This is a genomic window from Acidovorax sp. Root402, from assembly GCF_001425125.1.
Lineage (GTDB): Bacteria > Pseudomonadota > Gammaproteobacteria > Burkholderiales > Burkholderiaceae_C > Acidovorax > Acidovorax delafieldii.
Genome location: NZ_LMDQ01000001.1, coordinates 111,489 through 223,669, shown reverse-complemented (window position 1 = coordinate 223,669; position 112,181 = coordinate 111,489). Strand labels below are relative to the sequence as shown.

General features: G+C 66.0%; 102 protein-coding genes, 1 pseudogene and 1 riboswitch (2 of these 104 cut by a window edge). Of the genes and pseudogenes, 66 read left to right on the top strand and 37 right to left on the bottom strand.

What is annotated here, in order from left to right; genetic code table 11:
- On the bottom strand, window positions 1-773 hold the beginning of the coding sequence (dinG, locus tag ASC83_RS01025; RefSeq protein WP_056056876.1) for an ATP-dependent DNA helicase DinG. 1,390 nt of this gene lie to the left of the window's left edge; the window shows 773 of its 2,163 coding nt (coding positions 1-773); the start codon lies at window positions 771-773; the stop codon falls past the left edge of the window.
- Window positions 774-963: 190 nt separating this feature from the next.
- Here dinG and ASC83_RS01020 point away from each other — a divergent pair, with 190 nt between their 5' ends.
- From ASC83_RS01020 to ASC83_RS01010, 3 genes are all read left to right on the top strand, one after another.
- Entirely contained in the window at window positions 964-2,058 is a 1,095-nt protein-coding gene (locus ASC83_RS01020; RefSeq protein WP_056056873.1) for a hypothetical protein, read from the top strand.
- A 38-nt stretch (window positions 2,059-2,096) separates the two neighbouring features.
- Window positions 2,097-2,303: a hypothetical protein gene (locus tag ASC83_RS24220; RefSeq protein ID WP_235509280.1), complete on the top strand. Its 207-nt coding sequence runs from the start codon at window positions 2,097-2,099 to the stop codon at window positions 2,301-2,303.
- 105 nt (window positions 2,304-2,408) lie between these two features.
- A complete protein-coding gene (locus ASC83_RS01010; RefSeq protein WP_056056870.1) occupies window positions 2,409-2,708 on the top strand; it encodes a hypothetical protein in 300 nt (99 codons plus the stop codon).
- Window positions 2,709-2,771: 63 nt separating this feature from the next.
- Here the strand turns inward: ASC83_RS01010 and ASC83_RS01005 are convergent, their stop codons facing one another.
- Window positions 2,772-3,461, bottom strand: coding sequence for an HAD family phosphatase (locus ASC83_RS01005; RefSeq protein ID WP_056056868.1), 690 nt, complete (start codon window positions 3,459-3,461; stop codon window positions 2,772-2,774).
- 49 nt (window positions 3,462-3,510) lie between these two features.
- Here ASC83_RS01005 and ASC83_RS01000 point away from each other — a divergent pair, with 49 nt between their 5' ends.
- The gene (locus ASC83_RS01000) at window positions 3,511-4,590 is read left to right on the top strand and encodes an ankyrin repeat domain-containing protein (RefSeq protein ID WP_056056866.1); all 1,080 of its coding nucleotides are present in this window, start codon (window positions 3,511-3,513) and stop codon (window positions 4,588-4,590) included.
- Window positions 4,591-4,605: 15 nt separating this feature from the next.
- Here ASC83_RS01000 and ASC83_RS00995 read toward each other — a convergent pair whose 3' ends face one another.
- The 3 genes and pseudogenes from ASC83_RS00995 to ASC83_RS00985 all read right to left on the bottom strand — a co-directional run.
- Window positions 4,606-6,474 (bottom strand): radical SAM protein, encoded by a 1,869-nt coding sequence (locus ASC83_RS00995; protein ID WP_056056862.1) that lies wholly within the window; start codon window positions 6,472-6,474, stop codon window positions 4,606-4,608.
- A 130-nt stretch (window positions 6,475-6,604) separates the two neighbouring features.
- Window positions 6,605-7,183 carry a gamma carbonic anhydrase family protein gene (locus tag ASC83_RS00990; protein WP_056056860.1) on the bottom strand — a complete coding sequence of 193 codons (579 nt, stop codon included), beginning with the start codon at window positions 7,181-7,183 and terminating at the stop codon, window positions 6,605-6,607.
- A gap of 210 nt (window positions 7,184-7,393) precedes the next feature.
- A pseudogene (locus tag ASC83_RS00985) lies at window positions 7,394-8,008 on the bottom strand (TetR/AcrR family transcriptional regulator); the annotation flags it as partial.
- 152 nt (window positions 8,009-8,160) lie between these two features.
- Between ASC83_RS00985 and ASC83_RS00980 the strand changes: the two are divergent.
- A complete protein-coding gene (locus ASC83_RS00980) occupies window positions 8,161-9,270 on the top strand; it encodes an MBL fold metallo-hydrolase (protein WP_056056855.1) in 1,110 nt (369 codons plus the stop codon).
- A 16-nt stretch (window positions 9,271-9,286) separates the two neighbouring features.
- Here ASC83_RS00980 and ASC83_RS00975 read toward each other — a convergent pair whose 3' ends face one another.
- On the bottom strand, window positions 9,287-10,738 hold the full coding sequence (locus ASC83_RS00975; protein ID WP_056056852.1) for a PLP-dependent aminotransferase family protein: 1,452 nt from the start codon (window positions 10,736-10,738) through the stop codon (window positions 9,287-9,289).
- Window positions 10,739-10,835: 97 nt separating this feature from the next.
- On the opposite strand from ASC83_RS00975, the gene ASC83_RS00970 reads away from it, so the two are divergent.
- The gene (locus ASC83_RS00970) at window positions 10,836-11,315 is read left to right on the top strand and encodes an OsmC family protein (RefSeq protein ID WP_056056850.1); all 480 of its coding nucleotides are present in this window, start codon (window positions 10,836-10,838) and stop codon (window positions 11,313-11,315) included.
- A 1-nt stretch (window position 11,316) separates the two neighbouring features.
- On the top strand, window positions 11,317-11,952 hold the full coding sequence (locus tag ASC83_RS00965) for an FMN-binding negative transcriptional regulator (protein ID WP_056056847.1): 636 nt from the start codon (window positions 11,317-11,319) through the stop codon (window positions 11,950-11,952).
- A 112-nt stretch (window positions 11,953-12,064) separates the two neighbouring features.
- Here ASC83_RS00965 and ASC83_RS00960 read toward each other — a convergent pair whose 3' ends face one another.
- The 3 genes from ASC83_RS00960 to ASC83_RS00955 form a co-directional block, all read right to left on the bottom strand.
- Window positions 12,065-13,456, bottom strand: a complete 1,392-nt coding sequence (locus tag ASC83_RS00960) for a homoserine dehydrogenase (protein ID WP_056056845.1) — start codon at window positions 13,454-13,456, stop codon at window positions 12,065-12,067.
- A gap of 122 nt (window positions 13,457-13,578) precedes the next feature.
- The gene (locus ASC83_RS23750; protein ID WP_156358827.1) at window positions 13,579-13,728 is read right to left on the bottom strand and encodes a hypothetical protein; all 150 of its coding nucleotides are present in this window, start codon (window positions 13,726-13,728) and stop codon (window positions 13,579-13,581) included.
- A 101-nt stretch (window positions 13,729-13,829) separates the two neighbouring features.
- Window positions 13,830-14,075 (bottom strand): ATP-binding protein, encoded by a 246-nt coding sequence (locus ASC83_RS00955; RefSeq protein ID WP_056056843.1) that lies wholly within the window; start codon window positions 14,073-14,075, stop codon window positions 13,830-13,832.
- Between the two features lie 70 nt (window positions 14,076-14,145).
- On the opposite strand from ASC83_RS00955, the gene ASC83_RS00950 reads away from it, so the two are divergent.
- Entirely contained in the window at window positions 14,146-14,448 is a 303-nt protein-coding gene (locus ASC83_RS00950) for an acylphosphatase (RefSeq protein WP_056056841.1), read from the top strand.
- Here the strand turns inward: ASC83_RS00950 and ASC83_RS00945 are convergent.
- The 3 genes from ASC83_RS00945 to ASC83_RS00935 all read right to left on the bottom strand — a co-directional run bounded on the left by ASC83_RS00945 (window position 14,426) and on the right by ASC83_RS00935 (window position 17,374).
- On the bottom strand, window positions 14,426-15,238 hold the full coding sequence (locus tag ASC83_RS00945; protein WP_369816929.1) for a DUF72 domain-containing protein: 813 nt from the start codon (window positions 15,236-15,238) through the stop codon (window positions 14,426-14,428). The genes ASC83_RS00950 and ASC83_RS00945 overlap by 23 nt on opposite strands.
- A gap of 61 nt (window positions 15,239-15,299) precedes the next feature.
- Complete coding sequence (locus tag ASC83_RS00940; RefSeq protein ID WP_056056839.1) at window positions 15,300-16,619, bottom strand: HAMP domain-containing sensor histidine kinase; 1,320 nt, start codon at window positions 16,617-16,619, stop codon at window positions 15,300-15,302.
- On the bottom strand, window positions 16,616-17,374 hold the full coding sequence (locus tag ASC83_RS00935; protein WP_056057643.1) for a response regulator: 759 nt from the start codon (window positions 17,372-17,374) through the stop codon (window positions 16,616-16,618). The genes ASC83_RS00940 and ASC83_RS00935 overlap by 4 nt, the downstream gene beginning before the upstream one ends.
- Window positions 17,375-17,553: 179 nt before the next feature.
- On the opposite strand from ASC83_RS00935, the gene ASC83_RS00930 reads away from it, so the two are divergent.
- From ASC83_RS00930 to ASC83_RS00910, 5 genes are all read left to right on the top strand, one after another.
- Window positions 17,554-18,066 carry a DUF2147 domain-containing protein gene (locus ASC83_RS00930; protein ID WP_056056836.1) on the top strand — a complete coding sequence of 171 codons (513 nt, stop codon included), beginning with the start codon at window positions 17,554-17,556 and terminating at the stop codon, window positions 18,064-18,066.
- Window positions 18,063-18,785, top strand: coding sequence for a cytochrome c biogenesis CcdA family protein (locus ASC83_RS00925; RefSeq protein ID WP_082522280.1), 723 nt, complete (start codon window positions 18,063-18,065; stop codon window positions 18,783-18,785). The genes ASC83_RS00930 and ASC83_RS00925 overlap by 4 nt, the downstream gene beginning before the upstream one ends.
- 36 nt (window positions 18,786-18,821) lie before the next feature.
- Window positions 18,822-19,394 carry a thioredoxin family protein gene (locus ASC83_RS00920; RefSeq protein WP_056056835.1) on the top strand — a complete coding sequence of 191 codons (573 nt, stop codon included), beginning with the start codon at window positions 18,822-18,824 and terminating at the stop codon, window positions 19,392-19,394.
- Window positions 19,395-19,465: 71 nt separating this feature from the next.
- Window positions 19,466-20,788: a serine hydrolase gene (locus ASC83_RS00915; RefSeq protein WP_056056833.1), complete on the top strand. Its 1,323-nt coding sequence runs from the start codon at window positions 19,466-19,468 to the stop codon at window positions 20,786-20,788.
- Between the two features lie 47 nt (window positions 20,789-20,835).
- Window positions 20,836-22,476 carry an AMP-binding protein gene (locus tag ASC83_RS00910; protein WP_056056831.1) on the top strand — a complete coding sequence of 547 codons (1,641 nt, stop codon included), beginning with the start codon at window positions 20,836-20,838 and terminating at the stop codon, window positions 22,474-22,476.
- A gap of 78 nt (window positions 22,477-22,554) precedes the next feature.
- On the opposite strand, the gene ASC83_RS00905 is transcribed toward ASC83_RS00910, so the two are convergent.
- Window positions 22,555-22,968 (bottom strand): YkgJ family cysteine cluster protein, encoded by a 414-nt coding sequence (locus ASC83_RS00905; RefSeq protein ID WP_056056829.1) that lies wholly within the window; start codon window positions 22,966-22,968, stop codon window positions 22,555-22,557.
- A gap of 148 nt (window positions 22,969-23,116) precedes the next feature.
- On the opposite strand from ASC83_RS00905, the gene dcm reads away from it, so the two are divergent.
- From dcm to ASC83_RS00870, 7 genes are all read left to right on the top strand, one after another.
- Complete coding sequence (gene dcm, locus ASC83_RS00900; RefSeq protein ID WP_056057639.1) at window positions 23,117-24,376, top strand: DNA (cytosine-5-)-methyltransferase; 1,260 nt, start codon at window positions 23,117-23,119, stop codon at window positions 24,374-24,376.
- 22 nt (window positions 24,377-24,398) lie between these two features.
- Window positions 24,399-24,899 carry a very short patch repair endonuclease gene (locus ASC83_RS00895; protein WP_056056828.1) on the top strand — a complete coding sequence of 167 codons (501 nt, stop codon included), beginning with the start codon at window positions 24,399-24,401 and terminating at the stop codon, window positions 24,897-24,899.
- 11 nt (window positions 24,900-24,910) lie between these two features.
- On the top strand, window positions 24,911-26,284 hold the full coding sequence (locus tag ASC83_RS00890) for a type II restriction endonuclease (RefSeq protein WP_156379386.1): 1,374 nt from the start codon (window positions 24,911-24,913) through the stop codon (window positions 26,282-26,284).
- Window positions 26,285-26,434: 150 nt separating this feature from the next.
- A complete protein-coding gene (locus tag ASC83_RS00885) occupies window positions 26,435-28,081 on the top strand; it encodes an ATP-binding protein (protein ID WP_056056824.1) in 1,647 nt (548 codons plus the stop codon).
- A gap of 176 nt (window positions 28,082-28,257) precedes the next feature.
- Entirely contained in the window at window positions 28,258-28,890 is a 633-nt protein-coding gene (locus ASC83_RS00880; protein WP_156379385.1) for an HNH endonuclease, read from the top strand.
- Entirely contained in the window at window positions 28,887-30,719 is a 1,833-nt protein-coding gene (locus tag ASC83_RS00875) for a DEAD/DEAH box helicase (protein WP_056056819.1), read from the top strand. Before ASC83_RS00880 ends, ASC83_RS00875 begins: the two co-directional genes overlap by 4 nt.
- Window positions 30,716-31,144, top strand: a complete 429-nt coding sequence (locus ASC83_RS00870; protein WP_056056817.1) for an EcoRII N-terminal effector-binding domain-containing protein — start codon at window positions 30,716-30,718, stop codon at window positions 31,142-31,144. Before ASC83_RS00875 ends, ASC83_RS00870 begins: the two co-directional genes overlap by 4 nt.
- Window positions 31,145-31,360: 216 nt before the next feature.
- Here ASC83_RS00870 and gyrB read toward each other — a convergent pair whose 3' ends face one another.
- The 3 genes from gyrB to dnaA all read right to left on the bottom strand — a co-directional run bounded on the left by gyrB (window position 31,361) and on the right by dnaA (window position 36,834).
- Window positions 31,361-33,979, bottom strand: a complete 2,619-nt coding sequence (gene gyrB / locus ASC83_RS00865) for a DNA topoisomerase (ATP-hydrolyzing) subunit B (RefSeq protein ID WP_056056815.1) — start codon at window positions 33,977-33,979, stop codon at window positions 31,361-31,363.
- A 155-nt stretch (window positions 33,980-34,134) separates the two neighbouring features.
- Window positions 34,135-35,253 (bottom strand): DNA polymerase III subunit beta, encoded by a 1,119-nt coding sequence (dnaN, locus tag ASC83_RS00860; RefSeq protein WP_056056813.1) that lies wholly within the window; start codon window positions 35,251-35,253, stop codon window positions 34,135-34,137.
- 156 nt (window positions 35,254-35,409) lie between these two features.
- The gene (dnaA, locus tag ASC83_RS00855) at window positions 35,410-36,834 is read right to left on the bottom strand and encodes a chromosomal replication initiator protein DnaA (protein ID WP_082522279.1); all 1,425 of its coding nucleotides are present in this window, start codon (window positions 36,832-36,834) and stop codon (window positions 35,410-35,412) included.
- Between the two features lie 387 nt (window positions 36,835-37,221).
- On the opposite strand from dnaA, the gene rpmH reads away from it, so the two are divergent.
- The 7 genes from rpmH (at window position 37,222) to ASC83_RS00825 (ending at window position 43,102) form a co-directional block, all read left to right on the top strand.
- A complete protein-coding gene (gene rpmH, locus ASC83_RS00850) occupies window positions 37,222-37,356 on the top strand; it encodes a 50S ribosomal protein L34 (RefSeq protein WP_005798102.1) in 135 nt (44 codons plus the stop codon).
- A 73-nt stretch (window positions 37,357-37,429) separates the two neighbouring features.
- Complete coding sequence (locus ASC83_RS00845; protein ID WP_056056811.1) at window positions 37,430-37,933, top strand: ribonuclease P protein component; 504 nt, start codon at window positions 37,430-37,432, stop codon at window positions 37,931-37,933.
- Window positions 37,930-38,223: a membrane protein insertion efficiency factor YidD gene (gene yidD, locus ASC83_RS23280; RefSeq protein WP_082522278.1), complete on the top strand. Its 294-nt coding sequence runs from the start codon at window positions 37,930-37,932 to the stop codon at window positions 38,221-38,223. The genes ASC83_RS00845 and yidD overlap by 4 nt, the downstream gene beginning before the upstream one ends.
- Complete coding sequence (gene yidC, locus ASC83_RS00840; RefSeq protein WP_056056809.1) at window positions 38,220-39,932, top strand: membrane protein insertase YidC; 1,713 nt, start codon at window positions 38,220-38,222, stop codon at window positions 39,930-39,932. The genes yidD and yidC overlap by 4 nt, the downstream gene beginning before the upstream one ends.
- Before the next feature lie 89 nt (window positions 39,933-40,021).
- On the top strand, window positions 40,022-41,443 hold the full coding sequence (gene mnmE / locus ASC83_RS00835) for a tRNA uridine-5-carboxymethylaminomethyl(34) synthesis GTPase MnmE (RefSeq protein WP_056056807.1): 1,422 nt from the start codon (window positions 40,022-40,024) through the stop codon (window positions 41,441-41,443).
- An 81-nt stretch (window positions 41,444-41,524) separates the two neighbouring features.
- Window positions 41,525-42,016, top strand: coding sequence for a Crp/Fnr family transcriptional regulator (locus ASC83_RS00830; protein WP_043565827.1), 492 nt, complete (start codon window positions 41,525-41,527; stop codon window positions 42,014-42,016).
- Window positions 42,017-42,127: 111 nt separating this feature from the next.
- On the top strand, window positions 42,128-43,102 hold the full coding sequence (locus tag ASC83_RS00825; RefSeq protein WP_056056805.1) for a hypothetical protein: 975 nt from the start codon (window positions 42,128-42,130) through the stop codon (window positions 43,100-43,102).
- 60 nt (window positions 43,103-43,162) lie between these two features.
- Here the strand turns inward: ASC83_RS00825 and ASC83_RS00820 are convergent, their stop codons facing one another.
- Window positions 43,163-43,717, bottom strand: a complete 555-nt coding sequence (locus tag ASC83_RS00820) for an adenine phosphoribosyltransferase (RefSeq protein WP_056056803.1) — start codon at window positions 43,715-43,717, stop codon at window positions 43,163-43,165.
- Between the two features lie 222 nt (window positions 43,718-43,939).
- Here ASC83_RS00820 and ASC83_RS00815 point away from each other — a divergent pair, with 222 nt between their 5' ends.
- A complete protein-coding gene (locus ASC83_RS00815) occupies window positions 43,940-46,993 on the top strand; it encodes an EAL domain-containing protein (RefSeq protein WP_056056801.1) in 3,054 nt (1,017 codons plus the stop codon).
- 114 nt (window positions 46,994-47,107) lie between these two features.
- Here the strand turns inward: ASC83_RS00815 and ASC83_RS00810 are convergent, their stop codons facing one another.
- Complete coding sequence (locus ASC83_RS00810; RefSeq protein WP_056056799.1) at window positions 47,108-49,093, bottom strand: monovalent cation:proton antiporter family protein; 1,986 nt, start codon at window positions 49,091-49,093, stop codon at window positions 47,108-47,110.
- A gap of 213 nt (window positions 49,094-49,306) precedes the next feature.
- Here ASC83_RS00810 and ASC83_RS00805 point away from each other — a divergent pair, with 213 nt between their 5' ends.
- Genes ASC83_RS00805 through ASC83_RS00790 form a run of 4 tightly spaced genes read left to right on the top strand, consistent with a single transcriptional unit; the run spans window position 49,307 to window position 52,321 of the window.
- On the top strand, window positions 49,307-50,308 hold the full coding sequence (locus ASC83_RS00805) for an SIS domain-containing protein (protein ID WP_056056797.1): 1,002 nt from the start codon (window positions 49,307-49,309) through the stop codon (window positions 50,306-50,308).
- A 2-nt stretch (window positions 50,309-50,310) separates the two neighbouring features.
- Window positions 50,311-50,880, top strand: coding sequence for an HAD family hydrolase (locus ASC83_RS00800; protein ID WP_056056796.1), 570 nt, complete (start codon window positions 50,311-50,313; stop codon window positions 50,878-50,880).
- Window positions 50,877-51,497, top strand: a complete 621-nt coding sequence (lptC, locus tag ASC83_RS00795; protein ID WP_056056794.1) for an LPS export ABC transporter periplasmic protein LptC — start codon at window positions 50,877-50,879, stop codon at window positions 51,495-51,497. The genes ASC83_RS00800 and lptC overlap by 4 nt, the downstream gene beginning before the upstream one ends.
- 41 nt (window positions 51,498-51,538) lie before the next feature.
- The gene (locus ASC83_RS00790; RefSeq protein WP_199170858.1) at window positions 51,539-52,321 is read left to right on the top strand and encodes an SDR family oxidoreductase; all 783 of its coding nucleotides are present in this window, start codon (window positions 51,539-51,541) and stop codon (window positions 52,319-52,321) included.
- 118 nt (window positions 52,322-52,439) lie between these two features.
- On the opposite strand, the gene ASC83_RS00785 is transcribed toward ASC83_RS00790, so the two are convergent.
- Together ASC83_RS00785 and ASC83_RS00780 are read right to left on the bottom strand one after the other, a co-directional pair.
- Window positions 52,440-52,988, bottom strand: a complete 549-nt coding sequence (locus ASC83_RS00785) for an RNA-binding protein (protein WP_056056789.1) — start codon at window positions 52,986-52,988, stop codon at window positions 52,440-52,442.
- Between the two features lie 271 nt (window positions 52,989-53,259).
- Complete coding sequence (locus ASC83_RS00780) at window positions 53,260-53,643, bottom strand: RNA-binding protein (RefSeq protein ID WP_056056787.1); 384 nt, start codon at window positions 53,641-53,643, stop codon at window positions 53,260-53,262.
- Window positions 53,644-53,888: 245 nt separating this feature from the next.
- Window positions 53,889-54,074, top strand: a riboswitch (yybP-ykoY riboswitch).
- Window positions 54,075-54,090: 16 nt separating this feature from the next.
- Between ASC83_RS00780 and ASC83_RS00775 the strand changes: the two genes are divergently transcribed.
- The 4 genes from ASC83_RS00775 to ASC83_RS00760 all read left to right on the top strand — a co-directional run bounded on the left by ASC83_RS00775 (window position 54,091) and on the right by ASC83_RS00760 (window position 57,814).
- Complete coding sequence (locus ASC83_RS00775; protein WP_056056786.1) at window positions 54,091-54,657, top strand: TMEM165/GDT1 family protein; 567 nt, start codon at window positions 54,091-54,093, stop codon at window positions 54,655-54,657.
- Window positions 54,658-54,903: 246 nt separating this feature from the next.
- Window positions 54,904-56,034 carry a homoserine O-acetyltransferase gene (locus tag ASC83_RS00770; RefSeq protein ID WP_056056783.1) on the top strand — a complete coding sequence of 377 codons (1,131 nt, stop codon included), beginning with the start codon at window positions 54,904-54,906 and terminating at the stop codon, window positions 56,032-56,034.
- The gene (metW, locus tag ASC83_RS00765) at window positions 56,031-56,615 is read left to right on the top strand and encodes a methionine biosynthesis protein MetW (protein WP_056056781.1); all 585 of its coding nucleotides are present in this window, start codon (window positions 56,031-56,033) and stop codon (window positions 56,613-56,615) included. The genes ASC83_RS00770 and metW overlap by 4 nt, the downstream gene beginning before the upstream one ends.
- A gap of 68 nt (window positions 56,616-56,683) precedes the next feature.
- A complete protein-coding gene (locus ASC83_RS00760; protein WP_056056780.1) occupies window positions 56,684-57,814 on the top strand; it encodes a glycerophosphodiester phosphodiesterase in 1,131 nt (376 codons plus the stop codon).
- On the opposite strand, the gene ASC83_RS00755 is transcribed toward ASC83_RS00760, so the two are convergent.
- Window positions 57,798-58,433 carry an NAD(P)H-dependent oxidoreductase gene (locus ASC83_RS00755; RefSeq protein ID WP_056056778.1) on the bottom strand — a complete coding sequence of 212 codons (636 nt, stop codon included), beginning with the start codon at window positions 58,431-58,433 and terminating at the stop codon, window positions 57,798-57,800. The genes ASC83_RS00760 and ASC83_RS00755 overlap by 17 nt on opposite strands.
- 59 nt (window positions 58,434-58,492) lie before the next feature.
- Complete coding sequence (locus tag ASC83_RS00750; protein ID WP_082522277.1) at window positions 58,493-58,975, bottom strand: MerR family transcriptional regulator; 483 nt, start codon at window positions 58,973-58,975, stop codon at window positions 58,493-58,495.
- Between the two features lie 169 nt (window positions 58,976-59,144).
- Here ASC83_RS00750 and ASC83_RS00745 point away from each other — a divergent pair, with 169 nt between their 5' ends.
- The 6 genes from ASC83_RS00745 (at window position 59,145) to ASC83_RS00720 (ending at window position 66,678) form a co-directional block, all read left to right on the top strand.
- Window positions 59,145-59,978, top strand: a complete 834-nt coding sequence (locus ASC83_RS00745; RefSeq protein ID WP_056056777.1) for a hydroxypyruvate isomerase family protein — start codon at window positions 59,145-59,147, stop codon at window positions 59,976-59,978.
- A gap of 136 nt (window positions 59,979-60,114) precedes the next feature.
- The gene (locus tag ASC83_RS00740) at window positions 60,115-62,178 is read left to right on the top strand and encodes a methyl-accepting chemotaxis protein (protein WP_056056774.1); all 2,064 of its coding nucleotides are present in this window, start codon (window positions 60,115-60,117) and stop codon (window positions 62,176-62,178) included.
- Between the two features lie 99 nt (window positions 62,179-62,277).
- Complete coding sequence (locus ASC83_RS00735; protein ID WP_056056772.1) at window positions 62,278-63,480, top strand: GGDEF domain-containing protein; 1,203 nt, start codon at window positions 62,278-62,280, stop codon at window positions 63,478-63,480.
- 94 nt (window positions 63,481-63,574) lie between these two features.
- The gene (locus tag ASC83_RS00730; RefSeq protein WP_056056770.1) at window positions 63,575-65,065 is read left to right on the top strand and encodes a M20 family metallopeptidase; all 1,491 of its coding nucleotides are present in this window, start codon (window positions 63,575-63,577) and stop codon (window positions 65,063-65,065) included.
- A gap of 67 nt (window positions 65,066-65,132) precedes the next feature.
- Window positions 65,133-65,660: a peroxiredoxin gene (locus ASC83_RS00725; protein WP_082522276.1), complete on the top strand. Its 528-nt coding sequence runs from the start codon at window positions 65,133-65,135 to the stop codon at window positions 65,658-65,660.
- Between the two features lie 139 nt (window positions 65,661-65,799).
- Window positions 65,800-66,678, top strand: coding sequence for an alpha/beta hydrolase (locus ASC83_RS00720; RefSeq protein ID WP_056056766.1), 879 nt, complete (start codon window positions 65,800-65,802; stop codon window positions 66,676-66,678).
- A 69-nt stretch (window positions 66,679-66,747) separates the two neighbouring features.
- Here ASC83_RS00720 and ASC83_RS00715 read toward each other — a convergent pair whose 3' ends face one another.
- Both ASC83_RS00715 and ASC83_RS00710 read right to left on the bottom strand, forming a co-directional pair.
- Window positions 66,748-67,230, bottom strand: coding sequence for a YidB family protein (locus tag ASC83_RS00715; RefSeq protein ID WP_056057634.1), 483 nt, complete (start codon window positions 67,228-67,230; stop codon window positions 66,748-66,750).
- A 130-nt stretch (window positions 67,231-67,360) separates the two neighbouring features.
- The gene (locus tag ASC83_RS00710) at window positions 67,361-68,731 is read right to left on the bottom strand and encodes a M20/M25/M40 family metallo-hydrolase (protein WP_056057632.1); all 1,371 of its coding nucleotides are present in this window, start codon (window positions 68,729-68,731) and stop codon (window positions 67,361-67,363) included.
- A gap of 158 nt (window positions 68,732-68,889) precedes the next feature.
- On the opposite strand from ASC83_RS00710, the gene ASC83_RS00705 reads away from it, so the two are divergent.
- Entirely contained in the window at window positions 68,890-69,816 is a 927-nt protein-coding gene (locus ASC83_RS00705; protein WP_056056764.1) for a LysR family transcriptional regulator, read from the top strand.
- Here ASC83_RS00705 and ASC83_RS00700 read toward each other — a convergent pair.
- On the bottom strand, window positions 69,802-70,986 hold the full coding sequence (locus tag ASC83_RS00700; RefSeq protein ID WP_056056763.1) for an MFS transporter: 1,185 nt from the start codon (window positions 70,984-70,986) through the stop codon (window positions 69,802-69,804). The two genes, ASC83_RS00705 and ASC83_RS00700, sit on opposite strands and share 15 nt — an antisense overlap.
- Window positions 70,987-71,226: 240 nt before the next feature.
- On the opposite strand from ASC83_RS00700, the gene ASC83_RS00695 reads away from it, so the two are divergent.
- The 9 genes from ASC83_RS00695 (at window position 71,227) to ASC83_RS00655 (ending at window position 80,336) form a co-directional block, all read left to right on the top strand.
- On the top strand, window positions 71,227-72,279 hold the full coding sequence (locus tag ASC83_RS00695) for a peptidase U32 family protein (protein WP_200938868.1): 1,053 nt from the start codon (window positions 71,227-71,229) through the stop codon (window positions 72,277-72,279).
- Between the two features lie 224 nt (window positions 72,280-72,503).
- On the top strand, window positions 72,504-73,466 hold the full coding sequence (locus tag ASC83_RS00690; RefSeq protein WP_056056760.1) for a U32 family peptidase: 963 nt from the start codon (window positions 72,504-72,506) through the stop codon (window positions 73,464-73,466).
- Window positions 73,467-73,487: 21 nt separating this feature from the next.
- The gene (locus tag ASC83_RS00685; protein WP_056056758.1) at window positions 73,488-74,108 is read left to right on the top strand and encodes a hemolysin III family protein; all 621 of its coding nucleotides are present in this window, start codon (window positions 73,488-73,490) and stop codon (window positions 74,106-74,108) included.
- A gap of 15 nt (window positions 74,109-74,123) precedes the next feature.
- Entirely contained in the window at window positions 74,124-74,645 is a 522-nt protein-coding gene (locus ASC83_RS00680) for an SCP2 domain-containing protein (RefSeq protein WP_056056756.1), read from the top strand.
- Window positions 74,646-74,647: 2 nt separating this feature from the next.
- Window positions 74,648-75,061, top strand: coding sequence for a putative zinc-binding protein (locus ASC83_RS00675; protein ID WP_056056754.1), 414 nt, complete (start codon window positions 74,648-74,650; stop codon window positions 75,059-75,061).
- Window positions 75,054-75,650: a UbiX family flavin prenyltransferase gene (locus ASC83_RS00670; RefSeq protein WP_056056752.1), complete on the top strand. Its 597-nt coding sequence runs from the start codon at window positions 75,054-75,056 to the stop codon at window positions 75,648-75,650. Before ASC83_RS00675 ends, ASC83_RS00670 begins: the two co-directional genes overlap by 8 nt.
- A gap of 66 nt (window positions 75,651-75,716) precedes the next feature.
- Complete coding sequence (ubiD, locus tag ASC83_RS00665) at window positions 75,717-77,204, top strand: 4-hydroxy-3-polyprenylbenzoate decarboxylase (protein ID WP_056056751.1); 1,488 nt, start codon at window positions 75,717-75,719, stop codon at window positions 77,202-77,204.
- A 164-nt stretch (window positions 77,205-77,368) separates the two neighbouring features.
- Entirely contained in the window at window positions 77,369-79,003 is a 1,635-nt protein-coding gene (locus ASC83_RS00660) for a long-chain-fatty-acid--CoA ligase (protein ID WP_056056748.1), read from the top strand.
- Between the two features lie 73 nt (window positions 79,004-79,076).
- Entirely contained in the window at window positions 79,077-80,336 is a 1,260-nt protein-coding gene (locus ASC83_RS00655; RefSeq protein ID WP_082522274.1) for a branched-chain amino acid ABC transporter substrate-binding protein, read from the top strand.
- A 40-nt stretch (window positions 80,337-80,376) separates the two neighbouring features.
- Here the strand turns inward: ASC83_RS00655 and ASC83_RS00650 are convergent, their stop codons facing one another.
- Entirely contained in the window at window positions 80,377-81,138 is a 762-nt protein-coding gene (locus ASC83_RS00650) for an SOS response-associated peptidase (RefSeq protein ID WP_056056746.1), read from the bottom strand.
- 208 nt (window positions 81,139-81,346) lie between these two features.
- Between ASC83_RS00650 and ASC83_RS00645 the strand changes: the two genes are divergently transcribed.
- Window positions 81,347-82,645, top strand: coding sequence for an acyl-CoA dehydrogenase family protein (locus ASC83_RS00645; protein WP_056056744.1), 1,299 nt, complete (start codon window positions 81,347-81,349; stop codon window positions 82,643-82,645).
- A 129-nt stretch (window positions 82,646-82,774) separates the two neighbouring features.
- Window positions 82,775-83,329 carry a DUF3617 domain-containing protein gene (locus ASC83_RS00640; protein WP_056056742.1) on the top strand — a complete coding sequence of 185 codons (555 nt, stop codon included), beginning with the start codon at window positions 82,775-82,777 and terminating at the stop codon, window positions 83,327-83,329.
- Here ASC83_RS00640 and ASC83_RS00635 read toward each other — a convergent pair.
- From ASC83_RS00635 to ASC83_RS00625, 3 genes are all read right to left on the bottom strand, one after another.
- Window positions 83,313-84,470: a diguanylate cyclase gene (locus tag ASC83_RS00635; RefSeq protein WP_056056740.1), complete on the bottom strand. Its 1,158-nt coding sequence runs from the start codon at window positions 84,468-84,470 to the stop codon at window positions 83,313-83,315. The genes ASC83_RS00640 and ASC83_RS00635 overlap by 17 nt on opposite strands.
- A gap of 200 nt (window positions 84,471-84,670) precedes the next feature.
- The gene (locus ASC83_RS00630; RefSeq protein WP_056056738.1) at window positions 84,671-85,435 is read right to left on the bottom strand and encodes a 16S rRNA (uracil(1498)-N(3))-methyltransferase; all 765 of its coding nucleotides are present in this window, start codon (window positions 85,433-85,435) and stop codon (window positions 84,671-84,673) included.
- 99 nt (window positions 85,436-85,534) lie between these two features.
- Window positions 85,535-86,689 carry an aminoglycoside phosphotransferase family protein gene (locus tag ASC83_RS00625; RefSeq protein WP_082522273.1) on the bottom strand — a complete coding sequence of 385 codons (1,155 nt, stop codon included), beginning with the start codon at window positions 86,687-86,689 and terminating at the stop codon, window positions 85,535-85,537.
- A gap of 153 nt (window positions 86,690-86,842) precedes the next feature.
- Here ASC83_RS00625 and ASC83_RS00620 point away from each other — a divergent pair, with 153 nt between their 5' ends.
- From ASC83_RS00620 to rsmA, 3 genes are read left to right on the top strand one after another with little or no spacing between them, the layout of a single operon-like run.
- Window positions 86,843-89,224, top strand: a complete 2,382-nt coding sequence (locus tag ASC83_RS00620) for an LPS-assembly protein LptD (protein ID WP_056056736.1) — start codon at window positions 86,843-86,845, stop codon at window positions 89,222-89,224.
- Window positions 89,225-89,227: 3 nt separating this feature from the next.
- Complete coding sequence (locus ASC83_RS00615; protein ID WP_056056733.1) at window positions 89,228-90,661, top strand: peptidylprolyl isomerase; 1,434 nt, start codon at window positions 89,228-89,230, stop codon at window positions 90,659-90,661.
- 55 nt (window positions 90,662-90,716) lie between these two features.
- Complete coding sequence (gene rsmA / locus ASC83_RS00610) at window positions 90,717-91,496, top strand: 16S rRNA (adenine(1518)-N(6)/adenine(1519)-N(6))-dimethyltransferase RsmA (protein ID WP_056056732.1); 780 nt, start codon at window positions 90,717-90,719, stop codon at window positions 91,494-91,496.
- Window positions 91,497-91,767: 271 nt separating this feature from the next.
- Here rsmA and ASC83_RS23745 read toward each other — a convergent pair whose 3' ends face one another.
- From ASC83_RS23745 to ASC83_RS00580, 7 genes are all read right to left on the bottom strand, one after another.
- A complete protein-coding gene (locus ASC83_RS23745; RefSeq protein ID WP_015016367.1) occupies window positions 91,768-91,977 on the bottom strand; it encodes a hypothetical protein in 210 nt (69 codons plus the stop codon).
- Window positions 91,956-92,381 (bottom strand): barstar family protein, encoded by a 426-nt coding sequence (locus ASC83_RS00605; protein ID WP_015016366.1) that lies wholly within the window; start codon window positions 92,379-92,381, stop codon window positions 91,956-91,958. Before ASC83_RS00605 ends, ASC83_RS23745 begins: the two co-directional genes overlap by 22 nt.
- Window positions 92,382-92,515: 134 nt before the next feature.
- Window positions 92,516-92,923: a ribonuclease domain-containing protein gene (locus ASC83_RS00600; RefSeq protein WP_056056729.1), complete on the bottom strand. Its 408-nt coding sequence runs from the start codon at window positions 92,921-92,923 to the stop codon at window positions 92,516-92,518.
- A 154-nt stretch (window positions 92,924-93,077) separates the two neighbouring features.
- Window positions 93,078-95,420: an NADP-dependent malic enzyme gene (locus tag ASC83_RS00595; RefSeq protein ID WP_056056727.1), complete on the bottom strand. Its 2,343-nt coding sequence runs from the start codon at window positions 95,418-95,420 to the stop codon at window positions 93,078-93,080.
- A gap of 403 nt (window positions 95,421-95,823) precedes the next feature.
- Window positions 95,824-97,344 carry a CoA-acylating methylmalonate-semialdehyde dehydrogenase gene (locus tag ASC83_RS00590; protein WP_056056725.1) on the bottom strand — a complete coding sequence of 507 codons (1,521 nt, stop codon included), beginning with the start codon at window positions 97,342-97,344 and terminating at the stop codon, window positions 95,824-95,826.
- A 70-nt stretch (window positions 97,345-97,414) separates the two neighbouring features.
- A complete protein-coding gene (locus ASC83_RS00585) occupies window positions 97,415-98,044 on the bottom strand; it encodes a DJ-1/PfpI family protein (protein ID WP_056056723.1) in 630 nt (209 codons plus the stop codon).
- A 29-nt stretch (window positions 98,045-98,073) separates the two neighbouring features.
- Window positions 98,074-99,435, bottom strand: a complete 1,362-nt coding sequence (locus ASC83_RS00580; RefSeq protein ID WP_056057624.1) for an aspartate aminotransferase family protein — start codon at window positions 99,433-99,435, stop codon at window positions 98,074-98,076.
- Between the two features lie 130 nt (window positions 99,436-99,565).
- Between ASC83_RS00580 and ASC83_RS00575 the strand changes: the two genes are divergently transcribed.
- Together ASC83_RS00575 and ASC83_RS00570 are read left to right on the top strand one after the other, a co-directional pair.
- Window positions 99,566-100,546 carry a LysR family transcriptional regulator gene (locus tag ASC83_RS00575; protein WP_056056721.1) on the top strand — a complete coding sequence of 327 codons (981 nt, stop codon included), beginning with the start codon at window positions 99,566-99,568 and terminating at the stop codon, window positions 100,544-100,546.
- 94 nt (window positions 100,547-100,640) lie between these two features.
- Window positions 100,641-100,946 carry a flagellar basal body protein gene (locus tag ASC83_RS00570; RefSeq protein ID WP_015016359.1) on the top strand — a complete coding sequence of 102 codons (306 nt, stop codon included), beginning with the start codon at window positions 100,641-100,643 and terminating at the stop codon, window positions 100,944-100,946.
- A gap of 218 nt (window positions 100,947-101,164) precedes the next feature.
- Here the strand turns inward: ASC83_RS00570 and ASC83_RS00565 are convergent, their stop codons facing one another.
- A complete protein-coding gene (locus tag ASC83_RS00565; RefSeq protein ID WP_056056719.1) occupies window positions 101,165-101,437 on the bottom strand; it encodes a DUF2061 domain-containing protein in 273 nt (90 codons plus the stop codon).
- Window positions 101,438-101,712: 275 nt separating this feature from the next.
- On the opposite strand from ASC83_RS00565, the gene ASC83_RS00560 reads away from it, so the two are divergent.
- From ASC83_RS00560 to ASC83_RS00530, 7 genes are all read left to right on the top strand, one after another.
- The gene (locus ASC83_RS00560; RefSeq protein ID WP_056056717.1) at window positions 101,713-102,762 is read left to right on the top strand and encodes an SPFH domain-containing protein; all 1,050 of its coding nucleotides are present in this window, start codon (window positions 101,713-101,715) and stop codon (window positions 102,760-102,762) included.
- Window positions 102,763-102,876: 114 nt separating this feature from the next.
- On the top strand, window positions 102,877-104,391 hold the full coding sequence (locus tag ASC83_RS00555) for a DUF4178 domain-containing protein (RefSeq protein WP_056056715.1): 1,515 nt from the start codon (window positions 102,877-102,879) through the stop codon (window positions 104,389-104,391).
- 34 nt (window positions 104,392-104,425) lie between these two features.
- Window positions 104,426-104,647, top strand: a complete 222-nt coding sequence (locus ASC83_RS00550) for a DUF350 domain-containing protein (protein WP_044396181.1) — start codon at window positions 104,426-104,428, stop codon at window positions 104,645-104,647.
- A gap of 84 nt (window positions 104,648-104,731) precedes the next feature.
- Complete coding sequence (locus tag ASC83_RS00545) at window positions 104,732-106,291, top strand: polyamine aminopropyltransferase (protein ID WP_056057622.1); 1,560 nt, start codon at window positions 104,732-104,734, stop codon at window positions 106,289-106,291.
- Window positions 106,292-106,413: 122 nt separating this feature from the next.
- Entirely contained in the window at window positions 106,414-110,166 is a 3,753-nt protein-coding gene (locus ASC83_RS00540; RefSeq protein WP_056056713.1) for a PAS domain S-box protein, read from the top strand.
- Window positions 110,163-111,155 (top strand): two-component system response regulator, encoded by a 993-nt coding sequence (locus tag ASC83_RS00535; protein ID WP_056056711.1) that lies wholly within the window; start codon window positions 110,163-110,165, stop codon window positions 111,153-111,155. Before ASC83_RS00540 ends, ASC83_RS00535 begins: the two co-directional genes overlap by 4 nt.
- Before the next feature lie 11 nt (window positions 111,156-111,166).
- Window positions 111,167-112,181: the 5' portion of an NAD(P)-binding protein gene (locus tag ASC83_RS00530; protein ID WP_200938866.1), read on the top strand. The gene runs 704 nt beyond the window's last position; the window shows 1,015 of its 1,719 coding nt (coding positions 1-1,015); the start codon lies at window positions 111,167-111,169; its stop codon lies off the right edge, out of view.

The window sequence follows — 112,181 nt, the reverse complement described above, 5'->3', positions numbered from 1 at the left end:
ACGCGCGCGCCCAGCGACGACAGCAGCAGGTCGTGGTTGGCCACGATCACCTGCGCGCCCACCAGCTCCTTGCGCTTGTCGTAGTAGGTGCACTGGCTGAAGGCCGGGCAATGCTTGCCGGTGCACGAGGCACCCTCGGCCGCCACGGGGCTCCACACCTCGGGCTCGGGCGGTGTGTCCAGACTGTCGCGGTCGCCGTCCCAGGCGCCTTTCGACAAGGTTTGTGCCATCGTCGAATAGAACTGGATGCGCGCCTCGGTTTCGTGCCGGGGGCGCTTGGCGCGGGCGGCGGCTTCTTCTTCGGCAAACAGGTCGTCTTCGCCCTCTTCCTCCGCCTCGCCCGTGCCCGCCAGGCGGTCGAGCTTGAGTTTGCACACATAGCGCCCGCGCCCCTTGGCCAGCGCAAACTTGAAGGGCTGGGGCAGCAGTGCGGCCAGTGCAGGCAGGTCCTTGTTGACCAGCTGCTCTTGCAACGCCACCGTGGCCGTGGAGATCAGCACCCGCGTACCGCGCGACAGCGCCAGCGCAATGGCGGGTGCGCAGTACGCCAGCGACTTGCCCACACCCGTGCCCGCCTGGATGACGGCAATGGAGCGCTTGGGCGCCGCCTCGCCACTTTCTTCATCCACCTTGCCCAGCGTGGCGCTGCTGAACGTGCGTGCTACCTGCTGCGCCATCAGCCGCTGGCCAGCGCGGCTGCGAAAACCCTCGGTGGCCGACACCACCGCATCGAAAGATTCAAGGGCCTGTGCGGCCCACACCTGTTGAGACATACAGTAGTGTCGCATGCTCCAGACGGCGTGGCCGCCGACCGTGCGGTGGGCCCGAATTCTGGCCTTGTAGCAACCCCTTGGCCGCACAATCCGCGAACAATGACACTAAAAAAAGGGGTATGCGATGCGAGGGAGAGCAGCGCAGGCTGCAGGCCTTGGCCTGCACGGGGCCTTTGCGTGGCACCAAGCCTTGACGCAATGGCTGGGCTGGGCGGTACTGGTGATCTGCCTGGTGGCCGGCGGGGGCGCCAGGGCGCAAACCAAAACGTCGCCAGCGGGGGCGCAGGCAGACAAAACCCAGGAGCGCCAGCGCTTGCTCGCGCAGCAAGTGCTGCCCACCGACCCGGGGCGGTTTGCCTGGGGGCGCGCGGCCGAGGCCGTAGGCCAGGAGGCGGATGCGATTTATCTGCGGCTGGCCCTGGCGGACGATTGGTTGCGGGCGCTGGAAGGTGCGCCGGCGCCCGCTGCGAGCAGCATCGAAGCCGCCATCGCCCATGGCCGGGAGCTGGACCCCTATTTTCTGGAGCGCCGCGCCCAGGCCATGTGGACCACCCTACTGAAGGCGCAGCAGTTGCGGGCTGAGTGGGATCGTGATGGCCCCGAGGTGCCCCGCCCGCCCGAGTTGGACGCGCTGGGGGCCGAGCTGGTGCGGGAGGGGCCGGGCTTGTGGGTGCGGCGGGCGCAGGACGGTGGGCTTCGGGGGCTGTACCTGTGGGTGGGCGTGCGCAACATGCTGGCTGAGCCCCTGCCCCTGCCGGAGTTCGCGCTGCAGCTGGGCCGCCCTGGCATGCAGCCAGCGGCGCCGCGGATGCAATGCGCGCTGCCCCGCTACACCACGCGGCAGCTGGTGCCGCCGCAAACCACCCAGCAGTACCTGTGCAGTGCGGTCGAGGGCGGCTACGGGCTGCCACCCGCTGGCGTCAGCTGGCTGGCGCAGATGGGGCACTGGTTCAGCCAGGGTGCGGCGCTGCAGACCGTTATTCCCCAGCACGACCAAGCCCTGTCGCGCACCGCCCGCATCCTTGTGCAGGTGGACAACCCGGCGGTGGACAATTTCCTGCGCGGCGCCCGTGAATCCTCCGAGAAGCGTGAACAGCTGCAAAAAGAACGGGCCCAGGCGGAGGCTGCAGCGGCCAAGAAGGCCCGTGAAGCCAAGCCAGTGCGCCGCTCTGGCTCAAGCGCCTGGCCTTTTTGGGTGGCGTGGCGGGTGCATTGGTTCTTTATGGTCTGCTCGCGCACCACTTCAGCGTGGCGGTGGCGTCCGGGGTGCTGTGGTTGGGCCTAGCCATTCCGAGCGCGATGTTCTTGCGGTCGATCTGGGCCATGGGCGGGACGGATGGCTGGGGCAAGCTCGCAGCGATCATCATGTCCGGGGCCGCCATCGTGGCGCCTTTTGTTGGCACGCTCGCTGCGTACACGGTCTACAAGCTGGTGGTGAGCGAGCGGGCGCGCCGCAAGGCGATCCTTTTCTTGCTCGGCGTGGTCGTATTCCTCCTGCTCCATGCGCTGGAGCGTTGGCTGTTCTGGTGACAGCAGGCTCCGCGCGCCCGCAGATGCGCAGGGCCTGGGCCTACAACGCGGGGCGGCCAGCGGCGCTAGGGTGAAGGGACTCCACGTCGCATACCAAGGCCCCACATGAAAACGACCCCCACAGCCCCCCGCAAGGAAGAGGAGATCATCCCCTCCGCTCCTGTGCCCGCCCGCACCGAGCGGCGCGTGAACACCACCCAGCCCCAGCCGCACCCCGGCAGCGGACCCGAAGACCTGAGCGGGCCCGAACCCCTCCTGCCGCACGAGCGCGACGAGGCGGTCAACATGACCGACGGCGAACCCGACGCCAAGATGGAGCAGGCCTACCGTGATGTGAAACGTGGACTGCAGGACACCGACCGGGGGCCACCGGCCGACAAGGCGTACCAAAAGCAGAAACGGTAATGCTGCAAATTTGATAGTTATTTCCGCCGATGGATAAGCGCTAGAGGCCAATTTTCATCAGTTTTACGGCACCCGCGCCGCCCTGAACCAGCGCGGCAGGTGGTCATGGGCATGCACCAGCGATTCGAGCACGCCGTGGCTGCGCTCAACCACCTCGATGCCCGGCACTCTGAGGTCCGGCACGATCACTACCGCGACCCCTGCGGCTTGCGCCGCGCGTGCGCCGTTCTCGCTGTCTTCAAACGCCAGGCACTTTGCGGGGTCCACGCCCAGGCGCACAGTTGCCAGCTGGTACAGGGCGGGGTCGGGTTTGCCGCGCGGTACCTCGTCGCCGCCAGCCCAGGCGTGAAAGTGCTGCAGCACGCCCACCCTGCCCAGGCGGTGCTCAATCTCGTCGCGCCGCGACGATGAGGCCACCGCGCAGGGCACGCCTGCTTGCCCCAGGGCGTGCAGCAGCGAGGCGGCGCCGGGTTTGAGGGGAAACAGGGGCTCTGGCCCCGCGTCCCACAGGCGCGCAGCCACATCGGATTGCACCTGTTCGAACATCTGCGGACCACCCAGCAAAGCCGTGAGCATGGTGTCGGAGTCGGTGGACGCGCGCCCCACCACCTGCAGGTAGTCGGCCTCTGCCAGTGCAATGCCCCGCGCCCGTGCGGCGTCCAGCCAGGCGCGCAGGGTCACGCGCTCGGAGTCGACCAGCAGTCCGTCCATGTCGAAGATGGCGGCGGTGAAGGGCGGGCGAGGTGTCTGCATCGAAATATGATGCCTGCAAAAACCAATGCTTCAGTCCATCCGAGGGAACATGGAAACCACGACGCGATTCACGCTGGTCTGCAAGAACGATACCGATGCCGATGCACTGCATGCGGTTTTCAGCACTCCCGATGGTGCCGGGCTTGAAGCGGCGGTCAGGGCCTTCTTCGCGGCCCGCAAGCTCACCATCCACCCCACGGACCACCTGGGCTTTGACAGCTACGAGCGTTCGGGCCTGGTGATCGACGCGGCATTCACCTCGGGCTCTGCCGATGTTGGTGATTTCATCAAGCCCTTGTCCAAGGTCTGTCATGCGCTGCATGCCGAACTGGTCGATGATGAGGTCGCCCGCAAGCTTGAATACGGCTTCATCGACGGCAAGAAAAAGCCGCCCGTAGATGTCGTGGCCTTGATGAAGACCCTGGCCCCGACCGCCCAGCTCGGCCGTGTGGGAAAGATCATCGAGGCTGCCGAGCGCGAGCAGAACGACCCGACCTATGTCTTCATCCGCGCCATCGGGTTCTCCAAGAACCAGGCCACCGTGCAGGCCTTGCTGGAGAAGGGGGCCGACCCCAACAGCACATTCTCTTCCGGCTACTCCTGCCTGAACAAGGCCATCACCGACAAGCGCGTGAAGGTCGTGCAGCTTATGCTGGAGCATGGCGCCGACCCCAACCTGCCGCACAAGGGCTATCCCAACCTGTACGAGGCCTGTCGGTTCTCTGCACCCAAGATCGTGGACCTGCTGCTGCAGCACGGTGCCGACCCCGATGGGCGCGCCCAGGGCGCATCGGAAACGAGCTACCCCATCGAGATCGCCATCTACTACCACCAATCCAAGATCGTGCAGTCGCTGCTGGACAAGGGCGCCACAACACGCGGCCTGCCCAAGCTGGCCAATTTGCTGGAGCTCACGGCCCGCTCGTTCGACGCCATGTACGAGAACCTGGACGGCAAGTTCGCTATCCTGAAACTGCTGGTGCGCGACCCGGCGTGGAAGGCCGAACTCGTGCAACGCCGTGACCGGCTGACCGAAATGCTCCAGCAGTCGTTCGCTGCCTACAAGTATCAGACGCCCAAGGACCGCAAGGACTTCGACGACATCCTGGCTTTCATGGCGGCTGCTTGAAGAAATACTGCTGGCTCAGCCGCGCTGCTGCAGCGCCCGTTCAATCCGGTCCCGCCGCACCGTCGTCTTGGGCACCTTGAACGGGAACCACGTGCGTACGTCCTCTTCGAGCCCGATGCCGTGCATGTAGTTATAGATGGCCTGCTTCAGCGCGCCGCCCAGCGCGTCGTGGTCCACCCCCGTGGGGTCGATGAAGGCCACGTCGTTCTTGGCAAAGTCACCGGGCGGCAGCGGTGCCAGCGTGACGCCGTATTCCTCGGGGTTTTTGCCGACGGGCGAGTGCACGGTGCAGGCAAAGCGGTGGAAGAAACCGCTCTGGATGCAGCCGTTGGCGAACAACTGGCGCACGTACTCCAGCGCGTCCACCGTGTCCTGCACGGTCTGGGTGGGAAAGCCGTACATCAGGTACGCATGCACCAGGATGCCCGCGTCGGTGAAAGCCCGGGTCACGCGCGCCACCTGGTCCACCGACACGCCTTTTTTCATGAGCTGCAGCAGCCTGTCCGATGCAACCTCCAGCCCGCCCGAGATCGCAATGCAGCCGCTGTCGGCCAGCAGCTCGGCCAGGTCGGGGGTGAAGGTTTTTTCAAACCGCACATTGCCCCACCAGCTGATGCCTGCGTTGCGCGCGATCAGTTCGGTAGCCAGCGCCTTGAGTGCCTTGGGCGGTGCGGCTTCGTCCACAAAGTGAAAGCCGGTCTGCCCCGTCTCGCGCACGATCTGCTCGATGCGGTCGGCCAGCACGGCGGCGCTGGCGCCTTCGTAGCGGCTGATGTAGTCCAGGCTCACGTCGCAAAAGCTGCACTTCTTCCAGTAGCAGCCATGCGCCACGGTGAGCTTGTTCCAGCGCCCGTCGCTCCACAGGCGGTGCATGGGGTTGAGCATGTCCAGCAGCGACAGATACCGGTCCAGCGGCAGGCCATCCCAGGTGGGTGTTCCCACCTCGGCAAAGGCGATGTCGGCTTCCATCATGTTGATGTACTGCACCGCTCCATCGTCACCGCGCACGAAGGTGCGCACCAAGCGCTGGCGGCCGCGCTCGCCGCGCAGGTGTTCCAGCAGCGCCAGCAATGGGCGTTCGCCCGCGTCCAGCGTTACGTAATCAAAGAAGTCGAACACACGCGGGTCGGCCAGTTCGCGCAGCTCGGTGTTCACAAAGCCGCCGCCCAGCACGGTGGCGATGTGCGGGTGCCGCGCCTTGATGGCCTGGGCAATGCGGAACGCCGCATACACGGACCCCGGGAACGGCACGGACAGCAGCACCACGCTGGGCTGGTGCTTGGCAATCGCTTCGTGCGTGAGCTGCTCCAGCAACTCGTCCACCAGCGTGGGCGGCGCAGCGAGTGCTTGGGCCAGCGGGTCAAACGTGGGCTGGCTGCCCGCCAGCGATTCGGCATAGCGCACAAACTCAAAGCGCTCGTCCACCGCGTCGCGCAGCACATCGGCCAGGTCGTTCAGGTACAGCGTGGCCAGGTGCTTGGCCTTGTCCGTCAGGCCGAGCGCGCCAAAGGCCCAGCCCAGCGGGTCGCCGCCTTCGTCATCCACATACACATCCAGTGTGGCAAAGCGCGGGCCCTCGGGCAGGTAGTTCCGTCCCACGATGCGGTGCGCCAGCGTGCTGTCGCGGCCTTGCAAGAAGGCAATGGCGGGGCCGATGGTGGCGAGGTAGCGGTCCTTTTGCGCCGCAAAACTTTGCACGGCGGGGCTCTGCTTTTTGGCGGGCAGCGCATCCACCTGGGCCGCCACCGCGCGCAGCCCTTCGGGCGAGAGCAGGCGCAGCACCAGCGCCAATGCCAGGTCTTCCTGGAACGCCGTCACCCCCCGCGAACGCAGAAAGCCCGTGAGGTAGGCGGTGGAGGGGTAGGGCGTGTTCAGCTGCGTCATCGGGGGGATGACGGAGAGGACGCGCTGGGCGGGTGAGGCGGGGGCGACGGCAGACATGGTGGAAACAGGCAATGGGGCGATGCGGTGCCGCCGCAGGGGTCGTGGAGCCCTCGATTATCCTGGCCCGGCTTTATCCCTGGTGGGCGGGGGGCGCCGGGGGCGCCGCAGCCGCGTGGTATGTGCCCTCCAGATAGTTGTTCTTCACCCGCACATAGTGCTCGGCTGAATATTTCAGGTACGCAATCTCTGCATCGGTGAGCGCGCGCTGGCGCACCGCAGGGCGGCCGATGTAGAGGTACCCGCTCTCCAGCACCTTGCCGGGCGAGACCAGGCTGCCTGCGCCCAGCATCACGCGGTCTTCGATGATGGCGTCATCCATCACGATGGAGCCCATGCCGATGAGGCATTCGTTGCCGATGCGGCAGCCGTGCAGGATCACCGAATGGCCCACCGTGACGTAGTCGCCGATGACCAGCGGCGAGCCTTCGGGCTTGCTGGCGTTGCGGTGCGACACATGGCCCATGGTCAGGTCTTGCACGTTGCTGCACACGCCCACGGTGATGCGGTTCACATCGCCGCGCAGCACGGCGTTGCACCACACCGAGCTGTCGCGGCCCAGCGTGACGTCGCCGATGACCTGGGCAGAGTCGTGGATGAAAACGCCGGTGTCCAGGACCGGGGCGGTGTCGAGGTAGGGAGCGAGGGGCATCTTGGTGTCAGGCTGCGTGGAAAGAACGGGCGAGCGTAGTGCAAATCGCACCTCACGCCGGTTTGCTGGCCAGGGTGGTGGCGTGGGTCAGCGCGCTGGGGCGCGGCGAGGGGCAGGTTTCGCAGAGGTGGCAACAGGGGCTGCCGCTGCCTTGCCCGTGCTTCCAGCCTGGGTTTTTTTTACGGGGGCCTTGGCCTCATGGGTGGGCGCGGCGTAGAACCCCAGAAACATGTCCACCGCATCTCCCACTACTTGCGCTTGCTGTGCGGCGCTCAAGGGTGGCTGGCCCATGGCCAGCTGGGGCCAGAACGCAAATGCCTTGACCATGCCCTGCAGTTGCTGCGCGGCATAGGGCACATCCATGGTGGCGCGCAGGCGGCCATCCTGCTGGGCCGCGCGCAACCAGCGCGGCAGGCCCTCTTCCTTGGCCGAGAGCTTGGCGGTGATGCCGCGCGCGCGCTCGGGGGTGTGCATCATGTCGGCCATGGCCACGCGGCTCAGGTCGATGAAGCTCGCGTCGTTGAGCAGGCGCATCTTTTGCGCCAGCAGCTCCAGCAGCTGGTCGCGCAGCGGGCGCGTGGGGGTGTAGGCCAGTTCGTCGGGTGACTGGCTGCGCTCCCACATCAGCAGCAGGATGGCTTCGAACAGTTCTTCCTTGCTTGGGAAGTGGTTGTACACCGTGCGTTTGGACACATCCGCCGCTGCGGCCACGCGGTCCATGCTGGTGCCGTTGAAGCCGTGTTCGCGGAACTCGCCGATGGCCGCCTGCACGATGGCATCGCGCTTGCGGTCGGTCAGGCGAGGGGTGGGCGGGGAGGCGATCATGCGCAAATTTTACACCGGGTAGTTTACTTTTCTAAAAAGTGAACTACACTGTGCAGTGTAATTTTTATGTCGCAGATCCGGTGTCACTCTCCATCGCCCGCCGCCGCCGTCTGCTCCCGGCACTTTGTGTCGCCTTCGTTGTACTGATCGCCATGGCCTACAGCCTCTTTTCCCGCGCCGCCCAGCCGGTGGCCGCCTATGAACAGTCGCCGCAGTTTGCGGGTGGCAAGTTTCGCAACGTGGCACCCCGCCATGCGCTGGGCGCCCTCAAGACGCTGCAGGTGATGTGGCGCTTTGCCACCGGCAAGCCCTACGACTCGGTGCCGCGCCAGCCCGTGCCGGTGTACGCCGTGATGCGGTCAGACCTGCTGGCCGCGCCCGACCTGAGCCTGTGGCGGCTGGGGCACTCCACCCTGCTCTTCAAGATCAACGGCCAGTTCTGGCTGACCGACCCGGTGTTTTCCGAGCGCGCCTCGCCGTTCCAGTTCCTGGGCCCCAAGCGCTTTCACGCGCCGCCCATCACGATTGACGAGCTGCCGCCCATCACCGGCGTGATCCTGTCGCACGACCACTACGACCACCTGGACTACGCTGCCATCCAGAAACTCGCGCCCAAGGTGGAGCACTTCATCACGCCGCTGGGCGTGGGCGACCGGCTCATCGGCTGGGGCGTGCCGGCGGCCAAGGTGCAGCAGTTTGACTGGTGGCAGGGCACCACCATCGGCGGGCTGCAGCTGGTGGCCACGCCTGCGCAGCATTTCTCGGGCCGGGGCCTGTCGGACGGCAATAGCACGCTGTGGGCCTCGTGGGTGCTGATCGCGGGTCAAGGCGCTGACCAAGTCCGCGTCTTCTTCAGTGGCGACACGGGCTACTTCGACGGCTTCAAGGCCGTTGGCGAGCGGTTCGGCCCGTTCGATCTGACGCTGATCGAAACGGGCGCCTACAACGCCGACTGGCCCGACATCCACATGCACCCCGAGGAGAGCCTGCAGGCCCATCTGGACGTGAAGGGGCGCCATCTGTTCCCCATCCACAACGGCACGTTCGACCTGTCGCTGCACCCGTGGGTGGAGCCGTTCGAGCGCATCACCGCGCTCGCGGCAGCAGCGCAGGTGTCGCTGGTGGCGCCCATCATGGGCGAGCGGCTGGACATCCGCGCGCCCGCACTGTCCACGCACTGGTGGCGCAAGGTGGAGCCGCAGGCTGTGGCTCAGCCGGAGCGCCTTGGCACGGCCCTGGCCCCTCAGCCCGGCGCGTGGTGAAGCACCAGCGCCCGCATCACCGCTGACGCACGAGGCCGCCCACCACGCGAGCGGCCGCGCGGATCTCTGCATCATCAAACCCCGCATAGCCCAGCAGCCAGCCCCGGCGCGCCGACCGCATCGCATAGCGCGACAGCGGCGCCAGCATCACGCCCGCCGCCAGCGCCTGGCGGCTCAGGGTTTCGTCGTCGGTGCCGGGTGCCACCTCGTGCAGCAGGTGCATGCCGCGATCGCTGGTGGCCAGTTGCCAGGCGCCGTTGCTGGCCTCGGCCAGTGCGGCGCGCAGCGTGTGTTGCCGCTGCAGGTACAGCTCGCGCATCTGCCGCAGGTGGCGCAGCAGGTGGCCTTCGGCAATGAAACGTGCCAGCACCGCCTGGGTGTCGCCCGGTGCATGCCGGTCGGTGATGGCGCGGGCCATGGCAAAGGCCTCCACCAGCGCGGGCGGCACCACCACAAAGCCCAGGCGCAGGCCGGGGTGCAGCGTCTTGCTGAAGGTGCCCACGTACAACACGCGCTCCGAGCCCGGCAGGCTGCACAGCGCGGGCACGCGCTGGGCCTTGCCATCGTTCTTGCCGTACTGGAACTCGCCGTCGTAGTCGTCCTCGACCACCCAGGCGTCGTACGTGCGCGCCCACTGCAGCAGCGCCTGCCGTCGCGCCAGGCCCATGCACACGCCGGTGGGGAACTGGTGCGTGGGTGTGACGACGGCCATGCGCGCGTTCGGCCATTGCGCCGCAGCGGTGTCGATGCGCAGGCCGTCTCCATCCATGTCCACTGGCCGCGCCAGCGCGCCGTGGCCCAGCAGGCTGGCGCGGATGCCGGGGTAGCCGGGGTCTTCCACGAGCACCTCGTCGCCCACGTCCAGCAGCAGCCGCGCAATCAGGTCAATGCCCTGCTGCGAGCCCGAGCACACCACCACCTGCGCCGCATCGCAGCGGATGCCGCGCGAAGCCCACAGCCATTGCGCCACGGCCTGGCGCAGGTCGGGGTCGCCGGCCGGGTCCAGGTACTGTGCGCGGTTGCTGCGCTGGCCCTTACTGGCCTGCCGCGTCAGGCGGTCCCACAGCGCAAACGGAAAGGTGGCGACTTCGGGCGCGCCAATGCGAAATGCCTTGGCTGCGGCCAGGGGCGGGCGCCAGCGCGCTGCCGTGTCGGCGATCAGCTGCCCCCGGCGCGACAGGCCCCGGGGTGGCGCCACCAGGCCTTGCGCAGCGGGCAGTGTGGCGGCCACGGCCTGCGACACATAGGTGCCGTCCCCCACGCGCGCCTCCACATAGCCCTCGGCCTGCAGGCGCTGCACGGCCCACAGCACGGTGTTGCGCGACACGCCCAAGCTGGCTGCATGTTCGCGCGAGGGCGGCAGGCGGGTGCCCGCGCGCAGGCTGCCCTGCTCGATGGCGCGGCGCAGCTGTGCGTACACCTGCTGGCGCAGGGTGGCAGTGGTTCGATTGGCTCCGGGGCTGGGCACGAATTGGCCCTTTCAATGGGGTGACGTACTCATAAACTGAAGAACCATTGTAGAAACCCGGGTCCCCTAACGGGTCCGATCCTCTTGAAAGCACCCCATGGCCGAGCACACCGCCACCATCACCTGGTCCCGTGGCACCGACGACTTTCTGGACAAGCGCTACCACCGTGCCCACACCTGGCAGTTTGACGGCGGCGCCACCGTGGCCGCGTCGTCGTCGCCCCATGTGGTGCCGCTGCCGTACTCCGACGCGGCGGCGGTGGACCCGGAAGAAGCCTATGTCGCCGCGCTGTCGAGCTGCCACATGCTGTGGTTCATGGACTTCGCCAGCCGCGCGGGCTATCGGCTCAACCGCTACACCGACGCGGCCGTGGGCACCATGGCCAAGAACGCAGAGGGCCAGCTGGTCGTCACCCACGTGCACTTGCGCCCCGTCACATGTTTTGACGCGGCGCACGCGCCCAGCGCTGCCCAGCTGGACGACCTGCACCACCGCGCCCACACATCGTGTTTTCTGGCCAACTCGGTCAAGACGCAGATCGACTGCGCCCCGGTGCTTGAAGTGGAAAGGGGCTGACATGGCCAACCCCAACCGGCAGTTTCAGGTGGCCGATGCCGCTGCCCAGCAAGCCCTGGTACGTGCCCAGCCTTTGGCCACGCTGGTCATTGCGCACGAAGGCGCGCAACACGTCAATCACATCCCGCTGTACCTGGACCCTGCGCGCGGCCCGCAGGGCACGCTCATCGGCCATGTGGCGCGCGCCAACGCGCTGTGGCCGCTGTTGCCCCAGCAGGCGGTGGCGGTGTTCCACGGCCCGCAGGCCTATGTGTCGCCCTCGTGGTATCCGTCCAAGGCCCTGGATGGCAAGCAGGTGCCCACCTGGAACTACGCCACCGTGCACGCCCACGGCGCACTGAGCGCGTTTGACGACCCCGCACGCCTGCGCGGCATCCTGCACACCCTGAGCGAGCAGCACGAGGCCCACCGCGCCGACCCCTGGCGCATCGACGACGCGCCGCCCGACTACATCGACAAGCTGCTGCGCGCCATCGTGGGCATCGAGCTGGCGGTGGAGCGCTGGGAGGGCATCTGGAAGGTGAGCCAGAACCGCACCGACACCGATCGCGCCGGTGTGGTGCAAGGCTTGATGGCAGAGGGCACCAGCGCGGCCGAGGACATGGCGGCGCTGGTGCTGGGCCGGTTGATAGCGTGATGGCTGCGACCGGAAGGGATTATCAAAATCGATAGCATCCCAGGCATGGTGCACTAGCGCTACCGCCCATTTTGGCGCCAAAACCTCGTGCTAACACGTTTTCAGGTGCCCTTCACCCCTCCAGCGTCTCCACCCGCAGCGTGACCACCGGCCCCGCCACCGCAGGGTGCGCCGCCAGTGCAAACACGGCTAGGTCCACGGTGGACTGCGCCACGGCATCGGTCAGCACCAGCACCTGGGGGCCGCTGCCGGGGGGCAAGGCCTTGTCATGCGCCAGTGCCGCCTGCAGCACCGGCACCTGCTGCGCAGCCAGCCAAGCGCCCACGGCCTCGATCTGCTGCGCGCTGTGCACCGGCACGCGCAGGTAGTGGCGTGTGTGCACGGCCGCGCGAGGCAGTACCGCCAGTTGCTCGTCCACGGCCTGGGGGTGGAAGCCCAGGTGTGGCACGCGCTGCGCCGCGTGGGTGCCATCGAGCCGCGCCACATCCACCAGGTCGGCAATCACGGCCGATGCGGTCTGCTCCGACCCCGCGCCCGCGCCGTAGTACATCGTCACGCCCGACGCATCGCCCTTGACCATCACGGCGTTCATCGACCCGTTCACATGCGCCAGCAAATGCGTGGCGGGCACCAGCGCGGGCTGCACGCGCAGCTCCACGCCGTCCACCTCGCCATCCTTGCGCCGCTTGGCCACGCCCAGCAGCTTGATGCGAAAGCCCAGTTGCTCGGCGCAGGCCACGTCCAGGCCCTGCAACGCGGTGATGCCTTCCACCTGCGCATCGGCAAAACGCACCGGCATGCCAAACGCATTGGCCGCCAGCAGCGAGATCTTGTGCGCCGCGTCGATGCCCTCGATGTCAAACGTCGGGTCAGCCTCGGCGTAGCCCAGCGCCTGGGCCTGGGCCAGCGCTTCGGCAAAGCCCACGCCTTCATCGCGCATCTTGCTCAGGATGAAGTTGGTGGTGCCGTTGATGATGCCCGCCACCCACTCGATGCGATTGGCCGTGAGGCCCTCGCGCAGCGCCTTCACGATGGGGATGCTGACCGCCACCGCGCCTTCGTAGGCCACGGCCACGCCGTGCTGGCGTGCTGCGGCAAAGATCTCGTTGCCATGCTCGGCCAGCAGCGCCTTGTTGGCCGTGACCACATGCTTGCCCGCACGGATGGCGGCCAGCACCCAGTCGCGTGCGGGGCCGGTGCCGCCCGCGGCCTCCACCAGCACATCCACGTCGGGGTGGGTGGCGACCTGCATGGGGTCGTTGGTCAGCGCCACGTCCTTGCCCACCACGCTCATGGCGCGGGCCAGGCTGCGGGCGCAGACCACCACCAGCTTGATGCCGCGGCCCGCACGGCCCGCAATCAGCGCCTGGTTGCGCGCCAGCACGCGGAAGGTGCCTGCGCCCACGGTGCCAATGCCAATCATGCCCACGCGCAGGGGGCGCATGGCCGTGGCGGACGACGGCAACAACGGGGCTTCGAGGGACTGGACGGGATCGCGGTACATGGACTTCTCCGGCTAACGAACAAACAAAAAAACCCAGCTGCCAGAGCTGGGTTTCGTGCATTCGTCTTGGGGGAGAAGAGAGCGATCACCAGGTGGCTGCCGAAACGGCCACCTGCGCGTGCTCAGGTGGCCGCGGTGGTAATGGTGGTAATCATTCGTGCACCCAGTGCCCGCTGTTCACCATTGGCCCGCGTGAGTGCGGGCGGCATCATGCCCATGCCTTGGAAGGCAGCGGCGCGTGCGGTGGTGATGGGGAGAGAGGTGAACGACATGAAGGGCGCAGTGTACCGGATGCAGGCCGGGGCCTGTCAACCCGCCTGTACGCGCCTATGCGCACCTGTGTGAGCCTGTGTGCGCCTGTGGCGCAACGGCCTCACCGGGCCTGGGTGGCCGCCACCCGCACCATGCGGATCGCATCGAACGGGCAGCGCACCGCACACAGCGCGCACCCGGTGCAGCCGGGCGCATCGTGCAGGGTGGAGCACTTGGGGCCCCAGGGCCCCGCGCCCAACACCTGCAGCGACAGCACATGCGGCGGGCACACCGCAATGCACCAGCCGCAGCCGGTGCAGCGCTGGGGGTCGATGGTGGGCAGGGCCTTGGGGGTGGTGGTGGTCATGGGGTGCGGTGGTGCTGGCAGTGTGCCCCTGGAGCGGGCTCCCCACAAGGAGCGCGCTACAGTGCCCCCCATGAACGCAGAACCCCACTCCACCATCACCCGCCATCTGTTGATCACCGGCCAGGTGCAGGGCGTGGGCTACCGCTGGTCCATGGCGCAGGCCGCCAATCGACTGGGCGTGACGGGCTGGGTGCGCAACCGCGAGGATGGCCGCGTGGAGGCCTGCGCCTGGGGCCCGGAACCCGCCGTGCTGGCGCTGATCGACTGGGCGCACCAGGGGCCAGCACATGCGCGGGTGGACCGCGTGGTGGTAGGCAATGTGCCCGATGGCGGCGAGGCCCCGCAGGGCTTCACGCAGCGCGAGACGGTGTAGCGCCCAGCTGCCTGAGCAACTCCATCGCCCCTGCCGGCGCCCGCTCTTTGGCGCCGTTGATGAAGTACACAAACACATCGCGTGGCCGGTCGCCGCTGGTCCAGGTGCGCACGCCCTGTGCCCACTGCGCAATGGCATCGGCGGTGTAGCCCGTGGGCACACCGGCCTGGCCACGCATCAGCCGCAGGTAGGCAAAGTCGGCCTCTGCATCCGCGATGGCCGGAAATTGGTCGGAGTCGGTGTACACAGGCACGCAGCCATACCGGCGCGCCAGCGCCACAAACGCTGGCGTCGCAAAACTCGGGTGGCGCACATCCAGCGCGTGGCGCAGCTGCAGGCCATCCACCTGCTGCGGCAGCAGGGCCAGAAAGGCCCCGAAGTCGCCCGGCTCAAACGCCTTGGTCGGCATGAACTGCCACACGATGGGCCCGAGCTTGTCCTTCAGTTCCGAGATGCCACTGTCGACAAACCGCGCGATCGAATCGCCCGCCTCGACCAGCACGCGCCGGTGCGTGGTAAAGCGGTTGGCCTTGAGTGAGAACACAAAGCCTTCGGGCGTTTCATCGCGCCATTTGGCAAAGGTGGGTGGTTTGAAGGTGCTGTAGTAGGTGCCGTTGACCTCAATCGCGGTGAGCTGTCGGCTGGCGTATTGCAGCTCCTTGCTGTGCGCCAGCCCTGCGGGGTAGAAGCTGCCGCGCCAGGGCTCGAAGGTCCAGCCGCCGATGCCGACGCGGATGCGTGGGTTGCTGGCGCTGATCTCGCTCTGCGGGGTGCTGACAGGTGTGTCCACGGCGTTGCCCTTTTGAGAGTCCACGGAGCGGCCACTGTAGCAGCGGCGCTGGTGCGCATGCCTATGCCGGGAGCGCTTCTGGCAGCTCTACCCGCGCCTCCAGCCCCTGCGCGCCGTCCGCGCGTGGCCCCAGCACCAGGCGGCCGCCCAGGGCCTTGGCCAGCTCGCTGGCAATGGCCAGGCCCAGACCGGTGCCACCGGTGCCCCGGTTGCGCGAATCTTCCAGCCGCACATAGGGCTGCAGCACGGCGGCGAGGTCCGCCGGGGGGATGCCAGGCCCATGATCGATGACGCGCACCAGGCACTGGCCTGGCCTTTCTGCCTCCAGCGTCAGCTCGGCGGCACCCGCAAACTTGAGCGCGTTGTCCACCAGGTTGCACAGCAGGCGGCGCAGGGCCTGGGGGCGGGTGTCGCAGGTCACATCCACTGCCTGCAGCACTTGTACCGGCAGGCCGGCATCGGCGTAGTCGCGCGCAATGCTCTCCACCAGCGCGCGCAGGTCCACGCGCTGCGGGGGCTCGCGCACGGCCTGCGATGAGCGCGCGTAGGCAATGCCCTCTTCCACCAGCGACTGCATTTCGGCCAGGTCGGCGTGCAGCTTGTCGCGCAGCGTGGTGTCGTCCAGCAGATCCGCGCGCAGGCGCAGCCGGGTGATGGGTGTTTGCAGGTCGTGCGCGACGGCGGCCAGGATCTGCATGCGTTCCTGAAGATGCGCCTGGATGCGCTGCTGCATATGGTTGAAGGCAACGGCGGCGCGCACCACTTCGCGCGGGCCGTCTTCAGCCAGCGGCACGGTGGGGCGGTCGGCGCCCAGCGCATCGGCCGCATCGGCCAGCGTGCTCAGGGTCCGCGTGGCTGCACGCACGGCCCAGGCGCACAGGCCCACCAGCAGCGCCAGCTGCAGCGCCAGTGCGCCCAGCACCCAGGGCGATATCTGCAGCCGGGGCTCGTCCATGTCCACGGCCAGGGGCGTACCGTCGGCCAGGCGCAGTTGCAGCCGCAGCTCGATGCCCGGCACATGGGGGTCGATCACCTGCACCGGGCGGTCAGTGGGCAGAGTGGCCGCCACAGCGCTGGCAACGAGGCGGGCCAGCTGGGACGGGTCGGCAGGTGCGTCCATCGGCTCGGCCAGCGCAAAGCGGTAGTTGCGGCGCGCCAGCCGGTCCACCCACTGTGCGCGCTCGGTGGCAGGCAGGCGTTCCAGCATGGCGACCGAGCTGGCCACGTCGCTGGCGAAATACGACACCATGGCCCGCCGCATGGTCATGCTGCGCTCGGTGAACGCCAGCACAAACGTCAGCGCATGCGCCAACGCCAGGCCCAGTGCCATCACCAGCAGAATGCGCCCGAACAAAGAGCGTGGCCACCAGCGCAGCGTCATGGCGCAGCTCCTGCGACTGCTGCCGCAGTTTGCACATCGGCGCAGAACACATAGCCCTCGTTGCGCACGGTCTTGATGTAGCGCGAGCCGCGCGCGCCATCGCCCAGCCGCTGGCGCACACGGCTCACCAGCAGGTCGATGGAGCGGTCGAACACATCGGCATCGCGCCCCTGTGTGAGCTGCAGCAGCTGGTCGCGTGTGAGGATGCGCTGCGGGTGGTCCAGCAGCACACGCAGCAGGCGGTATTCGGCGCCCGACAGCGCCACCACTGCGCCCGTGGCATCGAGCAGGTGGCGTGCGGTGGTGTCCAGCCGCCAGTCCCCAAACGTGAGGTGGCGCGTGGGCTCGGCCTTGGCCAGATTGGGCGGCAGCATGCGCGTGCGCCGCAGCACCGCGTGGATGCGTGCCAGCAGCTCGCGCGCGGCGAAGGGCTTGGTCAGGTAGTCGTCCGCACCCAGCTCCAGGCCCAGGATGCGGTCCGCCTCGTCGCTGCGTGCGGTGAGCATGATGATGGGCAGCGGCGGCGCGCCGGGGCTGCGCAGCTCGCGGCACAGTGCGATGCCATCGGTGCCCGGCAGCATCAGGTCCAGCACCAGCAGGTCGATGCGCTGCGTGGCCAGTACCTCGCGCATTTGCCGCCCGTCGGCGGCCACGCTCACCTGCAGGCCCTGGCGCTGCAAGTACTCGGCAGCCAGTTCGCGGATGCCGGCGTCGTCATCGACGATCAGGATGTGGTCGGGAGCGGGCGTCGTCATGGCGGCCATTGTCCGGGCTTTGGTGGTGCAGCGGTATGGGCTGGGTGGGCAGATATGTATCTCAACTTGTCTGCCCGGTGCATCGACAAGCGCGCATACCAAAAGCCCCTGGCCAGACAAATCGCCGATACCTGCGCTGGCTTCAATGAGGTCTTCCTGAACTTCACGAGGACCTTGCCATGAAACCATCCATCGCCGTGACCGCCCTGCTGACCCTGGGCCTGGCGCAGGCAGTCAGCGCGCAAGAGGCTGCGGCAGCGCCGCCAGCCGCTGTGGCACCAGCGCCGGGCACCGCTCACCCCAAAGCCCCCCTGGGCCGCTGGATCACCGAGAGCGGCAATCTGGAAGTGAACATCGCTCCTTGCAATCCCGCTGGCGGCAACGCCCTGTGTGGCAAGGTGGTGCGCGTGCTAGCCAACCGCTCCATGAGCGCGCCGGGCGCCGACATGGCGGCGGCCGACGCGCGGCCTGCGCTGGGCATGACCCTGCTGTCGGGCCTGCGCCCGGCGGAGGGCGGCAGCAGCGAGTACCAGGGCGAAATCTACAACCGCGAGAACGCCAAGACGTACCGCGTCAACCTGACGCCGGCCGAGCCGGAACAACTGCTGGTGCACGCGTACGTGGGCATTCCGCTGTTCGGCAAAACCCAGGTGTGGCGCCGTCCGGCGGCCGAGCAGGGGAGCGGGCAATGACCATGGCCACCACCTCGCCATGGCTGGCCGTGGCCGCCGGCATGCTCACGGTGGGGGCGCCCTGCGTGTTGCCCATGCTGCCAGTGGTGCTGGGGGCCTCGGTGAGCGGCGCCGACTCAGCGCAGCGCACACGCCCACTGTTCATTGCCCTGGGCTTTGCGCTGTCGTTCGCGGCCGTGGCCCTGCTGTTCAGCAGCTTCACGCAGGTGCTGGGTGTGTCTCAGGAAGGCCTGCGCCGGTTTGCCGCTGTGATGCTGCTGGTGTTTGGCGTGCTCACGGTGTGGCCCCGGCCGTTCCAGTGGCTCAGCCAACATGCGGGCGGCGTGCTCAACCGCATGGCCAGCCTGGGCATGGGCAGCGGGGGTGGCAACTGGGGCGGACTGCTGCTCGGCCTGAGCCTGGGCGCGGTCTGGACACCCTGCGCCGGGCCGGTGCTCGCCTCCATCCTCACCCTCATCGCCACCGAGCCTGCGGGCGTAGGCACCGCCGTACTGCTGCTCGCGTATTCCACCGGCGCCGCGCTGCCCATGCTGGCCATTGCCTATGGCGGCCAGGCCGCGGCCACCCATGTGCGCCGCATTGCACGCCACGCACACCGCGTGCAGCAGGTGTTTGGCGTGGTGGTCATTGCCATCGCGCTGGCCATGCTGTGGGAGGTGGATGGGCAGATCACGGTCTGGCTTACGCAGTTTTATCCCTCGGGCTGGGGCGGCCTGTAAGGGGCGACACCCCACCGATTGCAAGGAGCTTTCACCATGACATTGCACCCCTCTTCATCGCGCTTTTCCGAGCGCCGCGCCTTCCTGGCGTCGATGGCCGCTGCACTGGCGGCCCCTGGCTTGGCGTACGCGGCGGGCCCCGCCAGCCCCGCCTCAGCGTTGCCCGACTTGGGCGCTGCGCCCGAGTTCACCGGCATCGAGCGCTGGCTCAACTCCGAACCGCTGAGCCTGGCGCAGTTGCGCGGCCGCGTGGTGCTGGTGGATTTCTGGACGTACGCCTGCATCAACTGCATCCGCACCCTGCCCCATGTGAACCGCTGGGCCGAGCAGTACACGCCCCAGGGGCTCACCGTGGTGGGGGTGCACACGCCAGAGTTTCCGTTTGAGCGCCCGACCGCCAACGTGGAAGCCGCCATGCGCCGTCATGGCGTGAAGCACCCCGTGGCACAGGACAACCGCTACGGCACCTGGAAGGCCTACAGCAACCAGTACTGGCCCGCCACCTACCTGATCGATGCGCAAGGCCGCATTCGCTACAAGCACTTTGGCGAAGGCGAGTACGAGCGCACCGAGGGCGTGATCCGCACCTTGCTGGCCGCGCGGGGCTGATCGGCCCGACCGATTCCGTTTTCTTTTTTGTTCTTCCCCATCCCACGTTTCTTGACCGAGGCCTTCTCACCATGCGCTCTTTTCATCGCCACCTCACCCCTTCCTTCACCGCCGTCGCCTTGGCCTGCACCCTCCTGGGGACCGCGCCTGACAGCCAGGCCCAGGCTCCGCAGCTGCCGCCGCCGGACGCCACCAACCCTGTGACCCTGCAGCTGATGCAGGGCTTCCCCCCGGCGCCTGACAAGGTGGTGCGTTTGGCCAACATCCTCAAGTACCCCAACGTGCGCTGGGCCGCGCAGCACCTGCGCGAACTGGGGCCCACGGCCACCATCTGGCGCGGTGCAGCAGCGCCCAGCGCACTGCCCGCAGCGCCGCGTGCCTTGCCCGACACCCTGGCGTTTGCCGACGACAAGGGCGCGCCCACCACGCTGGCCGACTGGCAGAAGGCCACCTACACCGACGCCCTGCTGGTGCTGCACCGGGGCCGTGTGGTGTATGAGCGTTATCACATCGGCATGCAGCCGCAGCAGCCACATGTGCTGTGGTCCATGAGCAAATCGCTGGTGGGGCTGCTGGTGACCGAACTCATCCAGGAAGGCGCCATCGACCCCAGTGCGCGCATCGTGCGTTACCTGCCCGAGCTGGCCAACAGCGCCTGGGCCGATGCCACCGTGCAGCAGACCCTGGACATGACCACCGGCGTCAAATACGCCGAAGACTTTGCGGACCCCACCTCCGGTGTTTTTCAGTATCTGGCCGCTGCGGGCCTGCAGCCTGCGCGCCCCGGCAGCAACGGGGCCAAGAGCATGGCCGAACACCTGCCCACCGTGCAGAAGGACGGCGAGCACGGCACCGCGTTTGCCTACAAGTCGGTGGACACGGAAGTGCTGGGCTGGCTGCTGCAGCGCGTGACTGGCAAGAGCTACGCCACGCTGTTGTCCGAGCGCATCTGGTCCAAGCTGGGCACGCAGGAGGACGCGTATGTGTTTGCCGATGCCAACGGCGGCCAGGCCACCAGCGTGGGCGTGAACGCCACTTTGCGTGACCTGGGCCGTCTGGGCGAGATGCTGCGATCCAACGGCCGTTTCAACGGCCAGCAGATCGTCTCGCCCGCCACCATTGCCGAGCTGCGCAAAGGGGCCGACCCCGCCCAGTTCAGCAAGGCCCCAGGCGCGGCCATGCGCGCGGGCTACTCGTACCACAACCAGTGGTGGATACCCCACGATGCCGATGGCACCTTTGAAGCCAAAGGCCTGATGGGCCAGCACATCCACATCAACCCGGCGGCCGAGCTGGTGGTGGTGAAGTTCTCCACGCACCCCGTGCCCAACACCGCCTTCACCCACGCGCTGGACCGGCAAGCCTTTGCGGCACTGGCCAAGGCCGTGCGCTGAGCCTGCCCGCACGTTGCTGCTCCACCCCCCACGAGGACCGATTCACCATGTCTCCCCAACCCTGGCTGGCTAGCTATGGCGCCATCCCTGCCCACATCGATCCCGACAGCCATCCCAGCATCGTGCACCTGCTGTGTGCCGCCATGCAGCGTTATGCGCACCGGCCCGCATTCACCTGCCTGGGCCAGACGCTGACCTATGCGCATGTAGACCAGCAATCCCGCGCGTTTGCGGCCTACCTGCAGAACGTGCTGCGCGTGCGCAAGGGCGACCGCATTGCCGTGATGTGCCCGAACCTGATGGCGTTTCCCATCGCCATGCTCGGTATTGCGCGCGCGGGCTGTGTGCAGGTCAACGTGAACCCGCTCTACACCCCGCGCGAGCTGGAGCACCAGCTATGGGACGCAGGCGCCCGGGTGATGGTGATCTATGCCGGGTCTACCGCCACCCTGGCCGCCATCCAGGACCGGGTGGAACTGCACAGCGTCATCACCGTGGCGCCTGGCGACGGCACCGCAGCCGACCTGCCCGGGCCGCCGGTGGATGCCCACCTGCACACCACCACCTCGTTTGCGCGCGCCCTGGCCGAGGGCGCCACCCTGCCTTTTGCGCCACCTGTGCTGGAGGGGGGCGACCTGCTGTTCCTGCAGTACACCGGGGGCACCACGGGCCTGTCCAAGGGCGCCATGCTCACGCACCGCAATCTGGTGGCCAATGTGGAGCAGTTCAAGGCCTTCGTGCCCGATGCCCTGCGCCCCGCACAGGAGGTCGTCGTCACGGCCATTCCGCTGTATCACATCTTCGCGCTCATGGTGAACCTGATCAGCTACTTTGCGGTGGGTGCGCGCAACTGGCTGGTGCCCAACCCGCGCGACCTGGACGGGTTGATCGACGTGCTGAACGCCGCGCGCCCCAGCGTGTTCATGGGCGTCAACACGCTGTACGCCGGGCTGGCGGTGCACCCCGGCACGCAGGGCGTGGACTTCTCCAACCTGCGGCTGGCGGGTGGCGGTGGTGCCGCCATCCTCCCCTCGGTATCCGCCCGCTGGCAGGCCATCACCGGCCAGTTCATCCGCGAAGGCTACGGCCTGAGCGAGACCAGCCCCGTGGTGGCCTTCAACCCCGCATCGGTCACCGCCTTCAGCGGCAGCACCGGGCTGCCCCTGCCTTCCACCGACGTTCTGCTGCTGGACGACCACGGCCACCCCGTGCCCCTGGGCCAGCCCGGCGAGGTCTGCGTGAAAGGCCCCCAGGTCATGGGCGGCTACTGGCAACAGCCCGAGGCCAACGCAGCCGCCTTCACCCCCGACGGCTACTTCCGCACCGGCGACATCGGCCAGCTGGACGAGCGCGGTTTTCTCAAGATCGTGGACCGTAAGAAGGACATGGTCATCGTGTCAGGCTTCAACGTCTTTCCCAACGAAGTCGAAGCCGTAGCCACCGCCTGCCCCGGCGTGCTGGAATGCGCCTGCATCGGCGTGCCGGACGAGAAGACGGGCGAGGCGTTGCGGCTGTATGTGGTGCGCGCGGCGGGCACTGCGCCACCGGTGGATGCCGACCACATCGCAGCCCATTGCCGCGCAGCGCTCACTGCCTACAAGGTGCCCCGGCAGATCGTGTTTGTGGAGGCCCTGCCCAAGTCCAGCGTTGGCAAGATCCTGCGCCGCGAGCTGCGCGACATGGCGTGAGTGCAGGGGTCGACGGTTTCAGAAGGCTGCGGGCTTGCGCAGATGAGAGGTGCGACACACCTCAGCGCTTGTTTGTCATCAGCCCCGCCGCTGCAGATCCCGTGCCCCGTAAGCGCAGTAGCCTGGCTTGGGGCTTTTCTTCTGCGGGTGCAGGCGACAGGTCTCGGGCCGCTTGTCATACACCGTGCACAGCCGCGTCTTGGGGTCCAGAAAGTTGCAGTCCCCACTCGCCCGTCGCGCCATCGTGAAGATCGCGTTCTTGTGGTTGAAGTGGTCGATCAGCCGCGCCTTTTGCAGCCGCTTGGCAATGTGGCGGATTTCCTCATGCTCGGCCTCGAACGGGTCCACCAGTTCGAGCCGCACCAGGTCTGACAGCTGCACCTCCAGCGGCATCGTGCAGCAGTTGGCCGCGCAGGTGTCGCACAGGCCTGCGCGGTAGCGGGTCCAGGTGTCCAGGCGGTCTACGTCAACGATGGAGATGGAGGAGCGCATGAGAAGCCTGGGGTTTTCTGTCAAGTGGATGGGGGCGTGGCGCATGCAGGCAGCTCTGCGTGAGCAACAAGCGCGCTTGGTATATGTATTTATATACAGGGGGACAAGGTGGCGACATAATGTCGCTAAATTTTCCCGCCTAGATATCATGATACTCACCACTGCAGACGACCAGCCGGCCCTGAACTACCTGTATGCCGCACAAGCCGCTTGGCCTGCTCTCGATATGGCGCAGCATTTCGGAGTTTCCGTCCGCACCCTGCAACGCTGGAAAGGTGGGGAAATCGTTCCTCCGCGTCATGTCGTTGCTGAGCTCCAGCGTCTGTTGGACTTTGGCGCCTCACAAACTCCCAAGGGGGACTTCCGGTTCATTGACCTCTTTGCAGGAATCGGTGGCATCCGTCAGGCCTTTGAGGCCATTGGCGGTGAATGCGTTTTTACCAGCGAATGGGACGAGTACGCACAAAGGACCTACGCAGAAAACTATCCAGGAGGGCACCCGATCAACGGGGACATCACGAAGATCGAAGCAGGCGAAGTACCTGATCACGATGTTCTTCTGGGGGGCTTTCCCTGCCAGCCTTTTTCGATTGCCGGTGTTTCAAAGAAGAACGCGCTAGGCCGCGCGCACGGTTTCCAGGACGAGACGCAAGGCACGCTATTTTTTGATGTAGCCCGCATCATTGCGGAAAAGCGTCCTAAGGCGTTTCTGCTGGAGAACGTCAAAAACCTGAAGTCCCATGACAAGGGTCGGACTTTCGATGTCATCCAACGCACGCTTAGGGATGAGCTGGGCTACCAGATCCACTGCCAGGTGATTGATGGAGCTCACTTCGTTCCTCAACACCGTGAGCGAATCCTGATTGTCGGCTTTAGGGATCCGGTTATTTTCGATTGGGACATGGTCGACCTTCCCGCCAAGGGTGTCCATGTGCTGGGAGACATCCTCCATCGAGGGAAAGAGGAGCCATTTATTGAGGCCGATGGTGAAAAGTATTTCGACCATAAGGCAGGGCGAGTTCTGGACAAGTACACCCTGACCGACAAGCTCTGGGCCTATCTGCAGGACTACAAGAAAAAGCACCAAGCCGCAGGCAACGGCTTTGGCTTCGGACTGGTGACTCCGGACAGCGTGACCCGAACGCTTTCCGCACGTTACTACAAGGATGGTTCCGAAATTCTTGTAAGCCAAGGCAGCAAGAAAAACCCGCGACGACTGACTCCTCGTGAGTGCGCGCGTCTTATGGGCTTCCCGGACTCTTTTAAGATTCCGGTGTCGGATACCCGTGCGTACAAGCAGTTTGGCAACTCAGTTGTTGTGCCTGTCATGGAAGCGGTAGCTCGTGCGATGCAACCGATGATTCTGAGCTCTTTGAATCAACTGGTTGACGATCGACGGGCCGCTTGAGGTGTCTAAAGCCGATTGACAAATGGCCGATATTGTTGACTCTGCGACACGCAGCCGGATGATGTCCGGCATCCGTGGCCGCGATACAAAGATTGAGTTGGCATTGCGTAAGGCGCTGCATGCAAGTGGTCTGCGATACCGGTTGCACTACAGAAAGCTGCCTGGCAGACCGGACATGGCGTTCATCGGGGCGAAGGCTGCTGTCTTCATAAATGGCTGCTTCTGGCATGGCCATGATTGCCCGTTCTTCCGGCTTCCGGCATCCAACGTGGAGTTTTGGCGGGCTAAGATCGACGCGAACCGGTCACGCGATATCGCCACGCTTGATGCTCTGCACGGGTTGGGGTGGCGCACTGCGATCGTCTGGGAGTGCGCGATGCGTGGCCGTCCGGCGAATGAGTTATCTGCTTTAGTGGGCCGACTTAAGGAGTGGATTCGCGAGGGCTGCAGCAACTTGGATATCAGGGGGCCCTTACCCGAGGAGATTGCGGTGATGCATGCGACAAAAGTTAAAGCAGAGTGAAGGGCAGCGATATGCAACAAGACATGTTTACTGCAGAGCCGGAAGCATCTCTCGACGATCTCATTGCCGTTCTCGAAGGCGCGGAGCAGGTGTACCTCAAGAAGCTCTCGCTCAACGACTGGCAGTGGAGCGAGAACCCGCGGGCACACCAAGCGGGAGTCTACATTCCCCAGCAAGACCGGGACGGCGGGTTCTTCCCTCCGCTGGGACTCAAGGACCGTCAAGAGGGAGGAGCGCCGATCCGTGAGATCTGGTTCGAGCTTGAATGGCCTCAAGCTGCTCGCACGAAGACCGCCCGACTGGTTCACTACATGAGCAAGGGACCGGAGACACATCTCACCAATCTTGTGAAGGAGCCATTTTGCGGCATAAGCCCTGCATCCCTTCTTGTTATCGCGCGGGATCGACTTGGGGAGGGCAGTCTGCGATTCAGGGCGCTCATCGTGGACTCAAATGGCGCTGGTGTTGATTACCTCCGCGATCTTTTTGGCTTCGACTCCGCTTTCATTTCGGGTTGTTTTGTCCCCGAAACTGTTGCGAGGGAATCCGAAGAGCGTGTGCTGGACCATGTCGAACAGGCGGTATTTGCATGGCGCTCCGGCACGCTGGAGGCGTTTGCCGGGGCCCATGCAGTCATTCCGGGAACCAGCCAGATGGCGGCGATGGCTCAGGCGGCGTACTTGGAAGCCAATGGTCTTTTCTCGCTGGATCCCTTTGCGATGAAAGCACCCGGCGACGCAGTCATGCAGATCAGCCGCGACATTGAATATCGCCTGTTCAGGGAGTTCGAGCTAAGAGCGAGATCGATGGAGCTTGTGCGCATCGTTTTGGGCATGGAAAGCGCGAGCATGTCGGTAGAACGGGCTTTGCGGGCATTGATCACCGAGTTCCCACGCATAGACAAGGTAATGCTGTCTGCGGCTCAGCAGCGCAAATCGCGCGCTGGCAAATCATTCGAGCTGCATATCGAGCGCATTCTGAAAGACGGGCGAGTCCCTTACGAGGCTCAGGTGGTCATCGAATCGAAGAAACGTCCGGACTTCGTCCTGCCTGACTTCCGTCTCTACTCGGATACAGGACGTGCACGGGAGGAGGCATTGGTGCTCAGCGCAAAAACAACCCTTCGCGAACGCTGGAAACAGGTCCACGGAGAGATCCGGGATTGCGACCTGTACCTGGCCACTGTGGACGAGAACGTTGCTGCAAGCGCAATCTCTGACATGGGAGAAGAGGGCATCATTCTTGTCGTTCCCGAGTCGCTGAAAGTTTCAGACGCCGCGGTGTACCGAAAGCAGAGTAGCGTGATCTCGTTTGGCGAGTTCTTTGACCTGCACTTGCGTCGCGACCGGTACCCACTCTGGCAGACCAGAGGCTTGTTGCCCTAAAAGATGTTGCCCGATCAGGAAGCAGGCTAATTAGAGTCCTGATAGTTTGTTTTTTGGATCGACAACCAATGTGAATCCAGTACATTCTGATGCAGGGGCTGGGGGACATTCGACTGCCGATCGGCCTAGTGAATTTAACGATGCCGCAAGATGAATGATCTGACCAACCTCCCGGACCCTTCCCGACTGATCCATGGGCTTCGCGATACAGGCTATGACTTCAACACGGCAGCAGCCGACATTGTTGACAACTCAATTGCGGCAGAAGCGCAGAACGTCAATATCCGGATAGATCTTCATGCAGACGGACGTAAATTTGTCCTGTTCGGGGACGACGGCAAGGGCATGGATGAGGCAGGCCTGTTTGCCGCAATGCGCTATGGTGCGCCCGCCCGCACCAATCTGCAGAGTCTTGGGAAATTCGGGCTCGGTCTGAAAACCGCCTCGAGTTCCATCTGCCTGCGGTTCACACTGATCTCGCGCAATAATCCCGATGCACCCCTTTCGAAGCTTGCCTGGGATCTGGAACATGTGCAGACCGAGAACAGGTGGGAAATGCTGAAAGAGCCGATCACCAAGAGCGAAGAACAAGACTTCGATGAGCTCTGCGGAGAGACGGGCACCCTGCTCATCTGGTCCAAGTGCGATCGCATGCTGTCGAAATCCTACACAGAGCCAGCGGGTACAGCCGAGCGGAAGGCAGTAACTTCCCGGGTGAAGAAGCTGCGTGAGCATCTTGCACTCGTCTTTCACAGATTCCTCGATCACGCTGAGACCCGATACCGCAACGTGCGCATCTCGGTCGATGGCGAAGCTGTCTCACACTGGAATCCCTTTTATCCACAACGATCTCTCCAAGCGCTACCTGAGGGCGCCAGGGTTTTTGAGATCGAGCTCGAAGACGGGTCCATCGAGCAAGCAACCATGAATGCTTGGCTTCTCCCTCACGCAAAGGAGATGACCAATGAGGAAAACGAGCGCTACGCCAAGATTTCCAGCCGTGGTCAGGGTTTCTACATCTACCGCGAAGGTCGTCTCATCCATTACGGAGGGTGGCTGGGGGTGTTCCGTTCTGACGATCCGCACTACTCCTTGCTACGTGTCGAGTTCGATTTTGGACACAAGCTTGACGATGCCTTCAGGGTGGATGTGAAGAAATCGCGCATCCTTTTCGATCCAGCGCTCGAAGAAGCGCTCAAGGAAAGGTTGGCTTCCGTTCACCGCGAAGCCGACCAGCGATACCGACGCAAGAAGAAGCAGCTTTCGGCTGACTTGACCATCGACCATAGCGGAGCCAACAACAGTATTGCGGGTGCCAAGTTCACGAAGAAGCCATCGGTCGAATCCGTGGACCCTGCAGCGCAGGAAGCGGTGGTTAGCAATAACAGGGGCGCAGGCATTCGCATCCACGTTCCTGTGCAGGGGAATGTGGATCCGGCTTCTGTGTACGTTGAAGCAGTGACTGACATTACAAGTGGCCGGCTCTGGGAGCCGGCGCTTCGCAGTACCGGGACTTCTGGTTTTTCGACTGGCGTGCGGCTGAACAAGCACCACGATTTCTATCAGAAGATTTATCTCAAGGCGGCGGCTTCGGGCTACGCCGTCGAAGGTATGGACCTGTTGCTCTGGGCTTTTTCGGCGGCCGAACAGAACAACACCGACCACGAGTTGCAGCCGATCTTTGAAGACATCCGACAGGAGATCTCTGGCAACCTTGAGAAGCTGCTGCGCGACACACCATTGCCGACGGAAACTGAGCTGGATGAGCTCAGTGGTGACACTGCCGTTGATCCGTGATCAGGGACAAGTCTGACCTCTTGCGAGAAGAAGCTTGGCGCGGCGTAGGGGCTGGTGTTGTTGTCGTCGCTGACTCACGTGGGTCCCGATCGGGTCTACGCGTCCACTTCGAAGGTTTTGGGCCTGAGGAGGGGCCGTACTTCAGGATCGTGCCCTCGGGATTAAAACGCCACACGGTGACAGCCGAAATCGGGAAATTTGCCAGGCCTTGCGTTGAGCAAATGAAGAAGGCGCTCCCAGAACGCGTGATCGTGGCACGTGCCTTGATCCGTCAGCTCGCAGCTTCGCATGTTCTTGAAATAGCGCCGGACCAGTCTGTCGACGATTGGATCGTCGCAGGCGGAGACTTCCGGATCAAAGTGACTGTCATGGGCATTGCTGATCCCCACAGTGATGAAGCGCTGAGTCTTACTGCACGCGAAGTGATCGTGCCTCTGATGGCATCAATGGCCGAGCTTATTGGCTATGACGACCTTGCAGTCGCCGACGCAGAGTTTGATGAGGAGGGGCGGCTCACTGAGGCAACGGTGAAGCGGCGTGAGCGAAGTCCACGCAACCGGCTGCTCTGCCTTTCGATTCACGGGAAGCGTTGTGCCGTGTGCGGTTTTTCTCCAAGGGAAATGTATGGTCAGGCTGGAGATATTCTTGAGGTTCACCACATCGAATCGCTTGGTCAGCTGACTGCACCCCGCCCCTACGATCCGGCAGTCGACCTGATTCCTCTGTGCCCCAACTGCCACCGAGCTGTGCATACCCGACGCCCAGTGGCACTCCTCCCTGACGAACTTCGAGCGTTGCTCAAGCCATGACGATCACAGTGCCGGCAGCTCTTCCTAACTCCTACGACGATCTGGTCGCCGCTGCTCCAGCTGGCTTTGAGGTCTCTACACGGGTTATGCCGCCGGTACTTGTGATCTTGCGCGAAGGGACGCGATATATCGCCAGACCGGGAGCCCGCAGGATGGACCGCGGTGTTACACGTACGATCAGGTCGAGAGGAATGGATTGCAACTGGGTTGAAGACGCTGGCACCATCTATCCCCTTCCCCGGGATGTTGTCCAAGTCATGACTGCTGCGCTTGCCGGCATGAACCCGGAGCAGCTGACCTTTCCCGAGATATTGCGTCTTGAGCGCAATGCCCGCGAGGAACTGCCCGTCTGCAGGGATATCAATGTCCTAGTGCCCGCCAACGAGGAGGCTGGTAGGGAGATGGAGAACGGGGCCATTCCGGGTCTGCAGGCAACACTGTACGGATACCAAGCGCAAGGCGTGGCGTGGATGTCCCGCATGCTGGACCACGCTGGCGGAGTCATTCTCGCCGACGAGATGGGACTCGGAAAAACCATTCAGATCATTGCGCTGTTCCTGCTTGATCCGCCACAGCTCAAGACCCCCGCTCTCATCGTCTGCCCAACCACGTTGATCGAAAACTGGGTCCGTGAGCTGCATGCGTTCGCACCATCCCTGTCCGTTCTCGTGCATCGAGGCGCTGATAGGGCGGGGCTTCACTGGGACCTCCAGAAGGCCCAGGTGGTGATCACCACCTACGACACCCTCACAAATGATCATGTCATCTTCGGGGCGATCGAGTGGTCATATCTTGTCTGTGACGAGGCTCAGGCGGTAAAAAACCCGGCGTCCCGCCGCAGGATGTCAGTCGCGGGCTTGCGGCGGCGGCGAGCGATTCCGGTGACCGGAACGCCTGTCGAAAACCGTCTTCTCGATTTGTGGTCTTTGATGGACATCGCCATTCCGGGCCTCCTTGGTCCTCAACCGGAATTCGAAGCCCGCTGGCCCGATGACGTGGATTCCGCTCGATCACTGGCAACGATCACTGATCCCTTCGTGCTGAAGCGGCGGGTTGCCGAAGTCGCAAAGGACTTGCCTGAACGGATCGACATCGATGTGCCGCTTGAGCTGGGTGACTTGCTCGCAGAGGAATATGAAAGGGTTCGGACTGAAACCCTCGAAAAATACCCTGTTGCCGGCGCGCTGGTGGCTACCGGGCAGCTGCAGCTTTTCTGCGCCCATCCTTGGTTGCGAGCGCGGGACACAACGCGGGCAACCTGGGAGGATGAGGTTAACGTTGACAGCACATCCACGCTGCCACTTCTCACTCCAAAAGTCGAGCGCACGCTTGCGCTGTTAAGTGAGGCGTTTCTGCGCGGGAAAAAAGTTCTTTTGTTTGCTACTTTCAACCAGTGCGGACCGCTCATCAGAAAGGCCGCCAAGACGCTACCCGTGGCATTCTGGGGAGCCATCAACGGTTCAACTCCACAGGAGGAACGGCAGGCGACAGTTGACAGCTTCACAGCTCACATCGGTCCGGCTGTTCTTGTCCTCAATCCGCGCGCAGCTGGTGCGGGACTAAACATCACGGCTGCAACGGTAGTCATCCATTTCACGCAGGTTTGGAATCCGGCGCTCGAAAAACAGGCAAGTGCGCGCGCCTATCGCCGTGGTCAGACTCATCCGGTGGCAATCTACCGGCTCTTCTATGTGAACACGGTCGAGGAGGTCATGCTCGAGCGGATGCACTGGAAATCTCAGCTGGGCAACGAAGCAGTCCCCGTATCCGTTCGCGACGGCGATGATCTCGCACACGCATTGCGCATTTCTCCTATGGAGCGGCCATGACACGCCAAAGCTACGCAAAGATTCTCAGCGCCAACGATACGGGTGCTACTGGCGCCCACCAAGCGGGCATTCTGGTACCCAAGGCAGATGCCAAGCTGCTGGCTTTTTTTCCTGCACTCGATGCATCAATCATGAATCCTGACGAGTGGATCCATTGCGAAGATGCAAGTGGCGAAGTATGGGAAATGCGCTATGTCTACTACAACAACAAGTTGCACGTTTCAAATGGGACCCGGAACGAATATCGCATTACTTGGATGACCAAGTTTCTTCGAGCGAACAAGGCTGCAGCAGGCGACTCGGTCATTTTCGAAGCCACAGACGAGCCCGGTTACTATAGGATTTCACTCGCCCGAGTCTCGCGGGTTTCAACGGTCAGCAAACAGGGAGTCATCAAGCTTTCGGGTTGGCGGCGAATCCACTGACTCTGCCCGAACCCGATGGCGCGCGGCACCCCAACCAGAAGCGACCCCGCAGGAGCAAGATGGCTTTGAATCATTTCTCTTCTCGCTGCGCTGACCACCCTTCAAGGGGATCCTATTTGCAGAAGGGCTTGCAGAAACGATACACAGGCTTCCCCTTAGCCAACTGACCGCCACCATGGAGCCGTCACGCCCTCTGCACTACACCTGACAACATGTTCAGACGTCGATATTCCCAGCGCGCAAAGCGTTGGTTTCAATGAAATCCCGGCGCGGCTCGACCTCGTCGCCCATCAGCATCGTGAACACGCGATCCGCCTCGATCGCGTCATCAATCTGCACGCGCAGCAGGCGGCGCACGTTGGGGTCCATCGTGGTTTCCCACAGCTGCTCGGGGTTCATTTCGCCCAGGCCCTTGTAGCGCTGGCGGCTGGTGGTGCGTTCGGCCTCGGCAATCAGCCACTTCATGGCCTGGCGGAAGTCGCTGACCTTTTCTTCCTTCTGCTTGTCGCCTTCGCCACGCATCGCCTTGGCGCCTTCGGCCAGCAGGCCGCGGAAGGTTTCGGCGGCTTCGGCCAGGGCGGCGTAGTCGGCGCCGTGCACGAAGTCCTGTGTGATGACGCTGCTCTTGATGTTGCCGTGGTGGCGGCGGCTGATGCGCAGCAGGGGCTTGTCGGTGCGGGCGTCGAATTCGCCGGCCACTTCGGCGGGGGCGCCGGTGGTGTTCAGCTCGCGCAACTTGGCTTGCAGGGCCACGGCGCTGGCTTCGGCATCGGCCACGGAGTCGAGCTTGAGGCTCACGCCATCGGCAATGGCGCGCAGGGCTTCGGCGTCCATGAAGTTGCCCAGGCGGGCGATGACGCTTTCAGCGATCTGGTGCTTGCGCGCCAGTTCGGCCAGGGTCTCGCCGGTCAGGGTTTGCGGGTTGGCGCCGCCGGTGGTCACGCTGGCGTGGTTCAGCGCAATGCGCAGCAAAAAGCCGTCGAGCGCGGGGGCGTCCTTGAGGTACAGCTCTTCCTTGCCGGCCTTGACCTTGTACAGCGGCGGCTGCGCGATGTAGATGTGGCCGCGCTCCACCAGTTCGGGCATCTGGCGGTAGAAGAAGGTGAGCAGCAGGGTGCGGATGTGGGCGCCGTCCACGTCGGCGTCGGTCATGATGATGATGCGGTGGTAGCGCAGCTTGGCCACGTCGAAGTCATCGCCGCCGGTGGTGCCGCCCGCCTTGCCGATGCCGGTGCCCAGGGCCGTGATCAGCGTGAGGATTTCGTTGCTGGTCAGCAGCTTTTCGTAGCGGGCTTTTTCCACGTTCAGGATCTTGCCGCGCAGGGGCAGGATGGCCTGGAACTTGCGGTCGCGGCCCTGCTTGGCAGAGCCACCGGCGGAGTCACCCTCGACGATGTAGATCTCGCACAGGGCAGGGTCTTTTTCCTGGCAGTCGGCCAGTTTGCCGGGCAGGCCCATGCCGTCGAGCACGCCCTTGCGGCGCGTCATTTCGCGGGCCTTGCGGGCGGCTTCGCGGGCACGGGCGGCCTCCACGATCTTGCCGCAGATGATCTTGGCGTCGTTGGGCTTTTCTTGCAGGTAGTCGGTGAGCAGCTTGCCCACGATGTCTTCCACCGGCGCGCGCACTTCGCTCGACACCAGCTTGTCCTTGGTCTGGCTGCTGAACTTGGGCTCGGGCACCTTCACGCTGAGCACGCAGCATAGGCCTTCGCGCATGTCGTCGCCGGTGACTTCGACCTTGGCCTTCTTGGCCAGCTCGTTTTCTTCGATGTATTTGTTGATGACGCGGGTCATCGCGGCGCGCAAGCCAGTCAGGTGGGTGCCGCCGTCACGCTGGGGGATGTTGTTGGTGAAGCACAGCACTTGCTCTGTGTACGCGCTGTTCCACTGCATGGCCACTTCCACGCCAATGTGCGTGCCGGGGATGCCACCGTACGTTTCTGCCGGGCGCTCGCCTGCGGCGTAGAACGAGGTGGGGTGCAACACCGTCTTGCCCTTGTTGATGAACTCGACAAAGCCGCGCACGCCACCGGCGCCCGAGAAGTCGTCTTCCTTGCCGCTGCGTTCGTCCTTGAGGCGAATGCGCACGCCATTGTTCAAAAACGAGAGTTCGCGCAGGCGCTTGGCCAGGATCTCGTAGTGAAAGTCGTTGTTCTCTTTGAAGATCTCGGTGTCGGGCAAAAAGTGCACTTCGGTGCCGCGCTTTTCGGTCTCGCCGGTCACCTTCATGGGGCTGACTTCAAAGCCGTCCACGGTGGACAGCAGGCGGTCTTGCACAAAGCCGCGTGCAAATTCGATCTGGTGCACCTTGCCTTCGCGGCGAACGGTCAGGCGCAGCCATTTGCTCAATGCGTTCACGCAGCTCACGCCCACGCCGTGCAGGCCGCCGGAGACCTTGTAGCTGTTCTGGTTGAACTTGCCGCCTGCGTGCAGTTCGGTCAGGGCGATTTCGGCAGCCGAGCGCTTGGGCTCGTGCTTGTCGTCCATCTTCACGCCGGTGGGAATGCCGCGGCCGTTGTCGGTCACGCTGATGGAGTTGTCGGTGTGGATGGTGACGACGATGTCGTCGCAGTGGCCGGCCAGGGCCTCGTCGATGGAGTTGTCGACCACCTCGAACACCAGGTGGTGCAGGCCGGTGCCGTCACTGGTGTCGCCGATGTACATGCCGGGGCGCTTGCGCACGGCTTCCAGGCCTTCGAGGATGGTGATGGCGCCTTCGCCATAGCTTTCGCTGGCGCCGGCCTGGTTGGTGTCGATCTTGTTGACGGTGGGCTCCACATGGCCGGAGACGCCGGAGGATTCGGGCTCGGAGGGAATGTTGTTGTCAACGGTCATGGTGGGCCTTGGGATCCGTGGAAACCGTGGTTTCCAATATGTTCAATGGTCTAATTGGGCGCAAGCGCATATTGAATATGCGCTTGCAGCTATCAATAAAGTAGCGTTCGCGGTGTGGCGCTGCGACTGTGGTGCACGGCGGGTGTCACGCAGCCTCAGATGCGCATGGGCATCACGACGTACTTGAAGCTGTCGTTGTCGGGGATGGTCAGCAGCGCAGAGCTGTTGCCGTCCGAAAGCTCCACCTTCACCATGTCCTGGCCCATGTTGGCCAGGGCGTCGATGAGGTAGGTCACGTTGAAGCCGATCTCGATGGTGTCGCCACCGTAGTCGATGTCGAGCTCGTCCACGGCCTCTTCCTGCTCGGCGTTGTTGGACGCCACGCGCAGGGTGCCGGGCTCCAGGTTCAGGCGCACGCCCTTGAACTTGTCGCTGGTCATGATGGCCGTGCGCTGCAGGCTGGCCAGCAGCGGGGCGCGACCCAGGGTGATGCTGTTCTTGTGGTTCTTGGGGATCACGCGGTTGTAGTCGGGGAACTTGCCCTCGACCAGCTTGGTCACGAACTCCATGCCGCCAAAGGTGAACTTGGCCTGGTTGTTGGCGAACTGCATCTCGATGTGGGGCTGGTTCTCGCCACCCGCATCAGACAACAGGCGCTGCAGCTCGATCACGGTCTTGCGCGGCAGGATGACTTCCTGCTTGGGCACTTCAACGTCCAGCGTGGCGCTGGCAAAGGCCAGGCGGTGGCCGTCGGTGGCGACCAGGCTCAGGGTCTTGCCCTCGGCCACGAACAGGATGCCGTTGAGGTAGTAGCGGATGTCCTGCACCGCCATGGCGAACGACACCTGGCCGAGCAGGTCCTTCAGCGTCTTTTGGGGCACGGCGAACACGGGGCCAAAGGCGGCGGACTCCTGCACCAGCGGGAAGTCTTCGGCCGGCAGGCTTTGCAGCGTGAAGCGGCTCTTGCCGCCCTTGAGGATGAGCTTGGACTGGGCCGATTCGAGGCTGACCGTCTGGTCGCCCGGCATGGTGCGCAGGATGTCGATGAGCTTGCGCGCCCCCACGGTGGTGGTGAAGTCGCCGGTGTCGCCACCCAGTTCGGCCGTGGTGCGGATCTGGATTTCGAGGTCGCTGGTCGTCAGCTGCAGGGCATTGCCCGTCTTGCGGATCAGCACATTGGCCAGGATGGGCAGCGTGTGGCGGCGCTCCACGATGCCAGCCACGGACTGCAGAACCGCGAGAACCTTGTCTTGTGTTGCCTTCAGGACGATCATGTCATCAACCTCTTGTGGTTTTGGGACGGTGCGTGGACAGCGGCACAGGTCATGCCTCCCCCTGCTATCTATAACCCGCCATTTTGCCCCTTAACGGGGTCGCTTCTTCGTGGGGCTGCCCGACGGGCGTTTCCCGCTGGTTATCTACCCTTGGCGCTACCCTTTGAGCGTCTGCTCCAGCACGTGCAGCTGCTGGTTCAACTCGGTCAGCTGCTGGCGTTCGCCCGCAATCTTGCGCACAGCATGCAAAACCGTGGTGTGGTCGCGCCCGCCAAACAATTCTCCGATCTCGGGAAGGCTCTTTTGCGTCAGCTCCTTGGCCAGGTACATCGCAATCTGGCGCGGGCGGGCAATACTGGCCGGGCGCTTCTTGCTGTACATGTCGGCGACCTTGATCTTGTAGTAGTCGGCCACCGTCTTCTGGATGTTTTCCACAGAAATCTGCCGGTTCTGGATGGACAGCAGATCACGCAGCGCCTCGCGGGCGAGCTGGATTGAAATCTCTTTCTGGTTGAAACGCGAGTACGCCAGGATCTTGCGCAGCGCGCCTTCAAGCTCGCGCACGTTGGAGCGCACGTTTTTGGCCACGAAGAAGGCGACTTCCTCGGGCATCTCGGTGCCTTCGACGCGCGCCTTGTTGATCAGAATGGCCACGCGCATTTCGAGTTCGGGCGGCTCGATGGCCACCGTCAGGCCCGAGTCGAAGCGCGACACCAGCCGCTCGTGGATGTTGGCCAGGCCCTTGGGGTAGGTGTCCGACGTCATCACGATGTGCGACTTCTTGGCCAGCAGGGCCTCGAACGCGTTGAAGAATTCTTCCTGCGTGCGGTCCTTGTTGGCGAAGAACTGCACATCGTCGATGAGCAGCAGGTCGAGCGAGTGGTAGCGCTCCTTGAACTCATCGAAGGTGCGGCGCTGGTAGGCCTTAACCACATCCGATACGAACTGCTCGGCATGGATGTAGAGAACTTTGGCGTCGGGCTTGTCCTGCAGCAGGCGGTTGCCCACAGCGTGCACCAGGTGGGTCTTGCCTAGGCCGACACCGCCGTAGATGAACAGCGGGTTGTACAGATGGCCGGGCATGCCGGCCACGTGCATGGCCGCAGAGCGCGCCATGCGGTTGGCCGTGCCCTCCACCAGGGTCTCGAACGTGAGGGCGGCGTTGAGGCGGTTGCGGAACGCGCCCGCTGAGGCCTCATCGTTGCTACTGGAGGGGGTTTCGGCTGGCGCTGCGGGGCTGGAGGGCTCCTGCGATGTGGGCCGTACATAAGTCCTGGCAACGGATTCACGCTGAGCGAGTGCTAACTCCAGTGTGACCGGTTGGCCATACAGGCCTTCGAGCAGCGCGGCAATGCGGCCGGCGTACTGGGCGCGGATCCAGTCGAGCTTGAAGCGGTTGCCCACGAGCAGCGTGACTTTGGAGAAGTCTTCGGCCACTTGGGCAATCAGGGGCTTGATCCAGGTGTTGAATTGTTGTTCTGGCAGGTCTTGTGCCAGTTGCTCAACGCAGGCTTGCCACAGGCCCTGACCGGCATCTGAGCCGGGCGAATTGATAGGGCTGCGGGTGGGTTCCTCGGTCATTTCTGGGGAATTCTTATTGTGGATAGGAGGAACGGGGTAAGGCGGTGGATTGTAGCTTGTCAAGGAGTTATCCACAATTTGAAGGCGGCTGTCATCCGGGGGAATCCGGGGTTGCCATGCGGGGAAGAAGTGGCCTGAAAGGGTCGGGCGCTGCAGCCTCTGCGACGCGCTGGTAAAGGCCTGCCCATCGAAAGGCATTGCCAGTCGGCCACAAGCCTGCGATAATTTTGGGTTTCCCTGAATGTGTTCAGGGTGATTTGACCCGGCGCGCCGTTATTTCTGCCCCGTGGGTCTGCCTCCAGGCGATGTTTCATACATTGTGTGGGTGTGCAGATTGCAGGGGGTTCAAGAGCAGCAGTCCGGAACTGAACCTCAAGGAATAGCACCATGAAACGTACTTACCAGCCCTCCAAGACGCGCCGCGCGCGCACCCACGGTTTCCTCGTCCGCATGAAGACCCGCGGCGGCCGTGCCGTTATCAACGCACGCCGCGCCAAGGGCCGCAAGCGCCTGGCCGTCTAAGGCCGATACGGTCTACGGCCTGCTCCCCGCCTGTTCCCGGTTTGTACCGCCAGGTTCCAAACGGGGCGCTTGCATGCACAGGCTAAAAACCCGGCCGCAGTTCCAGGCTGCCATGGCGGGGGGCACTGTCTCCCGCACGGCGCATTTTGCGTTGCACCGTTTGGCACTGGACGCCAACAGCACCGCAGTTGCCAGCCAAGCCGCCGCTGTTGCACCTACAGGGCCCGGCTCCTTGCCGCACACGCAAGGGCCGCAGGCCCTGTTTGTCGTTCAGGGCGTCTGGATGGGTGCCATGGTGCCCAAGCGCTGGGCGCGCCGCGCCGTGACGCGCAACACCATCAAACGGCAGATCTACACCGTGGGCGCCACGTTTGAGGCGCGTTTGCCGCAGGCCGCCCATGTGGTGCGCCTGCGCTCGGCGTTTGATCGCAAGCAGTTCCTGAGCGCCACGTCCGACCGGCTCAAGCAGGCGGTACGCGCGGAGCTGCTGCAGCTGTTTGGATATGCCACCCGGCATTCGGGCGCAGCGGTTGCTGCGCCTGTGCCGCCGGTGGCAGAGCCGGTGACTGCCCCATGATGCAGCGCCTGCTGATCGGCGTGGTCAAAGGCTATCGGCTGTTTCTCAGCCCCTGGCTGGGTTCGGCCTGCCGCTTTGAGCCGACCTGCTCGGTCTATTCGCTGCAGGCGCTGGAGCAGCACGGCGCTGCAGCAGGCAGTTATCTGACGGTGCGCAGGCTGGTACGCTGCCACCCCTGGTGTGACGGGGGCCATGATCCGGTCCCGCAAGATCTGCCGCGCAGCCTGCGGCTTTTCTCCAGGCTCACCCCTTCCACCACTCCCCCATCCTCACCAAAGAAGTCTTCATGAACGACATTCGCCGCACCATCCTGTGGGTGATTTTTGGCTTTTCCATGGTTCTGCTGTGGGACAAGTGGCAGCTGCACAATGGCAACAAGGCCACCTTTTTTCCGACCACGCCCGCAGTGACAGCCCCTGCTGCTGCCACAGGCGCGGCCTCCGGCGCGACCGGGGCTGCCAGCGTGCCCGCCACCAGCGTGCCCGCAGCCACAACGGCCGCGCAAGGCGCGGCAGCCGTGCCCGGGCAGCCTGCTGCAGCGGCTGCGCCTGCCAAACGCGAACGCATTGAGGTCAAGACCGACCTGTATCGCCTGGTGTTCGATAGCGAAGGCGGCTCGCTCACGCAGGCCGAGCTGCTCAAGCACGCCGACATGACCGACAAGGCCCGCAACTTCCTGTTGCTGGATGAAAGCGCGCAGCGCGTCTACGTGGCGCAGACCGGCCTGGTGGGCGGCACTTTCCCCACGCACAAGACGGTGATGACGGCCGTTCCCGGCCCGCGCGAACTCAAGGACGGTGAAGACTCCATGAGCATCCGCTTCGAGTCGCCCGACCAGGGCGGCGTGAAGCTGGTCAAGACCTGGACCATCAAACGCGGTGCTTATGACATCGCCGTCAAGCACGACATCGTCAACACCGGCAGCGCCGCTGTATCGCCCCAGCTGTACCTGCAACTGGTGCGCGACGGCAACAAGCCGCCAGGCGAGTCGTCGTTCTACTCCACCTTCACCGGCCCGGCGGTTTTCACCGAAGCCAAGAAGTACCAGAAGATCGAGTTCAAGGACATCGAAAGCGGCAAGGTCGACATTCCCAAGGACTCGGCCAATGGCTACGTCGCCATGGTGCAGCACTATTTCGCCACTGCATGGCTGCTGGCCGACGGCGTGCAGCGCGAGCCCTTCACCCGCAAGGTGGACACCAACCTGTACTCCGTGGGCATGCTGACCTCCCTCGGCACCATCGAGCCGGGCGCCACCAAGACCATCGACGCGCGCCTGTTCGCCGGCCCGCAGGTCGAGACCATGATGGAAAAGCTGTACCCCGGCCTGGAACTGGTCAAGGACTACGGCTGGCTGACCATCCTGTCCAAGCCGCTGTACTGGCTGCTCGACAACCTGCACAAGCTCCTGAACAACTGGGGCTGGTCCATCGTTGCGCTGGTGCTGCTGCTCAAGATCGCGTTCTACTGGCTCAATGCCAAGGCCTACGCCAGCATGGCCAAGATGAAGGCCATCAATCCCAAGATCATGGAGATGCGCGAACGCCTGAAGGACAAGCCGCAGCAGATGCAGCAGGAGATGATGCGCATCTACCGCGAGGAAAAGGTCAACCCGATGGGCGGCTGCTTCCCTATCATGATCCAGATCCCTGTGTTCATTGCGCTGTACTGGGTGCTGCTGTCCAGCGTCGAGATGCGCAACGCGCCCTGGATCGGCTGGATCCACGACCTCTCCGCGCCTGACCCATTCTTCATCCTGCCCTTGCTGATGACGGCCAGCTCGCTGCTGCAGACCGCCCTGAACCCCGCGCCACCAGACCCGATGCAGGCCAAGATGATGTGGTTCATGCCGCTGATCTTCAGCGTGATGTTCTTCTTCTTCCCAGCTGGCCTGGTGCTGTACTGGCTGACGAACAACATCCTGTCGATTGCGCAGCAGTGGATCATCAACACCCGCATGGGCGTGCCACCGCAGTTCAATCTGCCCAAGTTCAAGTGATGCGGCAGCGGCAACGCTGACATCCACGAACTGACCCCCGAAGGCCGCGCAAGCGGCCTTTTTTCTGTCACCTTGTAAAGTCTCTGCCCATGCTTGCCCGCCACCACGACCCCATCGTTGCCATCGCCACTGCCCCCGGGCGCGGGGCCGTCGGCATCGTGCGGGTGTCGGGCAAAGGGCTGGAGGGCCTGGTGCAGGCGCTGTGCGACCGCACCCTCAAGCCCCGCGAAGCGACGTACCTGCCCTTTCGGGATTCACAGGGCCGGGCCATCGACCAGGGGCTCGCGCTGTACTTCCCCGGTCCGCACAGCTACACCGGCGAAGACGTGCTGGAGCTGCAGGCGCATGGGGGCCCGGTGGTGCTGCAGCTGCTGCTGGCGCGCTGTCTGGAGGCGGGGACTGCCACCCAACCGGCGACCGGCCAGCCCTGTCTGCCGGGCCTGCGCGTGGCCCAACCCGGGGAGTTCACCGAACGGGCTTTCCTGAACGACAAGATCGACCTGGCCCAGGCCGAGGCGATTGCCGACCTGATCGACGCCAGCACGGAAGCCGCAGCCCGCAGCGCCAGCCGCTCGCTGACCGGCGCGTTTTCTGCAGAAATCCACAGCCTGCGCGACGCACTCATCCATCTGCGCATGCTGGTGGAGGCCACGCTGGACTTTCCTGAAGAAGAAATCGACTTCTTGCGCAAGGCCGATGCGCATGGCCAGCTATCGAACTTGCAGCAAACGTTAGCCTCGGTGATGCAGCGCGCGCGCCAGGGCGCTTTGCTGCGCGAGGGCATCAAGGTGGTCATCGCCGGGCAACCCAATGCCGGCAAAAGCTCGCTGCTCAATGCGTTGGCAGGGGCCGAGCTGGCCATCGTCACGCCCATTGCCGGCACCACGCGCGACAAGGTCCAGCAGACCATCCAGATCGAAGGGGTGCCGCTGCACATCATCGACACCGCCGGCCTGCGGGACAGCAGCGATGAGGTCGAGCGCATCGGCATCGCCCGCGCCTGGGACGAGATTGCCGGGGCAGACGCCGTACTGTTCCTGCACGACCTATCGCGGCAAAGTGCTCCTGAATATGTAGCTGCCGACGCAGATATCGAAAGCGCCTTGGGGCAAAAATTGCCAAAAAGCATCCCCGTGATCGATGTCTGGAACAAGCTGGACTGTGCGGCGGGTGTTGCGCCTACGGCCAACCCCGGCCGCCCTGCCGTGCATCTGTCGGCCCGCACCGGTCAGGGACTGGACGGCTTGCGACGGCTGCTGCTGGACGTGGCGGGCTGGCAGTCGGCGCCCGAGGGCATCTACATTGCCCGGGCGCGGCATGTGCAGGCGCTGCAGGCCGTGTCGTTGCACCTGCAGGAAGCTGCTGACCAACTGCAGGCCCAGGGCCCGGCGCTGGACCTGCTGGCCGAGGAGCTGCGGCTCGCGCAGAACGCCCTGAGCGCCATCACTGGCGAGTTCACCTCCGATGACCTGCTCGGCGTGATCTTCTCCAGCTTCTGCATCGGTAAATAGCGACCGTTGGTCGCCCTATCTTGTAAACGGACGTAAACAGCGCTTGTGTCCGATCTGTAACAGGGTTACTTTCGGCGGACCATGAATGTTCCCATGCCCGTTGCCTCCAAGGTGGACCTCAAAGGTCTGATCGATGCCATTGCCCAGACCACGGCGGAGGACAGCATGACCAACCCGCTGACGGCCGCCCAGTGGGAGGTGCTGTCGTCCTACCTGCTCCCGGTGGTGTTGCCGGCGGGCCAAGTGCTTTTCAGCCAGGGTGCCACGGACCGCACCCTGTACCTGGTCGAAAGCGGCAGCCTGAGCGTGCACTACCAGGACGAAAAAGAACGCCTGCGTCTGGCCATTGTGGGCGCTGGCTCTGTGGTGGGTGAAGGCGCTTTCTTCTCGCACCGTGCGCGCAGTGCCACCGTGCAGGCCAGCGCGCCGTGCAAACTGTGGAGCCTCACGGCCATTCGCTTCACCGAGCTGACCAACCGCCAGCCCGCCATTGCCCTGGGTCTGGCCATGGCGGCAGGGGCTGTGCTGGCCAAGCGCCTGGGCAACCGCCGCCGCCGCGTTGCGGCCACCTGACAGGCGGGGCCTGTCGGGGGTTTCCCTCGGGCTTCTTCCGCCTTCTGCGGGGGGATGGCGCGTTACACTCGATTTGGATTTTGTCCAGGCACCATCCGAAGAAAGCAAGCCATGTCCCTGTTCAGTTGGTTCAGCCGCAAACCCGCTCCCGCCAAGCCCCGCGCAGCGGCCGAGCCCTCCGGCTTGTTCAACGCCGACGCCACCGTGCCCCTGCAACCTGGGCGCCAGGGCAAGCCCCTCGTGGAGCCCCAGCCCCCAGAGCACGCAGCCAACCGCAAGAACGAGCGCATGGAGCGCCGTGAGCTGCTCTATACCGTGGTGCGCGACGCCATGGTGCGCGCTGGCGTGCTGTCGGCCAGCTACAAGTTCAAGGTGCTGTCGCTTGACCAGCGCGGCCGCCAGTTCCTGGTGATGATGGACCTGGCCCGGGAATACGGCGGCGAGACGGTGCGCCTGAGCGAGATCGAGGCGCTTATCGCCCAGACCGCCAAAACCCGCTACGACATCCTGGTGACGGCCGTGTACTGGCGCATCAACGACCATGTGGCGGTGGGCATTCCGCAAAAGGGCGTGGCGCCCCAGGGCGCTGCGCTGCCGTTGCAGGCGGCTTCTACGGCGGTGCGCCGTCCGCCGGCAGCAGCGGCCACGGCCCCGGCACCCCTGGCCCCGTCGCCTGCACCGCTGGCGGGCGCACGCCCCGCCGCGGCTGTTGCGGCACCTGTTTCCCCTGCTCCCTTGGCGCCCGCTGCGGCCCAGCTGGCTACGCGCCGCCCGCTCGGTGCGGTGTCGGCCCCAGCGCCCCTTGTGTCTGCACCCGCACCGCTGGGTGCCGCGCGGCCTGCCTCTTCTGCCCGCTTCGAACCCATCGAGGCCGACGAGGTGGCCGCGTTCAAGCGCGCGCTGGCCAATGCGGCAGGGTCATCGGCGGCCACGGCCACGGCTGCGGCCGCCAAGCCAGGCGTGCCGGTGCGCTCCGGTCCGCTGCTGCCACCGTCCCAGCCCACAGGGTTTGAGGACACCGAAATGCCCGGTGCCGACGGCCCGGCCCCCGACCTCAGCAGTACCCAGTACGGCGAACTCAACTGATTCAGGGGTCATGTGGTGCACGCCCACAGGGGGCTGTGCACCCATGCCACGCTCCTCGGGTCAGTGCCCTGCAAAGTCCACCAGGGTGTACAGCGGCAGGCCGGCATCGCGCAGGCGCTGCGATCCGCCCAGCTCGGGCAAGTCGACAATGGCGGCGCCTTCGGTGACGGTGGCCCCCAGTTTTTCCAACAGCTTCTTGCCGGCCATCATGGTGCCGCCGGTGGCGATCAGGTCGTCGATCAGCAGCACGCGGTCGCCGGCCTTCACGGCGTCGGTGTGCAGCTCCACGGTGGCGCTGCCGTATTCGAGTTCGTAGGTTTCCTCCACCGTGGTGAAGGGCAACTTGCCTTTCTTGCGGATGGGCACGAAGCCCACGTTCAGCTCGTAGGCCACCACGGCGCCCAGGATGAAGCCCCGCGCATCCAGGCCCGCCACCACGTCGGGGCGCAGCGCCTTGTCCATGTAGCGGTGCACTAAGGCATCGATCAGCACACGGAACACTTTCGGGTCCTGCAGCAGTGGCGTGATGTCGCGGAACTGCACGCCGGGCGCGGGCCAGTCGGGGACGGTGCGGATGTGCTGGCGAAGGTACTGGTTGACGCTGAGGGGCTGCATGGGCGGGTGGGGAGTAATGACGCGGGGGAGGCCCGGGCAGGGCCAATGCCTGGGTGTGCGCCAGGGGCTGGCCAGTGGCGCGAGGCACGGAAAGTGCGAGAGTGTAAACAGCCCGGCGGTCCCCGCGCGCGCCTGCACCAGACGCCATAATGTGTTTCACTGGCGTTACAAACTCGCGCCGCCTGCGGCGGGCGGTGCCCCAACCCCCACGACGATCGGCCCATGCCCATCTCCGTCCTGCTGATCGAGAGTGATCACCCCCACGCACAGGCTGTGGCGGGGGCGCTGGCCGATCCCTGGTCGGGCTGGCGCGTGGACGTGGTGGATTCGATCGCCCAGGCGCGCGACCACCTGCTGCGCCACCGCCCCGACATCGTGCTGGCCGCCCAGCGCACCCTGGACGGTTCGGCCTTTGACCTGCTGCAGCTGCTCGACGGCGTTCCGGCCATCATCATCGTGCGCATGGGGGCGGAGACCCACGCGGCGCAGGCCATGCGCCACGGCTTTGACGACTTCACCGTGCAGGACCCGGCGCTGGACTACCTGCTCACCCTGCCCGCGCAGATCGAAGCCGTGCTGGAGCGCACCTCCAGCGCCCGTGCCCGCCGCGCGGCCGAGGCCATGCTGGCGCGCCAGCACCGGCTGCTGCAGGCCATCTCGCGGGCCCAGGGCATGTTCATTGCCAGCTCGGGCCCCCGGGCGGCGTTCGAGGCGCTGCTGGGCGAGTTGATGACGCTGACCCAGAGCGCGTTCGGCCTCGTGGGCCAGGTGCAGCGGGCCGATGACGGGCACCCTTACCTGCGCGTGCACGCGATGACCGACATCAGCTGGGACGAGGCCTCGCGCCAGCGCTATGCCCAGCATGCCGAGGATGGCATGGTGTTCGACAACCTGCACTCGCTGGTGGGCGCTGCGCTGGTGACGGGCGAGCCGGTCCTCAGCAACGATGCCAACCACGATGCTCGCAGCGCGGGCACGCCGTCCGGCCACCCCACGCTGCGCACCTACCTGGGCCTGCCCATCCATGCGGCGGGCGAGCTGGTGGCCATGGTGGGGCTGGCCAACCGCAGCGGCGGCTACACCAACGCCGACGTGCAGTTTCTGCAGCCCTTGCTGAACACCATTGGCCAGCTGGAGACCGCCCGCCGCGCCGAGCTGGCCCGCAGCCATGTGGAGGCCGAACTGGCCCGCACCAGCGCCCTGCTGGCCGAGAAGACCCGAGCCCTCGAAGGCACCCTGGACAACATCTCGCAGGGCATCACCAACGTCGACGCCGAGGGGCGCATCCGCGTCTACAACCAGCGTTACCTGGAGCTGCTGGACCTGCCCGAGTCCCTGCTGGCCACGCAGCCGCTGGTGGAAGAGGTGGTGCGTTTTCAGACCGAGCGGGGCGACTTCGGGCCCGAGTTCCAGCTCATCGAGCCCATGGCCCGCAACTATGTGGCGTCGGAATACGCAGCGCATGGCGGCCGCATGAACATGCCGCAGAGCTACGTGCGGCGCACCCGGCAGGGCCGCTACATCGAGGTGCGCACCCGTGCCCTGGAGCCCGGCGGGCGCGTGCGCACGTTCACCGATGTCACCGACTACCTGAGCACGCTGGAGGCCCTGCGCCAGAGCGAGGCGCGCTGGCGCAGCCTGACGGACCTGTCGTCCGACTGGTACTGGGAGCAGGACGACCAGTTTCGTTTTGTGCGGCTGGACGGTAACCCGTACCACACGGAGGGCGTGCCCGATGAGATGCACTACGGCCTGACCCGCTGGGAGTTGCCCGACACCTTCGTCAACGAAGGGCAATGGCGCGAGCACCGCGAGCAGCTGGAGGCGCACCAGGTCTTTCACGACTTCGAGATGCAGCGCCTGTCCCAGGACGGCAAGCCCGTGTGGGTGTCGATCAGTGGCGAGCCCATCTTTGACGAAGAGGGCCGCTTTACCGGCTACCGGGGCGTGGCCCGCGACATCACCGAGCGCAAGCTGGCCGAGGCCGAGATCCAGCGCCTGGCGTTCTACGACGAACTCACCGGCCTGCCCAACCGCCGGCTGCTGATGGACCGGCTGGAGCGCGCGGTGGCCGCCACCCAGCGCGACGGCCGCCATGGCGCCCTGCTGTTCCTCGACCTGGACAACTTCAAGGGCATCAACGACACCATGGGCCACGAGTGGGGCGACCGCCTGCTGGTGCAGGTGGCCGCGCGCATCGGGGCCAGCGTGCGGGCCACCGACACCGTGGCGCGGCTGGGTGGCGATGAGTTTGTGGTCGTGGTGCAGGGCCTGCACGGCCATGAGGTCGAAGCTGCGGCCGAGGCTGAGGCCGTGGCCCAGAAGGTGTTGCTGGCGCTGAACCAGCCCTATGTCGTGGATGGCTGCGACATGCACAGCACCCCCAGCATCGGCATTGCGCTGTTCCAGGACGCGCAGCAGCCCGTGCAAGAGCTGCTCAAGCGCGCCGACCTGGCCATGTACCAGGCCAAGGCGCAGGGGCGCAACACCCTGTGCTTTTTCGACCCCGCCATGCAGGCTGCCGCGTCGGCGCGCTCGGCGCTGGAGGGCGACATCCGCCAGGGCCTGGCGCGCAACGAGTTCCTGCTGCACTACCAGCCGGTGGTGGACGCCAGCGGCCACCTGCTGGGGGCCGAGGCGCTGGTGCGCTGGCAACACCCGCAGCGCGGCATGGTCTCGCCCGCCGATTTCATCCCGCTGGCCGAGCAGACGGGGCTCATCCTGCCCCTGGGGCGCCAGGTGCTGGCCCTGGCCTGCCGCCAGCTGGCCCAGTGGGCCACCGCCCCGGCGAAAGCCGCGTGGACGCTGGCCGTGAACGTGAGTGCCCAGGAGTTCCGCCAGCCCGATTTTGTGGAGCAGGTGCTGGCAGCGCTGCGCGATGCGGCCGCCAACCCGCGCCTGCTCAAGCTCGAACTCACCGAAAGCCTGCTGCTGCACGATGTGGAGGACAGCATCCTCAAGATGCAGGCGCTGCGCACGCTGGGGGTGGGCTTTTCGCTCGACGACTTTGGCACGGGTTACTCATCGCTCAGCTACCTCAAGCGCCTGCCGCTGGACCAGCTCAAGATCGACCAGAGCTTTGTGCGCGACGTGCTCACCGACCCCAACGACGCCACCATCGCCTGCACCATCATCACGCTGGCCCGCAGCCTGGGCCTGGACGTGGTGGCCGAGGGCGTGGAAACCGAGGGGCAGCGCAGCTTCCTGCTGCGCAACGGCTGCCGCCAGTTCCAGGGCTACCTGTTCGGACGGCCTGGGCCTGAAGAGCTGCTGTAGTTTGCTATCAATTATGTAGCTGCTAGCGCATATTGCACTAGCGCTACAGGCTGATTTCATTCAAATGGGGTGCCCAACCACCCGCTGAGCTGCCAGCGGCGGGCCGTGGGCCAGTCAGCCTTTCAGCAGCTTGTCTTCCGCCAGCGCCAGCGCGGCCGGATGGCCCGACAGCACCAGCGTGTCGCCTTCGGCCAGCAGGGCTTCGTCCACTGCCGCGCTCACATGGCCATTGCCGCGCCGCAGGTTGACCACGCGCACGCCCATGGCGGGCAGGGCCAGCTGGCCCAGGCTGCGGCCCAGGGCGGTGGAGCCCGGGGGCAGGTTGATGGTGGACAGGCGCTCCTGGTCGCGTTCGTTCACCGTGTCGTCGTCTGCGCCATGGAAGTAGCCGCGCAGCAGGTTGTAGCGCGCATCGCGCTGGTCCTGCACCAGCCGCAGCACGCGGCGCATGGGCACGCCCACCAGGGCCAGGGCGTGGCTGGCGAGCATGAGCGAGCCTTCGATGGCCTCGGGTACCACCTCGGTCGCACCGGCCTCCTGCAGCTTGTCCAGGTACAGGTCGTCCTGCGTGCGCACCACCACCGGCACCTGCGGCGCGTGCGACCGGGCATTGGCCAGCACCTTCAGCGCGGCGGGCACGTCGATGTAGGTCACGGCCACGGCGCTGGCGCGCACCAGGCCCGCCGCCATCAGCGCCTGCAGACGGGTGGCGTCGCCATACACCACCGAGTCGCCGGCCGCAGCGGCCTGGCGCACGCGGTCCGGGTCCAGGTCCAGCGCCATGTAGGGGATGCCCTCGTGCTCCAGCATGCGCGCCAGGTTCTGTCCGCAGCGGCCGTAGCCGCAGATGATCACGTGTTTGCTGGTGTTGATGGACTTGCGCGCAATCGATGTCATCTGCAGCGACTGCTGCAGCCAGTCGCTGGCCACCAGCTTCATCACGATGCGGTTGCTGTACATGATGAGGAACGGCGTGGCCAGCATCGACAGCACCATGGCCGCGAGGATGGGGTTCATCAGCGCTGGCTGCACCAGCCCGTTGTTCTGCGTGAGCGACAGCAGCACAAAGCCGAACTCGCCCGCCTGCGCCAGGTACAGCCCGGTGCGCAGCGCCACACCGGTGGTCGCGCCCATGCCCCGCGCCAGCACCAGGATGATCCCCAGCTTGAGCACCAGCGGCACCGTGAGCAGCATCAACACCAGCGCCCAGCGGTCCACCAGGATGTGCCAGTCCAGCATCATGCCGATGGTGATGAAGAACAGGCCCAGCAGCACATCGTGAAAGGGCCGGATGTCCGTGCCCACCTGGTGGCGATACTCGGTCTCGGATACCAGCACGCCCGCAATGAAAGCGCCCAGCGCCAGGCTCAGGCCCGCCAGCTCGGTCAGCCAGGCCAGGCCCAGCGTGATCAGCAGCAGGTTCAGCATGAAAAGCTCGTCGCTCTTGCGCCGCGCGACCAGCGTGAGCCACCAGCGCATCAGCCGCTGGCCGCCCGTGAGCAGCAGGCCCACCAACACCGTGGCCTTGATCAGCGCCCAGCCCAGCGAGGTCAGCAGCTGGTCGGGCGACGACCCCAGCGCCGGGATCAGCACCAGCAGCGGCACCACCGCCAGGTCCTGGAACAGCAAGATGCCCATCACCCGCCGGCCGTGTTCACTCTCCAGCTCGGCCCGCTCGGCCATCAGCTTGACCACAATCGCCGTGCTGCTCATGGCCATCACGCCCGACAGCGCCAGCGCCGTCTGCCAGCCCATGTCCCACACCCCACCCGCCCAGCGCGACAGCGCCAGTGCCATGCCGGACACGACCGCCATCGTCAGCACCACCTGCATCAGCCCCAGGCCAAACACCTGCTTGCGCATGGCACGCAGCTTGGGCAGGCTGAACTCCAGCCCGATGGCGAACATCAGGAACACCACGCCAAACTCGCCCAGGTGGCGCACGCCTTCGGAGTTTTGCGCCAGTGCCAGCGCGTGCGGGCCAATGAGTACCCCAGCGGCCAGGTAGCCCAGCATGGGCGGCAGCTTGAGGCTGCGGCAGGTCACCACGCCCAGCACCGCGGCCAGCAGGTAAAGCAGTGTGAGGGCGAGAGAAGACATGGGTTCGATGCTATCCGAGGCTTGAGTTGTGTAACACAGGATTCAAGCAAGCCATTGGCCGGGGCTGCAGGCCGCTGCTGCCTCCCTGTTTGTGCGAGTCTGGCAAGCCCTGTGGGCTGGGCAAGGGCTTTTCTACCCGGATGCACGGACCGTGCCAGTGGACTTGGCCCATGCGACGGCCCGGCAGGCATGCCCGGTCGATAGAATCCTTGCATGACTCCCGCCCCCGCCGCGCTGCCCCCGTTTGATGCCGACCAGGCCCTGCGCCTGGCCCGCGAGACCTTCCACATCGAGGTGGAGGCCCTGAATGGCCTGGCGGCCCGCGTGGATGGCGTGTTTGCCCAGGCGGTGTTGATGGTGCTGCAGGCCCGGGGCCGCGTGGTGGTGATGGGCATGGGCAAAAGCGGCCATGTGGGGCGCAAGATCGCCGCCACACTGGCCTCCACCGGCACCCCCGCTTTTTTTGTGCACCCTGCCGAGGCCAGCCACGGCGACCTGGGCATGGTCACCGGCGACGATCTGGTGCTGGCCATCTCCAACAGCGGCGAAAGTGGCGAACTCACGGCCATCCTGCCCGTGCTGCGGCGCCTGGGCGCGCCCATGATCGCCATGACGGGCGGCCTGCAGTCCACCCTGGCGCGTTATGCCGACCTGGTGCTCGACTGCAGCGTGGCGCGCGAAGCCTGCCCGCTGAACCTGGCCCCCACCGCCAGCACCACGGCCCAGCTGGCCATGGGCGACGCGCTGGCTGTGGCCCTGCTGGACGCCCGGGGCTTCCGCCCCGAAGACTTTGCCCGCTCACACCCCGGCGGCGCGCTGGGCCGCAAGCTGCTCACCCATGTGAGCGACGTGATGCGCTCGGGCACCGAGGTGCCGCGCGTGGCCCCCGATGCCTCGTTCAGCGACCTCATGCGCGAGATGAGCGCCAAGGGTCTGGGCGCCTCGGCCATTGTCGATGCCGACGGGCAGCTGTTGGGCATCTTCACCGACGGCGACCTGCGCCGCCGCATCGAGGCCGGGGCGGACCTGCGGTCCACCACCGCAGCCCAGGTCATGCACGCCAACCCGCGCCGCATTGCCCCCGACGCCCTGGCCGTGGACGCCGCCGAAATGATGGAAGCCCACGCCATCACCAGCGTGCTGGTGGTGGACGCAGCGGGCGCCCTGGTGGGCGTGGTGCACATCGGCGATCTGATGCGTGCGAAGGTGATCTGACGATGGCGCTGGTTCCTCAGACCTCTCCCTCTCCTGCCCTGCAGATTGACCCTGAGCTGCTGCTGCGCGCCCAGGGCGTGCGCGTGGTCTTTTTCGACGTGGACGGTGTGCTCACCGACGGGGGCCTGTACTTCAGCGAAACGGGCGAGACCATCAAACGGTTCAACACCCTGGACGGTCACGGCCTCAAGCTGCTGCAAAAGGCAGGCATCACCCCCGCCGTCATCACCGGTCGCGACTCTGCCCCATTGCGCGTGCGCCTCAAGGCCTTGGGCGTGGAGCACGCCGTGTTCGGCACCGAAGACAAGCGCCCCGCCGCCGAGCAGATGCTGGCCACCCTGGGCCTGACCTGGGCGCAGGCCGCTGCCATGGGCGACGACTGGCCCGACCTGCCCGTGATGCGCCGCAGCGCCTTTGCCTGCGCGCCCGCAAACGCCCAGACCGAGGTGCGCCACGCGGCCCACTTCGTCACCCAGGCGCGCGGGGGCGACGGTGCGGCGCGCGAGCTGTGCGACCTGCTGCTGGTGGCCACGGGCCGCTATGCGGCGCTGCTGGCGGACTACACCGCATGATCCGCGTGATCCGTCAGGGCTGGGACCAGCTCTCGATCTACCTGCCCGTGGTGCTGATGGGCCTGCTGGCCCTGGGCACCTGGTGGCTGGTGCGCAACGCGCCCATGCCCCAGTTGCCTGCGATTGACCGGCCCGTGCAGCACCAGCCGGACTATTTCATGAAGTCCTTTTCGGTGAAGACATTCGATGCCACGGGCCGCCTGCAGAGCGAGGTGCAGGGTGACGAGGCGCGCCATTACCCCGACACCGACACGCTGGAGATCGATCAGGTCCGCATGCGTTCGGTCAGCCTCGATGGCCGGGTCACCGTGGCCACGGCCAACCGGGCCCTGAGCAACGCCGATGGCTCCGAAGTGCAGTTGTTCGGCAACGCCATCGTCAAGCGTGAACCGTTGCCCGCCAAGCCCGGGGCGGCAGCGCAGCCCCCCATGGAGTTCCGTGGTGAGTTTCTGCATGCCTTCACCAACACCGAGCGGGTGCGCTCTGATCAGCCGGTCACGCTCACCCGTGGCAACGACCGCTTCACCGCCGACAGCATGGATTACGACAACCTCGACCAGGTGCTGCAACTGCGCGGGCGCGTGCGCGGCATGATCCTGCCGGGCACCACGCGGTAGCCTCCACCTATCCTGCCTAGCCGCCCACTGTCGGAATGCACATGACCACTCCCCTTGTCTTCATCACCGGCGCATCCAGTGGCATCGGCCAAGCGCTGGCCCAGCGCTACCACCAAGCGGGGTTTCGCCTGGCTCTGGTGGCGCGGCGCACTTCCGAAGTCAAAACATGGGCAAGTGCTCAAGGAATAAGCCCTGAAAGCTATGAAATTTATAGTGCTGATGTGTCGGTGACTGACAGCATCGTGGCTGCAGGGCGCGATTGCATCGCACGCCAGGGTGTGCCGGATGTGGTGATCGCCAATGCCGGCATCAGCGTGGGCATGGACACAGCGGTGCGGGACGATATCGACGTCATGGCCCGCACCTTTGCCACCAACAACATCGGCATGGCGGCCACCTTCCAGCCGTTTGTAGACGCCATGGTGCAGCGCGGCAGCGGCACCCTGGTGGGCATCGGCAGCGTGGCCGGCATCCGGGGCCTGCCCGGCCATGGCGCCTACTGCGCCAGCAAGGCGGCTGTCATCAGCTACTGCGAAAGCCTGCGGGGTGAATTGCGCCCCCACGGCGTGCGCGTGGTGACGGTGTCGCCGGGCTACATCGACACCCCCCTCACGCAACAGAACCGCTACAGCATGCCGTTTTTGATGCAGCCCGCCGATTTTGCCGACCAGGCGTTTCGCACCATTCAGGCGGGCGTGAGCTACCGGGTCATCCCCTGGCAAATGGGCGTGGTCGCCAAGCTGCTGCGCATGCTGCCGAACCCATTGTTTGACAAGGTGCTGGCGGGCCGCCCGCGCAAGCGCCGCCAGAGCGAAATGCAGTAGGGGCGGGATTGCACAAGGCGCCCCAAGGCGCCGGGGGCGATGGAGATTGCTATCTCGACGTGCAGCTGCCATGAAAAAGGGCCCTGAAGGGCCCTTGTGACAGAAAAACGGGTGTGGTTCAGTAGCCGCCGTTGCCGCCGCCACCGTAGCCACCACCGCCGCCATTGCGGCCGCCGCCACCACCGTTGCGCGAACCCGAGCCGTACGGGCTGCGGAAGCCACCTTCGCTGCGGCCACCGCCGCCATAGCCCCCGCCACCACCTTCGCGGCCGCCGCCGTAGCCACCGCCGCCGCCCTCGCGGCCACCACCATAGCCACCGCCGCCTTCACGGCCGCCGCCATATCCGCCACCACCGCTGCGGCCGCCGCCGTAGCCGCCGCCACCACCGCCGAAACCACCGCTACGGGGTGGGCGTGGTTCCATGGGGCGGGCTTCGTTCACCACAATGCTGCGACCGCCGAGGGGCTGGCCGTTCATGCCGTTGATGGCGGCCTGGGCTTCTGCGTCGCTGCCCATCTCCACAAAGCCGAAGCCTTTGGAGCGACCCGTGTCGCGCTCCATCATGACCTTGGCGCTGGTCACGGCACCGAACTGGCCAAAGGCCTGTTCCAGATCACCGTCGCGCACCGAGTAAGGCAGGTTGCCGACGTACAGTTTGTTGCCCATCGAGGGACTCCTCAAAAACACGTGGATAAAGCGATGGAGTCCCCAAAACGCAGCCAGCTAATCTCAATGACGCTCTCAGCGCGAAACTGACGGATCACCGCAAACTTGAAATGCGGGCCAAACCCGCCAGACCATTATGCTCCACACTTTTGGGGAAAAAGCAAGGGGCCTTGCGCGCTGTGGTGTCCGTGCCGCGCCAGAACGCAAAAAGGAGCCCGAAGGCTCCATTTTTTGCCGTCGGCAGGCCCTAAGGACTGCCGATGAGGACTTTTTAGTAGCTGCTACGGCCACCGCCGTAACCACCACCGCCGCCACCGCCGTAGCCGCCGCCACCGCTACGGCCACCGCCGTAACCGCCGCCGCCGCCATTGCCGCCACCGAAGCCACCGCTACGGGGAGCGCGGGGCTCCATGGGGCGGGCTTCGTTGACCACGAGGTCACGGCCACCGAAGTTTTGACCATGCACGCCTTGGATGGCGGCTTGGGCTTCAGCATCGCTGCCCATTTCGACAAAGCCGAAACCCTTGGAGCGGCCGGTGTCACGTTCCATCATGACCTTGGCGCTGCCAACCGAGCCGTACTGGCTGAAGGTCTGCTGCAGATCTTCGTCGCGGAAAGAGTAGGGCAGGTTGCCCACGTAAAGTTTGTTGCCCATGAAGGACTCCTGAAAAAACACAAAAACGCGATGGAGCCCGACGCAATCAACAAACCTGTGACGACTTCAAAGACGCGAAACTGACCATTCACCGCTAAGCTAACTGCCCTTCTGCAAGCAGAAAAGCGAATCCATTATTAATCACTTTATGGGGCCCGTGGGGTTTTATTTCTGGGCAGATGGGCTCAAAACACCGGGGCAGCGTGGTTTTTCGGGGAATTTCAGGGCAAACCATAGGGTAAAATCCGTGGGTCTTTGGGGAGTAGCCCGCCCGGCCGCGCAATGCGCCGGGGGCATGCGTCAACACACTTGGGTTCTTTGAGACCTATGGCGTATGCGGCTTTTGAGCTGGGCGAGACCATTGACTGCAAACCGATCCACATGGCCGGAGTCGGGGTGCAGTCAATGCGTTTTCCACCCATCCGGCCGGATAGGACCCCCTCCCCCATGGAAGCCTTCTTCATTTCCACCGCCATCGTCGCGCTCGCCGAGATGGGCGACAAGACGCAGCTGCTCGCTCTGGTGCTGGCAGCACGCTTTCGCAAACCCTGGCCCATCGTGCTGGGTATCCTGGTGGCCACGCTGGTCAACCACGGCCTGGCCGGCGCTGTCGGTGCCTGGGTGACCACCTTCCTGGGCCCCCAGGTGCTGCGCTGGATTTTGGGCGCCTCATTCATCGCCATGGCGGTCTGGATGCTGATCCCCGACAAGCTGGACGAAGGCGAAGCCGACGGATCGCCACGCTGGGGGGTGTTTGGCACCACCGTGGTCGCATTCTTCCTGGCCGAGATGGGCGACAAGACCCAGATCGCCACGGTCATGCTGGCTGCAAAATACAACGCTTACCTCTGGGTGGTAGCGGGCACCACGTTGGGCATGATGCTGGCCAATGCGCCCGTGGTCTGGCTGGGCGAGCGCATCACGCGCAAAGTGCCCATCCGCGCGGTGCATCTGGTGTCTGCCGCCATCTTTCTGGTGTTGGGGCTGCTGGCGATTTTTTCGTCCGCAGGCTGACCTGATCGGTGCGACGGGCTGGGCGACGCGGCGCTGCTTTGGTATATTTGCCAGACGCGCCGATTTGCCACAGCTTGCGGGCGCTTTATAAATTCTGCTAAAGACCCGTCCGACACACCTGCCCGGCCTCGTTTTTAGCGACGCCGGGTATTTTTTTGCCGAGGTTTTGCCCTCGGTGACAGCGGCTCCTCAAGGGGCTTGCGGCGTGTGCAAGCGGTGGAACGTGAGGGCTTATCAGTTCCAACTATGTCGTTCATCGCCACACCCCAGTCCATGCATTTCCCGGAGGTGCTCCCGCTGCAAAGCGGTGCGACCATCCGCGACTACCACCTGGCCTACGAGACCTACGGCACGCTCAATGCCGACCGCTCGAACGCCGTGCTCGTGTGCCACGCCCTCAATGCCTCGCACCATGTAGCAGGCGTCTACGCCGGGCAGGACAAGAGCGAGGGCTGGTGGGACAACATGATCGGCCCCGGCAAGCCCGTGGACACCGACCGATTCTTCGTGATCGGCGTGAACAACCTGGGCTCCTGTTTTGGCTCCACCGGCCCCATGCACCACCACCCGGACACCGGCGAGGTTTATGGCGCGGACTTCCCCGTGGTCACGGTGGAAGACTGGGTCAATGCCCAGGCCCGTCTGCTCGACCGTCTGGGCATCCAGCAACTGGCGGCCGTGCTGGGCGGCAGCCTGGGCGGCATGCAGGCATTGAGCTGGACGCTGCAGTACCCCGAGCGCATGCGCCACGCGGTGGTGGTGGCCAGCGCCCCCAACCTCACAGCCGAGAACATCGCCTTCAACGAAGTGGCCCGCCGCGCCATCGTGACCGACCCGGACTTCCACGGCGGCCACTTTTACCGCCAGGGCGTGATCCCCAAGCGTGGCCTGCGCATTGCCCGCATGATCGGCCACATCACGTACCTGAGCGACGACGTGATGAACGAGAAGTTTGGCCGGCAGCTGCGCGAAGGCCTGGAACTGAAATACAGCACCCAGGACATCGAGTTCCAGATCGAAAGCTACCTGCGCTACCAGGGCGACAAGTTCAGCGATTACTTCGACGCCAACACCTACCTTCTCATCACCCGCGCGCTCGACTACTTCGACCCCGCGCGCACCCATGCCGGCAACCTCACGCGGGCCCTGGCCCGGGCGCAGGCCAGGTTCCTGCTGGTGAGCTTCACCACCGACTGGCGCTTCTCACCCAAGCGCAGCCGCGAGATCGTGAAGGCCTTGCTCGACAACCGCCGCAGCGTGAGCTACGCCGAGATCGACGCGCCCCACGGGCACGATGCATTTTTGCTCGATGACGCCCGGTACATGGGCGTTATGCGCTCTTACTTCGATAGCATTGCCAAGGAGTTGCAACCATGACCGAAAAAGCGGCGATGCAAGCCTTGGCGCGCCTGGTGCCCCCCGGCTCGCGCGTGCTCGACCTGGGCTGTGGCAACGGCGCCATGCTCGACTACCTGCAGCGCGAGCGCGGCTGCAGCGGCTATGGCGTGGAGATCGACGACGCCAACGTGCTGGCCTGCGTGCAGCGCGGCGTGGATGTGATCCAGCTCAACCTCGACGAGGGGCTGGCGATGTTTGGCGACAACAGCTTTGACGTGGTGCTGCAGATCGACACGCTGCAGCACCTGCGCAATGCCGAAACCATGCTGCGCGAGACAGCGCGTGTGGGCCGCACGGGTGTGGTGGCCTTCCCTAACTTTGCGCACTGGCCCAACCGCCTGTCCATCCTGCGCGGGCGCATGCCGGTGACGCGGCGCCTGCCCTACCAGTGGTACGACACGCCCAATATCCGTGTGGGCACGTACAAAGACTTCGAAGTGCTGGCCACCAAGAACAGCCTGCGCATCCTCGACTCCTTCGGGCTGCAGGACGGGCAAGAGGTGCGCTGGCTGCCTAATGCACGCGCGGGCACGGCCGTTTTTCACTTCGAACACGCGTAGGCATCCTCGCGACACGACGCTGTCAAACGCATCGGCTAAGGTGCGGGCTCTGCTTGTAGGAGACCCGCATGAAACGCACTGCACTGCGCGCCGTGACTGCCGCCGCGCTGCTCACCACCTGGGCGCTGGGCGCCGTCGCCCAGGCCTGGCCGCCCACCCCCACCGTGATTGCCCACCGGGGCGCATCGGCCCTGCGGCCGGAGCACACGCTGGCCGCGTACCAGAAGGCCATTGACGACGGCGCCGACATCATCGAGCCCGACCTGGTCATCACCAAGGACGGCGTGCTGGTGGCGCGGCACGAGAACGCCATCGCCATCCTGGGCGCTGATGGCTCGGTGAAGGAAGCCACCACCGACGTGGTGGACCGCCCCGAGTTCGCAGGCCGCAAAACCACCAAGACCATCGACGGCCAGGCCATCACCGGCTGGTTCACCGAAGACTTCACGCTGGCCGAGCTGAAAACCCTGCGCGCCCGCGAGCGCATCCCTGCGCAGCGCCCGGCCAACGTGGCCTACAACGGTCAGTTCGAGGTACCCACTTTGCAGGAGGTGATCGACCTGGCCAAGGCGGCGACGGCCAAGACCGGTCGCACCATCGGCATCTACCCCGAGACCAAACACCCCACCTACTTCCAGTCCATCGGCCTGCCGCTGGAGGCGCCGCTGCTGGCCGTGCTGGAGAAAAACGGCTGGAACCACAAGGACGCGCCCGTGTTCGTGCAGTCGTTCGAGGTCAGCAACCTGCAGGCGATCCGCAAGCTCAGCAGCGTGCGTCTGGTGCAGCTGGTGGCGCCCTCGGGCCGGCCCTTTGACTTTGTAGCCCAGGGCGCGGCCAACACGCGCGCTTATGCCGACCTCATCACGCCCGAGGGCCTCAAGCAGGTGGCCACCTATGCCAATGCCATCGGCCCGTTCAAGACGCTGGTGGTGCCGGTCAAGGATGGCGTGCCGGGCGAACCCACCCCGCTGGTGGCGCGCGCCCGCGCCGAAGGCCTGAGCGTACACATCTGGACGCTGCGGCCTGAAAACGCCTTCTTGCCCGCAGGCCTGAAGAAGGCACCGACCACCGATGGCACGGTGCGCGGCGACAGCGTGGGTGAGATCACGGCCTATCTGCGCGCAGGCATCGACGGCTTCTTCACCGACGACCCGGCCGTGGGCCAAGCTGCCGTTCAAGCATTCACGGCGACGAAGTGACGGGTGCCGGGCGCGGCTTGCCCGGCGCGGAGCGTGCCCCCTGGCGCTGCCCCAGTTGCCGCGCCTTTTCCACCCACTGCGCCAGCCGCTCGTTGCTGGCGCTGCGCACCGGGCCAAAGCTGTGCACCTGCACGGGGCTGATGCCGCAGAACTCCAGGATGGCCTTCTTCATCTGGTGGTGCCCTGGCATGCGTGTGACCCAGCGGAAGTACCAGGGCGGCGAGTCCATGGTCACCAACAGCTCGGCCGATCGGCCGGCCAGCAGCTTGTCCCACAGTGATGAGCCTTTGCGGTACTTGAAGGCATAGCCGGGCAGCAGCACGCGGTCGATAAAACCCTTGAGCAGCGCGGGCATGGCGCCCCACCAGATCGGATAGACCCACACCAGATGGTGCGCCCAGGTGATGTCGGCCTGCGCGGCCAGCAAATCGGGTTCCAGCGGCTGGGCAGCGCCATAGCCCTGGAACAGGGGGTTGAAGGTCAGCTGACCCACGTCCAGAAACCGCACCTGCGCCCCTGCGCGCCTGGCGCCCTCGGCATAGGCACGTGCCATGCCTGCGCACAGGCTCTCGGCGGTGGGGTGGCCCAGGATGACCAGAATGTTTTGTTGCTCTGCCACAGACGCTCCATCACGGTGTTGTTGATGGCGCCATGGTCACCCTGCCCCACGGGGCAGAGTCAAGCGGTCAGGTCAAGTCGCGGTGAATCTCGCAGCGCCCGCCGTGGTAGCTGCACCAAATTGCGCGGGGTTGTGCGCTGGAGGTGCCACCGCCAGTGTGGAGGGCGCAGCGCAGGCTTCGGGTGCCACGGGCACGGCCAGGTGTCGCAGGTGTGCAGCTCGGCTTCCAACAGCGCCAGCTGTGCGTCCAGCGCTGACAGGCGCGCCAGCTCCTGCGCCACGGCGGCCCGCCGCCCGGCCACCAGCTGGGCCATGCGTTCCCAGCCTGCAGCGGTGTCGATGTGGGGCAGGCCATCCAGCTCCGACAGCCGAAAACCCAGCGCCTGGGCCTGGCGGATCAGCAACACGCGGGCTACATCGGCCTCGCCATAGTGGCGGTAGCTGCCTGCGCGCGCCACCGTGCCCAGCAGGCCCCGGGCCTCGTACAGCCGGATGGCCTTGGGCGTGGTGCCGGTGCGTTGGGCGAGTTCTCCGATGCGCATGGATGATCCTGAGGGCGCTATAAAATATATAGCTGTAAAGGCATATGAAATTAGCGCTAGAGGCGAATTTGGCACAAATTCAGGCTCCACGGCGCTCTGGGCGGGCAATGGGCTCGTTGGCTACACGATAAGCTGCGGCGCTTTGAAGTTGCCCCTTCGCACTGCCCCCATGCCCAAGTTTGCCGCCCACCTGAGCCTGATGTACACCGAGCTGCCCTTGCTCGACCGTTTTGCGGCTGCGGCGCGCGACGGGTTCCGGGCGGTGGAACTGCACTTCCCCTACGCTTTCGAGCCCCGCGAGATCGCTGCCCGGCTGCAGGACAACGGCCTGCAGCTGGTGCTGTTCAACGCCCCCGCGGGCGGGGTCGCGCCCGCCGACATGGCCCACGCCTGGGACCAGGGGGCACGCGGCCTGGCCGCGCAGCCGGGTCGGGAGGCGGAGTTTCGCGCCGGAGTGCTGGAGGCCCTGCGGTATGCCGAGCAACTGCGCTGCCCGTTCATCAACCTGCTGTGCGGCACCGTGCCGCCGGGGGTGGAGCGCGAATCGCTGAAGGCCCTGTGCGTGGGCAACCTGCGCTGGGCGGCAGAGCAGGCCGCGCGTGCAGGGTGTGACATCCTCATCGAGCCCACCAACCTGCGCGACGTGCCGCGTTATTTTCTGAACCGGCAGGACCACGCGCACGAGCTGCTCGACGCGGCCCAGGTGCCCCACCTGAAGGTGCTGATGGACCTGTACCACTGCCAGCTGGTGGAGGGGGATCTGCACGGCAAGCTGCAGCGCTACCTGCCCACGGGCCGCGTGGCCCACATCCAGGTGGCGGGTGTGCCCGCGCGCAACGAGCCCGACCGGGGCGAGCTGCACTACCCGTTCCTGTTCGACACCCTCGACGCCCTGGGCTACACGGGCTGGGTGGGTTGCGAATACAGCCCGTCGGCAGGGACATCGCAAGGGCTTGGCTGGCGGGACCTTGCCCTGCGCAACGGCCCCCAGCACCCGGCCTAAATCGTTTCGCGGGCCAGCTCCAGTACGCGCGAATGCGTAAGGGAATGCGTGAATAAATGTAACAAGGTGCTGGGCTTAGAGTGAAAGCAGACCGGCCCAGCCGGCTTTTCGCATTCCATTCCAGGAGACACCCCGCATGCCCGCATCCCTTGCCAACAACCGATCCGTCGCGCGCCAGGTCACGTTGACCGCCATTGCGCTGGTGGCCTTGGTGCTGGTGCTGGTGGGGCTGGCGATTGCCGTGCTGACCGAGCGCAGCACCCGCGCCCAGGTGGTGGCCAGCGTGGGCGACACGGCGCAGAGCGTGGCGCAGTCGCTGGACGCGGCCGACAACACCAACCGCGAGCTGGTGCAGCTGACCATGAAGGGCTTTCAGCGCTACTTCGAGGCCACCATGCAGCTCGACGAAGCCTCGGGCGAGCTGCGCAGCTACGGCGCGCTGGTCAACGAGGACTATGGCTCGGTCGACAAATTCGCCAGCGAGACGGGCGGCATTGCCACCGTGTTTGCCAAGAAGGGCGACGATTTCATCCGCATCACCACCTCGGTCAAGAACGACAAGGGCGAGCGCCAGATGGGCACGCTGCTTGGCCGCACCGACCCGGCCTACGCCACGGTGTCCAAGGGCGAGCCCTTTACCGGCGTCACGGTGGTGAACGGCAAGCCCTTCATGGGCCACTACCTGCCCGCCAAGGACGCCTCGGGCAAGGTCATTGCGCTGCTGTTCATCGGCAACGACATCAGCGTGTTCCACGCCATGCTGCAAAAGCAGGTGGCGCAGACGAAGTTCTTCGAACACGGCGGCACCTACGTGATCAACCCTGGCACCTCGCTGGACCAGGCCGTGTTCGTGTACCACCCCACGGCGCGCGGCAAGCGCGTGCTGGAGGCCTACCCGCAAGCGCGCCCCTTCTTTGAAGCGCTGGCTGCATCGCAGGACGGCTTTGTGCGCGAGGCCGCAGACGTGCTGGGCACCGGCGCCGAGAACCCCTGGGCGCTGGTGCGCAAGACCGGTGGCGGCTGGTGGGTGGTGGCCGAAGTGGCCGACGGCGAGGCCATGGCAAGCCAGCGGCGCGTCACGCTGGCCGTGTGGGGCCTGATGGCCGTGGCCGTGGTGCTGCTGGCCATCGGCCTGTTCGTCATGCTGCGCCGGGGCGTGAGCCGCCCGCTGCAGGACCTGACCCAGGCCATCACGCTGGTCGCGCAGGGCGACCTGACCGAAGCCTTTCACACCACGCGGCGCGACGAGATCGGCGCGCTGGTGCAGGAGGTGGAGGGCATGCGCCAGCGGTACACGCAAATGCTGCAGCAGGTGCGCAATGCCGTGGACAGCATCACCACCGCCAGCGCCGAGATTGCCAGCGGCAACCAGGACCTGTCGGCCCGCACCGAGGCCACGGCCAGCAGCCTGGCGCAGACCGCACAAAGCATGGAGCACCTGACCTCCACCGTGCGCCAGTCGGCCGACGCCGCGCGCCAAGCCAACCAGCTGGCCAGCACCGCCGCCGAAGTGGCTGCGCGCGGCGGCCAGGTGGTGGGCGAGGTGGTCACCACCATGGGCGACATCAACCAGAGCTCGCGCAAGATCGCCGACATCATCGGCGTGATCGATTCGATCGCGTTCCAGACCAACATCCTCGCGCTCAACGCTGCGGTGGAAGCCGCCCGCGCGGGTGAACAGGGCCGGGGTTTTGCTGTGGTGGCCAGCGAAGTGCGCAACCTGGCCGGGCGCAGCGCCGAGGCGGCGCGCGAGATCAAGGCGCTGATTGGTGCGTCGGTGGAGCGGGTGGAATCGGGCGCGCGCCTGGTGCAGAACGCGGGCAGCACCATGGACGAGATCGTGGGTTCGGTCAAACGGGTGGGCGACATCATTGGCGAGATCACCGCAGCCTCGACCGAACAGTCCGACGGCATCGGCCAGGTCAACACCGCCGTCAACCAGCTCGACCAGATGACGCAGCAGAACGCCGCGCTGGTGGAGCAATCGGCCGCCGCTGCGCAAAGCCTGCGCGAGCAGGCCACGCGGCTGGCCGGGGCGGTACAGGTGTTCAAACTCTCGCGGGGCGACGGCACGGCGACCCACGGTGGCCTGGGTTACTCGGCGCGCGAGGCCCTGGCTGCGCCCATGGCGCAGACCGGCGACGGCGAGGGACAGCACGCGCCCGGCAGCGGAGCCCGGGCGCCCACCCAGCTGCAATAGGGCGCACGAACGGTGGGGGTGGTCATCCGGCGGTTTGCGGTCTGTGGCCCTTGGTTTATGCTGGTCTGATTCCTTTCACTCCCCCGCCCACCTGCATCCATGGCCGCCCACGTCCCCACCATGCTGGCAATGATCATTGCCAGCTCCCTCATGATGGCGGCCTCCATGGCCGTGGTGGGCTGGGGTCGGCGGCGCGATGGCCTGGGCCGCTGGGCGGCGGCCCTGCTGGTCAACGCCATCGGCCACTTGCTCATCATGCTGCGCGGCCTGATCCCCGATGTGTTGTCCATCGTGGTCGGCAACCTGATGTTGTCCAGTGTGTTCGTGGGGATGATTGCTGCGGTCTATCAGTTCCAGGGGCGCCCCGTGCGCTGGCCCCTGCTGCTGGCACCACCGCTGCTGGTGCTGGTTTTTGTCTCGGTGTTCATCGACAACTTTCCGGCGCGGGTGAGTTTTGTGGGGCTGGTCATCGGGCTGCAAGCCGTGTGGGCGCTGCTGGCAGCGCTGTCGCACCGGCATGCCACCGTGGGGCGCGGGCAATGGCTGCTGGTGGCGGGCCTGTTGCTGGAGGCTGTCGTGCTGGGGGGCCGTGCATTGGTGGCCATCAGCACGCACACCGAGGCCACGAACATCCTGCAAAGCAGTGCGCTGCAGACCCTGACCTTTCTGGCCACGTTCTCGGTGGTACTCGTCAGCTCGGTGGGTTTTGTGTTCATGTCGCGCGACCGGGCCGACGAAAACAACCGCGTGCTGGCCGCGCTGGACCCGCTCACCGGCGTGGCCAACCGCCGCTCGCTGATCGCCGCGCTGGACCGCGACGTGGCCCGTGCCCAGCGCATGCGCGAGCCCATGGCGCTGATGATGGTGGACATCGACCACTTCAAGGACGTGAACGACCAGTACGGCCACCCGGCGGGGGACCGCGTGTTGTGCAGCGTGGTCAATGTGCTGCGCCAGCGCGTGCGTGCGCAGGACTTGGTGGGCCGCTACGGGGGCGAAGAGTTCATGGTGCTGCTGCCCGACACCGGCCTCGTGGGGGCCGAGCAGCTGGCGCGCGAGCTGTGCAAGGCGGTCGAGGAGTCCCGCTGCCCAGCCGATGGCGTGCCCGGCCCCGGCATTGCGGTCACGGTGAGCATTGGCGTGTTTGGCGGGCGGCTGGAGTCGGGTGACAGCTGGGACATGCTGATTGCTGCCGCCGACCGCGCGCTGTACCAGGCCAAGAACAACGGCCGCAACCGCGTCGAGGTGGCCACGGGCCTGCGCCGCCCCAGCGCCCAGCTGGCGGCCCAGGCCAATCCCTAGACCCTGCCCGAGTCTCTGTATTGATCGATGGCGCCCGGCGGGGGGTTGTGTTGGAATGGCGGATTGATCACCTTCTGCCTTCAGGAGCCCCACCATGAACGCCCGCGTGCTCTCCCAAGTCCTTCAGCCTGAGCTTGCCCTGCAGCGTGTCAGCCAGGCCTGGGACAGTGACATTGTTCGCCAGCTCACCGACTACATCGCCATCCCTGCCAAGTCCCCCACGTTCGCTGCCGACTGGGCCGAGCTGGGCTTGCTCGACACCGTGGTGCGCAACGCCGCCGCCTGGGTGGAGTCGCAAAAGGTGGAGGGCCTGACGCTCGAAATCGTGCGCCTGGAAGGCCGCACCCCGGTGCTGTTCTTCGAGATCGCCGCCACCCAGCCCGGCGCCACCGACACTGTGCTCATGTACGGCCACCTGGACAAGCAGCCCGAGTTCTCCGGCTGGCGCAGCGACTTGGGCCCCTGGACGCCCAAGTACGAAGACGGCAAGCTCTACGGCCGGGGCGGCGCCGACGACGGTTATGCGGTGTACGCCAGCATCGCTGCGGTGCAGGAACTCAAGCGCCAGAACGTGCCGCACCCGCGCATCGTGGGCCTCATTGAAACCTGCGAGGAAAGCGGCTCGCGCGACCTGCTGCCCTACATCGATGCATTGAAGCCCCGCATGGGCAACGTGGCGCTGGTGGTGTGCCTGGACTCGGGCGCTGGCAACTACGACCAGCTGTGGCTCACCACCAGCCTGCGCGGCATGGCCAGCGGCACGCTGAAGGTCGAGATCCTGACCGAGGGCATCCACTCGGGCGATGCCTCGGGCCTGGTGCCCTCGTCGTTCCGCATCATGCGGCAGGTGCTCGACCGGCTCGAAGACAGCGCTACCGGCCGCCTGCTGCCCCAGAGCTTCCATTGCGAAGTGCCCGCCGACCGGCTGGCCCAGGCCCGCGCCACGGCGGCCATCCTGGGCGAAGAGGTGTACCGCCGCTTCCCCTGGGCGCACTACGACTGCGGCGGCTCCACCACGTTTGCACTGCCCACCACCACCGACCCGGTGCAGGCATTGCTCAAGCGTACCTGGGAGCCCACGCTCAGCGTCACCGGTGCCGAGGGCTTCCCGGCGCTGCAGGACGCGGGCAATGTGCTGCGCCCCTACACCGCCTTCAAGCTCAGCCTGCGCCTGCCCCCGCTGGTGGACGCCGCGCAAGCCGTGCAGGACCTGAAGGCGCTGCTGGAAGACAACGCGCCCTACCAGGCCAAGGTCACCTTCCAGAGCGGCGGCGGCGCCACGGGCTGGAACGCCCCGGCCATCACACCTTGGTTTGAGCAGGCGCTCAACGAGGCCTCACAGGCGCACTTTGGCGCGCCCTGCGGCTACATTGGCCAGGGCGGCACCATCCCGCTCATGAACATGCTGAGCGAAGGCTTTCCCACCGCGCAGATGATGGTGTGCGGCGTGCTGGGCCCCAAGAGCAACGCGCACGGCCCCAACGAGTTTTTGCACGTGCCCTATGCCAAGCGCCTCACCGCCTCCGTGGCACACGTGATGGCGGCCATGGCCCAGCAGGCAGCCGCTGCGGCCACGGCCCCCTGACACCAGAGGGCGCCACACCGGGCGCCCTGGGTGCTCTTCCTCACGCCTTCCATCACCGGGTCACACCATGGAAAAACGCGCCTTTCTCCACGCCTGCTCTGCAGCTGCCCTTGCCACTCTCGCGCCGGCGTCCGGTACGGCCCAGACCCCGGCTGGCAGCAGCACACCGGGCCCTCTTCACACGCTGACCGGTACCAACAGCGAAGGCAAACCGGTCATGCTGACGGACTATGCGGGCAAGGTGTGTCTGGTGAGCTTTTTCACCGCTGGCTGCGCTCTGTGCACCAACGAGTTGCGCCTCATGCGCGAGTTTTACACCGCCAATCGCCAGCGCGACTTTGTGCTGCTGGGCGTGAACATGGATGAGAAGGCTGCTGACTTCATGCAGTACATCGAGCTGCTCAAGGTATCAGTGCCCGCTGAGCAGCGTTTTCCCATTGCCTGGCGAAACGCTGAGGGGCACAAGGACAGTTTTGGCGCCATTTCGCGACGTCCCACGCACTTCGTGCTCAACCGCAAGCACCAGCAAGTGCTGCGGCGCGAGGGCAATTTCCTGCCCACCGACTGGGATGACCTCTGGGTATCTCTGGCTTGAAAACCCCGGAGCAGCTTCGCCCGATCAGGGGTCACGCTCTCTGGGTCTTGCCGGCAGTACAAGCCTGACCATTTAGTGCATCGGGTATTTGGGTGCGCCGGGTATGCTGTCCCATCGCGTCTCGAATGCCCTGCTTTCCATGACTTCTGACGAACTGCTTCCTTCGACCCTGACCACCTTCACCGCGAGCGATGGCGAGAACCTGGCTGTGCAGGACTGGCCCCTGCCGCAGGGCGAGCCCTGCCGGGGGACGGCGCTGCTGGTGCACGGCCTGGGCGAGCATGTGGGCCGCTACGACGCGCTGGCCCGCCGCCTCAACGACTGGGGGTTTGCGGTGCGGGGCTACGACCAGTACGGCCACGGCGAATCGGCCGGGCCGCGCGGCGGGCTCACGTCGGACATGCGCCTGCTGGACGATCTGGCAGACTTGGTGGACGCCACCCGCGCCCGCATGCCGGCAGGGCAACCCCTGGTGCTGCTGGGCCACAGCATGGGCGGCTTGGTGGCCTCGCGGTTTGTGTCCCTGCACCTGCGGCCGGTGGATGCACTGGTGCTGTCCTCCCCCGCGCTCGATGCCGGCCTGGGCGCCGTGCAAAAGCTGCTGCTGGCCACCTTGCCGCGCCTTGCGCCCAACCTGCGCGTGGGCAACGGGCTGGACGCGCAGTACCTTTCGCATGACAGCGCCGTGGTGGCGGCCTACCTGGCCGATCCGCTGTGCCACGACCGCATCAGTGCCCGCCTGGCCCGCTTCATTGCCGAGGGTGGCCCCGCCACCGTCGCCCGCGCTGCGCACTGGAGTGTGCCCACGCTGCTGATGTGGGCGGGCAGCGACAAGCTGGTCAACCCCGCAGGCAGCCGAGCGTTTGCGGCCGCCGCACCCCAGGCCGTGGTCCATTCGCACTGCTTCGAGCCCCTGTTCCACGAGCTGTTCAACGAAAGCCCTGAGCTGGCGGAGCCGGTGTTCGACCTGCTGCGGCAGTGGCTGGTGCGGCGCTGCGCGGTGCCTGCAAGGCCGTAGGCAGGCGCCGGGTGGCCTGATTTCAGAGAAAACGGCTGGTCGCGCCAGTGCAATATGACCCGGTTGCTATTATTTTTGAAGTAGGCCGCCGAGCATCCCCAGCAGGTCGTTGGCATTGCCAAAACCGCCATGGGGCGCCTGTCCCTGGGGGCTGAGGTGGTCTACCAGGCCCGGCAACACCTGGGCCAGTTGCCCTGCCGCAGCGCTGGGGCCCACACCCAATTGCGACGCGATCTGCGCCAGCGGGCCACTGCCCAGCACCTGGGACAGCTGCTCACCCGAGATCGCCTGGTTGGGCCCGGCGCTCAGCCACGACGCAATCACGTTGCCCAGCCCGGCCTGCTGGAACTTGGCCATCAGCCCCGGCAGGCCGCCCACCGGGCCGTCGTTGCTGAGGAGGGACATGACGGCCTGTACCAGCTGCGGGTTTTGTGCGGCCAGGCTGATCAGCCCTCCCAGGCCACCACCGGCCCCACCCGCCGCAGCGGCGCCACTGCCGCCTTGCGACGCGTTGTTGATGACGGCACCCAGAACGGAATCGAGCAAACCCATGGTGTTCTCCTGCAGAGGAATGAAGGGCGGCAGTGCGCCAGCCCGGACGGAACCATCCATGGTACGCACCTCGGCGGCGCTTTCGTGTCAACAATCGTGAACGGGGTGACGCCGCTGGGGTGCCGCGCCACTACTTGGTGCGGGGTGGGCGCTTGTCGAGCAGCGGCGCACTCACACCTTGTACCCCCACCAGCCCCAGCACCGTGACCAGCGAGGTCTGGGCGCCCTTCCAGGCATCCGTCAGGTCGATCCACTCCGACAGTGCGTGGAAGCCGCCCGTCTTGCCGCCGCCCCCGATCACGATGGCGGGGATGCCCAGCGCCATGGGCACATTGGCGTCGGTGCTGGCGCCGCCCAGCACCGTCTTGCGGCCAAACGCCGTGTTGGCGCGCACAGCCGCTTCGACAATGACCGAATCCGCCGCCGTACGGCCACCGGGCCGGTCGCCGATGAGCTTGGTCGATGCGCTCAGGGTGTTCACGCCCCAGCGTGCGTTCTCTTCGGTCACGGCGCTGTCCACGGCGGCCAGCACCTGCTTCTCGGTGGCCAGCAGCGGGGCCATTTCGTCGGAGCGGATGTCCACCGCCATGCGCGCATCCGGCGCGATGGTGTTGACGGACGTGCCGCCGCCCACGGTGCCCACGGTGAAGGTGGTCTTGGGGCTCTTGGGGGTGCGGATCTCGGCGATCTTGGCAATGGCGCGGCCCATGCCGTGGATGGCGCTGGGCACCTCGCCGAACGCGGCGTAGCTGTGGCCGCCCGGGCCTTTGAAGGTCACCTCGTGGCGGTGGCTGCCCGTGCCCAGCACCAGCACCGTGCCGTCGGGCGCTGGCTCCAGCGCCACCATGCCGTCAATGTCGAGGTGTTCCTTGAACAGGTGCTTCATGCCGCGCAGGTTGCCCAGCTCTTCCTCGCCCACATTGCCCACGAACACCAGGTCGCCCACGGTGGCGATCTTCTGGTCGTTCAACACCTTGAGCCACGACAACAGCACGGCCAGGCCGCGCGTGTTGTCGGAGATGCCGGGCGCATAGAGCTTGCCGTCGCGCTCCTTCACCTTCACATCGGTGCCGGAGGGGAACACGGTGTCCAGGTGGGCCGAGATGACCAGCTTGGGCCCGTTGCCGGTGCCCTTGCGCACGCCCACCACATTGCCTTCGGCGTCAATGGCGGCGTTGGTCAGGCCCAGGGCCTGGAGCCGGGCCAGGAAGGCTTCGGCACGCTTTTGTTCCTTGAACGGCGGCGCCTCGATCTCGGTGAGCATGCGCAGGTCTTCGGTGGCGCGGTCGTGGTCGGCCTTCACGGCGTCGAGCAGCTGCAGGATCTGGGGCGCAGCCATGAGCTGGCCGTAGGCCTTGTCCACGGCGGGCCGCAGCGTGGTGGGTGTGGGCGCCACGGCGCCGAACTGCGCATGGGCGGCACCGGGCAGCAAGGCGGAGCAGGCGAGGGCCATGGCACCCGCAAGGGCTGTGGCACGGAAGGTATGGAGAGGGAGAGTCATGGTGATCCAGCGAAACACGAACACAAACGGAAGGAGTGACCGGCCTGTCCAGCCATCGTGGATGGAGCCGTGGGCCGGCATGCAGTGCCATGCAATTGTTGGACCGAACCCGGCCCCTGGGCTCTGCTTTAATCTGCCCAGCCGACAGTTTTTCTTACATGCGCAAACACATCCCCAGCACCCGCGCCCTGCTTGTTTTTGATGCCGTGGCGCGCCACCATGGCGTGAGCAAGGCGGCCGAAGAACTCTGCCTCACCCACAGCGCCGTGAGCCAGCAGCTGCGCCTGCTGGAGGGGCAGCTGGGCCTGCAGCTCGTGCAGCGCGGCGCACGCGGCTCCACCCTCACCGACGTGGGCCGCCGCTACCACGCGCAGATCGTGGGCGACCTGCTGCGGTTGCAGAACCACACACTCGAAGCCATGGCCCAGCGGCCCGATGGCGCGCGTCTGCTGGTGGGCTGCGTGCCGGTGTTTGCCGAGCGCTGGCTGCTGCCCCGTCTGCCGGCCTTCCTTGCACAGCACAAAGGCTGCAGTCTGCACCTGCAGGTGTACCCCACGCAGATCTACATGGCGGAGATACCGTTCGACGTGGCCGTGCAGTACGACGACGCGGCCTGGCCCGGCGTGGTCCCCGCGCCCCTGATGCCCGAGGTTTGCGTGGCCGTGTGTGCACCGCAGTCGCGCCACCGGCGTGCGACAGAGCGCGGCGACTTCCGGGCCGTGCCGCTGTTGCAGCTCAGCTCCCGCCTGGGGGCGTGGGACGACTGGCTGGGCCGTGCGGGCATCACGCGCGTGCCGGCCCACACCCTGGGCGGCCACCGCTTTGATCTGTTCTCGATGCTGGTGGAGGCGGTGCGCGCCGATCTGGGTATTGGCCTGGTGCCCCGGTATTTTGTGGAGCGCGAACTGCAATCGGGCGAGTTGGTGCTGGCCCACCCGCACCACGACAGCGGTGCGCGGGGCTACAGCCTCTTTGTGGCGCCGGGGCGCCTGGAAGACCCTGCGGTGGCGGCCTTTGCACAGTGGCTGCACACCACGGCGCAGGCCGAAGGTGCTGTGGCAGACCGGTCTTCAGGCACCGCTTGAAACACGCTGGCGCTGCAGGCCCAGCCAGGCCAGCGCCAGCCCCGTCACCACAATGGGCACCAGCGATCCGGCATTCAGCAGCGTCCAGCCCTGTGTGGTGACCAGCACGCCCGACGAGAACGCGCTCAGCGCCAGCGTGGCGTACACGCAGAAGTTGATGGCCGCCTGGGCGCGGTCCTTCTCCTCCGGCCGGTAGGCCGTCATGGCCAGCGTGGTGGAGCCGGTGAACAGGAAGTTCCAGCCCACGCCCAGGAAGAACAGCGCAATGCCAAAGTGGTGCAGCTCCACGCCCATCAGCGCCACCGCCACACACGCCAGGTTGAGCAACACCCCGGTGCCCATGATGGGCAGCACACCAAACCGCTTGATGAGGTGGCCGGTGACAAAGCCGGGAGCGAACATGCCGATCACATGCCACTCCAGCACCAGCGCCGAGGCATCAAAGTCAAAGCCACACACCTGCATGGCCAGCGGCGTGGCCGCCATCAGCAGGTTCATCACCCCATAGCCCAACGCGGCACCCACAATGGCCACGATGAAGGCAGGCTGGCGCATCAGCACCTTGAGCGGGCGCCCTTGCTCGCGCTGCCCCGCCGCATTGAGCACCACGGACTGCGTCTCGAAGCGGATCGCCGCCATGCACAGCATGGACAACAGCGCCACGCCGATGAGCGCGATATAGGCGCCCGCAAACGGCACCGGGAACAGCGTGCGCGTGGCGCTGGCCAGGTTGGGGCCCGCCACCGCACCCAGCAGGCCGCCCGCAAGCACCAGCGACACGGCCTTTTCGCGGTAGTCCGGCTTGGCCAGTTCGGCGGCCGCAAAGCGGTACAGGCCACCGTTGGCGCTGTAGTAGCCCGCCACCACCGTGGCCGTGCACAGCAGCCAGAAGCTGGCGCTGAACGCGGCCCAGGCACACAGCGCAGCCGACACCACGGCCACGGCCAGCCCGATCTGGAACGACACCTTGCGCCCCCAGCGCGCCTGGCTGTGCGCCACCAGCGGCGTGGACAGCGCACCGCCCACCACATAGCCCATCACCGGCAGCGTGGCCATCCAGCCAAAGGGCGCGAGCTGCAGCCCCACCAGCCCGTTGATGGCGATGAAGACGACGTTGTTGGTCAGGAAAAGGCCTTGGCACAGGGCCAGCAACCACAGATTCTTGTTCACGGCAGAGGGCGCCTTTTGGCGTCTTTATGAAATGGATGTCCCACGCAGGGCACTGGACGCAAGTCAAGGCCGGTGGGCAGTGTGGAACGCCGGGAAGGCTGGAGCACATCAAAACCCGACTGCTTTGCTCCGGCATTGTGCACTGCCGTTGATGAAGATCAGCGGATGCGCGGAGAGCCCCCCGTATGGTGGCGCCCAGTGCTGTGGCTCCCCACCGGGGCCAGCGTTTGAATGCTTGTGATGGATCCCTTGAAATCGACGGCCACCGCCTTGCCCGAGGCGGCTGGCCCTGCCATGGAACTGGTTTGCCCCGCGGGCAGCCTGCCCGCCCTGAAGGCCGCTGTGGACCACGGCGCCAACTGTGTCTACCTGGGCTTGCGCGACGCCACCAACGCGCGCAACTTTGCGGGCCTCAACTTCGACGAGGCGGCCATTGCCCAGGGCATTGGCCATGCCCATGCGCGCGGCTGCAACGTCTTCATGGCACTCAACACTTACCCGCAGGCCGCCAACCCGGGGCCCTGGCGCAGCGCCCTGGACAAGGCGGTGGACCTGGGCGTGGACGCCGTCATCCTGGCCGACCCCGGCCTCATGCACTACGCGGTGCAGCACCATCCCCAGCTGCGGCTGCACCTGTCGGTGCAGGGCTCGGCCACCAACTACGAGGCCATCAACTTCTACCGCGAGCAGTTCGGCATCATGCGGGCCGTGCTCCCGCGCGTGCTTTCGATGGAGCAGGTGCGCCAGGTCATCGACCGCACGCCCGTCGAGATCGAAGTCTTCGGCTTTGGCAGCCTGTGCGTGATGGTCGAGGGGCGCTGTGCGCTGTCGTCGTACGCGACGGGCGAATCGCCCAACACGCATGGCGTGTGTTCACCCCCGAAGGCCGTGCGCTGGGTGGAGACCCCGCAGGGCCGCGAGTCGCGCCTGAACGGTGTGCTCATCGACCGCTATGCACCCGGCGAGAACGCGGGCTACCCCACACTGTGCAAGGGCCGCTTCGACGTGGGGGATGACGAGAACTACTACGCCATCGAAGAGCCCACCAGCCTCAACACGCTGGAGCTGCTGCCCCAGCTGCTCAAGATGGGTGTGCGCGCCATCAAGATCGAAGGCCGCCAGCGCAGCCCCGCGTATGTGGCGCAGGTCACCCAGGTCTGGCGCGAGGCCATGGACCAGTGCCTGGCCCACCCGCACCGCTATGCGCCCAAGACGCGCTGGATGGCCAGCCTGGACCAGGTGGCCGAGGGGCAGCAGCACACGCTGGGCGCTTACCACCGCCCCTGGAAATGAAATGATCAGGCGACAACCCCCTGAGGCGCTGCGCGCCTTCCCCTTCTCTCGCCTCGCTTGCGCGATGCGGGAAGGGGGACACCGCCAGCGCACGCCAGCGAAGCGCCGCATACGCGGCTTGGCGGCCCTTGCGCGGCGGTCGCTGGCCTGGGCCGCGCCAGATTCGAACTCAGTGAGCCGCTTTGGCGCCTAGCTACCACGATGAAAACCTTAGAGACCGCCCCATGAAACTTGCTCTCGGCCCGCTGCTGTACTACTGGCCCCGCGACACCGTGTTCGCGTTCTACGAGGCCATGGCCGCCACGCCCGTGGACGTGGTGTACCTGGGCGAGACGGTGTGCTCGCGCCGCCATGAGCTGCGCCTGACCGACTGGCTGGCGCTGGCGCACATGCTGCGGGACGCGGGCAAGGAGGCGGTCTTGTCCAGCCAGGTGCTCATCGAGTCCAGCGCCGACGTGGGCGTGATGCACAAGATCACAGGCAACGGCGAATTTCTGGTCGAGGCCAATGACATGGGGGCGGTGAGCTGCCTTGCGCGTGCACCCGCCGTGCCGCAGGCCTTTGTGGCCGGGCCGCACCTGAACCTGTACAACGCGCCCTCGTTGCAATGGATGGCGCAACGGGGCGCCACGCGCTGGGTGATGCCGCTGGAGATGTCGCAGGACGCGCTCGCTGCTGTGCTGGCGCAGCGGCCCGCAGGCATCGAGACCGAGGTGTTTGCCTACGGCCGCATGCCCCTGGCCTATTCGGCGCGCTGCTTCACCGCCCGCCACCGCAACCTGCCCAAGGACGACTGCCAGTTCAGCTGCCTGCAACACGCCGACGGCCTGCCGCTGCGCACGCGCGAGGGCGAGGGTTTTCTGGTGCTCAACGGCACACAAACGCAATCGGCGCGCGTCTACAACCTGGCCAACGAACTGGCGGCGATGCAGGCCCAGGGCGTGGACGTGGTGCGGCTGAGCCCGCAGGCGCAGCACATGGCGCAGGTGATCGCCGCGTTTGACGAAGCCCGCCGCGCAGTGCTTGCGCAAGAGACTGCTGAAAAGACCCCCGACTTTGTGGAGCGCATGCAGCCCTTCATGCCCGATCTGCCCTGCAATGGCTACTGGTTCGGTCGCCCAGGCCTGGAGCAGGGGCTGCAAGGGGCAGCGCGTGGTGCTGCCGCGCGGCCTGCGATGCATCCATAACGCAAAAAAGCGAATCACCGCATGTACCCCGGAGAACGTTTCAACAGCATCAGCCACCTGGTGGGTGCCCTGCTCGCCACGGCAGGCACGGCCGTGCTCATCACCCTCGCGGCGCGCCTGGGCGACCCGTGGAAGGTGGTGGCGTTCAGCATCTACGGCGCCATGCTGGTGGCGCTGTACGCCGCCTCCACCGCCTACCACAGCGTGCGCAGGCGCACCATCAAGGCCGTGCTGCAAAAGCTGGACCACTGCAGCATCTACCTGCTGATTGCGGGCAGCTACACGCCGTTTGCGCTGGTGTCGCTGCGCGGCGCCTGGGGTTGGTCGCTGCTGGGCGTGGTGTGGGGGCTGGCCCTGCTGGGCATTGCGCAAGAGATCTGGTGGGCGCGTGGCGCACGCGTGCTGTCGCTGGTCATCTATGTGCTCATGGGCTGGCTGGCGCTGGTGGCCGTGGTGCCGCTGTGGCAGGCGCTCACGCCAGCCGGGTTTGCCTGGCTGCTGGCGGGCGGTGCCTGCTACACGCTGGGCATCGTCTTCTATGCGCTGGACCACCGCGTGCGCCACGGCCATGGGCTGTGGCACCTGTTTGTGCTGGGCGGCAGCGTCTGCCACTTTTTCACCGTGTTTTTCTACGTGGCCTGAGGGCCCTTCTGTCTCATGGCGGCTTCTCCCCTTCCTTTCCCCCTGGTCGTTCCTGCGCCCGTGGGCGCTGTGCTGGCGCGCCTGCCCGCCTACCCCGGCTCCCAGCTGCTGGTAACCGCGCTCAACCTGGCGCTGGCGCGGCACCTGCCTGCGGACGTGGGCCAGGTGCTGCTGCACAAGAAGATGCGGGTGCAGGTGCGCGATGCGCGCATGGCCTTTGACTTTGCCTGGACCGGCCAGCGCTTCGCCCCCCACGCACCGCTGGTGCTGCCGCAGGTGGCCGACGTGACGCTGAGCGCCACAGCCCATGATTTTTTGCTGCTGGCCCAGCGCCAGCAAGACCCGGACACGCTGTTTTTCAGCCGCCGCCTGTCGATGGAGGGCGACACCGAGCTGGGCCTGGTGGTGAAGAACGCGCTCGATGCGATCGAGCTGCCCGTGCTGGACCCGCGCCAGTGGGCGCAGAGGCTGGCGCCGCGCGAGGTGCTGGGCCACCTGCGTCGCCGCCTGGACCCCACACCACGCAACGGAGGATGAGCATGGCCATCGACACCGATCCCCAGAACCACCCCTTGGTCTATTCCTGCTCCGGCTGCTCCAGCGCCGCGCAGCTGGCCAACCACGTGGCGCTGCAGCTCGACCGGCGCGGCGTGGCCGAGATGTCGTGCATCGCCGGGGTGGGTGGCGATGTGCCGCACCTCATGAAAACCGTGCGCTCGGGCCGGCCCATCATCGCGCTCGACGGCTGCCCGCTGGTCTGCGTCAAAAGCACGCTCGCGCGCCACGGCGTCGCGGCCGACCGGCATTACCAGCTGCAGCAGTACGGTGTGAAAAAACGCGCGCACGAAGACTTTGACCCCGTGCAGGCCGCGCTGGTGCTGGAGCAGGTGGAGGCCGATCAGCAGGCGCAGCCCTTGCAGCGCCCCACTGTGGTGGAGCCCTCGCATGGCTGATGCTGCCCACACCCGCCGCATCATCGTCGCCATTTCGGGCGCCAGCGGCGCCGTGTACGGCGCGCGCCTGCTGCAGGTGCTGCAAGGCCAGAGCGGCATCGAGACCCACCTGGTCGTCTCCGACGCCGGCTGGCGCAACCTGCAGCACGAGCTGGACATGGACCGCGCTGCGGTGGAGGCCCTGGCCCACCGCGTGCACGACGTGGCCAACGTGGGCGCGGCCATCGCCAGCGGCTCGTTCCAGTGCCATGCCATGGTGGTCGCGCCCTGCTCCATGCGCACGCTGGCTGCCATAGCGCATGGGCTGGCCGACAACCTGCTCACGCGCGCGGCCGACGTGGCCCTCAAGGAGCACCGCCGCCTGGTGCTGATGGTGCGCGAGTCGCCCCTGCACCTCACGCACCTGCGCAACATGGTGGCCGTGACCGAGATGGGCGGCATCATCTGCCCGCCGCTGCCCGCCTTCTACCTGCGCCCGCAGACCGTGGGCGAGGTGGTGGACTACAGCGTGGCGCGCGTGCTCGACCTCATGGATGTGCCGCACGCCCTGGCGCCCCGGTGGCAGGGCCTGGAGCTCAATGCTCCTTAATTTATAGCTGCTAGCGCAATCAATACATGCGCTACCGGGCGATTTCATTTAAATCCTGAACCTGACATGGCCTACAGCGACCTGCGCGACTTCATGGCCCAGCTCGAAGCCACGGGCGGCCTGCGTCGCGTGGCGGAGCCCGTCTCGCCCCACCTGGAGATGACTGCGCTCAGCGACCGCGTGCTGCGCGCAGGCGGCCCGGCGCTGTTGTTCACCCAGCCCACGGGCCACCGCATGCCGGTGCTCACCAACCTGTTTGGCACCACAGACCGCGTGGCCCGCGCCATGGGCGTAGCCGACCTGCGCGGTGTGCGCGCCCTGGGCGAACTGCTGGCCACCCTCAAGGAGCCCGAGGCGCCGAAAGGCTTCAAGGACATGCTGGGCATGGGCCAGCTGCTCAAGACCCTGTGGAACATGGCGCCGCACACCGTGGCGCGCGGCGCACCCTGCCAGCAGGAGGTGTGGGAGGGGCCGGACGTGGATCTGGCCCGCCTGCCCGTGCAGCACTGCTGGCCTGGCGACGTGGCCCCGCTCATTACCTGGGGCCTGACCATCACGCGCGGGCCGCGCAAGGCGCGGCAGAACCTGGGCATCTACCGCCAGCAGTTGCTCTCGCGCAACCAGGTCATCGTGCGCTGGCTGGCTCATCGGGGCGGGGCGCTGGACTTTGCCGACCACTGCGCCACCCACCCGGGCCAGCCCTACCCCGTGGCCGTGGCGCTGGGGGCGGACCCAGCCACGCTGCTGGGGGCCGTCACGCCCGTGCCGGATTCTTTAAGCGAATACCAGTTCGCAGGTCTGCTGCGCGGCGCACGCACCGAAGTCACGCCCGCGCTGGGCGTGCCCCTGCAAGTGCCCGCCACCGCCGAGATCGTGCTCGAAGGCCACATCCAGCCCGATGCCCATCACGCGAGCGGCTGGCAGCATGCGCTGGAAGGGCCGTACGGCGACCACACCGGCTACTACAACGAATGCGCCGAGTTCCCCGTGCTCACCGTGGACCGCATCACCCTGCGCAAGGACGCGATCTACCACAGCACCTACACGGGCAAGCCGCCCGATGAGCCCGCCGTGCTGGGCCTGGCGATGAATGAGCTGTTCATCCCGCTGTTGCAAAAGCAGTTCCCCGAGATCGTGGACTTCTACCTGCCGCCCGAGGGGTGTAGCTACCGGATGGCGGTGGTCAGCATCCGCAAGGCCTACGCGGGCCACGCGCGGCGCGTGATGATGGGCGTGTGGAGCCACCTGCGCCAGTTCATGTACACCAAGTTCATCGTGGTGGTGGATGCGGATGTGGACGTGCGCGACTGGAAGGAAGTGATCTGGGCCATCACCACCCGCATGGACCCGGCGCGCGACACGCTGCTGGTGGAGCACACCCCCATCGACTACCTGGACTTTGCCTCGCCTGTCAGCGGCCTGGGCAGCAAGATGGGGATGGATGCCACGAACAAGTGGCCGGGCGAGACCCAGCGCGAATGGGGCCGCCCCATGGCCATGGACGCCGCCGTGCAGGTGCGCGTGGACGGGCTTTTCACAGCGCTGGGCCTGTGAACCGTCCGTGCACCATGGCGGTGCTGTGCGCTCCAGTCACGTAGAAGACAAGCACGCCCCGCGTTGTTTGCGACGATGCGCCAGCCCCGGCAAAGAGGGCTCTGCACCGGCATCCCACGGATGCCGCGATGCAGCACCGCGCACACCACAAGGAGACGACAGCAATGCAGCAGCCCGGCAGCATGATGGATCGGCCGTTACTGGTCTCGGCCATCCTCGAGCACGGTGAGAACCAGTACGGCGACCAGCAGATCGTCTCGCGCGACACCAATGGCAGCCTGCACCGCTACCGCTTTGCCGACATGGCCCGGCGCGCCCGGCAGCTGGCCAACGCACTGCAGGCGCTGGGCCTGCGCCCTGGCAGCGTGGTGGGGTCGCTGGCCTGGAACAACCACCGCCACCTGGAGGCGTACTACGCGGTGTCCGGCAGCGGCATGGTCATGCACACCTGCAACCCGCGCCTGCACCCCGAGCAGCTGGCCTACATCGTCAACCACGCCGACGACGAGGTGGTGCTGTTTGACACCACCTTTGCACCGCTGGTGCGCGCCATTGCGGGGTCGTGCCCCCGCGTGCGGCACTGGGTGGCGCTGTGTGATGCCGACACGCTGGGCAGCATCGACCTGCAAGGGGTGCCCGGGGTCGAGGCCTACGAGACCCTGGTGGCCGGCCAGCATGACCGCTTTGAGTGGCCCGAATGTGATGAAAAGACCGGCGCAGCGCTGTGCTACACCTCGGGCACCACCGGCAACCCCAAGGGCGTGCTGTATTCGCACCGGGCGCTGGCGCTCAGTGCCCTGTCGGCCTGCATGCCGGGCGTGCTGAGCATCAGCGCGCGGGAGACCATCCTGCCCGTGGTGCCCATGTTCCACATCAACGCCTGGTGCCTGCCCTATGCGGCTTTGATTGGCGGGGCCAAGCTGGTGCTGCCCGGCCCGCGCCTGGACGCTGCCAGCCTGTACGAGCTGATGGAGACCGAGCGCGTCACCGTCAGCGCGGGTGTTCCCACCATCTGGATGGGCCTCATCCAGCATGTGGAGCAGCACGGGCTGCGCTTTACCACCATGCGGCGCACGGGCGTGGGGGGCTCTGCCATGCCCAAGGCGCTGATCGCCAAGTTCAACGACGTGTACGACGTGGAGGTGCGCCATGGCTGGGGCATGACCGAGACCACCGCCATCGCCACCATGAGCGTGCTGGGCGCGGCCGATGCCGAACTGCCGCCCGAGGACCGCCACGCGCTGGTCGCCAAGCAGGGCAAGTCGGTGTTCGGTATCGAGCTCAAGCTGGTGGATGAAAACGGCGCCAGCCTGCCGCGCGACGGCGTGGCGCAGGGCGAGCTGATGGTGCGCGGCCAGTGGATCGTGGACCGCTACCACAAGGCCGAGCGTTCGGCGCTGGTGGATGGCTGGTTTCCCACCGGCGACATCGCCACCATCAACCCGCAGGGCGTGGTGCAGATCCGCGACCGCACCAAGGACGTGATCAAGTCGGGCGGCGAGTGGATCAGCTCCATCGACCTGGAGAACGCCGCGGTGGCCCACCCGGCGGTGGCCATGGCGGCGGTCATCGGCGTCAAGCACCCCAAGTGGGACGAACGCCCGCTGCTCTTCATCGTGCGCAAGCCCGGCCAGTCGCTCGACAAGGCGCAGATCCTGGACTTCCTCGCAGAGCGCGTGGCCAAGTGGTGGCTGCCCGACGAAGTGCTGTTTGTCGAAAGCCTGCCGCTGGGCGGCACCGGCAAGGTCCAGAAAAACGAGCTGCGGCAGCGCCATGGCGCGGTGTTCGGCGGCGAATGACATTGCTACGCGCTGACGGATTTCGGTTTTGGCTTTCCTTTCGTTCCCACTCACCCACCCCACGGAGACACACATGAACATGGTTCCCAGGAAATGGCCCCGCCATTGGTTGAAGGTCGGCGCATGCGCCGCAGCGCTGGTGATGGCGACGCACGCCGGGGCGGCCGAGACGGTGAAGATCGGCTTCATCGACCTGCTGTCCGGCCCGTTTGCGCTCACCGGCCAAAGCTCGCTGAACCAGCTGCGTGAGGTGGTGGCCCAGGTCAACGCCAAGGCCGGACCCAACGAGCCCAAGTTCGAGGTGATGGACTTTGACAACAAGGGCACGCCGCAGGAGAGCTTGAATGCGCTCAAGGCCGCCACCGACCGGGGCGTGCGCTACATCACCCAGGGCGGTGGCTCGGGCGTGGCGCTGGCGCTGGTGGATGCGCTCAACAAGCTCGCCGAGCGCGACCCCGAGCGCGCGACCGTGTACCTCAACTACGCCGCCATGGACCCGCAGCTCACCAACGACCGCTGCAGCTTCTGGCACTTCCGCTTCTATCCGTCGAGCGAGATGAAGATGGAAGCGCTGACCACCTACCTGCAAGGCCGCAAGGACGTGAAGCGCGTGTACCTGCTCAACCAGGACTACACCCACGGCCGCCAGGTCTCCAAGGCTGCCAAGGAATACCTGGCGCGCAAGCGGCCTGACATCGAGGTTGTGGGCGATGACTTCATCCCCATCGCCCAGACGCGCGACTTCGCCTCGTACGTGGCCAAGATTGCCGCCACCAAGGCCGACACCGTCATCACCTCCAACTGGGGCAGCGACCTCACACTGCTGTTCAAGTCCTCGCGCGACTATGGCCTGAACATCAACTACTTCACGCTCAATGCCAACAACCCCGGCACGCCCGCGCAGATCGGGCCCTGGGGCGAGGGTAAGGTCGGGGTCATCTGGAACTGGGTGCACAACGCCCCCACCCCCGAGCTCGAAAAGATCTACGTGGACTACAAGAAGAAGACCGGTGAAGACTTTGTGTTTGCCGCCCACTGGAACAGCGTGCACATGCTGCGCGAAGCCATGCGCAAGGCCCAGTCCACCGACGCCAAGAAGGTGGCCCTGGCCCTGGAAGGCATGACCTACAAGAGCCCCATGGGCGAGGTGCGCATGCGCAAGACCGACCACCAACTCGAAGCCCCGCTGTACCTGGGCATCTGGGCCAAGCAGGGCAGCAAGGGCGTGAAGTACGACGCGGAAAAAACCGGCTACGGCTTCCGCTCCGAAGTGGCGTGGGACAACTACATCAGCGCCCAGCCGACGTCCTGCCAGATGAAGCGGCCGTCCTGAGTCTCCCACCGCGCAACCGTGCCGCTCACGCGGCGCGGCATCAGCCCAGCAGGCCCTTGGGCACCTTGTCCGCCTTTTTTTCCACCGGGTTGGCCGTGAGCCACTGCGCCGCGTACTGGCGCATGAACTCCTTGGCCTTTTCCGGCCGGGCCGTGAGCCACGCGTCGTACGCGCCTTCGTTCAGGATGGCGGGCATGCTCTTCTCGCTGCCGGGCTGGCCGTAGCGGTGCAGCAGCGCGTGGTTGTTGGCGTTCACCGTGAGCAGGCAGTAGCTGACGATCACCTCGCCGTCAGCGCCCTGCCACCGCGCCCACAGGCCTGCCACGCCCATCGGCTTGCCGTCCACGCGCGCGACGCGGGTGGGCACGGCCTTGCCGCTGCGCAGGTCGTCCTCATAAAACGCAGCCATGGGCACGATGCAGCGCTGGCCGTTCAGCCATGCGTCGCGAAACGCCGTGCCGGTGGAGGCGGTGTCGGACTTGGCGTTGACCAGCTTGGGTGCACGCAGCTTGGCGTCGGATGCCGACTTGACCCAGTGCGGCACCAGGCCCCATTGCGCAGGCACCAGTACCCGGTCGGGGGCGGCGTTGCTGGGGGTGTCTGATGCAGTTGTTGATGGAGCGGTCTCCTCGGCCGGGCTGGTGGGCCCTTGTGCCAGGGCGGCGGCCGTCGCGGCATGCACGATAAACAAACCTGGCTTGCGGGGCCACAGGTGGCGTTCACCCAGCGCCACAGGGGGCTCGACCGCAAACGCCTCGCGGTAAGTGTCGGCGTGTTGCAGGGTTTCGTAGTGGGTACTCATGGGGCCATGGTACCCGTGTGCAGGGGGGCGCTCAGCGAGATTTCAAGCAAAAGAGGCTGGTAGCGCTAGTGCAATATGCCTTGGTAGCTATCAATAGAATAGCGCTGTGTTTGCCTCCCTGAGGGCGCTCCGGGCAGGCCGTGATGTGCGTCAAGCCCGTTGTCGCCTGCGTTGTGACGTGTGCTGGCGCCGTTTTCACAATGCCCACATGGACTTCGCACCTTCCCCCCTGGCTCTGCAACTGCGTGATCGCCTGCTGGCGTTCATCGACCGTTATCTGCTGCCCTACAACGCCGCCTGGCATGCGGCCGTGGCCGCGCGCGACTACCCGCCGCCGTTCCTGGAAGACCTCAAGGCCCTGGCCCGCGAAGAGGGCCTGTGGAACCTGTTCCTGCCCACGCTGCGCGAGGATGAGCCCGGCACGCGCCTGTCCAACCTGGACTACGCGCCGCTGGCCGAGGCCATGGGCCGTCTGCCCTGGGCGGCCGAGGTGTTCAACTGCCAGGCGCCAGACACCGGCAACATCGAGCTGCTGCACCGCTTTGCCACACCCGCGCAGCGCGCCCGCTGGCTGGTGCCGTTGCTGCACGGTCAAATGCGTTCGGCCTTTGCGATGAGCGAGCCCGACGTGGCCTCGTCCGACCCCACGAACCTGCAGACCACAATGCGACGCGAAGGGGATGGCCTGGTGCTCAGCGGCCGCAAGTGGTTCATCACCGGCGCGGCGCATCCGCACTGCCAACTGCTCATCGTGCTGTGCCGCAATGCGGATGCCGATGGTGCAGACAGCCACCGCCGCCACAGCATGGTGCTGGTGCCCGTGGACACGCCGGGTGTGCAGATCGTGCGCAACATCCCCGTGCTGCACCACCATGCGCCCGAGGGGCATTGCGAGATTCTGCTGCGGGGCGTGCGTGTGCCTGCGGACCACCTGCTGGGCGACTGGGGGGCGGGGTTTGCGATGGCGCAGGCGCGCCTGGGCCCCGGCCGTGTGCACCACTGCATGCGCACCATCGGCCAGTGCGAGCTGGCGCTGCGCCTGGCCACCGAGCGCGCGCTGGAGCGCACGGCGTTTGGCAAGCCGCTGGCCGATCAGGCCAACGTGCAGGAGTGGCTGGCCGAGTCGCGCATCGAGATCGATCAGGCGCGCCTGCTGGTGCTGCACGCTGCGTGGCTGCTGGACCAGGGCGAATCAGCCGATGCGGCGGACGCGCGCGCCGTACGTGCCCAGGTCGCTGCCATCAAGGTGGTGGCCGCGCGCCTGCAGCAGCGCGTGGTGGACCGCGCCATGCAGATCTTTGGCGCCATGGGCCTGTCGCCCGACACGCCGCTGGCCGCCTTCTGGACCTGGGGCCGCGCGCTGCGGCTGATGGATGGGCCCGACGAGGTGCACCTGCGCACCGTGGCGCGCCATGAGCTGGCGCAGGCGCGTGGGGCCCTGGGGGCGTCGGCGGCCTACTTCACCACCCCCGAGCAGCTGCGCGCGCCGCCGCACCTGAGTGCTTGAGCGGTTCGGCGTCTTTCTGAGAGTGCGTGCCGTCGATCGTGGCCCCTGAAGTGCTCCGTCTCCACTTGGCAACCGGGGCGTGCTTGCCGATACTGTGGTCCCAGCCGCTGGCACTGAGGCCCCCACACCATGCACACCACCATCCCCCGCGCTTTCGTGTTTGCCGTTTCCTTCGCTGCGCTCTGCACTGCCCACGCCCAGCCCCAGAAGCTGCGGCCCGGCCTGTGGGAGAACAGCGTGACCATGAAAAGCCAGAGCGGCCAGCTGGAGGCCGCAATGGCGCAGATGCAGAAGTCCATGGCCAGCCTGACGCCCGCGCAGCGCAAGCAGATGGAACAGGCCATGGCCCAGCAGGGCGTCAGCATGGGCCCCAGCGGCAACACCGTGAAGGTCTGCATCAGCCCCGAGCAGGCCGACCTGGACCGCATTCCGGCGCAGGAGGGCTGCACACAGAACGTGCAACGCACGGGCCCCAACGCGGTGGCGATGACGTTCAGCTGCAAGGGCACCCAGGGGCAGCCGCCCACCACGGGCGAAGGAACGATGACCTTCCAGGGCCCCACAGCCTACACGGGCAATTTCAAGGTCAAGACCACGTCGAACGGCAAACCCGAGCAGATCGACATGGTGCAAAACGGCAAGTGGCTCGCCGCTGACTGCGGCACGATCAAGCCCGTGCGTTAGACCCTGCCGCCACGGTACGGTGGGCGGCAGGCGCCACCACCACGCGGTTGCGGCCCAGGGCCTTGGCGTGGTACAGCGCCTGGTCCGCGCGTTCCAGCGTGTGCTCCACGGTGTCTCCGGGCAGGTGCTGCGCCAGGCCGATGGACACCGTGAGGTGCAGTGAGCCTGCGCTGTGGGCAATCTCCAGCGCCTGCACGGCCTGGCGGATACGTTCGAGCAACTCGCGTGCATGGTCTGCCGAGGTGTCGGTGAGCATCAGCACAAACTCCTCGCCACCCCAGCGGGCCAGCACATCGGTGTCGCGCACGCTGGCGCGCACGGTGCCCGCAAAGGCCTGCAGCGCGCGGTCGCCGGTGGCGTGGCCGTGCTGGTCGTTGATGGGTTTGAAGTGGTCGATGTCCAGCTGCGCCAGCAGCATCGGGCGGCCGCTGCGCAAGCTGCGGCGGTGCTCCAGCGCCATCAGGTCGAGCATGGCGCGGCGGTTGATGAGGCCTGTCAGCTCGTCGCGGGTGGCCAGTTCGCGGTTGACTTCGAGCGCCTGGGCCAGCGCCTCGCGCTGCTGCTGCAGCTTGGCACGGATGCGCTGGATGCGCAGGTTCAGCGCAATGCAGCCGCTGAGCACGATGAGCACCATCAGCGCATAGGCGGTGTCGAGGTAGCCCGAGGCGTTGGCATTGAAGCGCGAACTGACGCCGATGGCGCTGGCAAAGGCCAGCAGTGCATACACGCCAATGCCGATCACCTCGGCCACCGTGAGGCCGAAGGTGCCAAAGAACAGGATCATTGCCAGCACGCTGGGCACCAGCCCGCGCGCATCGCCTGCCAGCACATAGGCAACGGCGCCGCTGGTGATGGTCCAGACCATTTGCGGGATGGTGAGCGAGGGGTCGCGCAGGCGGGCGGTTTCGCCGGAGCGGATGAAGGCCGTCATGACCACCAGGCCGCCCACCGACAGGGCGGCCCACCATTGCACGGCGGTCTGGTCCACGGTGGTGCTGGAATGTGCCACCAGCAGCATCACGCCGGCGCTGCCTGCCATCAGCGTGAGCGCCAGCAAGGCCATGCCCACCAGCGTACGCCGCCGAGGGTCGGTGGAGAGGATCACATCCTTGAGGCGCTGCCAGCGGGCGGGTGGGCGCAAGGTGGGGGGCTCCGGCCAGGAGAGAGGGCCGCGCGGCGCGCGGGCGGGGTGGCCCGAAACCCGTGTGATGCTGGGTTACCGGCTGGTCGGAGATTTTACGGTGAGGTAGTGCCGTGCGTATAGCCCCCCCAGGGCTTGTCCGGGCCTTGACCGGGCGTGGGGCGCGCGTGGCGAGCCCGGCCTGCGCGCGGGGTGTCGCGCTACAGCGTGAGCGCGGCCAAGGCGGCCAGCGGGGCCGTTTCGGCACGCAGCACACGCGGGCCCAGCGTGACTGGGGCGAAGCCGTGTTGCAGCGCCAGGTCCTCTTCCGCAGCGCTCAGCCCGCCCTCGGGGCCCGAGAGGAACAGCACGGGGCGCTGGCCATCCGCGCTGCCCCTGGCCTCGCGCAGCGGCACGGTACCGGCCCGCAGCGACAGCAGCAGGCGCTGGGGAGTGTCCCGTGTCTCGGGAGATGTCAGGCCCTGCCCTGGTGAACGCAGCCAGCCCGCCAGGTCGATGGCGGCGTGCACCACCGGCACGCGGTTGCGACCGCACTGCTCGCAGGCGGCCACGGCCACGGCCTGCCAGTGGGCGATCTTCTTGTCGGCGCGCTCGCCCTTGAGCTTGAGCACGCTGCGCTCGGCCACCAGCGGGGTGATGCTGGCCACGCCCAGTTCGGTGGCTTTCTCGACCAGCCAGTCCATGCGCTCGTTGGCGGTGATACCCGCCAGCAGGTGCACGGCGCGGGGCGCCTCGCGCTCGATGGCGTGGTGCGCCCCCACCAGCACGCGCACATCGCTGCGGCCCATCTTGACCACGGTGGCATCGAACTCGCCGCCCGGGTCGGCCGCGCTCTGGCCGCCGTGGAACAGCGTGATGCCGTCACCAGGCTGCAGGCGCAGCACCTGCACATGGCGTGCAGCGCCCGGGGGCAGGTCCAGCTCGGCGCCGGTGGCCAGGGGGGGCGGGCAATGGAAACGGGGCATTTGCTATCTTTGTAATAGCTGCTAGCGCATGATTTGTCTGCGCTTGAGCCGGTTTTTACTTGATCTATGGGGGTGTGCCGTGCGTGCAGGCGGCCAGGGCTACATCCGGCCGTACGCAAAGCCCACCACGGGCTCGGTGCCTTCGATCTGGTCCAGCATCTTGAGCAGCGGCCCCAGCTGGCGGTAGCGGTTGGCGGTGGCGCGGATGTAGGCGATGAAGCGGGGCGCATCGGCCAGGTACTTGGGCTTGCCGTCGCGCAAGGTCAGGCGCGCAAAAATGCCCGCGACCTTGAGGTGCCGTTGCAGGCCCATCCACTCCACCGCGCGGTAGAACTCGCCAAAGTCATCGCCCCAGCCGCTGGCGCTGGTGGCGCCCAGCAGTCCGGCCTTGCGCGCCTTTTCCCAGTAACGCACGGTAATGTCGATGACGAATTCTTCTTCCCAGCTGATGAACGCATCGCGCAGCAGGCTGGCAATGTCGTAGGTGATGGGGCCGTAGACAGCGTCCTGGAAGTCCAGCACGCCCAAGGGGGCGCCCTGTTCGGCAGGTGCCATCAGGTTGCGGGTCATGAAGTCGCGGTGCACATACACCTGCGGGGCGGCCAGGTTGTGCGCCACGATGGCGTCAAAGGCGCTGCTCAAGGTGGCCCGTTGCTTGTCATCCAGCGTGACGCTGCGGTGCTGGGCCAAGTACCAGTCGGGGAACAGCGCCAGCTCGCGGCGCAGCAACGGCTCGTCGTAGGCGGGCAGCACGCCGGGGGTGGACGCCTTTTGCCACTGCAGCAGCACATCGGTGGCCTGCTGGTACCAGGCGTAGGCGTCCTGGGGTTTTTCGGGGTTCAGCCGCTCGATCACCGTCTGGTGGCCCAGGTCTGACAGCAGCATGAAGCCGGTGGGCGCATCAAACGCCAGGATCTGCGGCACGTTCAGCCCGGCGGCGGCCATCAGGCCCTGCACCTGCACAAACGGCTGGCTGTTTTCCTTGTCGGGCGGTGCGTCCATGACGATGCGGCTGGCGCCCGTGGCTGTGTCGATGCGCAGGTAGCGGCGGAAGCTGGCATCGGCCGAGGCGGGGCGCAGCGTGGCAGGCAGCAACTGGTGGGGGCCGACGAGTGGCGCCAACCAGGCTTCGAAGGCCGCGCGGCGGGCTGCATCAGGCCAGCTGACAGGGGTGGAGGCGGCGGGCGTAGCAGGTGCGGCCACGGTGGCGCCCAGGGGCTGGCCGGCGGGCGATGGGGGGATGGGGTGGCTCATGGATAATCCGATTTTACAAACCGGTCGTGGCTGGCGCCGTGCGCGCTGGCCAGGACCGGTCCCTTTGTCCGCTACCGCCCCTCAACACCCCACGTGCCACGCTGCCAGCCCCTCACCGTGCAGAACCTCACCTCCCTTCGCGCCCGGCCCGCCATGGCGAAGTCTGCACGGCTGCGGCCCCCCGTGCCCCGCGTGCTGGCCCTGGGCGTTGCGCTGGCCTGGTGTGGCCTGCCGCTGGCGGCTCTGGCCCAGGACGGAGCCGCGCCCAGCGCCTGGGATGCGCCGCCGGTGCTGCGCACGTCACCCCTGCTGCAGGAAAAGATTCCCGACGCCGTGCGTTCGCAATTGCCCGTCTTTGTGAAGGGCGACCACATCAGCGGCCAGACCGACCTGAACGCACTGATTGAAGGCAACGCCGAGCTGCGCCGGGGCGACACGGTCATCCGCGCCGACCGGCTCGACTACAACGTGCCCGAGGACCTGGCCAAGGCCAACGGCAAGGTGCGCATCAACCGCGCAGGCAATGTCTACGAAGGGACGGCGCTGGAGCTGCGGGTGGAGGCCTTCGAGGGCTTCTTCAGCGACGCGCGCTACCGCTTCCTGGCCACGCAGGCGCATGGAGATGCGACGCGGGTGGATTTTGTGGACCGCTACCGCGCCGTGGTGCACAACGGCACCTACACCACCTGCGAGCGTGGCAACGAGGAAAGCTGGCAGCCCGACTGGGTGCTGCGCGCCGCCACCATCCGCATTGACAACGAGGAAGAGGTGGGCACCGCCGAAGATGCGGTGCTGGAGTTCAAGGGCATCTCGGTGCTGCCCATTCCGTACATCAGCTTCCCGCTGTCGGAAAAGCGCAAGTCCGGCTTGCTGCCGCCCACCGTAGGGCTCGACAGTCGGGATGGCGTGACTTACATGCAGCCGTACTACTGGAACATCGCGCCCAACCGCGATGCCACCTTGCGCGCCGCGCTCATGACCAAACGAGGCGCCAACGTGGGCGGCGAGTTCCGCTACCTGGAGCCAACCTACAAAGGCCAGATCAGTGCCGACGTGATGCCCACCGACCGTCTGCGCGACCGTGTGCGCTGGAGCTTTAGCGGCAAACACGAAGGCGCGTTCGACACCGGCATCGGCGGGCTGGGGCTGAACCTCAACCTCAACCGCGTGAGTGATGACAACTACTGGCGCGACTTCAGCCGCGCCACCGAGCAGTTGCGCCAGCGCCTGTTGCCCAACGATGCCATCCTGTCCTGGGGCCGCAACGACATGTCGGCCACCGTGCGCACCCTCAAATGGCAGACGCTGCAAGACGTGAGCTCGCCCATCGTGCCTCCGTATGACCGCATGCCGCAGGTGCAATGGCGCTACAACCCCTCGCAGCTGGGCGGTGGATTCGATGCCAGCGTGGAGCTGGACACCACGCGCTTTGAAGCGGCCCGCGCGCTCACGGGCCAGCCCAATGCCGATCGCAGTTACGCCATGGCGCAGATCAGCCGCCCCTTCCTGTCGCCGGGTGGCTTCATCACCCCGCGCCTGCAGCTGCATGCCACGCAGTACCAGTTTGACTCGGCCCTGTCCAACGGCCAGCGCTCGGCCAGCCGCACGCTGCCTACCTTCAGCCTGGACAGCGGCCTGGTGTTCGAGCGTGACACCGCCTACTTTGGTCGCGCCTTCCTGCAGACACTGGAGCCCCGGGCGTTCTACACCTACACGCCCTACCGCGACCAGAGCATGCTGCCGGTGTATGACACAGCGGCCAATGACTTCAACTTCGCCACCATCTACACCGAGAATGCCTTTGGCGGCAACGACCGGCTGGCCGACAACAACCTGCTGACCCTGGGCGTGACCACACGCCTGCTGGATCCTGAGTCGGGCGCCCAGGCAGCGCGCTTGGGCATTGCCCAGCGGGTGCGTTTCTCGGACCAGAAGGTCACCCTGCCAGGGGGCACGCCGGTGAGCGAGCGCCTGTCGGATCTGCTGCTGGGCGCGGGCATCAACTGGACACCGCAGTGGGGCTTTGACTCCACCGTGCAGTACAACCCCAAGACCGGGCAGTCCATCCGTTCCACCATCGGCGCGCGCTACAGCCCCAGCAACTACCGCACCGTGAGCGCGGCCTATCGTCTGCAACGTGGCACCAGCGAGCAGATCGACATCGGCTGGCAGTGGCCGCTGAACGACCTGTGGGGCGACAAGGGCAAGGACCTGGGCCCCGGCCGCGGCCAGGGCGGCGGGCGCTGGTACAGCGTTGGCCGCCTGAACTACAGCATGAAGGACCGCAAACTCGTGGACACCGTGGTGGGCTTCGAGTACGACAGCTGCTGCTGGATTGGCCGCGTGGTGCTGGAGCGCCTGCAAAGCAGTGTGACCAGCTCCAACACGCGCCTGCTGTTCCAGATCGAATTCGTGGGCTTCTCCCGCCTGAGCCTGGGCTCCAGCCCGCTCGACTCCTTCAAGCAAAATGTGCCGCGTTACCAGAACCTGCGCGAGCAGGTCTCCACGCCCAGCCGCTTCAGCAACTACGACTAGACCATGAACCACCGTGTATTCGCACTGGCCTTGACGGCCGCGTTGGCATCCCTCGTGGCGCAAGGCGCTGCGGCCCAGGGCCTGCGCCCATCGGGGACCTCGTCCTCGGGCAAGACAGGGTTGTCTTCCTCGCCGTCTTCGCTGAATGCGCGCCCTGCTGCCGTGCCCTCCATCACGCTGCCCGCTCCTTCCACCAGCGCGGCCCCGCGCTCGGCCGACTTCATCGTGGCGGTGGTCAACTCCGAGCCCGTGACCAACTACGAGGTGCGCTCGCGCCTGGCACGTGCCGAGGCGCAGATCGCCAAGCAAGGCGGTGCCATGCCACCGCGCGATGCGCTGGCGCGCGAAGTCCTCGAACGCATCATCCTGGAGAAGGTGCAGCTGCAGCAGGCCCGCGAATCGGGCATCAAGGTCGATGACTACGCCGTGTCGCAGGCCGAGCAGGGCGTGGCCCGCCAGAACGACATGACGGTGGACGAGCTGTATGCGCGCCTGGCCCGCGATGGAATGAGCAAGGACCGTTTTCGCGAAGAGCTGCGCAACCAGCTGCTGCAGCAGCGCCTGCGCGAGCGCGAAGTCGAAGCGCGGGTGAAGGTGAGCGATCTGGACGTGGACCAGTTCCTGCGTGAAGAGCAAAAGGGCACGGATGTCGCCGCTATGGAGATCAACCTGGGCCATGTGCTGGTGCTGGTGCCTGAAAACGCCACCCCCACGCAGGTGGCCGAGCGGCAGGCACGGGCACAGCGAGCGGCCGACAAGGTGCGCGCAGGCGAAGACTTTGCAGCGGTGGCCCGCGAGTTCTCCGATGCGCCCGAAGGCCAGCGGGCCGGTGGATTGCTGGGCCTGCGGCCTGCGGATCGTTATCCAGAATTGTTTGTGAACTCCACCCTCGGCCTGCCGGTGGGCTCCATCGTGGGCCCGGTGCGCTCGCCAGCGGGCTTTCACGTGCTCAAGGTGGTGGAACGTGTGACGGCGGGTATGCCGACCACGGTAGTGCAAAACCATGCGCGCCACATTTTGCTGCGCACGGGCCCCCAGTTGTCCGAAGCCGCCGCCGCCGCGCGCCTGGCCGACTACCGCCGCCGCGTGCTGGCGGGGCAGGCCGACTTTGCAGCCCTTGCGCGCGAGCATTCACAGGACGGCAGTTCCAAGGAGGGCGGCGACCTCGGCTGGGCCAACCCGGGCCGGTATGTCCCCGAGTTCGAGCAAGCGCTGGACGCCCTCAAGCCCGGTGACATCAGCGAACCCCTGGTTTCGCGTTTTGGCGTGCACCTGATCCAGCTGCTCGAACGCCGCGAGGCCAAGCTCACCCAGCGCGAGCAGCGCGACATGGCACGCAACGTGGTGCGCGAGAAGAAACTCGACGAGGCCTATGCCACCTGGGCGCAGGAGTTGCGCGGGCGCGCGTATGTCGAGTACCGCGAGCCACCCCAGTGAGTGCAGCGCACACGAGCTCCAAGCACTCTCAGACACGACAACAGGTAAGGCCGCGTTGAAACACATTCCCCGCAAGCGCTTCGGACAGCATTTCCTGTCCGACCAGGGCATCATCGACGGCATCGTGCAGGCCATTGCGCCGCTGCCCGGCCAACCCATGGTCGAGATCGGGCCCGGTCTGGCCGCGCTGACGCAGCCCCTGGTGGAACGCCTGGGGCACCTCACGGTCATCGAACTGGACCGCGACCTGGCGCTGCGCCTGCGCCTGCATGGCCAGCTCGACGTGATCGAGTCGGACGTGCTCAAGGTGGACTTCACCGCACTGGCGCAGACCCTGCGTGACAAGGCAGGACAGCCCGGTTTGCGGTTGCGCGTGGTGGGCAACCTGCCCTACAACATCTCCACACCTATCCTGTTCCATCTGCTGGACCATGTGCAGGTCATCGAAGACCAGCACTTCATGCTGCAAAAGGAAGTGATCGACCGCATGGTGGCCAGCCCCGCCACGGGCGATTACGGACGCCTGTCGGTGATGCTGCAATGGCGCTACGCCATGGAAAACGTGCTGTTCGTGCCGCCCGAGAGCTTCGACCCGCCGCCACGCGTGGACAGCGCCGTGGTGCGCATGGTGCCGCATGCAGAACCTGCGGCCTTGTCTGTGCCCCTGTTGGAAGAGCTGGTGCAGGTCGCCTTCAGCCAGCGCCGCAAGCTGCTGCGCCACACGCTGGGCCGCTGGCTCGAAGCCCGCCAGTTTGCAGGTGAATTCGACACTCAGCGCCGCGCCGAGGAAGTGCCCGTGGCTGAATACGTGGCTCTGGCGCAGATTTGCTCTTGAATTGATAGCTTACAGCGCTTGTTCGATGGGTGCTAGGCAGCTTTTTCTATCCAGTAAGCTGCGTTGGGTGGCACTGAGCTAGCCGGCGCACTGCAATCAATGCCGTTCCTGCAGCTACAACGCTGGACCTCGTAACAGCCATGGCAACTGTCGCTGCCCAGACCAGAGACACCGCGCAAGGGCAGCCCCGCCGCGCTGGTGTCGTCCCCCTTCCCGGCGAAGCCGAGAGAAGGGGGAAGCGGCGTAAGCCGCTCAGGGGGATGTACCGAATTCAGGCGGCGCTGAGCCAATACCCGGCATTGAAAGGGCTGCTCATGCGCAGCGCCATGGGCGACACGTCCACAAGCTTGTCGGTGGGCATCTTTTCAGCGGGTTCGCCGTTGATCTCGATGCCTTCCACGGCCTGGGTGTCGCTAGCCTCGTTCGCCCGTTCTGCTTGGCTGGTGGATGCAGAACGGGCTACAGAAAAGAATAGAAACACCGGAAGGGGATCTTGCGATCACCCCAGTAGTCGGCTGCATCACGGAAGATGTCGAGCAGCTGCTCGCGCGCTTCCTTGTCGAACTTGCCCGTGGCAGGAATCTGCTCCAGCACCACGATGAAACCAGGCTGCGGGCCCGATTTGTGCAAGGGGTCTGTCATGCAGTCGTACAACGCATCGAAGTTCTTGCCGAAGTGCGACGGGAAGGTGAACTGTGCAGCGATCAGGTCCAGCACGTCCTGCTTGGACTGTGCATGGGCCAGATTGGCATACAGGAAGTGATGACCCATGGATGTCGCGGCATCCTGCAGGTCCTGCACGCGGAAGGCGCGAATGGACTGCACGATGTTGGTGCGCACGCCACGCAGTGGCGTTTCCAGGTCTTTACGAAGTGGCGTCTGCATCTCCGCTACTCTTTCTTTATAAAGTCCACAAACTTCTGGCATCTCACAGGCTGCAGGATGCGGCCTGTGAATGGGGAATTCAATGGGGCGCGGCGTACGCTTTCAGGGATGGGCTGGCGTACGACGCATTGGGGTTACTCGACGATCTCGCGAAAACTGGCGTAGTGGTCGCTGGTGTAGTAGCAGGCATCCGGCATCCGGGGCTTGCCGCCACACACGATGCGCCGGGCTCCCCGGTCGCGCGATCCTGGTGTTCTGACGGTGTATTCACGGTAGTAGCCCCGCTTTTGGGCAGGCAACAGCCGCTCGCGATTGCCAAAAACCGATCCGTCCTTGTCGTACGGAAAGGGCCCCCCCTCACGAATCAGCGCATACGTTGTCCGCCCTTGGGGCGGCAACTCGGCCAGTGCGATGGGGGTGATGGACCCGTCGGTGGACGGGGATTTCCGGGCATGTCCCGCGACCGGAGACAGCACGAAAGCAACACCCAAAACACACAATAACCCTGCCTTGCGCGCCCGGGTGGCTACAGCCTTCAGCATCAACGAACCTTTCAGAAACTACGGGTTAACCCGAAATTTCGACCCGCTAGTGTCGCTCAACGGTCCCCAAAAAGCAAGCGTCTGCACAAAGATTGGGCAGACGCTGAAGGGCTTTGCAGGGATTTTAAGTTAGCGCTTGCTATTCTTTTAAGGCTTACCGCAGGGCGTTGGCATCGGCCACGGTGAGGGCTGTCATGTTCACAATACGACGCACGGTGGCACTGGGTGTCAGGATATGAACCGGCTTGGCAGCGCCCAGCAGCACGGGGCCGATGGCAATGCCGCCACCTGCTGCGGTCTTGAGCAGGTTGTAGGCAATGTTGGCGGCGTCGATGTTGGGGAACACCAGCAAGTTGGCGTCGCCGGTCAGCTCGCTGCTGGGCATGAGCGTCGAGCGGGCCTTGCCGTCCAGCGCCACGTCGCCATGCATTTCGCCGTCCACTTCCAGCCAGGGGGCCTGCTGGCGCAGCAGTTCCAGCGTCCGGCGCATTTTCACGGCGCTGGGGCTGTTGCTGGTGCCGAAGTTGGAGTGCGACAGCAGCGCCGCCTTGGGCTTGATGCCAAAGCGCATCATTTCCTCGGCGGCCAGGGCGGTGATCTCTGCCAGCTCCTGCGGCGTGGGGTCGTAGTTGACGTGCGTGTCCACCAGGAACACCTGGCGGCCCGGCAGCATCAGGCCGTTCATGCAGGCGTACACCGGCACATCCTGCTCGGTGCTGTCGGCGCCGCCTGCATGCTTGCCGATGACCTGGTCGATGTACATCAGGTGGTTGGCGGTGGTGCCCCAAGTACCGCAGATCAGGCCGTCCACTTCGCCCTTGTGCAGCATCATCGAACCGATGAGCGTGAGGCGGCGGCGCATCTCGATCTTGGCAACCTGCTGGGTGATGCCCTTGCGCTCGGTCATGCGGTGGTAGGTCTGCCAGAAGTCGCGGTAGCGGTGGTCGAAGTCGGTGTTGACCACGTCGTAGTCCACGCCCTCCTTCAGGCGCAGGCCAAACTTTTCGATGCGCTGGGCGATGATGGCGGGGCGGCCGATCAGCGTGGGGCGCGCCACCTTTTCGTCCACCACGATCTGCGCAGCACGCAGCACGCGTTCTTCTTCGCCCTCGGCATAGGCCACCCGCTTCTTGGCGGCATTGCGGGCCGCGTCGAAGATGGGCTTCATCGTCGTGCCCGAGGCATACACAAAGGTCTGCAGCCGATCGCGGTACGCGTCCATGTCAGCGATGGGGCGCTGTGCCACGCCGCTGTCCATGGCGGCCTGGGCCACGGCGGGCGCAATCTTCATCATCAGGCGCGGGTCGAACGGCTTGGGAATCAGGTACTCGGGCCCGAAGGTCAGCTTCTCGCCCACGTAGGCGGCGGCCACCACCTCGCTTTGTTCGGCCTGTGCCAGCTCGGCAATCGCGTGCACCGCGGCAATCTCCATCTCATCGGTGATGGTGGTGGCACCGCAGTCCAGTGCCCCACGGAAGATGTACGGGAAGCACAGGACGTTGTTCACCTGGTTCGGATAGTCCGAGCGGCCCGTGGCCATGATGATGTCGTTGCGCACGCTGTGCGCCAGCTCGGGCGTGATCTCGGGGTTGGGGTTGGCCAGCGCGAAGATCACCGGGCGCTCGGCCATGGTGGCCACCATCTCGGGCTTGAGTACGTTGCCGGCCGACAGGCCCAGGAATACGTCGGCGCCGACCATCACCTCGGCCAGCTTGCGCGCGTCGGTCTTCTGCATGAACTGGCGCTTGTCGTCGTCCATCAGCTCTTCGCGGCCTTCATACACCACACCAGCCAGGTCGGTGACGAACACGTTCTTGCGCTGCACGCCCACCTTGAGCAGCAGGTTTAGGCAGGCCAGGGCCGCCGCACCCGCGCCGCTGGTGACCAGCTTCACGTCTTCGATCTTCTTGTTGGCGACCTTGAGCGCATTCACGACGGCAGCCGCCACCGTGATCGCCGTGCCGTGCTGGTCGTCGTGGAAGACCGGGATCTTCATGCGCTTGCGCAGCTCGCGCTCCACATAGAAGCAGTCGGGGGCCTTGATGTCTTCGAGGTTCACGGCGCCAAAGGTCGGCTCCAGTGCCGCAATCACCTCCACCAGCTTGGCGGGGTCCTTCTCGTCGATCTCGATGTCGAACACGTCCACGCCCGCGAACTTCTTGAACAGGACGGCCTTGCCTTCCATCACCGGCTTGGAGGCCAGCGCACCAATGTCGCCCAGGCCCAGAACGGCCGTGCCGTTGCTGATCACGGCGACCAAGTTGCCGCGAGAGGTGTAGCGGAAGGCGTTGGCCGGGTCCTTGACGATCTCTTCGCAGGGCGCGGCCACGCCGGGCGAGTACGCCAGCGCGAGATCGTGCTGGTTGATCATCTGCTTGGTCGCGGCAATCGCCAGCTTGCCGGGCTTGGGAAACTCGTGGTACTCGAGAGCGGCACGGCGCAACTGGGCACGCTTGTCGGAATCGTTGTTGTTCTGGGCCGTGGTGTTCTCGGGCATTCAGTGTCTCCAACTCAGGGGTGAGGGGCCAAAACCGTACTCCAGCGGGTCTGCAGCAGGCTGTCAGCTTTGTAAGGGTCTGCGATTGTAGGGGGATGTGCGTAAAAACCCTAGTAAGCGAATCTGCTTACAGAGGGGCTGTTTGCCCATTGATTGTGTCGTGCGGGCAGGGTTTTGAGACCTCCGTATCCATGCACAAAAGCTATGAAGTGTTTTGCTTTTTGAGGGGTAAGACCTCGGCATCCGAAAACGGGTCGCTTCATGGGCTCTTCTTGCGCCAAAAGACGGCATGCCACGCCAGCCATGCACATTTGCATGGCTCACCTTCAAACCACCTGGCACGGCACAGAACGAAAAAAGGCCCCACGTGGGGCCTTTTCGTCGAAAAGTGGATGCTGGTGCTTCAGCGGCTGCTCGGGAAGCTGAACACCGCCCCCTCACGCACGCCCGCCGAGGGCCAGCGCTGCGTGATGGTCTTGCGCTTGGTGTAGAAGCGCACGGCGTCGGGACCGTAGGCGTGCAGGTCGCCGAACAGGCTGCGCTTCCAGCCGCCGAACGAGTGGTAGGCAACCGGCACGGGCAGGGGCACGTTCACGCCCACCATGCCGACCTGGATGTGGTCGGTGAAGTAGCGGGCGGCCTCGCCGTCGCGGGTGAAGATGCAGGTGCCGTTGCCGTATTCATGGTCGTTGATGAGCTGCATGGCTTCCTGCAGCGTCTTCACGCGCACCACGCCCAGCACGGGGCCGAAGATTTCTTCCTGGTAGATCTTCATGCCGGGCTTGACGTTGTCAAACAGGCAGGCGCCCAGGAAATAGCCGTTCTCGTGGCCTGCCGCCACCTTCACGCCACGGCCATCCACCACCAGCGTGGCGCCTTCGGCCACGCCGCTGTCCACATAGGCCTTCACCTTCTCGAAGTGCGGCTTGGTCACCAGCGGGCCCATGTCGTTGCTGTTGTCGGTGCCGGGGCCGACCTTCATCTTGGCGATCTCGGTCTTGAGGCCCGCAATCACGGCATCACCCACTTCGTCGCCCACGGCCACCAGCAGCGGGATGGCCATGCAGCGCTCGCCGCACGATCCATACGCCGCGCCCATCAGGGCGCTCACGGCGTTGCCCACATCGGCGTCGGGCATCAGCACGGCGTGGTTCTTGGCACCGCCCAGGGCCTGCACGCGCTTGCCGTGTTTGCAGCCTTCGGCGTAGATGTATTCGGCAATGGGGGTGGAGCCCACAAAGCTTACGGCCCTGACGCGGGGGTCGCGCAGCAGCGTGTCCACGGCCAGCTTGTCGCCGTTGACGACGTTCAGCACGCCGGGCGGCAAGCCCGCTTCCAACGCGAGCTGGGCGATGAACAGCGTGGAGGAGGGATCGCGCTCCGAAGGCTTGAGCACAAAGGTGTTGCCGCAGGCCACGGCCATGGGCCACATCCACAGCGGCACCATGGCCGGGAAGTTGAAGGGCGTGATGCCTGCAGTGACGCCCAGTGCCTGGAACTCACTCCATGAGTCGATGTTGGGGCCCACGTTGCGGCTGTGCTCGCCCTTGAGCAGTTCGGGCGCGTAGCTCGCGTATTCGACGTTTTCAATGCCGCGCTGCAGCTCGCCGTGCGCGTCGGCCAGCACCTTGCCGTGTTCGGCGGTGATCAGGGCGGCGATCTTGTCGGCGTTTTCTTCCAGCAGCACTTTCAGCTTGCTCATCACGCGCGCACGCTTGAGCGGCGGCGTGTTGCGCCAGGCCGGAAACGCGGCCTCGGCCGAGGCAATGGCCGCCTCGACCGTGGCCTGGCTTGCCAGGGCCACGCTGGTGGTGGACAGGCCGGTGGCGGGGTCAAACACGGGCTGCGTACGGGCGGTGTCGGCGACGATCTGGCCGTCGATCAGGTGGCCGATGGTGGTGGTGACGTTTTTGTCGTGGTTCATGGTGATTTCAAGTAAAAAGTGCCACAAGCGCTAGTGAAACATGCGCTGATAGCTATCAAATTTATAGTATTCAAGCCGCAGCAGCCTGGGGCTCCAGCGCGGGCAGCACATGCCCCAAGGCGCGGTCGATGAACTCCTGCTTCTCGCCCACCGGGGCAAAGTAGTGCAGCACTTCGCGCGCGGCGTCCAGCCCCTTGAGGCGGGCGATCAGCCACGCCACCAGGTACTGCGAGGCCAGGCACCCGCCCGCCGTGGCCACGTTGCCGTTGGCCGCAAACGCGCGCGGCACCACGTCCACGCCCGACTCAACCACCCACGGCTTGCTGGTCAGGTCCGTACAGGCGGGCGTGCCGCTCAGCAGGCCCAAGCGGCTGAGCAGGAAGGTGCCAGAGCACTGCGCCGCCAGCAACTGGCGGGCGGGGTTCAGCACCCTTAGCTGTTCCATCAGCGCGGGGGTGTTGGCCACCTCACGCGTCTTCATGCCGCTGCCCACCAGCACCGCGTCGGCCTCAGCCAGCTGGCTCAGGTCTTCGTGCGCGTCGATGGTCAGCCCGTTCATGGACGTGATGCGGGGCGTGGGGCTCGCAATGCGCACCTGCCAGTCCTTGTCGCCCAGCAGCGCGATGCGATTGAGCATGCCAAATGCCACCAGCGAATCCAGGTCGTTGAAGGCATCGAAGGTGAGGATGGAAATGCGCATGGAGGGGCAGGCTGGCTGGCGAAGGAAGCTCAGGCGGTTTCTTGCAAGGCGTCGCCCAGGGCGCTAATCAGGCGGTCGATTTCGGCCTGGGTGCTGATGAACGGCGGTGCCAGCTGGATGGTGTCGCCACCGTAGCGCACGTAAAAGCCCTTCTTCCAGCAGTTCATGGCGATCTCATAGGGGCGCTTGGCAGGCTCGCCGGGCAGCGCCGCAATGGTGAAGCCGGCCGCCAGGCCAAAGTTGCGGATGTCGGCCACATGCTTGGCGCCCTTGAGGCTGTGCACAGCCTGCTCGAAGTACGGGGCCAGCGCCTTCACGCGGCCGACCATGTCTTCGTTTTGCAGGATGTCGAGCGCCGCAATGCCCGCCGCGCAGGCCACGGGGTGGGCCGAGTAGGTGTAGCCGTGCGGGAATTCGAGCATGTACTCGGGGCCGCCCGCGGCCATGAAGGTGTCGTAGATTTCCTTGGTAGCCACCACGCCGCCCAGCGGCTGCGCGCCGTTGGTGACCTGCTTCGCAAAGTTCAGGATGTCGGGCGTCACGCCGAAGGCTTCGGCACCCGTCCAGGCGCCGCTGCGGCCAAAACCGCTGATCACTTCGTCAAAAATCAGCAAGATGTTGTTTTGGGTGCAGATCTCGCGCAGGCGCTGCAGGTAGCCCACCGGCGGGATCACCACACCGGCGGAGCCCGAGAAGGGCTCGACGATCACGGCGGCGATGTTGCTCGCATCGTGCAGTGCAATCACTTCCAGCAGGCGGTCGGCCAGTTCCTTGCCCGTGGGCGGCATGCCCTTGTGGAACGAGCCTGCGGGCGGCTGGGTGTGGGGCAGGTGGTCGGCTTCCACGCCTTGGCCAAACAGCTTGCGGTTGGCCACGATGCCGCCCACCGAGATGCCGCCAAAGTTCACGCCGTGGTAGCCCTTTTCGCGGCCGATGAGGCGCGTCTTGGTGCCCTGGCCCTTGGCGCGCCAGTAGGCGCGGGCCATCTTCAGAGACGTGTCGGCCGACTCGGAGCCCGAACCGGTGAAGAACACATAGTCCAGCCCAGCAGGCGTCAGTTCCTTCACGCGGTTGGCCAGCTCGAACGACAGCGGGTGGCCAAACTGGAAAGCGGGTGCGTAGTCCAGCTTCATCGCCTGCTTGCCGATGGCTTCGGCGATCTCGCGGCGGCCATGGCCCAACCCGGAGCACCACAGGCCCGACAGGCCGTCAAAAATCTTGCGGCCTTCGCTGTCGGTGAAATAGGCGCCGCTGGCCTCCACGATCATGCGCGGGTTGGCCTTGAACTGGCGGTTGGCCGTGTAGGGCATCCAGTGCGCGTCCAGCCACTCGGCGTCCATGCGGGGGCCTTCGGCGCCAGCGGCGGGTTTTTCGATGTTGACGAAGCTCATGGGGTTCTCCAGTGCAAAGGCGGCGACAAAAAAGCGGACAGCCCCAGCGGCCTGGGGCTTGACGTAGGGCATTGTTGCGCCGCCTGTTAATCTCTCAAATAATCCAATATCAATGTTTACTTGACGATTTATGCAAGTAAAAGACCCGATTCCATCCCCCCAAGCTTCAGTGCCCGCAGTACCGGGCAAACACCGCGCTGTGCTGGGCCAGCTCAGCGACATGGACCTGCGCCTGCTGCAGGTGTTCAAGAGCGTGGTGGAGTGCGGCGGCATGTCGGCCGCCGAGCTGGAGCTGAACATCGGCACCAGCACCGTCAGCCGCCACATCAAGGACCTGGAAGCCCGCCTGGGCCTCACGCTGTGCCGCCGGGGGCGGGCGGGGTTTGCGCTGACTGCCGAGGGGCAGCGGGTGTATGACGAAACCCTGCGCCTGCTGGCCTCGGTGCGCAGCTTTCGCGACAGCGTGGACGACATCCACTCGCGCATGGGCGGGCAGCTGGCCGTGGCGGTGTTCGACAAAACCGCCAGCAACCCGGCCGCCCGCATTGGCGAGGCGATTGCCGCCTTCACCGCCCAGGCCCCCGATGTGCAACTGCAACTGCATGTGGGCTCCATCAACGCCATCGAGCGCGGTGTGATCGACGGCAGCTACCAGGTGGGCATCATCCCCGCGCACCGCAGCTCGCAAAGCCTGGCCTACGCCGACCTGTTTGGCGAGACCATGCTGCTGTATTGCGGCGCGGGCCACCCGCTGTTTGGGGCGTCATCGCCTCCGGCCGACTGGCATGCCGTGCGCGGCTACCAGTTTGCGGGGCTGGGCTACCACTCGCCCAATATGGAGTTGAGCCATCAGGCCCGGCTGCAGCGTGCGGCCACGGGGTTTGACCAGGAGTCCATCGCCACGCTGATCCTGTCGGGCCGCTTTCTCGGGTTCTTGCCCGACCACTACGCCGAGGCCTTCGAGCGCCAGGGCCGCATGCAGGCGGTGAACCCGTCGCTGTTCCACTACCACTGCCAGTTTGTGAGCCTGATGCGCCGCTCCCCCGCCCCCGCCCGCGCGGCGCAGGCGTTTGCGCAATGCCTGGAGGATGCGCACCGGCCCGGTCGCTGACAGGGGTATTGCGGGGCTGCGGCTTGCCAGCCGCCGCGGCGCGGCGGACAATTCGCCTTCTTTGCAACATTGTGTGACATCGGGAGCAGCGCCCATGGCCAGCATTTCCTCCATCGGCAGTTCAGGCCTCCAGGCCGCCCAGTTGCGGCTGGACGCGTCGGCCAACAACGTGGCCAACATGAACACCCCCGGCTACCGCCGCGAGGTGGTTGCACAAGAAGAAGTGGCCGAAAGCGCCGGCGTGCGAGCCACCGTGCAGCGCGAACAGGACGCCAAGGGCGTGGCGCTGGAGCAAGAGGCGGTGGAGCAGATGTCGGCCACTTACGCGTTCAAGGCGAATCTGCAGACCATCAAGACGCAGGACGAAATGATGGGCTCCTTGCTGGATGTGAAAGCCTGAGCGCTGCCCATTCACCGCCTGTTTGTGTTCCCACCCCCATGCCCCGCCGGTCGGGGCATGTTCGTTTCTGGCGCAGGCAGAGAGGACTGCCCGCTATCAGTTGGTATCGGCCAGCCCCGCCAGGCGCTGGACCAGCCAGCGTTGAAAGGCCAAGCCCGTGGCGGTGCGGCTGCGCAGTGGAATGGCGTACATGGCGGTACTCCTTGTCGTGAGTTTGTTCAGGCGCCCTGGATGGCGGGATTGCTGTGGGGCGATGGGGTAGCGCTTTGGCGTGCAGCGCGCCGACCAGCCCGGTCCCACGCCTTTTCATGGAAGAAGAAGGCCACCGCCTGCACCGTGGGCTCCAGCAGGCTCAGGGTGAGCGAGGCCCACAGGTTGCCGGTGACGGCATAGGCCACCAGAGCGGCCACGCAGATGTGGATGAGGTAGTAGCTGCCCGTCTTCATCAGCATGGTTTGGTTCTGGCGGGCAACGCGGCGGATGAGGGACATGGCGGACTCCTTGGTTCAACAGAGCCTGCGGCGGTGCAGCAGGGATGGTTGAATGGTAGTGATTCGCAATAGCGAAAGCCAATTGATCATCGCTAAGGCGCAGATAGCCGCTATCCAATGACGCCTTACGAAGCGCCGCAGCGCCTATCCCAAACAGACTGGTTCTGCGCGTGAACTAGTTCACGTTCCGCCACTGAAAAAAGCCGCTGCCACCAAAGCCCCCGTTGCTATGATGGCCGCTCTTTTCAACCCCCTCTTTTGCTTTGGGAGCACACATGGCCCTCATGGACTTCATCAAGAAACAGTTCATTGACATCATTCAGTGGACCGAAGAGGGGGACGGCACGCTGGCCTGGCGCTTCCCCATGCGCGACATGGAAATCCAGAACGGCGGCACGCTGGTGGTGCGCGAGTCGCAGATGGCCATCTTCGTGAACGAAGGCCAAGTGGCCGACGTGTTTGGCCCCGGCACCTACAAGCTCACCACGCAGACGCTGCCGGTGCTCACATACCTGAAGAACTGGGACAAGCTCTTTGAGTCCCCCTTCAAGAGCGATGTGTACTTCTTCAGCACACGCCAGCAGATCGACCAGAAGTGGGGCACGCCCCAGCCCATCACGATCCGCGACAAGGACTTTGGCGCCGTGCGCCTGCGCGCGTTCGGCAACTACGCCTTCCGTATCGCCGACCCCAAGCTGTTCCACACCGAAATCTCGGGCACGCGCGAGTCCTACCCCGTGGCCGACCTGGAAGGCCAGCTGCGTGGCCTGGTGTTGCAGAACATCAGCAACGCCATTGCCGGTAGCGGCCTGCCGTTCCTGGACCTGGCGGCCAACCAGGTCATGTTTGCCGATGCGCTGACCAAGGAGCTGGCGCCCATCTTCGCCAAACTGGGCATCTTGATCGAGTCCCTCACGGTGCAGAACGTCTCGCTGCCCGAAGAGCTGCAGAAGATCCTCGACCAGAAGATCGGCATGGGCATGGTTGGCAACGACATGGCCAAATTCATGCAGTACCAGACGGCGCAGGCCATCCCCAAATTTGCCGAGGGCGCGGGCAACGGTGGCGGTGTGGCGGGTGACGCCATGGGTCTGGGCGCGGGTGTGGCGCTGGGCCAGGTGCTCGCGCAGAACCTGCAGCAGGGCCTGCAAGGCGGCGGCGCAGCAGCCCAGGCAGCGCCCGCAGCGGCGGCCGCTGCAGTGGGCGTCAAGCCCGAAGACGTGATGGCCACGCTGGAGAAGCTGGGCGAGCTCAAGTCCAAGGGCATCCTCACGCAGGAAGAGTTCGACGCCAAGAAGGCCGAACTGCTCAAGAAGCTCGTCTGATCGATCGGATCGATTGCTATCATAAAAATAGCTGCTTGCGCTGGAGGGATAAGCGCTAGAGGCCAATAGGGCTTCAAAGCCGTTTAGCGCGGCGCGGGCAGAACACTCCACACGATGGCCACCGACCCCACCCAGCGCTATTACCGCGCGCCCTGCCCCGGCTGTGGCGCGCCGGTGGAGTTCAAGAGCGCGCAGTCCACCCATGCCGTCTGCGGCTACTGCCAGAGCACCGTCGTGCGCAGTGGCGATGTGCTCACGCGCCTGGGCAAGATGGCCGAGCTGTTCGACGACCACAGCCCGCTGCAGCTCATGGCCAGCGGGCGCATCCAGCTCGACGGCAAGGACGTTCCCTTTACCCTCATCGGCCGCCTGCAATACAAGGGCGACGCGGGCGTGTGGACCGAATGGGCGGCCTTCCTGAATGACGGCACGCTGGCCACGCTGGGCGAAGACAACGGTGCCTATGTCTTCACCCGGCCCATCGACCCCGGCCGCGAGATGCCTGCGCCCGAGCGCTTTCGCATCGGCACCACCACGGCCATCAACGGCAAACCCTACAGCGTGGCCTACACCGGCCAGGCACAGCTGATCTCGGCCCAGGGCGAGCTGCCCAAACTACCGCCGCTGGGCCAGCCCTTTGGCATGGTCGAGCTGCGCAGCGCCGACGGCGAAGTGGTCAGCATCGACTACGGCCACACCCCGCCCAATGTGGAGCGTGGCAAGGCAGTGCTCCTGGAAGACCTGCAGCTGCAGGGTCTGAAGGACGAATCGGCCAAGGACGAAAAAGGCCGCCAGTTCAACTGCCCGCACTGCGGTGCGCCGGTGCAGGTACAGCTGTCCACCTCCAAGAGCATCACCTGCGGCTCGTGCGCCAGCATCATCAGCCTGGACAGTGGCGTGGGCGGAGAGTTGCGCTCGGCGGAGCAGGACGAACCCGTGCAGCCCCTGATCCCGCTGGGCAGCAAGGGGCAGCTGCAGGGCGTGCACTGGCAGGTGGTGGGCTTTCAGCACCGCATGGGCGTGGAGCCCGGCGATGACGAGCACTTTGGCTGGAGCGAATACCTGCTCTACAACCAGAAGCGTGGCTTCGCGTTCCTGGTCGATTCCGAAGAAGGCTGGAGCATGGTGCGCCCCACCACCGGCGCGCCGCAGATGGCGGCCACGGGCCGCTCCGCCACGTACATGGGCACCAAGTACGACCTCAAGTACACCTACGAGGCCGAAACGACCTACGTGCTGGGCGAGTTCTACTGGCAGGTCACGCGCGGCCAGAAGACCACCAACCGCGACTTTGCGAGCGCCAAGGGCCTGCTGTCGATGGAGCAGAGCCCGAACGAGATCACCTGGTCTGCGGGGGACAAGCTGTCCAGCGACACGGTGGCCAAGGCGTTCAAGCTGGACGACAAGAAAGATGTGCTCCAGCGCGAAGACCCTGGCCCGTTCGTGGCCAAATCCGGCCTGGGCTGCGGCACCATCATCATCATCGCCGTGGTGATCCTGATCCTGCTCATCTTGCTGAGCCGTTGCTCCAGCTGCGATCCCCGGGTCGAAAACTGTTCCTCGTCCTCCAGCTACCGCAGCTCGGGGGGCTCGTACGGCGGATATTCGTCGGGCGGCAGCCACAAGTAACCTCGCAACAACCCGAATTTCACCGGAGAACAGCATGACCAAATTCGAATGGCTTCACCCCCTGTCCATCGGCGGCACGCTGCTGTATGCCCTGATGGGCATCATCATCTTCTGGGCGGCCTTCATCATCATCGACAAGATCACGCCCTACGACCTGTGGCGCGAAATTGTGGAAAAGCAAAACAAGGCCCTCGGCATGGTGGTGGCGGCGATGTGCCTGGGCATCAGCATCATCGTGGCGGCCGCCATTCATTGACGCGCCTGTTTGCCTCCATTGTCTGAATGAACGTAGCAGCGCACCCCGCAGGGTGCGCTGACAGCCGCCTTGTCGCCTCCCACCTTGTCCCCTACCGAGCCAGCGCCCGCGGCGCTGCCCCGATCCCCCGGCCCACGCCCCATTGATATCGCGCTGCTCATCAGCGTGTTCGTCGTGGCTGCCTGCGGCCTTTTGTACGAGCTGGCGGCGGGGGCGCTGGCGTCCTATGTCCTGGGCGACTCGGTGCTGCAGTTCAGCACCATCATCGGCACCTACCTGTTTGCCATGGGCCTGGGGTCGTGGCTGTCGCGTTACTTCGAGCGGCAGCTGCCCGCGCACTTCCTGCGCATCGAGCTGCTGGTGGCGCTGATCGGCGGCGCGCTGCCAGCCACGCTGTTCCTCGCCAATGCGTATGCGCCGGGTGCGTTCCGGTTCCTGCTGTACGGCATGGTGCTGATGGTGGGCACGCTGGTGGGGTTGGAGATTCCGCTGGTCATGCGCATCCTCAAACGCAACGTGGTGCTCAAGGACCTTGTCTCGCAGGTGCTCACGTTCGACTACCTGGGCGCGCTGGCGGTGTCGCTGGCGTTTCCGCTGCTGCTGGTGCCGCACCTGGGGCTCATCCGCACGGGGTTGTTGTTCGGGCTGATGAATGCCGCAGTGGCGCTGTGGGCGGTGTGGCTGTTCCGGCATGAGCTGCGGCGCCTCCAAGCCCATTTGTTCGCCTGCCTGATGGTGGTGGGCCTGCTGCTGGCGGGACTGGCGGGGTCTGAGCAGATCACGAGCTTTGCCGAAGACAAGTTCTACCAGGACCGCATCATCTTCACCACGGCCACGCCCTACCAGCGCATTGTGGTCACGCAGGGCCGCTATGGCCACCGGCTGTACCTCAACGGCAACCTGCAGTTCTCCGAGTCCGACGAATACCGCTACCACGAGGCTCTGGTGCACCCCGCCATGGCCGCGCATGGGGCGCCCAAGCGGGTGGCGGTGCTGGGCGGCGGCGACGGCATGGCGGTGCGCGAGATCCTCAAGTACCCCTCGGTCGAGTCCGTCACCCTGGTCGAGCTGGACCCGGCCATGACGCGCATCTTCAGCGAGAACCCCACGCTGGCAAAGCTCAACGGCCACGCGCTGCAAAACCCCAAGGTGACCATCGTCAACACCGATGCCTTTGGGTGGCTGCAGCAGGGGACGGACCTTTTTGACGTGATCGTGGTGGACTTCCCCGATCCCACCAACTTCTCCATCGGCAAGCTATACACCAACAGCTTTTATGCGTTGCTGGACAAGCGGCTGGCGGCCAGTGGCTACGCCGTGGTGCAGACCACCTCGCCGCTGGTGGCGCGCCAGAGCTTCTGGACGGTGGTGCAGACCATCGAATCCGTGGGCCTCTCGACAGCGCCGTACCACGCCCATGTGCCCAGCTTTGGCGAATGGGGCTATGTCATCGCCAGCCGCAGGCCGTGGCGCCTGCCCGACGCCCTGCCACCCGGGCTCCGGTTCCTGAGCGCCCCGTCGCTGCCCCTGCTGTTCGACTTTCCGCTCGACATGGCGCGGGTGCCGGCCGACGTGAACCGCCTGTCCAACCAGGCGCTGGTGCACAGCTACGAGCGCGAATGGGGCAAGGTGGTGGCGCATTGAGTCGCCGTTTGCCAGGGCCCCAACAGGCATTCGCCGAGCAATTTGCAGGGGTTCTGCCCGCTGGCATGGGCAGCACAATCGGCTACAAAGCTGTCAAGACCTGATCGCCGTGGGCGCCCCCGATGCTGGACCTTTTTTTCCTTTCTGACGCACAGCCCTATCCGCTGCTTTGGGCGCAGCACGATCCCTGGCTGGTGACGCTGTCGGTGGGCATGGCGGTGCTGGCCTCCGTGCTGGCGCTGCAGATGGCGGGTCTGGCCCGCCGCGCCGACACCCGGTTCATGCGCCAGATGGCGCGGGGGTCCGGGGCGATGGCGCTGGGCGGGGGCATCTGGTCCATGCACTTCATCGGCATGCTGGCCTTCACGGTGTGCGCGCGGGGCCAGTTTGATGCGTGGACCACTGTGCTGTCCCTGCTGCCCAGTGTGGGCGCGTCGTGGGTGGCGCTGGGCTTGCTGATGCGCCGCGAGATCAGCCGCGCCGCCCTGGTGGTGGGTGGGGTGCTGGTGGGCGCTGGCATTGGCGCCATGCACTACATCGGCATGGCAGCGTCGCAGTGGGCGCCTGTCATGCGGTACGACCCCTGGGGGTTTGCCGCCTCGGTGCTGGTGGCCGTGTTGCTGGCCATCATGGCCCTGTGGGTGCGGTTTGGGCTGGAGCGCGTGGTGCGTTGGCGCGCCCGGTGGCTCAATGCGGTGGCCGGTGTGGTCATGGGGCTGGCGATTGCGGGCATGCACTACACCGGCATGGCGGCCTTGCGTTTCATTGACGCCCCCAACGAGCTGGAACTGCTGACTGCGGCCGATGGCGCGCCCCTGGCACTGGCCGTTGCTGCAGTGGCGTCGGGTATCGGGCTGCTGGTGATCGCCATCAACGCGGGCTTGCGTTACCGGCAGATGTTCCTGCAGATGCGCCAGAGCGAGTCCCGCTTGCGCGCCATTGCCGACACCGCCGTGGACGGCATGGTGATGATCGATGCGCAGGGCCGTGTGCAGTCCTTCAACGCAGCGGCCGAGCGCATCCTGGGCTGGCGTCCCGACGAAGTGGTGGGCCAGAACGTGTCCATGCTCATGCCCGAGCCCGACCGCTCGCGCCACGACACCTACCTGCAGCGCTACCTGCAAGGCCAGGGCGGTGGCGTGGTCGGCGCCAACAGCCGCGAGGTGCTGGCTTTGCGGCCCGATGGCAGCACCGTGCCCATTCGCATTTCCATAGGCCGCGTGCCGCTGGATGGCGCGCCGGTGTTCGTAGGCTTCATCAGCGACCTGACACAGCGCCGCGCCATGGAGCAGGAGCTGCAGGCCAGCGAGCAGCGCCTGCGCTCGCTCATGGCTAACATTCCGGGCGTCACTTTCCGATGCCGGCACGATGCCGACTGGACCATGCTGTTCATCAGCGATGCGGTGACCGCACTCACGGGCTGGTTGCCGCAGGACTTTCTGGACGGCCGTATCAACTTCACCCAGCTCACGCTGCCCGAAGAGGTGGACCGCCTGTGGGCGGAAGTCTCCATGGCCATCCAGGAGCACCGGCCCTACCACGTGGAGTTTGGCCTGCGGGACCGTGACGGGCGCCTGCGCTGGGTGTCGGAAAGCGGCCGCCCCGTGGCCGGCGATGATGGCCAGGTGTTGTGGATCGACGGCGTCATCATGGACATGACCGTCTTTCGCGAGCGCAACGCCGAGTTCGAGAGCACGGTGCGCGCCATCAACCGCGCGCTCGCGGTGGTGGAGTTCGACATGCAGGGCCATGTGCTCAACGCCAACGCCAACTTTCGAGAACTCATGGGCTACCGGCTGGAAGAGATCGTGGGCCAGCACCACCGCATGTTCTGCGAGCCCGCCTACGCGCAGACCGAGGCGTACGCGCAGTTCTGGGAGCAACTGCGAGCTGGCCAGCTCGATGGCGGTGAATATCAGCGACTGGGCAAGGACGGGCGGCGCATCTGGATCCAGGCCACCTACAACCCCATCTTCGACGCGCAAGGCCAGCCGTTCAAGGTCGTCAAGTTTGCGACCGACCTCACCCAGCGCCGTGCCATGGAGCAAGAGCTGCGGGCCGCCAAGGAGCGTGCCGAGCAGGCCGCAGCCGCGCGCAGCACCTTCCTGGCCAATATGAGCCACGAGATCCGCACGCCCATGAACGCCATCATCGGCTTCACCGAGGCACTGCTTGACACCCCCATGGACGCGCAGCAGCGCCGCCACCTGGGCACGGTGCAGCATGCGGCGCGCTCCATGCTGCGCCTGCTCAATGACATCCTGGACACCGCCAAACTGGAAAAAGGCGCGGTCGAGCTGGAGATTGCGGACTTCTCGCTACAAGAGGTGTGCGACCAGATCCTCGCCTCGCTGCGCATCCATGCGGGCAAGAAGGGGCTCGCGCTGCAGTGCCTGACGGACGACCGGGTGCCGCCCTACCTGCGGGGCGATGCACTGCGCCTGCAGCAGGTGCTGCTGAACCTGCTGGGCAACGCGCTCAAGTTCACCGAGCGCGGCCATGTACTGCTGCGGCTGGACTACCACGACGGCACGCTGGTGATGGAGGTGGAGGACACGGGCATCGGCATCGCGGCGCAGCACCTGGAGCGCATCTTCGACCCCTTTGCGCAGGCCGACGCATCCACCACCCGGCAGTTCGGCGGCACCGGCCTGGGCACCACCATCTCGCGCCAGCTGGTGGAGCTGATGGGCGGCAGCATCAGCGTGCGCAGCACCCTGGGTGTGGGCACCACGTTCACCGTGTGTGTACCTTTGCCGGTGGGCCAGGCCACGGCGGCAGTGGCCACCGTGAGCCATGCGGTCCAGCTGCCGCCGCTGCGCATGCTGGTGGTGGACGATGTGCCGGCCAACATCGAGCTGCTGCAGATCCACCTGGACCGGGGGCGCCACCAGGTGACCGTGGCGCGGGATGGCGAGAGCGCTGTCGCCGCCTACGAAGGCGGGCGCTTCGATGTGGTGCTGATGGACTTGCAGATGCCTGGCATGGACGGCCTGGAGGCCACGCGCCGCATCCGTGCGTTCGAGCAGGCGCAACGGCGCAAGCCGGTGCCGGTGATCGCGCTGTCGGCCAGCGTGCTGGAGCAGGACCGGCGCAACGCACGCGCTGCGGGCATGGACGGCTTTGCGAGCAAGCCGCTGGAGCCCGCCCGCCTGTTCCGCGAGATCGCCCGCGTGCTGCATCTGCAGCCCGACACCTCCACATCGGGGTGGAGCAGCCTGCAGACCTTGACGCGCGCCACCGACATGCCACCGGTCCCCCACGCCACCGTCGCTGCGGTGGACTGGGAGCGTGGCACCCGCCTCTGGGGCCAGCGTGCGCTGCTGCGCGATGCCGTGGCGCGCCTGCTGACCGACCATGCCGCCACCCCCGCCACCTTGCAGGCCCTGGTGGCGCAGCCCGACATGGACGCTGCCCGTGCGCTGGCCCACCGCCTGCGTGGTGCGGCAGGCAACCTGGCGCTGGGCCCGCTGCAAACGCTGGCGCAGCGCATCGAGGAAGCCGCCCACAGCCTGGACCGCACGGCACTGCAGCCGCTGGTGGCCGCCCTGCCCGCCGCGTTGCAGGCCGTAGAGCAAGCCCTGGCCCACGAGGCCGAGGCCGCCGCAGCGCCCGCCCCCGGCGTGGGCCAGCACGCACCGCTGACCGCAGACCAACGCCAGCAGGCCCGGGACGCCGCGCAGGCGCTGCAGCAGGCCCTGGCACAGTCCGAGCTGGCCCAGCCGCCGCTGGACCTGCTGATGCAGCTGCTGCCTGCAGACGCCACCGAGCGCCTGCAAGAGGCCATCGACCGCTTTGACTTTGACCAGGCCGGGGTGCAGTTGCAGCAGCTGCGCACGCACTGGCTGGACGAACCCCTGGAGAACCCCGCATGACACCGGCCCCTGACCAGCGGCCCCGCCTGTTGCTGGTGGACGACGAGCCCACCAATCTGCAGGTGCTGCGCCACATCCTGCAGTCCGACTACCGCCTGCTGTTTGCCACCGACGGCGAACGTGCGCTGCAGGTGGCGCGCGAGCAGCGACCCGACCTGGTGCTGCTCGACATCATGATGCCGAACCTGGACGGCTATGCCGTGTGCCGCGCGCTCAAGGCCGATGCCGCCACCGCCTCCATCCCGGTGATCTTCATCACCGCCCTCACCGACAGCCAGGACGAAACTGCCGGGTTTGACGCGGGCGCGGTGGACTACATCACCAAGCCCGTCAGCCCGCCCGTGGTGCGCGCGCGGGTGCGCACCCACCTGTCGCTGGTGCGCATGGACGAGCTGCGTGAAACCCGCCTGCAGATCGTGCAGCGCCTGGGCCGCGCGGCCGAGTACAAGGACAACGAAACCGGCATGCATGTGATCCGCATGAGCCACTTTGCCCAGCTGCTGGCCCTGGCTGCCGGCCACAGCCCGGCCTGGGCCGAAGACCTGCTCAACGCCGCGCCCATGCACGACGTGGGCAAGATCGGCATCCCCGACGCCGTGCTGCGCAAGCCGGGCCCGCTGGACGCCGATGAGTGGGACACCATGCGCCGCCACCCCGAGATCGGCGCCGAGATCATTGGCGAGCACCCGTCCGGCGTGCTGCAGCTGGCCCGCGAGATTGCGCTGGCCCACCACGAAAAGTGGGACGGCAGCGGCTACCCGCGCGGCCTGGCGGGCGAGGCCATCCCGGTGTCGGCGCGCATTGTGGCCGTGGCCGATGTGTTCGATGCGCTTACCACCCGCCGCCCCTACAAAGAACCCTGGCCCGTGCAGGATGCGCTGGACCACATTGCAGCGCAGGCCGGCAAACACTTCGACCCCGCCCTGGTGGCGCTGTTTGCCCCGCTGGTGCCGCAGCTGCTTGAGATCCGCGCCCGCTGGGCCGATTGAGGCGTGACCGCATGACCCCCTGGACCCTGCAGCGCCGCCAGTTCGTGGCGGGCGCCGCCGCCCTGGCCACGGCTGCGCTGGGCGGGTGCGACCACGCCGTGCCGCCGCTGGAAGGCGGCTTCACCGGCATCGACATGGCGCGCGGCCACCAGCTGCGTGAGTGGCTGGCGCGCGGCACCTGGCCCGAGCCCGCCGTGGTGCGCCGCGCGCAGGTCATCATTGCCGGTGGTGGCGTGGCGGGGCTGGCCGCAGCGCGTGCGCTGCGCCTGGCAGGCGTGCAGGACTTTGCGCTGCTGGAGCTGGAAGACACCGCAGGCGGCAACAGCCGGGGCACCGCCGTCAACGGCATCACCTGCCCGCAGGGCGCGCACTACCTGCCCGTGCCTGGCGACGACGCACGCGAGGTGCAGGACCTGCTGGAGGAGCTGGGCCTGCGCCAGCGTGTGGCCGGGCACTGGCAGTACGACGAACGCCACCTGTGCCACAGCCCGCAGGAGCGCCTGTACTTCGATGGCGAGTGGCAGGACGGCCTGCTGCCCGTGCAGGGCGTGGGCGAGGCCACGCTGGCGCAGTACCGCCGCTTTGCCCAGGCCGTGGACGCGCAGGCCCGCGCCGCCCGGTTTGCCATGCCCGCACTCAAGCTGTGGACCGCCAAGCGCCCACTGGCGCCCAGCCAGCAGGCGCTGGACGCGATGACGTTTGCCGCCTGGCTGGCGCAGGAAGGGCTGGACGATGCCCACCTGCGCTGGTACTTGGACTACTGCTGCCGCGACGACTACGGCGCCGGGGCCGACCGCGTCTCGGCCTGGGCGGGCATCCACTACTTTGCCAGCCGCCATGGCTTTCATGCGCCCGGCGAGGCCGTGGACGAAGCCCGCGAAAGCGTGCTCACCTGGCCCGAGGGCAATGGCTGGATCACCCGGCGCCTGGCCGAGCCGCTGGCCAACACGTCCCACGGCGGCGGCCAGCTGCGCACCGGCACCAGCGTGCTGCGCATTACCGAAGGCCGCCACGGCGTGGAGGTGG

Excerpts from the sequence above, each read along its gene's own strand:
- ASC83_RS00930 (WP_056056836.1), top strand. The coding sequence starts at position 17,554 with ATGAAACCATCCATCGCCGTGACCGCCCTGCTGACCCTGGGCCTGGCG.
- ASC83_RS00815 (WP_056056801.1), top strand. The coding sequence starts at position 43,940 with ATGCCCATCTCCGTCCTGCTGATCGAGAGTGATCACCCCCACGCACAG.
- ASC83_RS00705 (WP_056056764.1), top strand. The coding sequence starts at position 68,890 with ATGCGCAAACACATCCCCAGCACCCGCGCCCTGCTTGTTTTTGATGCC.
- ASC83_RS00830 (WP_043565827.1), top strand. The coding sequence starts at position 41,525 with ATGAATGTTCCCATGCCCGTTGCCTCCAAGGTGGACCTCAAAGGTCTG.
- ASC83_RS00805 (WP_056056797.1), top strand. The coding sequence starts at position 49,307 with ATGACTCCCGCCCCCGCCGCGCTGCCCCCGTTTGATGCCGACCAGGCC.
- metW (WP_056056781.1), top strand. The coding sequence starts at position 56,031 with ATGACCGAAAAAGCGGCGATGCAAGCCTTGGCGCGCCTGGTGCCCCCC.
- rpmH (WP_005798102.1), top strand. The coding sequence starts at position 37,222 with ATGAAACGTACTTACCAGCCCTCCAAGACGCGCCGCGCGCGCACCCAC.
- ASC83_RS00685 (WP_056056758.1), top strand. The coding sequence starts at position 73,488 with ATGTACCCCGGAGAACGTTTCAACAGCATCAGCCACCTGGTGGGTGCC.
- ASC83_RS00630 (WP_056056738.1), bottom strand. The coding sequence starts at position 85,435 with ATGCCCCGTTTCCATTGCCCGCCCCCCCTGGCCACCGGCGCCGAGCTG.
- ASC83_RS00970 (WP_056056850.1), top strand. The coding sequence starts at position 10,836 with ATGGCCGAGCACACCGCCACCATCACCTGGTCCCGTGGCACCGACGAC.
- ASC83_RS00625 (WP_082522273.1), bottom strand. The coding sequence starts at position 86,689 with ATGAGCCACCCCATCCCCCCATCGCCCGCCGGCCAGCCCCTGGGCGCC.
- ASC83_RS00565 (WP_056056719.1), bottom strand. The coding sequence starts at position 101,437 with ATGTCCCTCATCCGCCGCGTTGCCCGCCAGAACCAAACCATGCTGATG.
- ASC83_RS00575 (WP_056056721.1), top strand. The coding sequence starts at position 99,566 with ATGCAAGTAAAAGACCCGATTCCATCCCCCCAAGCTTCAGTGCCCGCA.
- ASC83_RS00720 (WP_056056766.1), top strand. The coding sequence starts at position 65,800 with ATGACTTCTGACGAACTGCTTCCTTCGACCCTGACCACCTTCACCGCG.
- ASC83_RS00645 (WP_056056744.1), top strand. The coding sequence starts at position 81,347 with ATGGACTTCGCACCTTCCCCCCTGGCTCTGCAACTGCGTGATCGCCTG.
- ASC83_RS00730 (WP_056056770.1), top strand. The coding sequence starts at position 63,575 with ATGAACGCCCGCGTGCTCTCCCAAGTCCTTCAGCCTGAGCTTGCCCTG.
- mnmE (WP_056056807.1), top strand. The coding sequence starts at position 40,022 with ATGCTTGCCCGCCACCACGACCCCATCGTTGCCATCGCCACTGCCCCC.
- dcm (WP_056057639.1), top strand. The coding sequence starts at position 23,117 with ATGATACTCACCACTGCAGACGACCAGCCGGCCCTGAACTACCTGTAT.
- dnaA (WP_082522279.1), bottom strand. The coding sequence starts at position 36,834 with ATGACCGAGGAACCCACCCGCAGCCCTATCAATTCGCCCGGCTCAGAT.
- ASC83_RS00690 (WP_056056760.1), top strand. The coding sequence starts at position 72,504 with ATGAAACTTGCTCTCGGCCCGCTGCTGTACTACTGGCCCCGCGACACC.
- ASC83_RS00710 (WP_056057632.1), bottom strand. The coding sequence starts at position 68,731 with ATGACTCTCCCTCTCCATACCTTCCGTGCCACAGCCCTTGCGGGTGCC.
- ASC83_RS00615 (WP_056056733.1), top strand. The coding sequence starts at position 89,228 with ATGAACCACCGTGTATTCGCACTGGCCTTGACGGCCGCGTTGGCATCC.
- ASC83_RS00775 (WP_056056786.1), top strand. The coding sequence starts at position 54,091 with ATGGAAGCCTTCTTCATTTCCACCGCCATCGTCGCGCTCGCCGAGATG.
- ASC83_RS00770 (WP_056056783.1), top strand. The coding sequence starts at position 54,904 with ATGTCGTTCATCGCCACACCCCAGTCCATGCATTTCCCGGAGGTGCTC.
- ASC83_RS00585 (WP_056056723.1), bottom strand. The coding sequence starts at position 98,044 with ATGCGCATTTCCATCCTCACCTTCGATGCCTTCAACGACCTGGATTCG.
- ubiD (WP_056056751.1), top strand. The coding sequence starts at position 75,717 with ATGGCCTACAGCGACCTGCGCGACTTCATGGCCCAGCTCGAAGCCACG.
- ASC83_RS00995 (WP_056056862.1), bottom strand. The coding sequence starts at position 6,474 with ATGACGCAGCTGAACACGCCCTACCCCTCCACCGCCTACCTCACGGGC.
- gyrB (WP_056056815.1), bottom strand. The coding sequence starts at position 33,979 with ATGACCGTTGACAACAACATTCCCTCCGAGCCCGAATCCTCCGGCGTC.
- ASC83_RS00790 (WP_199170858.1), top strand. The coding sequence starts at position 51,539 with ATGACCACTCCCCTTGTCTTCATCACCGGCGCATCCAGTGGCATCGGC.
- ASC83_RS00915 (WP_056056833.1), top strand. The coding sequence starts at position 19,466 with ATGCGCTCTTTTCATCGCCACCTCACCCCTTCCTTCACCGCCGTCGCC.
- ASC83_RS00655 (WP_082522274.1), top strand. The coding sequence starts at position 79,077 with ATGAACATGGTTCCCAGGAAATGGCCCCGCCATTGGTTGAAGGTCGGC.
- ASC83_RS00965 (WP_056056847.1), top strand. The coding sequence starts at position 11,317 with ATGGCCAACCCCAACCGGCAGTTTCAGGTGGCCGATGCCGCTGCCCAG.
- ASC83_RS01010 (WP_056056870.1), top strand. The coding sequence starts at position 2,409 with ATGAAAACGACCCCCACAGCCCCCCGCAAGGAAGAGGAGATCATCCCC.
- ASC83_RS00675 (WP_056056754.1), top strand. The coding sequence starts at position 74,648 with ATGGCCATCGACACCGATCCCCAGAACCACCCCTTGGTCTATTCCTGC.
- ASC83_RS00990 (WP_056056860.1), bottom strand. The coding sequence starts at position 7,183 with ATGCCCCTCGCTCCCTACCTCGACACCGCCCCGGTCCTGGACACCGGC.
- ASC83_RS00935 (WP_056057643.1), bottom strand. The coding sequence starts at position 17,374 with ATGACGACGCCCGCTCCCGACCACATCCTGATCGTCGATGACGACGCC.
- ASC83_RS00740 (WP_056056774.1), top strand. The coding sequence starts at position 60,115 with ATGCCCGCATCCCTTGCCAACAACCGATCCGTCGCGCGCCAGGTCACG.
- ASC83_RS00905 (WP_056056829.1), bottom strand. The coding sequence starts at position 22,968 with ATGCGCTCCTCCATCTCCATCGTTGACGTAGACCGCCTGGACACCTGG.
- ASC83_RS00735 (WP_056056772.1), top strand. The coding sequence starts at position 62,278 with ATGGCCGCCCACGTCCCCACCATGCTGGCAATGATCATTGCCAGCTCC.
- ASC83_RS00540 (WP_056056713.1), top strand. The coding sequence starts at position 106,414 with ATGCTGGACCTTTTTTTCCTTTCTGACGCACAGCCCTATCCGCTGCTT.
- lptC (WP_056056794.1), top strand. The coding sequence starts at position 50,877 with ATGATCCGCGTGATCCGTCAGGGCTGGGACCAGCTCTCGATCTACCTG.
- ASC83_RS00580 (WP_056057624.1), bottom strand. The coding sequence starts at position 99,435 with ATGAGCTTCGTCAACATCGAAAAACCCGCCGCTGGCGCCGAAGGCCCC.
- ASC83_RS00950 (WP_056056841.1), top strand. The coding sequence starts at position 14,146 with ATGAACGCAGAACCCCACTCCACCATCACCCGCCATCTGTTGATCACC.
- ASC83_RS00550 (WP_044396181.1), top strand. The coding sequence starts at position 104,426 with ATGACCAAATTCGAATGGCTTCACCCCCTGTCCATCGGCGGCACGCTG.
- ASC83_RS00555 (WP_056056715.1), top strand. The coding sequence starts at position 102,877 with ATGGCCACCGACCCCACCCAGCGCTATTACCGCGCGCCCTGCCCCGGC.
- yidD (WP_082522278.1), top strand. The coding sequence starts at position 37,930 with ATGATGCAGCGCCTGCTGATCGGCGTGGTCAAAGGCTATCGGCTGTTT.
- ASC83_RS00875 (WP_056056819.1), top strand. The coding sequence starts at position 28,887 with ATGACGATCACAGTGCCGGCAGCTCTTCCTAACTCCTACGACGATCTG.
- ASC83_RS00595 (WP_056056727.1), bottom strand. The coding sequence starts at position 95,420 with ATGCCCGAGAACACCACGGCCCAGAACAACAACGATTCCGACAAGCGT.
- ASC83_RS00820 (WP_056056803.1), bottom strand. The coding sequence starts at position 43,717 with ATGCAGCCCCTCAGCGTCAACCAGTACCTTCGCCAGCACATCCGCACC.
- ASC83_RS00780 (WP_056056787.1), bottom strand. The coding sequence starts at position 53,643 with ATGGGCAACAAACTTTACGTGGGCAACCTGCCCTACTCTTTCCGCGAC.
- ASC83_RS00620 (WP_056056736.1), top strand. The coding sequence starts at position 86,843 with ATGGCGAAGTCTGCACGGCTGCGGCCCCCCGTGCCCCGCGTGCTGGCC.
- ASC83_RS00560 (WP_056056717.1), top strand. The coding sequence starts at position 101,713 with ATGGCCCTCATGGACTTCATCAAGAAACAGTTCATTGACATCATTCAG.
- yidC (WP_056056809.1), top strand. The coding sequence starts at position 38,220 with ATGAACGACATTCGCCGCACCATCCTGTGGGTGATTTTTGGCTTTTCC.
- ASC83_RS00925 (WP_082522280.1), top strand. The coding sequence starts at position 18,063 with ATGACCATGGCCACCACCTCGCCATGGCTGGCCGTGGCCGCCGGCATG.
- ASC83_RS00895 (WP_056056828.1), top strand. The coding sequence starts at position 24,399 with ATGGCCGATATTGTTGACTCTGCGACACGCAGCCGGATGATGTCCGGC.
- ASC83_RS00980 (WP_056056855.1), top strand. The coding sequence starts at position 8,161 with ATGGCCTACAGCCTCTTTTCCCGCGCCGCCCAGCCGGTGGCCGCCTAT.
- ASC83_RS00640 (WP_056056742.1), top strand. The coding sequence starts at position 82,775 with ATGCACACCACCATCCCCCGCGCTTTCGTGTTTGCCGTTTCCTTCGCT.
- ASC83_RS23750 (WP_156358827.1), bottom strand. The coding sequence starts at position 13,728 with ATGTCGTTCACCTCTCTCCCCATCACCACCGCACGCGCCGCTGCCTTC.
- ASC83_RS00670 (WP_056056752.1), top strand. The coding sequence starts at position 75,054 with ATGGCTGATGCTGCCCACACCCGCCGCATCATCGTCGCCATTTCGGGC.
- ASC83_RS24220 (WP_235509280.1), top strand. The coding sequence starts at position 2,097 with ATGGGCGGGACGGATGGCTGGGGCAAGCTCGCAGCGATCATCATGTCC.
- dnaN (WP_056056813.1), bottom strand. The coding sequence starts at position 35,253 with ATGATCGTCCTGAAGGCAACACAAGACAAGGTTCTCGCGGTTCTGCAG.
- ASC83_RS00715 (WP_056057634.1), bottom strand. The coding sequence starts at position 67,230 with ATGGGTTTGCTCGATTCCGTTCTGGGTGCCGTCATCAACAACGCGTCG.
- ASC83_RS00890 (WP_156379386.1), top strand. The coding sequence starts at position 24,911 with ATGCAACAAGACATGTTTACTGCAGAGCCGGAAGCATCTCTCGACGAT.
- ASC83_RS00725 (WP_082522276.1), top strand. The coding sequence starts at position 65,133 with ATGGAAAAACGCGCCTTTCTCCACGCCTGCTCTGCAGCTGCCCTTGCC.
- ASC83_RS00650 (WP_056056746.1), bottom strand. The coding sequence starts at position 81,138 with ATGAGTACCCACTACGAAACCCTGCAACACGCCGACACTTACCGCGAG.
- ASC83_RS00885 (WP_056056824.1), top strand. The coding sequence starts at position 26,435 with ATGAATGATCTGACCAACCTCCCGGACCCTTCCCGACTGATCCATGGG.
- ASC83_RS00745 (WP_056056777.1), top strand. The coding sequence starts at position 59,145 with ATGCCCAAGTTTGCCGCCCACCTGAGCCTGATGTACACCGAGCTGCCC.
- ASC83_RS00940 (WP_056056839.1), bottom strand. The coding sequence starts at position 16,619 with ATGACGCTGCGCTGGTGGCCACGCTCTTTGTTCGGGCGCATTCTGCTG.
- ASC83_RS00870 (WP_056056817.1), top strand. The coding sequence starts at position 30,716 with ATGACACGCCAAAGCTACGCAAAGATTCTCAGCGCCAACGATACGGGT.
- ASC83_RS00600 (WP_056056729.1), bottom strand. The coding sequence starts at position 92,923 with ATGCTGAAGGCTGTAGCCACCCGGGCGCGCAAGGCAGGGTTATTGTGT.
- ASC83_RS00605 (WP_015016366.1), bottom strand. The coding sequence starts at position 92,381 with ATGCAGACGCCACTTCGTAAAGACCTGGAAACGCCACTGCGTGGCGTG.
- ASC83_RS00910 (WP_056056831.1), top strand. The coding sequence starts at position 20,836 with ATGTCTCCCCAACCCTGGCTGGCTAGCTATGGCGCCATCCCTGCCCAC.
- ASC83_RS00535 (WP_056056711.1), top strand. The coding sequence starts at position 110,163 with ATGACACCGGCCCCTGACCAGCGGCCCCGCCTGTTGCTGGTGGACGAC.
- ASC83_RS00750 (WP_082522277.1), bottom strand. The coding sequence starts at position 58,975 with ATGCGCATCGGAGAACTCGCCCAACGCACCGGCACCACGCCCAAGGCC.
- ASC83_RS00695 (WP_200938868.1), top strand. The coding sequence starts at position 71,227 with ATGGATCCCTTGAAATCGACGGCCACCGCCTTGCCCGAGGCGGCTGGC.
- ASC83_RS00920 (WP_056056835.1), top strand. The coding sequence starts at position 18,822 with ATGACATTGCACCCCTCTTCATCGCGCTTTTCCGAGCGCCGCGCCTTC.
- ASC83_RS00800 (WP_056056796.1), top strand. The coding sequence starts at position 50,311 with ATGGCGCTGGTTCCTCAGACCTCTCCCTCTCCTGCCCTGCAGATTGAC.
- ASC83_RS00825 (WP_056056805.1), top strand. The coding sequence starts at position 42,128 with ATGTCCCTGTTCAGTTGGTTCAGCCGCAAACCCGCTCCCGCCAAGCCC.
- ASC83_RS00760 (WP_056056780.1), top strand. The coding sequence starts at position 56,684 with ATGAAACGCACTGCACTGCGCGCCGTGACTGCCGCCGCGCTGCTCACC.
- ASC83_RS00660 (WP_056056748.1), top strand. The coding sequence starts at position 77,369 with ATGCAGCAGCCCGGCAGCATGATGGATCGGCCGTTACTGGTCTCGGCC.
- ASC83_RS01005 (WP_056056868.1), bottom strand. The coding sequence starts at position 3,461 with ATGCAGACACCTCGCCCGCCCTTCACCGCCGCCATCTTCGACATGGAC.
- ASC83_RS00590 (WP_056056725.1), bottom strand. The coding sequence starts at position 97,344 with ATGAACCACGACAAAAACGTCACCACCACCATCGGCCACCTGATCGAC.
- ASC83_RS00955 (WP_056056843.1), bottom strand. The coding sequence starts at position 14,075 with ATGACCACCACCACCCCCAAGGCCCTGCCCACCATCGACCCCCAGCGC.
- ASC83_RS00785 (WP_056056789.1), bottom strand. The coding sequence starts at position 52,988 with ATGGGCAACAAACTGTACGTCGGCAACCTGCCTTACTCGGTGCGCGAC.
- ASC83_RS00810 (WP_056056799.1), bottom strand. The coding sequence starts at position 49,093 with ATGTCTTCTCTCGCCCTCACACTGCTTTACCTGCTGGCCGCGGTGCTG.
- ASC83_RS00570 (WP_015016359.1), top strand. The coding sequence starts at position 100,641 with ATGGCCAGCATTTCCTCCATCGGCAGTTCAGGCCTCCAGGCCGCCCAG.
- ASC83_RS00845 (WP_056056811.1), top strand. The coding sequence starts at position 37,430 with ATGCACAGGCTAAAAACCCGGCCGCAGTTCCAGGCTGCCATGGCGGGG.
- ASC83_RS01000 (WP_056056866.1), top strand. The coding sequence starts at position 3,511 with ATGGAAACCACGACGCGATTCACGCTGGTCTGCAAGAACGATACCGAT.
- ASC83_RS00960 (WP_056056845.1), bottom strand. The coding sequence starts at position 13,456 with ATGTACCGCGATCCCGTCCAGTCCCTCGAAGCCCCGTTGTTGCCGTCG.
- ASC83_RS00680 (WP_056056756.1), top strand. The coding sequence starts at position 74,124 with ATGGCGGCTTCTCCCCTTCCTTTCCCCCTGGTCGTTCCTGCGCCCGTG.